Annotated in this window: 100 protein-coding genes (1 of these 100 only partly in view); 72 read left to right on the forward strand and 28 right to left on the reverse strand. The window is 70.6% G+C overall.

The genetic code is table 11. From position 1 onward, the window contains the following. Together ASG45_RS07200 and ASG45_RS07205 are read left to right on the forward strand one after the other, a co-directional pair. On the forward strand, window positions 1-522 hold the 3' portion of the coding sequence (locus ASG45_RS07200; protein ID WP_055834781.1) for a helix-turn-helix domain-containing protein. 51 nt of this gene lie to the left of the window's left edge; only the last 522 of its 573 coding nucleotides appear in the window; its start codon lies beyond the left edge, outside the window; the stop codon is at window positions 520-522. A 2-nt stretch (window positions 523-524) separates the two neighbouring features. Beyond that, on the forward strand, window positions 525-1,109 hold the full coding sequence (locus tag ASG45_RS07205) for a hypothetical protein (RefSeq protein ID WP_055834785.1): 585 nt from the start codon (window positions 525-527) through the stop codon (window positions 1,107-1,109). Between the two features lie 336 nt (window positions 1,110-1,445). Here ASG45_RS07205 and ASG45_RS07210 read toward each other — a convergent pair whose 3' ends face one another. After that, entirely contained in the window at window positions 1,446-2,567 is a 1,122-nt protein-coding gene (locus tag ASG45_RS07210; RefSeq protein ID WP_055834788.1) for an ATP-binding protein, read from the reverse strand. Window positions 2,568-2,774: 207 nt separating this feature from the next. Between ASG45_RS07210 and ASG45_RS07215 the strand changes: the two genes are divergently transcribed. From ASG45_RS07215 to ASG45_RS07240, 6 genes are all read left to right on the forward strand, one after another. Then, window positions 2,775-3,029, forward strand: coding sequence for a DUF6458 family protein (locus tag ASG45_RS07215; protein WP_055834791.1), 255 nt, complete (start codon window positions 2,775-2,777; stop codon window positions 3,027-3,029). Window positions 3,030-3,063: 34 nt separating this feature from the next. Further along, the gene (locus ASG45_RS07220) at window positions 3,064-4,188 is read left to right on the forward strand and encodes a serine/threonine-protein kinase (protein WP_055834794.1); all 1,125 of its coding nucleotides are present in this window, start codon (window positions 3,064-3,066) and stop codon (window positions 4,186-4,188) included. Further along, window positions 4,185-4,718 (forward strand): hypothetical protein, encoded by a 534-nt coding sequence (locus ASG45_RS07225; RefSeq protein ID WP_055834797.1) that lies wholly within the window; start codon window positions 4,185-4,187, stop codon window positions 4,716-4,718. The genes ASG45_RS07220 and ASG45_RS07225 overlap by 4 nt, the downstream gene beginning before the upstream one ends. Before the next feature lie 184 nt (window positions 4,719-4,902). After that, complete coding sequence (locus ASG45_RS07230; protein ID WP_055834802.1) at window positions 4,903-5,712, forward strand: transglutaminase-like domain-containing protein; 810 nt, start codon at window positions 4,903-4,905, stop codon at window positions 5,710-5,712. Between the two features lie 74 nt (window positions 5,713-5,786). Next, complete coding sequence (gene argS / locus ASG45_RS07235) at window positions 5,787-7,451, forward strand: arginine--tRNA ligase (protein WP_055834805.1); 1,665 nt, start codon at window positions 5,787-5,789, stop codon at window positions 7,449-7,451. 3 nt (window positions 7,452-7,454) lie between these two features. Further along, on the forward strand, window positions 7,455-8,228 hold the full coding sequence (locus tag ASG45_RS07240) for an LmeA family phospholipid-binding protein (protein WP_055834808.1): 774 nt from the start codon (window positions 7,455-7,457) through the stop codon (window positions 8,226-8,228). 54 nt (window positions 8,229-8,282) lie between these two features. Here ASG45_RS07240 and ASG45_RS07245 read toward each other — a convergent pair whose 3' ends face one another. Both ASG45_RS07245 and ASG45_RS07250 read right to left on the reverse strand, forming a co-directional pair. Next, window positions 8,283-9,392, reverse strand: coding sequence for an ATP-binding protein (locus ASG45_RS07245; RefSeq protein ID WP_055834812.1), 1,110 nt, complete (start codon window positions 9,390-9,392; stop codon window positions 8,283-8,285). Between the two features lie 352 nt (window positions 9,393-9,744). Then, the gene (locus ASG45_RS07250; protein WP_156459400.1) at window positions 9,745-12,549 is read right to left on the reverse strand and encodes a hypothetical protein; all 2,805 of its coding nucleotides are present in this window, start codon (window positions 12,547-12,549) and stop codon (window positions 9,745-9,747) included. 432 nt (window positions 12,550-12,981) lie between these two features. Between ASG45_RS07250 and lysA the strand changes: the two genes are divergently transcribed. The 6 genes from lysA (at window position 12,982) to prfA (ending at window position 21,302) form a co-directional block, all read left to right on the forward strand. Continuing rightward, window positions 12,982-14,412: a diaminopimelate decarboxylase gene (gene lysA / locus ASG45_RS07255; RefSeq protein WP_082516501.1), complete on the forward strand. Its 1,431-nt coding sequence runs from the start codon at window positions 12,982-12,984 to the stop codon at window positions 14,410-14,412. Then, the gene (locus ASG45_RS07260; RefSeq protein ID WP_055834822.1) at window positions 14,409-15,734 is read left to right on the forward strand and encodes a homoserine dehydrogenase; all 1,326 of its coding nucleotides are present in this window, start codon (window positions 14,409-14,411) and stop codon (window positions 15,732-15,734) included. Before lysA ends, ASG45_RS07260 begins: the two co-directional genes overlap by 4 nt. A 2-nt stretch (window positions 15,735-15,736) precedes the next feature. Then, window positions 15,737-16,819 carry a threonine synthase gene (thrC, locus tag ASG45_RS07265; RefSeq protein ID WP_055834824.1) on the forward strand — a complete coding sequence of 361 codons (1,083 nt, stop codon included), beginning with the start codon at window positions 15,737-15,739 and terminating at the stop codon, window positions 16,817-16,819. Further along, window positions 16,816-17,748, forward strand: a complete 933-nt coding sequence (thrB, locus tag ASG45_RS07270) for a homoserine kinase (RefSeq protein ID WP_055834827.1) — start codon at window positions 16,816-16,818, stop codon at window positions 17,746-17,748. Before thrC ends, thrB begins: the two co-directional genes overlap by 4 nt. Window positions 17,749-17,901: 153 nt before the next feature. Then, a complete protein-coding gene (gene rho, locus ASG45_RS07275) occupies window positions 17,902-20,193 on the forward strand; it encodes a transcription termination factor Rho (protein ID WP_055834830.1) in 2,292 nt (763 codons plus the stop codon). 32 nt (window positions 20,194-20,225) lie between these two features. Next, window positions 20,226-21,302, forward strand: coding sequence for a peptide chain release factor 1 (prfA, locus tag ASG45_RS07280; RefSeq protein ID WP_055835947.1), 1,077 nt, complete (start codon window positions 20,226-20,228; stop codon window positions 21,300-21,302). Window positions 21,303-21,422: 120 nt separating this feature from the next. On the opposite strand, the gene ASG45_RS07285 is transcribed toward prfA, so the two are convergent. From ASG45_RS07285 to cysK, 3 genes are read right to left on the reverse strand one after another with little or no spacing between them, the layout of a single operon-like run. Then, window positions 21,423-22,826 carry an amidase gene (locus ASG45_RS07285; protein WP_055834832.1) on the reverse strand — a complete coding sequence of 468 codons (1,404 nt, stop codon included), beginning with the start codon at window positions 22,824-22,826 and terminating at the stop codon, window positions 21,423-21,425. A gap of 16 nt (window positions 22,827-22,842) precedes the next feature. Further along, complete coding sequence (epsC, locus tag ASG45_RS07290) at window positions 22,843-23,412, reverse strand: serine O-acetyltransferase EpsC (RefSeq protein ID WP_055834836.1); 570 nt, start codon at window positions 23,410-23,412, stop codon at window positions 22,843-22,845. Window position 23,413: 1 nt separating this feature from the next. Further along, window positions 23,414-24,352, reverse strand: coding sequence for a cysteine synthase A (gene cysK, locus ASG45_RS07295; protein ID WP_055834839.1), 939 nt, complete (start codon window positions 24,350-24,352; stop codon window positions 23,414-23,416). A 98-nt stretch (window positions 24,353-24,450) separates the two neighbouring features. Here cysK and prmC point away from each other — a divergent pair, with 98 nt between their 5' ends. The 17 genes from prmC (at window position 24,451) to ASG45_RS07380 (ending at window position 39,946) form a co-directional block, all read left to right on the forward strand. Beyond that, window positions 24,451-25,338 (forward strand): peptide chain release factor N(5)-glutamine methyltransferase, encoded by an 888-nt coding sequence (gene prmC, locus ASG45_RS07300; RefSeq protein WP_055834842.1) that lies wholly within the window; start codon window positions 24,451-24,453, stop codon window positions 25,336-25,338. 39 nt (window positions 25,339-25,377) lie between these two features. Continuing rightward, window positions 25,378-26,163, forward strand: a complete 786-nt coding sequence (locus ASG45_RS07305; protein WP_055834844.1) for an L-threonylcarbamoyladenylate synthase — start codon at window positions 25,378-25,380, stop codon at window positions 26,161-26,163. After that, window positions 26,160-27,314: an MraY family glycosyltransferase gene (locus ASG45_RS07310; RefSeq protein WP_055834846.1), complete on the forward strand. Its 1,155-nt coding sequence runs from the start codon at window positions 26,160-26,162 to the stop codon at window positions 27,312-27,314. The genes ASG45_RS07305 and ASG45_RS07310 overlap by 4 nt, the downstream gene beginning before the upstream one ends. Beyond that, the gene (locus ASG45_RS07315; RefSeq protein ID WP_055834849.1) at window positions 27,311-27,772 is read left to right on the forward strand and encodes a hypothetical protein; all 462 of its coding nucleotides are present in this window, start codon (window positions 27,311-27,313) and stop codon (window positions 27,770-27,772) included. The genes ASG45_RS07310 and ASG45_RS07315 overlap by 4 nt, the downstream gene beginning before the upstream one ends. A 153-nt stretch (window positions 27,773-27,925) precedes the next feature. Next, the gene (gene atpB, locus ASG45_RS07320; protein WP_235560535.1) at window positions 27,926-28,732 is read left to right on the forward strand and encodes a F0F1 ATP synthase subunit A; all 807 of its coding nucleotides are present in this window, start codon (window positions 27,926-27,928) and stop codon (window positions 28,730-28,732) included. Window positions 28,733-28,775: 43 nt separating this feature from the next. Further along, window positions 28,776-29,015: a F0F1 ATP synthase subunit C gene (atpE, locus tag ASG45_RS07325; protein ID WP_055834851.1), complete on the forward strand. Its 240-nt coding sequence runs from the start codon at window positions 28,776-28,778 to the stop codon at window positions 29,013-29,015. A gap of 29 nt (window positions 29,016-29,044) precedes the next feature. After that, window positions 29,045-29,599, forward strand: coding sequence for a F0F1 ATP synthase subunit B (locus tag ASG45_RS07330; RefSeq protein WP_055834853.1), 555 nt, complete (start codon window positions 29,045-29,047; stop codon window positions 29,597-29,599). Further along, window positions 29,599-30,390 (forward strand): F0F1 ATP synthase subunit delta, encoded by a 792-nt coding sequence (locus tag ASG45_RS07335; RefSeq protein WP_055834856.1) that lies wholly within the window; start codon window positions 29,599-29,601, stop codon window positions 30,388-30,390. Before ASG45_RS07330 ends, ASG45_RS07335 begins: the two co-directional genes overlap by 1 nt. Window positions 30,391-30,451: 61 nt before the next feature. Next, window positions 30,452-32,083, forward strand: coding sequence for a F0F1 ATP synthase subunit alpha (atpA, locus tag ASG45_RS07340; RefSeq protein WP_055834859.1), 1,632 nt, complete (start codon window positions 30,452-30,454; stop codon window positions 32,081-32,083). A 23-nt stretch (window positions 32,084-32,106) separates the two neighbouring features. Continuing rightward, complete coding sequence (locus ASG45_RS07345) at window positions 32,107-33,006, forward strand: F0F1 ATP synthase subunit gamma (RefSeq protein ID WP_055834862.1); 900 nt, start codon at window positions 32,107-32,109, stop codon at window positions 33,004-33,006. A gap of 21 nt (window positions 33,007-33,027) precedes the next feature. After that, entirely contained in the window at window positions 33,028-34,476 is a 1,449-nt protein-coding gene (atpD, locus tag ASG45_RS07350; protein ID WP_055834865.1) for a F0F1 ATP synthase subunit beta, read from the forward strand. Window position 34,477: 1 nt separating this feature from the next. After that, window positions 34,478-34,738: a F0F1 ATP synthase subunit epsilon gene (locus ASG45_RS07355; RefSeq protein WP_055834867.1), complete on the forward strand. Its 261-nt coding sequence runs from the start codon at window positions 34,478-34,480 to the stop codon at window positions 34,736-34,738. A 72-nt stretch (window positions 34,739-34,810) separates the two neighbouring features. Beyond that, window positions 34,811-35,560 carry a YaaA family protein gene (locus tag ASG45_RS07360; protein ID WP_055835953.1) on the forward strand — a complete coding sequence of 250 codons (750 nt, stop codon included), beginning with the start codon at window positions 34,811-34,813 and terminating at the stop codon, window positions 35,558-35,560. Between the two features lie 102 nt (window positions 35,561-35,662). Next, on the forward strand, window positions 35,663-36,358 hold the full coding sequence (locus tag ASG45_RS07365) for a hypothetical protein (RefSeq protein WP_055834870.1): 696 nt from the start codon (window positions 35,663-35,665) through the stop codon (window positions 36,356-36,358). A gap of 154 nt (window positions 36,359-36,512) precedes the next feature. Beyond that, on the forward strand, window positions 36,513-37,493 hold the full coding sequence (locus tag ASG45_RS07370) for an aldo/keto reductase (protein WP_055834873.1): 981 nt from the start codon (window positions 36,513-36,515) through the stop codon (window positions 37,491-37,493). 100 nt (window positions 37,494-37,593) lie between these two features. Continuing rightward, the gene (locus ASG45_RS07375; protein ID WP_055834876.1) at window positions 37,594-38,367 is read left to right on the forward strand and encodes a PP2C family protein-serine/threonine phosphatase; all 774 of its coding nucleotides are present in this window, start codon (window positions 37,594-37,596) and stop codon (window positions 38,365-38,367) included. Between the two features lie 46 nt (window positions 38,368-38,413). Then, complete coding sequence (locus ASG45_RS07380) at window positions 38,414-39,946, forward strand: APC family permease (RefSeq protein WP_055834879.1); 1,533 nt, start codon at window positions 38,414-38,416, stop codon at window positions 39,944-39,946. Window positions 39,947-40,058: 112 nt separating this feature from the next. Here ASG45_RS07380 and ASG45_RS07385 read toward each other — a convergent pair whose 3' ends face one another. After that, entirely contained in the window at window positions 40,059-41,042 is a 984-nt protein-coding gene (locus ASG45_RS07385) for an asparaginase (protein ID WP_055834882.1), read from the reverse strand. A 145-nt stretch (window positions 41,043-41,187) separates the two neighbouring features. On the opposite strand from ASG45_RS07385, the gene ASG45_RS07390 reads away from it, so the two are divergent. Further along, window positions 41,188-41,658 carry an OsmC family protein gene (locus ASG45_RS07390; protein ID WP_055834885.1) on the forward strand — a complete coding sequence of 157 codons (471 nt, stop codon included), beginning with the start codon at window positions 41,188-41,190 and terminating at the stop codon, window positions 41,656-41,658. 44 nt (window positions 41,659-41,702) lie between these two features. After that, on the forward strand, window positions 41,703-42,182 hold the full coding sequence (locus ASG45_RS07395; protein ID WP_055834888.1) for a hypothetical protein: 480 nt from the start codon (window positions 41,703-41,705) through the stop codon (window positions 42,180-42,182). A gap of 239 nt (window positions 42,183-42,421) precedes the next feature. Here the strand turns inward: ASG45_RS07395 and glpK are convergent, their stop codons facing one another. From glpK to ASG45_RS07410, 3 genes are all read right to left on the reverse strand, one after another. Continuing rightward, window positions 42,422-43,933, reverse strand: a complete 1,512-nt coding sequence (glpK, locus tag ASG45_RS07400; RefSeq protein WP_055834891.1) for a glycerol kinase GlpK — start codon at window positions 43,931-43,933, stop codon at window positions 42,422-42,424. A gap of 95 nt (window positions 43,934-44,028) precedes the next feature. Continuing rightward, the gene (locus tag ASG45_RS07405) at window positions 44,029-44,784 is read right to left on the reverse strand and encodes an MIP/aquaporin family protein (protein ID WP_055834894.1); all 756 of its coding nucleotides are present in this window, start codon (window positions 44,782-44,784) and stop codon (window positions 44,029-44,031) included. A gap of 123 nt (window positions 44,785-44,907) precedes the next feature. Beyond that, the gene (locus ASG45_RS07410) at window positions 44,908-46,626 is read right to left on the reverse strand and encodes a glycerol-3-phosphate dehydrogenase/oxidase (protein ID WP_055834898.1); all 1,719 of its coding nucleotides are present in this window, start codon (window positions 46,624-46,626) and stop codon (window positions 44,908-44,910) included. Between the two features lie 109 nt (window positions 46,627-46,735). On the opposite strand from ASG45_RS07410, the gene ASG45_RS07415 reads away from it, so the two are divergent. Next, the gene (locus tag ASG45_RS07415) at window positions 46,736-47,701 is read left to right on the forward strand and encodes a sugar-binding transcriptional regulator (protein WP_055834901.1); all 966 of its coding nucleotides are present in this window, start codon (window positions 46,736-46,738) and stop codon (window positions 47,699-47,701) included. Between the two features lie 10 nt (window positions 47,702-47,711). Here ASG45_RS07415 and dhaM read toward each other — a convergent pair whose 3' ends face one another. The 4 genes from dhaM to ASG45_RS07435 all read right to left on the reverse strand — a co-directional run bounded on the left by dhaM (window position 47,712) and on the right by ASG45_RS07435 (window position 50,892). Beyond that, complete coding sequence (dhaM, locus tag ASG45_RS07420; protein WP_055834905.1) at window positions 47,712-48,476, reverse strand: dihydroxyacetone kinase phosphoryl donor subunit DhaM; 765 nt, start codon at window positions 48,474-48,476, stop codon at window positions 47,712-47,714. Next, on the reverse strand, window positions 48,473-49,111 hold the full coding sequence (gene dhaL / locus ASG45_RS07425; protein ID WP_055835957.1) for a dihydroxyacetone kinase subunit DhaL: 639 nt from the start codon (window positions 49,109-49,111) through the stop codon (window positions 48,473-48,475). Before dhaL ends, dhaM begins: the two co-directional genes overlap by 4 nt. Next, on the reverse strand, window positions 49,108-50,103 hold the full coding sequence (dhaK, locus tag ASG45_RS07430; RefSeq protein ID WP_055834909.1) for a dihydroxyacetone kinase subunit DhaK: 996 nt from the start codon (window positions 50,101-50,103) through the stop codon (window positions 49,108-49,110). The genes dhaL and dhaK overlap by 4 nt, the downstream gene beginning before the upstream one ends. A gap of 87 nt (window positions 50,104-50,190) precedes the next feature. Continuing rightward, a complete protein-coding gene (locus ASG45_RS07435; protein ID WP_194717045.1) occupies window positions 50,191-50,892 on the reverse strand; it encodes a lysophospholipid acyltransferase family protein in 702 nt (233 codons plus the stop codon). A 211-nt stretch (window positions 50,893-51,103) separates the two neighbouring features. Here ASG45_RS07435 and ASG45_RS07440 point away from each other — a divergent pair, with 211 nt between their 5' ends. Then, on the forward strand, window positions 51,104-52,066 hold the full coding sequence (locus tag ASG45_RS07440) for an FKBP-type peptidyl-prolyl cis-trans isomerase (RefSeq protein WP_055834915.1): 963 nt from the start codon (window positions 51,104-51,106) through the stop codon (window positions 52,064-52,066). 9 nt (window positions 52,067-52,075) lie between these two features. After that, the gene (dxr, locus tag ASG45_RS07445; protein ID WP_055834917.1) at window positions 52,076-53,158 is read left to right on the forward strand and encodes a 1-deoxy-D-xylulose-5-phosphate reductoisomerase; all 1,083 of its coding nucleotides are present in this window, start codon (window positions 52,076-52,078) and stop codon (window positions 53,156-53,158) included. A gap of 107 nt (window positions 53,159-53,265) precedes the next feature. Here the strand turns inward: dxr and ASG45_RS07450 are convergent, their stop codons facing one another. Then, window positions 53,266-54,930, reverse strand: coding sequence for a Mur ligase family protein (locus ASG45_RS07450; RefSeq protein ID WP_055835960.1), 1,665 nt, complete (start codon window positions 54,928-54,930; stop codon window positions 53,266-53,268). 87 nt (window positions 54,931-55,017) lie between these two features. Here ASG45_RS07450 and ASG45_RS07455 point away from each other — a divergent pair, with 87 nt between their 5' ends. Beyond that, window positions 55,018-56,334, forward strand: a complete 1,317-nt coding sequence (locus ASG45_RS07455) for a M50 family metallopeptidase (RefSeq protein WP_055834920.1) — start codon at window positions 55,018-55,020, stop codon at window positions 56,332-56,334. 114 nt (window positions 56,335-56,448) lie between these two features. Here ASG45_RS07455 and ASG45_RS07460 read toward each other — a convergent pair whose 3' ends face one another. Then, window positions 56,449-58,389 (reverse strand): anthranilate synthase family protein, encoded by a 1,941-nt coding sequence (locus tag ASG45_RS07460; protein ID WP_055834923.1) that lies wholly within the window; start codon window positions 58,387-58,389, stop codon window positions 56,449-56,451. Window positions 58,390-58,596: 207 nt separating this feature from the next. Here ASG45_RS07460 and ispG point away from each other — a divergent pair, with 207 nt between their 5' ends. Beyond that, on the forward strand, window positions 58,597-59,748 hold the full coding sequence (gene ispG, locus ASG45_RS07465; protein ID WP_181015976.1) for a flavodoxin-dependent (E)-4-hydroxy-3-methylbut-2-enyl-diphosphate synthase: 1,152 nt from the start codon (window positions 58,597-58,599) through the stop codon (window positions 59,746-59,748). Between the two features lie 107 nt (window positions 59,749-59,855). Beyond that, window positions 59,856-61,040, forward strand: coding sequence for a benzoate/H(+) symporter BenE family transporter (locus ASG45_RS07470; protein ID WP_055834926.1), 1,185 nt, complete (start codon window positions 59,856-59,858; stop codon window positions 61,038-61,040). 21 nt (window positions 61,041-61,061) lie between these two features. Here the strand turns inward: ASG45_RS07470 and pcp are convergent, their stop codons facing one another. Beyond that, window positions 61,062-61,700: a pyroglutamyl-peptidase I gene (pcp, locus tag ASG45_RS07475; RefSeq protein ID WP_055834929.1), complete on the reverse strand. Its 639-nt coding sequence runs from the start codon at window positions 61,698-61,700 to the stop codon at window positions 61,062-61,064. Between the two features lie 169 nt (window positions 61,701-61,869). Here pcp and ASG45_RS07480 point away from each other — a divergent pair, with 169 nt between their 5' ends. The 4 genes from ASG45_RS07480 (at window position 61,870) to ASG45_RS07495 (ending at window position 66,276) form a co-directional block, all read left to right on the forward strand. Beyond that, the gene (locus ASG45_RS07480; protein WP_055834932.1) at window positions 61,870-62,400 is read left to right on the forward strand and encodes an RNA polymerase sigma factor; all 531 of its coding nucleotides are present in this window, start codon (window positions 61,870-61,872) and stop codon (window positions 62,398-62,400) included. Continuing rightward, window positions 62,397-63,512, forward strand: a complete 1,116-nt coding sequence (locus ASG45_RS07485) for a hypothetical protein (RefSeq protein WP_055834935.1) — start codon at window positions 62,397-62,399, stop codon at window positions 63,510-63,512. The genes ASG45_RS07480 and ASG45_RS07485 overlap by 4 nt, the downstream gene beginning before the upstream one ends. Before the next feature lie 45 nt (window positions 63,513-63,557). Next, window positions 63,558-65,354 carry a proline--tRNA ligase gene (locus ASG45_RS07490; RefSeq protein WP_055834938.1) on the forward strand — a complete coding sequence of 599 codons (1,797 nt, stop codon included), beginning with the start codon at window positions 63,558-63,560 and terminating at the stop codon, window positions 65,352-65,354. Window positions 65,355-65,454: 100 nt separating this feature from the next. Then, complete coding sequence (locus ASG45_RS07495) at window positions 65,455-66,276, forward strand: aldo/keto reductase (RefSeq protein ID WP_055834941.1); 822 nt, start codon at window positions 65,455-65,457, stop codon at window positions 66,274-66,276. Window positions 66,277-66,279: 3 nt separating this feature from the next. On the opposite strand, the gene ASG45_RS16170 is transcribed toward ASG45_RS07495, so the two are convergent. Next, entirely contained in the window at window positions 66,280-67,089 is an 810-nt protein-coding gene (locus ASG45_RS16170; RefSeq protein ID WP_055834944.1) for a DUF1206 domain-containing protein, read from the reverse strand. Between the two features lie 201 nt (window positions 67,090-67,290). Between ASG45_RS16170 and ASG45_RS07505 the strand changes: the two genes are divergently transcribed. The 7 genes from ASG45_RS07505 (at window position 67,291) to rbfA (ending at window position 77,697) form a co-directional block, all read left to right on the forward strand. Then, complete coding sequence (locus ASG45_RS07505) at window positions 67,291-69,129, forward strand: lipase family protein (protein WP_055834947.1); 1,839 nt, start codon at window positions 67,291-67,293, stop codon at window positions 69,127-69,129. A 112-nt stretch (window positions 69,130-69,241) separates the two neighbouring features. After that, window positions 69,242-71,737, forward strand: a complete 2,496-nt coding sequence (locus ASG45_RS07510; protein WP_055834950.1) for a glycogen/starch/alpha-glucan phosphorylase — start codon at window positions 69,242-69,244, stop codon at window positions 71,735-71,737. Window positions 71,738-71,935: 198 nt separating this feature from the next. After that, a complete protein-coding gene (locus ASG45_RS07515) occupies window positions 71,936-72,538 on the forward strand; it encodes an HD domain-containing protein (RefSeq protein ID WP_055834953.1) in 603 nt (200 codons plus the stop codon). Window positions 72,539-72,794: 256 nt separating this feature from the next. Further along, complete coding sequence (nusA, locus tag ASG45_RS07520) at window positions 72,795-73,784, forward strand: transcription termination factor NusA (RefSeq protein WP_055834956.1); 990 nt, start codon at window positions 72,795-72,797, stop codon at window positions 73,782-73,784. Between the two features lie 33 nt (window positions 73,785-73,817). Next, the gene (locus tag ASG45_RS15870; protein ID WP_082516504.1) at window positions 73,818-74,069 is read left to right on the forward strand and encodes a YlxR family protein; all 252 of its coding nucleotides are present in this window, start codon (window positions 73,818-73,820) and stop codon (window positions 74,067-74,069) included. Between the two features lie 93 nt (window positions 74,070-74,162). After that, window positions 74,163-76,976: a translation initiation factor IF-2 gene (gene infB / locus ASG45_RS07525; protein ID WP_181015974.1), complete on the forward strand. Its 2,814-nt coding sequence runs from the start codon at window positions 74,163-74,165 to the stop codon at window positions 76,974-76,976. 217 nt (window positions 76,977-77,193) lie between these two features. Beyond that, on the forward strand, window positions 77,194-77,697 hold the full coding sequence (gene rbfA, locus ASG45_RS07530; RefSeq protein WP_055834962.1) for a 30S ribosome-binding factor RbfA: 504 nt from the start codon (window positions 77,194-77,196) through the stop codon (window positions 77,695-77,697). 92 nt (window positions 77,698-77,789) lie between these two features. On the opposite strand, the gene ASG45_RS07535 is transcribed toward rbfA, so the two are convergent. Then, on the reverse strand, window positions 77,790-78,668 hold the full coding sequence (locus tag ASG45_RS07535; RefSeq protein WP_055834965.1) for an A/G-specific adenine glycosylase: 879 nt from the start codon (window positions 78,666-78,668) through the stop codon (window positions 77,790-77,792). A 194-nt stretch (window positions 78,669-78,862) separates the two neighbouring features. On the opposite strand from ASG45_RS07535, the gene ASG45_RS07540 reads away from it, so the two are divergent. The 5 genes from ASG45_RS07540 to ASG45_RS07560 all read left to right on the forward strand — a co-directional run bounded on the left by ASG45_RS07540 (window position 78,863) and on the right by ASG45_RS07560 (window position 82,189). Beyond that, window positions 78,863-79,366 carry a hypothetical protein gene (locus ASG45_RS07540; protein WP_055834968.1) on the forward strand — a complete coding sequence of 168 codons (504 nt, stop codon included), beginning with the start codon at window positions 78,863-78,865 and terminating at the stop codon, window positions 79,364-79,366. Next, a complete protein-coding gene (truB, locus tag ASG45_RS07545; RefSeq protein ID WP_055834971.1) occupies window positions 79,366-80,259 on the forward strand; it encodes a tRNA pseudouridine(55) synthase TruB in 894 nt (297 codons plus the stop codon). Before ASG45_RS07540 ends, truB begins: the two co-directional genes overlap by 1 nt. Beyond that, on the forward strand, window positions 80,256-80,624 hold the full coding sequence (locus ASG45_RS07550; protein WP_055834974.1) for a hypothetical protein: 369 nt from the start codon (window positions 80,256-80,258) through the stop codon (window positions 80,622-80,624). Before truB ends, ASG45_RS07550 begins: the two co-directional genes overlap by 4 nt. Before the next feature lie 204 nt (window positions 80,625-80,828). Further along, window positions 80,829-81,248, forward strand: a complete 420-nt coding sequence (locus ASG45_RS07555; protein ID WP_055834977.1) for a hypothetical protein — start codon at window positions 80,829-80,831, stop codon at window positions 81,246-81,248. Beyond that, entirely contained in the window at window positions 81,245-82,189 is a 945-nt protein-coding gene (locus ASG45_RS07560; protein WP_055834980.1) for a bifunctional riboflavin kinase/FAD synthetase, read from the forward strand. Before ASG45_RS07555 ends, ASG45_RS07560 begins: the two co-directional genes overlap by 4 nt. Window positions 82,190-82,293: 104 nt before the next feature. On the opposite strand, the gene ASG45_RS07565 is transcribed toward ASG45_RS07560, so the two are convergent. Continuing rightward, window positions 82,294-83,661, reverse strand: a complete 1,368-nt coding sequence (locus ASG45_RS07565) for an MFS transporter (protein ID WP_055834983.1) — start codon at window positions 83,659-83,661, stop codon at window positions 82,294-82,296. A gap of 199 nt (window positions 83,662-83,860) precedes the next feature. Between ASG45_RS07565 and ASG45_RS07570 the strand changes: the two genes are divergently transcribed. From ASG45_RS07570 to ASG45_RS07585, 4 genes are all read left to right on the forward strand, one after another. Continuing rightward, window positions 83,861-86,326, forward strand: a complete 2,466-nt coding sequence (locus tag ASG45_RS07570; protein WP_055834986.1) for a heavy metal translocating P-type ATPase — start codon at window positions 83,861-83,863, stop codon at window positions 86,324-86,326. 275 nt (window positions 86,327-86,601) lie between these two features. Beyond that, on the forward strand, window positions 86,602-88,761 hold the full coding sequence (locus ASG45_RS07575) for a DEAD/DEAH box helicase (RefSeq protein ID WP_055834989.1): 2,160 nt from the start codon (window positions 86,602-86,604) through the stop codon (window positions 88,759-88,761). A gap of 112 nt (window positions 88,762-88,873) precedes the next feature. Continuing rightward, complete coding sequence (locus tag ASG45_RS07580; RefSeq protein WP_156459403.1) at window positions 88,874-89,941, forward strand: hypothetical protein; 1,068 nt, start codon at window positions 88,874-88,876, stop codon at window positions 89,939-89,941. A 140-nt stretch (window positions 89,942-90,081) separates the two neighbouring features. Next, window positions 90,082-91,110: a 6-phosphofructokinase gene (locus ASG45_RS07585; protein WP_055834994.1), complete on the forward strand. Its 1,029-nt coding sequence runs from the start codon at window positions 90,082-90,084 to the stop codon at window positions 91,108-91,110. Window positions 91,111-91,349: 239 nt separating this feature from the next. On the opposite strand, the gene ASG45_RS07590 is transcribed toward ASG45_RS07585, so the two are convergent. Both ASG45_RS07590 and ASG45_RS07595 read right to left on the reverse strand, forming a co-directional pair. Next, the gene (locus ASG45_RS07590; RefSeq protein WP_156459404.1) at window positions 91,350-92,156 is read right to left on the reverse strand and encodes a hypothetical protein; all 807 of its coding nucleotides are present in this window, start codon (window positions 92,154-92,156) and stop codon (window positions 91,350-91,352) included. A gap of 474 nt (window positions 92,157-92,630) precedes the next feature. Next, the gene (locus ASG45_RS07595; RefSeq protein WP_055835002.1) at window positions 92,631-94,745 is read right to left on the reverse strand and encodes a S9 family peptidase; all 2,115 of its coding nucleotides are present in this window, start codon (window positions 94,743-94,745) and stop codon (window positions 92,631-92,633) included. A gap of 195 nt (window positions 94,746-94,940) precedes the next feature. Between ASG45_RS07595 and ASG45_RS07600 the strand changes: the two genes are divergently transcribed. The 4 genes from ASG45_RS07600 (at window position 94,941) to ASG45_RS07615 (ending at window position 99,050) form a co-directional block, all read left to right on the forward strand. Continuing rightward, window positions 94,941-96,155, forward strand: coding sequence for an inorganic phosphate transporter (locus tag ASG45_RS07600; RefSeq protein ID WP_055835004.1), 1,215 nt, complete (start codon window positions 94,941-94,943; stop codon window positions 96,153-96,155). After that, window positions 96,152-96,481, forward strand: coding sequence for a hypothetical protein (locus tag ASG45_RS07605; protein ID WP_055835008.1), 330 nt, complete (start codon window positions 96,152-96,154; stop codon window positions 96,479-96,481). The genes ASG45_RS07600 and ASG45_RS07605 overlap by 4 nt, the downstream gene beginning before the upstream one ends. Before the next feature lie 61 nt (window positions 96,482-96,542). Then, window positions 96,543-97,442, forward strand: coding sequence for a phosphodiesterase (locus tag ASG45_RS07610; protein ID WP_055835012.1), 900 nt, complete (start codon window positions 96,543-96,545; stop codon window positions 97,440-97,442). Window positions 97,443-97,586: 144 nt separating this feature from the next. Then, window positions 97,587-99,050, forward strand: coding sequence for an aspartate ammonia-lyase (locus ASG45_RS07615; protein WP_055835015.1), 1,464 nt, complete (start codon window positions 97,587-97,589; stop codon window positions 99,048-99,050). Between the two features lie 150 nt (window positions 99,051-99,200). Here ASG45_RS07615 and ASG45_RS07620 read toward each other — a convergent pair whose 3' ends face one another. After that, window positions 99,201-100,067 carry a fumarylacetoacetate hydrolase family protein gene (locus tag ASG45_RS07620; protein ID WP_055835018.1) on the reverse strand — a complete coding sequence of 289 codons (867 nt, stop codon included), beginning with the start codon at window positions 100,065-100,067 and terminating at the stop codon, window positions 99,201-99,203. 83 nt (window positions 100,068-100,150) lie between these two features. On the opposite strand from ASG45_RS07620, the gene ASG45_RS07625 reads away from it, so the two are divergent. The 3 genes from ASG45_RS07625 to ASG45_RS07635 all read left to right on the forward strand — a co-directional run bounded on the left by ASG45_RS07625 (window position 100,151) and on the right by ASG45_RS07635 (window position 102,533). Next, the gene (locus ASG45_RS07625) at window positions 100,151-101,311 is read left to right on the forward strand and encodes a PrsW family intramembrane metalloprotease (protein ID WP_055835021.1); all 1,161 of its coding nucleotides are present in this window, start codon (window positions 100,151-100,153) and stop codon (window positions 101,309-101,311) included. Window positions 101,312-101,456: 145 nt separating this feature from the next. Further along, window positions 101,457-101,822: an FKBP-type peptidyl-prolyl cis-trans isomerase gene (locus ASG45_RS07630; protein WP_055835024.1), complete on the forward strand. Its 366-nt coding sequence runs from the start codon at window positions 101,457-101,459 to the stop codon at window positions 101,820-101,822. Between the two features lie 150 nt (window positions 101,823-101,972). Further along, complete coding sequence (locus ASG45_RS07635; RefSeq protein ID WP_055835027.1) at window positions 101,973-102,533, forward strand: YceI family protein; 561 nt, start codon at window positions 101,973-101,975, stop codon at window positions 102,531-102,533. A gap of 123 nt (window positions 102,534-102,656) precedes the next feature. Here the strand turns inward: ASG45_RS07635 and ASG45_RS07640 are convergent, their stop codons facing one another. From ASG45_RS07640 to ASG45_RS07650, 3 genes are all read right to left on the reverse strand, one after another. Continuing rightward, window positions 102,657-103,577: a DMT family transporter gene (locus ASG45_RS07640; protein ID WP_082509310.1), complete on the reverse strand. Its 921-nt coding sequence runs from the start codon at window positions 103,575-103,577 to the stop codon at window positions 102,657-102,659. A gap of 212 nt (window positions 103,578-103,789) precedes the next feature. Continuing rightward, the gene (locus ASG45_RS07645; protein ID WP_055835034.1) at window positions 103,790-105,091 is read right to left on the reverse strand and encodes an MFS transporter; all 1,302 of its coding nucleotides are present in this window, start codon (window positions 105,089-105,091) and stop codon (window positions 103,790-103,792) included. Further along, window positions 105,088-105,309 (reverse strand): DUF167 domain-containing protein, encoded by a 222-nt coding sequence (locus ASG45_RS07650; RefSeq protein ID WP_055835037.1) that lies wholly within the window; start codon window positions 105,307-105,309, stop codon window positions 105,088-105,090. Before ASG45_RS07650 ends, ASG45_RS07645 begins: the two co-directional genes overlap by 4 nt. Before the next feature lie 179 nt (window positions 105,310-105,488). On the opposite strand from ASG45_RS07650, the gene rpsO reads away from it, so the two are divergent. Beyond that, entirely contained in the window at window positions 105,489-105,758 is a 270-nt protein-coding gene (gene rpsO / locus ASG45_RS07655; RefSeq protein WP_055835040.1) for a 30S ribosomal protein S15, read from the forward strand. 545 nt (window positions 105,759-106,303) lie between these two features. Here rpsO and ASG45_RS07660 read toward each other — a convergent pair. After that, window positions 106,304-107,380, reverse strand: a complete 1,077-nt coding sequence (locus tag ASG45_RS07660; RefSeq protein WP_055835043.1) for an isopenicillin N synthase family dioxygenase — start codon at window positions 107,378-107,380, stop codon at window positions 106,304-106,306. 251 nt (window positions 107,381-107,631) lie between these two features. On the opposite strand from ASG45_RS07660, the gene efeU reads away from it, so the two are divergent. The 3 genes from efeU to efeB are packed head-to-tail and all read left to right on the forward strand — an operon-like array spanning window position 107,632 to window position 111,172. Further along, complete coding sequence (efeU, locus tag ASG45_RS07665; RefSeq protein ID WP_055835046.1) at window positions 107,632-108,639, forward strand: iron uptake transporter permease EfeU; 1,008 nt, start codon at window positions 107,632-107,634, stop codon at window positions 108,637-108,639. Further along, complete coding sequence (efeO, locus tag ASG45_RS07670) at window positions 108,636-109,865, forward strand: iron uptake system protein EfeO (protein WP_055835050.1); 1,230 nt, start codon at window positions 108,636-108,638, stop codon at window positions 109,863-109,865. Before efeU ends, efeO begins: the two co-directional genes overlap by 4 nt. 2 nt (window positions 109,866-109,867) lie before the next feature. Next, window positions 109,868-111,172 carry an iron uptake transporter deferrochelatase/peroxidase subunit gene (gene efeB, locus ASG45_RS07675; protein ID WP_055835053.1) on the forward strand — a complete coding sequence of 435 codons (1,305 nt, stop codon included), beginning with the start codon at window positions 109,868-109,870 and terminating at the stop codon, window positions 111,170-111,172. Window positions 111,173-111,206: 34 nt separating this feature from the next. Here efeB and ASG45_RS07680 read toward each other — a convergent pair whose 3' ends face one another. Beyond that, complete coding sequence (locus tag ASG45_RS07680; protein ID WP_055835056.1) at window positions 111,207-112,259, reverse strand: acyltransferase family protein; 1,053 nt, start codon at window positions 112,257-112,259, stop codon at window positions 111,207-111,209. 180 nt (window positions 112,260-112,439) lie between these two features. Between ASG45_RS07680 and ASG45_RS07685 the strand changes: the two genes are divergently transcribed. Continuing rightward, window positions 112,440-113,642, forward strand: a complete 1,203-nt coding sequence (locus ASG45_RS07685) for an LLM class flavin-dependent oxidoreductase (RefSeq protein ID WP_156458772.1) — start codon at window positions 112,440-112,442, stop codon at window positions 113,640-113,642. A gap of 1 nt (window position 113,643) precedes the next feature. Continuing rightward, window positions 113,644-114,288: an FMN reductase gene (locus ASG45_RS07690; protein WP_055835059.1), complete on the forward strand. Its 645-nt coding sequence runs from the start codon at window positions 113,644-113,646 to the stop codon at window positions 114,286-114,288. Window positions 114,289-114,523 lie beyond the last annotated feature (235 nt).

Below are 114,523 nucleotides of genomic sequence, written 5' to 3' on the forward strand. Positions count from 1 at the left end.
CAGAAGCAACTCGCAGACCGCACTCAGATCGACCAGAGCCGCGTTTCCCGGTCAGAGGGCGGGCGAGATACCGAATTCGGCACGGTGGAGCGACTGCTCGCCGGCGCAGGGCATCGGCTGTACTCCGCACCGACCCAGCGTGACGACGCGGCGACTGCGGCTGAAGAGATTCGGCATCGGCTAGCGGAAGGGCAGAGGGACCGCGCTCTTCGCGCGCTCCTGCAACTCAACGACAATCTTCTCGCCGAGCGAGGGTTGGTGCGAGGGATTCTCGGCTTGGCCGAGCCTGCATCGACGCTGGATCGAGCGTGGGATGCTGCGCTCGCGGGTCTCGTCGCCTGGCGGCTGCGAGAGGGAGGACTCCCCGCACCCGAGTGGGTTTCAGATCCGAGCCGGTATCTCCGTGCGCCCGCGACGCTCGACGTCGACCCGGCCGACCCGACTCCGCCCCCGTCGGAGGTGCCAGACGAGTTCGCCGAGCGCGGTGTGCTCGTCTGGCGTGACACCTTCGCGAGCGTGTGAGCGTGGCGACGACGCTCGACAGAGAGGACATCCTCGACGGGCTCAGGGCCCTCATCGCTGAGCTGCACGACTCACACCAGGTCGCGGGTATCCGGATCGTCGGTGGAGCAGCTCTCGCGCTCCGCTACTTCGACCGTGGCACGACGCAGGATCTCGATTCGCTCCACATCGAGCCGGGAAGTGACGCCGAAGTCGCAGCAGCCGCGGCGAAGGTAGCCCAGTCCCGCGGGTGGGATCCGGGCTGGCTGAACTTCGACGTCGAGAAGGCCGATGCGCTTCCCACGTTCGGTCGTAGATCCGTCGAGTGGGAGACCATCTACGACCACGACGGCATCGTTATCCACGTCGCCGCTCAGGAAGCGATGCTGGCGATGAAGCTGCGCGCCAACCGGCCCGGCCGCGATACGAACGACATCCGGCAGCTTCTACGACTGTGCGACGTCACCACACTCAACGACGCCGAGGAACTCTACGAGGACTTCTACCCGGGGGATGCGCTCTCGGACCGCGCCGTGAATATGGTCGCCGCCATCCTCGAGGGCGGGCTGCCAGACGAGGTCCCCTCGCCGGGGCCGATCGAACTCTAGCGACGCGATCAGGAACACACCTCGATTAGTGCTCCGACGGCAAGGCGATAGTGGTCGAGCGCGGCTCCGTTCCCATGGCTCGCTCTTTTCAGACTTCGCGCTCCGCGCTGCGCTCACCAACCGCACATGCCGGTCGCTGGTCCGATTCCCGTCGGGGGCACGTGTCAGCAGAGGGCCGCGAGTCGTTCAGACTCCGCGGCCCTCTTCTCGTTCACCGACGCGTGCACACCCGGCGACTCACCCGGTCATAAGGCGAATTCACCCGCGTCGGCGGTGAGCGCCATCCGTCGTCGGTCGAGAGTGAATGGCCGCCCGGCGCGGTCGCGCGGCGGGTGCTCAGCCGTGATCGTCGGTGTGGCGCGGCCCCGTGAGCAACCCCACGTCGAGCAGTGAGTCGAGAGTCTGCCGAACCGACGCCCGTGCGTCGCCTTCCTCCGGTGCCCCATGGGTCTCCACGGCGGCGGTGACGAGCTCGTCGAACGAGGCGCCGTCGGCGGCGAGCCACAGGGTGGGGCCGATCCCGTCGAGGAGGTGCACGGTGGTCTGGTCGTCGGGAGCTCTCGTCAGCAGCGCCAGACGCCCGTCGAGCTCGACGGCATCCTGAACCGGTGTCCGACGGAAGGGGTGCACGTCGGTGCGATGGCGATTGTTCCGGGCGAGGGGAACATTCAGCGCGATGGCACCCGGCAGGGCCGCCCGCTCGGTGTCGAACAAGGCTCGCACGAGGGGGAGTACCTCTTCGGCCTCGCGATAGCGCAGGCTGAGCGCGCCTCCCGTCCCCTGGATGTGGTCGATGAGGGTCTGCAGAGGCGCCGTGAGCTCGCCGAGATAGCTGCACTGCGGGGCGAGGGCGGCGACGGCCTCGTCGACGGGGATCTCGACGAGTCGCGGCGGCGCGTCGTCGCTCAGGCGATCGAGAGCCACGATGGCGTGCAGCCGCAGAGGTGCGTCGGGAAGATCCCGCAGCCCCAGGCTGCGCGGAGACAACTGTCGCTTGGCCCGCGCGACATCGTCGATGATCGACAGCGGCTTGCGATAGGCCAGCACCCCGCCCTCTGCGGTGACGCCGACGCTCTCGTCGCTGACGTAGGCGTACTCGCGTGCGAGACGCGACATGAGCGTGGTCTTGCCCATGCCGGACCGACCGGAGAAGAGGATCACCCGGCCCCGGTCATCGGCGATGGCTCCCGCGTGGACCATCCAGAGCCGGCCGCGTCGGGCGGAGAGCGCGGCGTGGGTCACCTGGGTCGTCAGATCGGCGACGGTCGCGTCGAAGTGGAAATGCGGGCGGGGAGCCACCGTGGCGACGGGCGACCGCAGATGCGCCGGGCGAGCGCCCGACCAGGCTTCGCCCAGCAGATCGCGGTCAGACGGGGGGAGTCCTGCGATCGTCATGCGCACGACGACCCCGAGTGCCTCGATGTCGAGATCGGCGTCGGCGGTGGTCGGCACGGACATGAGGCCCTCCCCGTGCCGTTGCGGGGGCGGCACGGCTACCGAGTGTGCGAGGTGGTCGATACCGGCGGTGCCCGCCGAGCGCGATGGTCGACCGGGTGAAGCCGTCGGTGTCCGCGGCCGAATCGCGCGCGCCGGCCCTTTGTCAAGACCGGTCGACGCATTCGTCACCGCTTGCGATGCTGGACCCACCTTGGAAAGGGGTCTGTCATGAGTATCGGAGCCGGCATTGCGCTCTTCGTCATCGGCGCCATCCTCGCATTCGCGGTGAACCTGCCGAACGAATTCGTGGACCTCAGCATGATCGGGTACATCATGATGGGCGCGGGGGCGGTCGTGTTCGTGATCGGGCTCGTGCTGCTGGTTCGCCGCCGTCAGACCGACACCGTCACCCGCACCGAGGCCGCGGGCGGCGCGCAGGTCACCCGTTCCACCACCCGCTCCTCGAACGACGACCTCGTCTGATCGCTCTCGGGGGCATCACCCCGAGGGACCCGCCATGACCGAACCCCCTCCCACCGTCGCCGACGATTCCGCTGTCGGCGGCCTCTTCGACGGTCGGTACCGTCTGGGCCGCGTGCTCGGACAGGGTGGGTACGCCCGCGTGTACGAGGCTGTCGACACGAGTCTCGGGCGCACCGTCGCGCTGAAGGTGATCGACGCGGGCAGCGCCGACCCGTCGGACGCCGCGCGCGTGCGCTCCGAGATCCGCCTGCTCGCCTCACTGTCGCACCCGTCGCTCGTCACGCTCTACGACGCGCGTCTCGCCGCCGAACCGGCCTACCTGTCGATGGAGCTGATCGCCGGCCCGACGCTCAGCGAGCTCATCGCCGTCGGACCCCTCCCCGGCCCCGACGTCGCCCGCACGGGGCGCGAGATCGCCGAGGCGCTCACCGTCATCCACTCCCGCGGCATCGTGCACCGCGACGTCAAGCCGTCGAACATCCTCGTGCGCCCCGCCGCCCACGCGGGCGAGAGCCCTCGCGCGACCCTGGCCGACTTCGGGATCGCGTCGCTGGTGGGAGCGACGCGCCTGACACGCACCGACACCGTCATCGGCACCGCCGCCTACCTCAGCCCCGAGCAGGCGCGGGGCATGCCGGCGGCCCCGCCCAGCGACGTGTACGCCCTCGGGCTCGTGCTGCTCGAGGCGCTGACGGGAACGCGCGCCTTCGCCGGCCGCACGCCGCACGAGGCGCTCGCCGCGCGTCTGGTCGCGGCCCCCGAGATCCCGCCGTCGATCCCCGACCGCTGGCGTACGGTGCTGCAGGACATGACGGCCGTCGACCCGGCGAAGCGACCGGATGCCGCGGGCCTCATCGCCGTGTTGCGCCCCCTGTCCGACCTCGAGACGTCGCCGGCCGCGTCCTCTCCGCGCACCGCGCCGCTGCCCGACGCGACCGCGCCCACGCGCATCCTCGACTCATCCGCCTCGACGTCTCGTCGCCCCTCGCGTCGGCTCGTGATCGTGGCGTCCGTGCTCGCGGTGCTCCTCGCCGCCGGAGCGGTGACGGCGGCCGTCGCCGTGTCGAGCGCGGGATCGAGCGTGCAGCCCGAGCTACCGTCGCTCCCGCAGCCGCTCGATCAGCACGTCGATGACCTCTGGAAGGAAGTCGGTCCATGAGGCGCCGTATCGCTCCCGCCGCCGGTCTCGTGTTGGCTGCGGTCCTGACCCTCTCGGCGTGCACGCCGCCCGCGGCCGAGCCGACCGCATGGCAGTCGACGGTCGAGACGGTCGCCGCGCAGGCGTCCGGCGGTGACTACGCCGCCGCCCTGGCGACGCTCGATGCTCTCGAGGCCGAGGTCACCGCTCGCCGCGACGCCGGAGAACTCGCCCCCGATGAGGCCGAAGCCATCCTCAGCCGCATCGCCACCGTGCGCGCCGACCTCACCTCACTCACGCCGACGCCCACTCCCACGCCGACGCCGGAGCCGGTGCAGACGAGCGAGCCCGTGCAGCAGCCGACCGTGCCGGAAGAAGACGGCTCGAGCGATGACGGCACCGACGACGAGGTCGACCCGGGCGACCAGGGACCGGGCAACGGGCCGTCCGACCAGGCGCCGGGCGGCAACGGCAACGGCAACAACGGCAACGGGAACGGGAAAGACGGCGGCCCCGGCCAAGGCGGCGGATCGGGCAAGAAGGACGGCTGAGTCCGGGTGAAGACCGCGGCGGCGCCGTCCCCGCGTCGGCGGAGGTCTCGAGGGTCGATCACGTCACGATTCCGACCCCGGACGACGACGCCCCATCGTGTCGCGTGGCCGCCGGATGGCATCCACCCATCCGCTTTCGCCGGTCGCGAGCCGTCGTCCCCGTGCGGCGTGCGAGGATGGCCCGGTGCCGCGCCGAGTGACCGCTGAACTCGACCTCGATCTGGGGTCGTCCGTCGACCTGATCTTCCAGATCACCGCCGCCCAGGGGGTGCCCCTCGTGAGCGAGACGCTGACCTTCTCGCAGGGCGATCGCGTGTACACGCCGACCGAGATCGTCGATCAATCGGGCAGCCGCTTGCACCGTCTCACGGGGGAGCAGGGCCCGCTGTCCGTGCGGTACGAAGCGCTGGCGCACGGCCCGTCGCAGAACCCCCGCACGAGCGACCTCGAGACCATCACCTACCTGCGCCCCAGCCGGTACTGCCAGTCCGATGAGGTGTTCGCCCAGGCTCGCCGCCAGTTCCGCGGGCTCACCGGCGCGGAGTTGGTCTCGGCGGTCTCGAACTTCGTGGCGTCCACCGTCACGTACACCCCCGGGCTGAGCCTCGGAACCGACAGCGCGGTCACCACGCTGATGACCGGCCAGGGCGTCTGCCGCGACTACGCGCACGTCGCGATCGCGCTGCTGCGGGCCATGGACATGCCCGCCCGCTACGCCGCGTGCTACGCGCCGGGACTCGAACCGATGGACTTCCACGCCGTCGCCGAGGCGTACCTCGACGGCGCCTGGTACGTGATCGACGCCACCCGCCTCGCCGACCGGCGCTCGCTCGTGCGCATCGCGACCGGACGCGACGCGTCGGACTGCGCGTTCCTGAGCTTCTACGGCGGCTACGTCGGCCTCGATCGCCTGCACGTCGACGCGGTGCTCGAGAACGAGGTCCCGGATGCCGCGATCCCCGACGACCACGAAGCCCTGGTGCAGATCGCCTGAGGCCCCCACGGCCGCGACTCTCGCATCGTGCGCGCGGGGAGCGTGCAGCCGGCTCCGCCTAGAATTGCAGGGCTATGGATCCCGCTGCCCTCTCCGCTGCCCTGCTCGCCGTCATCGCCCCGCTCGCGGAGGCGCGACGAGAGGGCTCTTCGGCGGGGATCACGGCCGCCGACCTTCCGCTCGAGCGCCCGAAGAACCGTGACCACGGCGACTGGGCCTCCAACGCCGCGATGAAGCTGTCGAAGGTCGTCGGCGCCAACCCGCGGGAGTTCGCCGCCGACATCGCCGCGGGTCTCGAGGCCGTCGACGGAATCGCCAGCGTCGAGGTCGCCGGTCCCGGCTTCATCAACATCCGCCTCGACGCGGCCGCCGCGGGTGCGCTCGCCAAGACGATCGTCGACCAGGGCGCGGCCTTCGGGACCAACGACTCCCGCGCCGACGAGATCATCAACCTCGAGTTCGTCAGCGCCAACCCCACCGGGCCCATCCACCTCGGCGGCACGCGGTGGGCCGCCGCCGGCGACGCCCTCGCCCGCATGCTGTCGGCGCAGGGCGCCCAGGTGACGCGCGAGTACTACTTCAACGACCACGGCGCGCAGATCGACCGCTTCGCCCGCAGCCTCGTCGCCGCCCATCAGGGCGACCCGACGCCCGAAGACGGCTATGGCGGCGCCTACATCGGCGACATCGCGCAGCGCGTGGTCGAGGCGTACGACGGTGACATCGACGCCCTCGACGCCGAGGCCAAGCAAGAGGCCTTCCGCGAGCTCGGCGTCAACCTGATGTTCGGCGAGATCAAGCAGTCGCTGCACGAGTTCGGCGTCGACTTCGACGTGTACTTCCACGAGAACGACCTGCACGACTCGGGCGCCGTCGAGCGCGCGGTCGCTCGCCTGCGCGAACTCGGCCACATCTTCGAAGCCGACGGGGCGACCTGGCTGCGGTCGACCGAGTTCGGCGACGACAAAGACCGCGTCATCATCAAGTCCGACGGGCAGCCCGCCTACATCTCGGGCGATCTGGCGTACTACCTCGACAAGCGCGAGCGCGGCTTCAACCGCTGCATCATCATGCTCGGTGCCGATCACCACGGCTACGTCCAGCGCCTGATGGCGATGTGCGCGGCCTTCGGCGACGAGCCGAACGTCAACCTCCAGGTGCTCATCGGTCAGATGGTGAACCTCGTGCGCGACGGTCAGCCCATGCGCATGTCCAAGCGCGCCGGCACCGTGGTCACCCTCGAAGACCTCGTCGAGATCGTCGGGGTGGATGCCGCCCGCTACGCCCTCACACGCAGCTCGGCCGACTCGAACCTTGACATCGACCTCGACGTGCTGCAGAAGCGCACGAACGACAACCCGGTCTTCTACGTGCAGTACGCGCACGCCCGTACGCACAACGTGGCGCGCAACGCCGCGGCATCCGGGGTCGACCGCTCCGAGTTCGCGCCCGAGCTGCTCGACCACGAGACCGAGTCGGCTCTGCTGGGCGCTCTGCAGGAGTTCCCGCGCATCGTGTCGTTCGCCGCCGAGGTGCGCGAGCCGCACCGCGTCGCGCGCTACCTCGAGGAGCTCGCGGGTCTCTATCACCGCTGGTACGACAACTGCCGCGTCATCCCGCTGGGCGACGCGCCCGTCGAGTCGGTGCACCGCACGCGCCTGTGGCTGAACGACGCCACCGGCCAGGTGCTGCGCAACGGTCTGACGCTGCTGGGCGTCAGTGCTCCGGAGCGGATGTAAGCGATGACGGATGCCACGACGCCCCGCCGTCGGCCCCGTCGCCGGATCGCGGTGATCGTGGTGGTCATCGTGCTGCTGGTGGCGGCCGTGGTCGCAGCGGAGTTCATCGCGCGCTCGGTCGTGACCGGGACGGTGCGCTCGCTCGTGGTCGAGAACGTCGGCCTCCCCGACGACCAAGACGTCGATGTACAGGTGGGCGGTGGCCTGGTGCTGCCGCAGGTGCTCGGCGGACGACTGTCCGAGGTCACCGTCGCCTCGGACGACGTCGAACTCGGTCCGCTCGCCGGCGACGTGTTCGTCGAGCTGCGTGGCGTTCCCGTGTCGGGAGACTCCGCCGCGGACGGCGGAGTGGCATCTGTCCGGCTCGATCAGAATCAGCTGCGGTCTCTGCTCGGTCAGATACCCGACATCCCCGCGGGGACGGTGACGGTCGCCGCTCCCGACGTCACCTTCGAGACGTCGCTGTCGCTGTTCGGGATCGCGATCCCCGTCGGCGTCGCCGTGACTCCCGGTGCCGCCGACGGCGACCTCACCCTCACGCCCGCGTCGTTCGCGGTGGCGGGCAACGCGCTGGATGCCGACACGCTCCGTGGCCAGTTCGGGGGCGTCGCCGACGGGTTGCTCCAGACGTCGACCCTCTGTATCGCCGATCGTCTGCCCGCGGGGCTCACCCTCACGTCGGCGACGGTGCAGGGACAAGACCTGGTCGCCACTTTCGACATCGCGGGTGGCATCCTCAACGACGCGGCTCTTCAGAGCGATGGCACCTGCGGCTGAGTCGACCGGCCGATCGGCCCGTCACGGTCAATAGACCCGCCTGGTCGGCCGCCGTCACCCGTCGAGAGAGATGGTCGGCCCGGTCACGAGGCCGGCGAGACGCATCTGTTCGATCGCGATCGAGACCGCCGCGCGCGCGTCGGCGACGGCGGCGTCCGCGTGTGACCGGCGGGCGACCTCGGTCAACGTCTCGAGGTGCGCGTTCTCGGACGCGCGCCATAGGGCGGGGCCGATCCCGTCGAGGATGTACAGCTTGCTCTCGTTGTCGCCCGCGCGCAGGACGAGCATGCGGCCGTCGTCGAGTTCCACGGCATCGATGACCGACGTGCGCGTATACACGTCGGTGGCCGCGGGCGCGGCGGGAAGGTTCGTCACGCCCGCTCCTCTCATCGGCGCAGGGCGCGGGGGCCTTGGGGCGAACAGGTCGTGAATGAGGTTTTCCACCTCGGCACCGTCGCGGTAGCTCATCCGCATGGCGCCGCCGACGGCGGCCAGATGAGCACGCACCGTCGTCAGAGGATGGGGGATCTCAGCGAGGTAGCTGCTTTGGGGTGAGAGGGCGCTGAGCGCCTCGGCATCGTCGAGTATCTCGATGCCGGGATGCGCGTCGTCGCGTCGATCGAGCACCACCACCGCGTGCAGTCGTAACGGGTGGAAGGGCAGGCGCCCGAGCCCGAGCGACGTAGGGGAGCGTTGCGTTTTGGTGAGCCCTCGGGGCGTGATGATCGAGAGCGGCTTGCGGTACGGCAAAACCGAGAGGTCGGGAGCGATCCCCACGCTCTCATCGGTCACGTAGGCATAGTTACGTGCCAGTCGCGTCATCAGAGTCGTCTTGCCCATTCCCGACGGTCCGGCGAACAAGACGACCCGTCCGTCGCGGTCGGCGATCGCACCCGCGTGCACCATCCACAGCGCACCGCGCTGAGCGGCGAGGGCCGCGAGCGTCACCCGCGTCGACAGGTCGGCGAATGCCAGGTCGGGTGGCTCGGTGAGCTGCAGAGTCACCCGCTCCACGGGCGCGGTCGGCACGCCGGTGGTGCGGGCGTCCGACCAGATCTCGCGGAATACCGTGCGGTCGTCGGGTGCGAGGGCCTCCACGTCGATACGCACGGTCACCCCGAGGGCATCGACGTCGAGATGGTGGTCGATGGTCAGCGGGTCCATGGAGGGGGGAGTCCTTCTGGTGTCGTGGCGACGCACGGCGGGGTTCGATCGTCGAGGCGGAGAGTCGCGTGCGGCCATTTCGTTCGGGGCGACTCCGGGGGCGGCGGGTGATGGGCGTGGAGGGATGACGCCGCGCTCGTCACCGGAGAAGCGCGGCGGGGCCGGGTTATCCCGGACCCTCGCCGCACTTTGTGTCTGACGGGCGTGGCTACGACGTGATGACGAGCTGGTCGCGGTGATAAACGGCTGAAGACACGGGTGGCATCCCGGGCTCGGACCTTGTTTGTGCGTCCGGAAGTCGATGACGAGGTGCGCGCTTTCGACTGCCGGACGCACGTCCTGCGGGCCGTGATCAGCTAGACGTGGTTACTATGCGGATGCCTTGCCTGCCGGCGCGGGCGTGGTAAACGGTGGTCATCTTCTGGATGGGGCGGGGGACGGCGACGGTGGTGCCGGTTGTGTTGCTGTTGTTGTTGGCGCTGGCTCCGCGGTACCAGAGTGTCCCGTCGCCTTGGAGGGCGTAGAGCGAGGCGTAGGTAGCGGAGATGTGGGTGGGGTTGGTGGGCCCGGTGACCTGGACGGGTGTTGTGAGGTTGGTTTGGCCGCTGTTGTCGACTTGTTGACGGTGGTTCTTGCCCCATCCCCAGACGGTGCCGTTGCTCGCGCGGGCGTATCCGGTGGCTTCGGGGTAGCTGTCGCCGGTGCCGGCGGTGATCTCGACGATGTTGGAAAGCCCGGGGATCTGAATGGGGAGGCTGGCGCTGTTGGTGGTGCCGTCGCAGAGTTGTCCGTCGGCGTTGCCGCCCCATCCCCAGACTGTCCCGTCGGCTTTCAGCCCGATGAATCCGTATCCGAATGAGTTGGCAAGGGAGGTGAAGCCGTCAAGCGCCGTCACTCGCGTCGGTGTGGAGAGCTCGACCGTGTTGCCCATGGCAAGCAGCCCGTTGCCGTTCCATCCCCACGCCCACCAGGTGCCATCGTTCTTCTGGACGATGCAGCTGGTGCTTTCGGCTCTGTAGAAGGCCTTCACCCCGCTCAGGCCAGCGACCTTGGCCGGTGACAGACGGTTCTGCGCGAGCGGCTCACCCAGGAGACTGAAACGTGACTCGCCCCATGACCAGAAGTCGCCATTCTGATCGACCGCATACGAAGACCACCCCTCCGTCCAGATGGAGGCAATCGCGGGTAGTCCGGGGATTTGGGTCCACGTCGACCGGCTGGATTGGTCGCCCATGCCCAGTTGTCCGGCATCGTTGTGTCCTACTGCCCAGACGGTGCCGTCGGCCAACAGTGCCAACGAAGTGCTCCCGTTGAGGCCGGACACCGTCACATCGATGACCGGTGACGGGAACACGGTGGCGGTCTGTCGCACGGTAGAGATGTGCTCTTCGCCAGCGCCCGGCGCCTTCCCGAGTACTTGGCCGCGATCGTTGGACCCCGTCCCCGCAAGATTCGCCCCCAACACCGTGAAGGTGTCGGAGCTGGTGCCCGTGTCATCGCCGGCGGTGACACGGACGACGGCGCCGGGAGACGTCCAGACGTCAGGGGTGATGGTGGTCTGGAACACGCCGGACGGGCTCGTCGTCCCCGAGGCCGCGGCCAGGGCGCCTGCGGTGGTGGTGAGCGTGACGGTGGCGCCAGCCACCCCGGAGGATCCGGCCGCGACCCTGGTTACGACGGTGCCCGCGGTGCCAGCGGCAACCTGCGCCTGCGTGACATCCACCGACACTGTCGTCTCCGAGGTGATGGGGCCGATGCGATTGCTGTAGGCGCCTTCGTTGATGGTGGGTAGGCGGGTGATGGGGCGAGGGGGTGTCCACGGGGTGGGTGTGGAGGCTCCGCGGCCCCAGGTGAGGAGGGAGCCGTCGTTCTTCAGGGCGTAGACGCCGGCAACGGGACCGCAGATGACTTGTGCGACGTTGGACACTCCGGCGATCTTGATAGGAGTCAAGCTGTGGGTGGTCGTTCCGTTGCCGTAGGCGCCTGTTGAGTTGTCGCCCCAAACCCAGGCGGCGCCGGTGGCGTCGATGGCGAAGATCACAAACGCGCCCCAGCTGACGGCCATCAGGTGGGCCGTGACCGATGTGACGTTCGTCGGGCTCACGAGTTTGATCGGGGCAAGTTGCGTGGTCGTCGTTCCGTCACCGATGTAACCGGCTTCGCCTTCACCCCATGACCAGACGCTGCCATCGCTCTTGACAAGAAGCCCGCCCCGCCATCTGCCCGCTACGTCGACGACGTCTGTTCCGCCGACGACTTGGGTGAGCGGGATAGGGGTTGTCGTGGTGCCCACTCCCGCCTTGCCGGCGTTGTTTTGTCCTTGTGCCCACAACGTCTTATCGGACTTCAGCGCGTACAAGGCTCCCGACGAGGCGGCGATCTTGATGACGTTGGACAGGCCGCCGATTTGCACCGGGGTGTCCTGATTGATCCCCGTTTGGTCGATTTGGCCGGTTCGGTTATCGCCCCACGCCCAGACGGTTCCATCGTCCTTGAGCACATAGAACGTCCCCGTGTAGGCGCTGGAAGCAGCGATGTCGAGGGCGCCGGAGATCCCCTGGACTTTCACGAAGGGGTCGTTACTGTTGGTCCCTCGTACCCATAATGTTCCGTCGCGCAGAACGACGAGCTCGTTGAACGGTCCCGTGCCCGTGCGCACGATGGGAGACGTGAACTGCGTCGGGGCCTGTGTGACGCCGATGCCATCTGTGAGCAACATGTTCGCCCCCAACACCGTGAAAGTGGCAGACCCCGAGCCGGATTCCGAGACCGCCGTGATGAGCGCCGAGGAGCCGGGGGTCGCCCATGGCTTGTTCAATCGGAAGCTCGTGGCAAATGTTCCCGCGCCGTCGGTGACGCCGTCAGCTGGGGTGAATGTCGACTGGCTCGGGCCGACGAGCGAAATGGGGCGACCAGTGAGGGGAGTCCCGTTCGGGGCGAGCACCGTCACCGTGACCGGCACCGATCCGCTCGCGGGAACGGCGCCAGAGGGCGTCGTGATGGTGATCGTGCGTGCTTCGGAGGCGGCCGCGTACGCCGGAGCAGCGGAAAGCATCGTGACGGCCGGGACGGCGATCAGACCGGCTCCGACCACCGCGCGACGTGAGGGCTGAGAGCTACCGGGGGGGGAAGTGACGGACTTGGAATGAACGACCATGGCGACTCCTCGAGGGGGTGAACGGCGAAACTGCGTACAGGACGCGAGCGATGCGATGAGTTGTCCACGCTTCCTCCTCAGACCAGGATCACCCGCATACCTCAGGTGGTATTCACCCGCCTGTACGCCAGATATGGTCCGGAGTCTTGCGTCCGATCGGTGCGACGCCGAGTCGGGTAAAGCGTCCCGGGTCGGATGGAGTATCGCGATGTAACGCTTCCGGGTGGCCTCCGTACGGGGCCTCACCGATCCGCTCGCCATCACCCGGTTCTCGCGCGGGCGTTTCTCGCTCGGCTCGCACGCCGGCGATCGCGTGAGGGTTCACACGCGTGTGCCCTAGACTGCAGGGACTACCCGCCGCGTGACTCTCCGCGCGGGTGGGCGCCGTGATCCGCGGCCGTCGCGTCGCCGCAAAACCCGATTGGTTCTCCTGTGTCCGCCTCGCACTCCGCGCTCGTGCCCGAGTGGCTCACCGCCCCGGCGGAAGCGAATGAACTCGTTGCCCCCGTCTGGCCGTCGTCCGCTCACCGCGTCGATGACGGTTCCGTCGAGATCGGCGGCGTCTCGGTCTTCGACCTCCGTGACCGCTTCGGCACCCCGCTCTACGTCCTCGACGAGAACGAGGTGCGTGCCCACGCGCGGCGCGCGCGCGAGGCGTTCGAGGCCGCGGCGGCTCGTCATGGCATCCGGGCTCGCGTCTACTACGCGGGCAAGGCGTTCCTGTCGACCGAGGTCGTGCGCTGGGTGGTCGACGAGGGACTCGCGGTCGACGTCTGCACGCGCGGTGAGCTCGAGGTGGCCCTGGCCGGCGGTGCCGATCCCGCGCGACTGGGGCTCCACGGCAACAACAAAAGCGTGGGTGAACTCGAGCGCGCGGTCGAGGTCGGTGTCGGCTCGGTCGTCGTCGACAGCCCCATCGAGATCGAGCGTCTCGCTGCCCTCGCCGACCGTCGCGGTGCGGTGCAGTCGGTGCTCGTGCGCGTGCGCACCGGCGTGCACGCTGAGACCCATGCCTTCCTCGCCACCGCGCACGAAGACCAGAAGTTCGGTTTCTCGCTCGAGGGCGCGGCCGACGCGGTCGCCCGCATCCGCGAGCTTCCCAGCCTGCGCTTCGTGGGCCTGCACGCGCACATCGGCTCGCAGATCTTCGACTCCTCCGGCTTCCGCGAATCCGCCGCCCGCCTGGTCGACCTGCACGCCGACCTGCTCGCCGGGGGAGAGATCCCCCTGCTGAACGTCGGCGGCGGCTTCGGCATCTCGTACACCTCGGTCGACGACCCGAAGCCCCTCGAAGCGATTGCCGACGGCATCCTCGACGCCATCGCCGACGAGTGCGCGGTGCGCGGCATCCCCATGCCCGACGTCGCGTGCGAACCCGGACGCATCATCGTCGGTCAGGCCGGCGTCACCCTGTACGAGGTCGGCACCGTGAAGACCGTCACCGCGGGCGAGAACCTCGACCGCACCTACGTCAGCGTCGACGGCGGCATGAGCGACAACGCCCGCCCGGCGCTCTACGGCGCCGATTTCTCTGCCCGCATCGTCTCGCGCAGCAGCCCCGAGACCCCGGTGCTGTCGCGCGTCGTCGGGCGGCACTGCGAATCGGGCGACATCGTCGTGGATGCTGAATACCTCCCGGGCGACGTCACCCCGGGCGATCTGCTCGCCGTGCCCGCGACCGGCGCCTACTGCTTCTCGCTCGCGAGCAACTACAACTACACGCCGCGTCCGCCCGTCGTCGCCGTGCGCGACGGAGCCGCCCGCGTGATCGTGCGCGGCGAGAGCATCGACGACCTCCTCTCTCGCGACGTCGGCGTTCCGGCATCCACCCTGATCGACACACCCCACGGAGACACCGAATGACCGACTACCGCACGCTCCGCGTGGCGCTCCTCGGCGCCGGCGCCGTCGGCTCGCAGGTCGCCGACCTGCTGCTCAAGCACGGCGACGAGCTCGCCGACCGCGCGGGCGCCAAGCTCGAACTCGCCGGCATCGCCGTGCGCAACCTCGACGCCAAGCGCGAGGCCGACCTGCCCCGCGAACTCTTCACCACCGATGCCGAGACGCTCATCGTCGGCTCCGACATCGTCATCGAGCTGATGGGCGGCATCGAGCCGGCCCGTACCCAGGTGCTGCACGCGATCGCCTCGGGAGCCGACGTGGTCACCGCCAACAAGGCGCTGCTCGCGACCCACGGCTCCGAGGTGTTCGAGGCCGCCGACCAGGTCGGCGCCGAGGTGTACTACGAAGCGGCCGCCGCCGGCGCGATCCCGATCATCCGACCGCTGCGCGACTCGCTCGCCGGCGACCGCGTCGTGCGCATCATGGGCATCGTCAACGGAACGACGAACTACATCCTCGACCGCATGGACACCGAGGGCGCCGACTTTGCCGACGTGCTCGCCCAGGCGCAGGCGCTCGGCTACGCCGAAGCCGACCCCACCGCCGATGTGGAGGGCTACGACGCAGCCCAGAAGGCCGCGATCCTCGCGAGTCTCGCCTTCCACACCACCGTGCCGCTGGATGCCGTGTACCGCGAAGGCATCACCTCGGTCGACGCCGCGATGATCGAATCGGCGCGTCACGCCGGCTACGTCATCAAGCTGCTCGCCGTGTGCGAGCGTCTCGCCGCCGAAGAGGGCGGCACCGAGTCGATCTCGGTGCGCGTGTACCCGGCGCTGGTCGACCGCAGCCACCCCCTCGCGAGCGTGCACGGCGCGAACAACGCCGTCTTCGTGCAGGCCGAAGCCGCCGGCGACCTCATGTTCTACGGCGCGGGCGCCGGTGGCGTGCAGACCGCGTCGGCCGTGCTCGGTGACGTCGTGTCGGCCGCGCGCCGCCACATCGCCGGGGGAGTGGGCGTGGGCGAATCGACCCGCGCGAATCTCCCCGCCGTGCCGATCGGTCACGTCATCACGCGGTACCAGATCACGCTCGAAGTCGATGACAAGCCGGGCGTGCTCGCCACCGTCGCCGGCATCCTGAGCGAGGGTCGCGTGTCGATCGCCACGGTCGAGCAGACCGTCATCGAGGCCGACGAGAACACTCAGACCGGCGGCTCCGCCCGTCTGGTCATCGGAACACACAAGGCCCGCGAGCAGGACCTGAGCGAGACCGTCGAGCGTCTCGCCGCGAGCGGCGTCGTCGAGCGCGTGGTCTCCGTGCTGCGCGTGGAAGGGAACTGAACATGGCACACCTCTGGCGCGGAGTCCTCCGCGAATACGCCGACCGTCTGGGCGTCACCGACGCCTCCACCGTCGTCACCCTCGGCGAGGGCGGCACGCCGCTCCTGCCCGCCCCGTCGCTGTCGCGCCGCACGGGCGCCGACGTCTGGGTGAAGTTCGAGGGGATGAACCCCACCGGCTCCTTCAAGGACCGCGGCATGACGGTCGCCCTCTCGCGCGCCGTCGAGCACGGCGCCAAGGCCGTCATCTGCGCCTCGACCGGCAACACCTCGGCGTCGGCGGCCGCCTACGCCGCGCACGCCGGCATCACCGCCGCGGTGCTCGTGCCCGAGGGCAAGATCGCCATGGGCAAGCTGAGCCAGGCCGTCGCGCACAACGGCCGCCTCATCCAGATCCGCGGCAACTTCGACGACTGCCTCGAGATCGCCCGCGAGCTGGCCGACCACTACCCGGTGCACCTCGTGAACTCGGTCAACCCCGACCGCATCGAGGGGCAGAAGACCGCCGCCTACGAGGTCGTCGAGGTTCTGGGCGACGCCCCCGACTTCCACTTCATCCCCGTTGGCAACGCGGGCAACTACACCGCCTACTCGCGCGGCTACCGCGAAGAGGCCGCCCGCGGCGCCGCCACGACCGTGCCCCGCATGTTCGGCTTCCAGGCCGCCGGCTCCGCCCCGCTCGTGCGCGGCGAGGTCGTGAAGAACCCCGAGACGATCGCCAGCGCCATCCGCATCGGCAACCCCGCCTCGTGGGATCTCGCCCTCGAAGCGCGCGACGCCACCGACGGCTGGTTCGGCGCGATCGACGATGCCCGCATCCTCGAAGCGCAGAAGATCCTGGCCGGCGAGGTCGGCATCTTCGTCGAGCCCGCCTCGGCGATCAGCGTCGCCGGACTGCTCGACCGGGCCGAGGCCGGGGTCATCTCCGCCGGCGCCAAGGTCGTCCTCACGGTCACCGGGCACGGACTCAAGGACCCGCAGTGGGCCCTCCGTCAGCCCGACGGCACCGACGTGCAGCCCACCGTCGTCGACGCCACCACCTCGGAGGTGGCATCCGTCCTGGACCTGCGGCCGGTGAGCGCGTGACCGCAGGCCCCGGCCGTCGGGTCGCGGTCCGCGTTCCCGCCACCAGCGCGAACCTCGGACCCGGCTTCGACACGCTCGGCCTCGCGCTCAGCGTGTACGACGAGCTCGTCGTCGAGCAGCTCGACGGCGACCGCCTCGAGATCGAGGTCGAGGGCGAGGGCGTCGCCGACGTCCCGCGCGACGCCTCGCACCTCGTCGTGCGGGCCATGGCCCACACCTACGCCTCCGTCGGGCGCGCCCTGCCGGGGCTGCGACTGACGGCGCGCAACGTCATCCCGCACGGGCGCGGCATGGGATCGTCGGGGGCCGCCGTGGTCGCCGGCATCCTCGCCGCGAAGGGGCTGCTCGAGGGCGACGCCGACTTCAGCGACGTCGACCTGCTGCGCCTGGCCACCGAGCTCGAGGGGCACCCCGACAACGTCGCGCCGGGCCTCTTCGGCGGGCTCACCATCGCGTGGATGGATGCCGCGGGCCCGCAGCACAAGCAGCTCATCGTGCACCGCGGAGTGTCGCCCCTGGTGTTCGTGCCGAGCTTCACCATGTCGACCGCCGTCGCCCGCAGTCTGCAGCCGCTGCAGGTGCCCCGCGAGGACGCCGTGTTCAACGTCTCTCGCTCGGCGCTGCTCATCGCCGCGATGACGCAGAGCCCCGAACTGCTCATGGCCGCCACCGAAGACAAGCTGCACCAGAACTACCGCGCGCAGGCCATGCCCGAAACCGACCGCCTCGTGCGGGCGTTGCGGGCAGAGGGCTACGCCGCGGTCGTGTCGGGTGCGGGGCCCAGCGTGCTCGTGCTCGCCGACGGTCCCGGACAGCGACTCGCCGCGGCGGATCTTATGGCATCCGTGGTCGACACCCCGTGGCAGGCGCTCATGCTCGCCGTCGACGTCAAGGGTGGTACAGTGAAAAACGCAGAGGGTTCCGCGTAACTTCGCGAATCTGAGCCTCTGCACCACCTGCGAAATCCGCAACACATCGCGAACCCGGTATCGGCTGCAGTCTCCCGAACCGCTGGTGTCTCTTCGTCTGCGTTCTGCACGGCGAAGCGCGATCTGATCACGTAGCACTTCAGAGGAGCACTCGTGGAGTCCATCTCCGAGACCCAGCCCATCGACGCGCCCGAGGGCGCCGAGACCCCCGCCGAAGAGCAGCCCACGGCTGCGACGCCGGGCGCCGACACCGCGCAGGCCGAGGCCGTCGCCGAGACGACGGATGCCGAGGGCGTCGACGCTCCGGATGCCGCTGCCTCCGCCGCCGCGACCGACGCTGCGCAGCCCGAGGCACTGTTCACCGACGAGGCGCTCGCCTCGGACGCACCGGCCGCCGAGGCCGCGTCCGACGTCGCGGAGCCCGCCGCCGCCGAAGCGCCGGCCGAGGAGCCCGCGCCGGTCGAGAAGCCCGCCCGGGCACCGCGCAAGCGCGCACCTCGCCGCGCGACGACGGCCACCGCCAAAGAGAAGGCCGCCGCCGAGGCCGCTGCGGCCGAAGAGAAGGCTGCGGCTGACGCCGCCGCCGTCGACGCCACCGACGAGGCCGCAGCCGACGCTGCGGTCGTCGAGGCGCCCGCCGCCGAGTCCGCCTCGGACGACGCCGCGACCACTCCCGTGACCACCGCGGCCGATGTCGCCGACGAGGTGGCCGCCGCCGAGGCGACCTCGACCGTCGAGGCCGACGCCCCGACCGCTGACGCGCCCGTCGCTGATGCACCCGCCGTCGACGCACCCGCCGTCGACGCCCCGGCCGCCGACGAGGCCGCTGACGCGTCCGCCTCCGACGCCGACGGCGCAGACCAGGCCGACGAGACCCCCGCCCGCGGCCGTGGCCGCAGCCGGTCGCGCAACCGCAACCGCAACAAGCCCGACGCCGCGGACAAGCCCGAGGCGCAGGCCGCGGCCGCCCCCGCCGACGAGGCCGAGGCCCCGCAGCAGGGTGGCCAGCGCGACAACCAGCGTGACGGTGGTCAGCGTGACAACCAGCGCGACTCGAACCAGCGTGACAACCAGCGCGAGGCCGGGCAGCGCGACAACCAGCGTGACTCGAACCAGCGTGACGGCAACCAGCGTGACGCAGCCCAGCGTGACGGCAACCGTCAGAACGGCCAGCAGGCCCAGCAGCAGCAGGACGGCACGAGCAACCGCAACCGTCAGCGCAACAAGCGCCGCGGCCAGAACACCACGGGCGACGAGTTCGAGACCGAGATCGGCGAGGACGACGTGCTCGTTCCGATCGCCGGTGTGCTCGACGTGCTCGACAACTACGCCTTCGTGCGCACGACCGGCTACCTCTCGGGCCCGAGCGACGTCTACGTCTCGCTCGGCCAGGTGAAGAAGTACAACCTGCGCAAGGGCGACGCCGTCGTCGGCGCGATCAAGCAGCCCCGCGAGGGCGAGCAGCAGGGGCGTCAGAAGTACAACGCGCTCGTGCAGGTGGACTCCATCAACGGCCTCTCGGTCGAAGACGCCGCGACGCGTGTCGAGTTCAACAACCTCACGCCGCTCTACCCGCAGGAGCGCCTGCGTCTCGAGACCGGTCCCGAGAAGCTCACCCAGCGCATCATCGACCTGGTCGCCCCGGTCGGCAAGGGCCAGCGCGGTCTCATCGTGGCGCCGCCCAAGGCCGGCAAGACGATCGTTCTGCAGCAGATCGCCAACGCGATCGCCACGAACAACCCCGAGGTCCACCTCATGGTCGTGCTCGTCGACGAGCGTCCCGAAGAGGTCACCGACATGCAGCGGACCGTTCGCGGCGAGGTCATCGCCTCGACGTTCGACCGCCCGGCCGAAGACCACACCACGGTCGCCGAGCTCGCCATCGAGCGCGCGAAGCGTCTGGTCGAGCTCGGTCGCGACGTGGTCGTGCTGCTCGACTCGATCACCCGTCTCGGCCGCGCCTACAACCTGGCCGCGCCCACCTCGGGCCGCGTGCTCTCGGGTGGCGTCGACGCGTCGGCGCTGTACCCGCCGAAGCGCTTCTTCGGTGCCGCGCGCAACATCGAGAACGGCGGATCGCTCACGATCCTCGCCACCGCGCTGGTGGAGACCGGCTCCAAGATGGATGACGTGATCTTCGAGGAGTTCAAGGGCACCGGCAATAGCGAGCTGCGCCTGAACCGTCAGCTCGCCGACAAGCGCATCTTCCCGGCGGTCGACGTCAACGCGTCGAGCACGCGTCGCGAAGAGATGCTCCTGTCGAACGACGAGGTCAAGATCACCTGGAAGCTCCGCCGCGCGCTGGCCGGTCTCGAGCCCCAGCAGGCCCTCGAGGTCGTGCTCGGCAAGCTCAAAGAGACCCAGTCGAACGTCGAGTTCCTCGTGCAGATGCAGAAGTCGATCCCCGCGCCCGCGCGCGGCGGTGACGACAACAGCATCCGCTGATCCGACCGGGAGTCGCGATGTCGGTACCCGCGATGTTCGAGTCGGTGCGCAGCCTGCTCGACGAGCACAAAGCCGTTCAGGAGGAGCTCTCCGACCCGGCGGTGCACGCCGATGCGGTGCGCGCCAAGCGGGTCAACCGGCGCTACGCCGAGCTCAGCCGCATCGTGCACGCGTACGAGTCCTGGGTCACGGCATCCGATGATCTGGACGCTGCCCGGGAACTCGCCCGCGAGGACCAGGCGTTCGCCGACGAGGTGCCGGCACTGGAGGAGCGCGTCGTCGAGACGCAGGAGCGTCTTCGGCGCCTTCTCATCCCGCGCGACCCCGACGACGCCCGCGACGTGATCATGGAGATCAAGGGCGGTGAGGGCGGGGCCGAGAGCGCCCTGTTCGCCGCCGACCTGCTGCGCATGTACCTGCAGTACGCGGCATCGATGGGGTGGAAGACCGAGATGCTCGAGCGCACCGAGTCCGACCTCGGCGGCTACAAGGACGTGCAGGTCGCGATCAAGGGGTCGTCGAGTGATCCCGCGCAGGGTGTGTGGGCGCACCTCAAGTACGAGGGCGGCGTGCACCGCGTGCAGCGGGTGCCGGCGACCGAGTCGCAGGGGCGCATCCACACCTCGACGACCGGCGTGCTGGTGTTCCCCGAGGTCGACGAGCCCGAAGAGGTCGGGATCGACCCCAACGATCTGAAGATCGACGTGTTCCGCTCGTCGGGACCGGGCGGCCAGTCGGTCAACACGACCGATTCGGCCGTGCGCATCACGCACGTGCCGACGGGGATCGTCGTGTCGATGCAGAACGAGAAGTCGCAGCTGCAGAACCGCGAGGCCGGCATGCGCGTCCTGCGCGCCCGCCTGCTCGCCAAGCAGCAGGAGGAGCGCGACGCGGTCGCCGCCGACGCGCGCAAGTCGCAGATCCGCGGCATGGACCGCTCCGAGCGCATCCGCACCTACAACTTCCCCGAGAACCGCATCGCCGACCACCGCACCGGGTACAAGGCCTACAACCTCGACCAGGTGATGGACGGCGCCCTCGGCCCGATCATCGAGTCGGCCATCACGGCCGACGAAGAGGCGCGTCTGACGGCACTGGCCGGCGAGTGACGCCACCGCGCCGCGGCCCGAACTCCTGACGAATCGGCGATCCGGCGACTCCGCTCGCGCCGGGCGCCGGTGCGACACGAGAGTCATAGGAGTTCGGCTCGCCCGCCGGCCCCGAGATGCTCAGGCGTCCCACACCGGGGGGTGGGGGAGTGCTCCGCGGCGGTCCTCGAGCTGAGCGGCGAGGGACAGCAGCACGGCTTCGCCGCCGGGGCGACCGACGAGCTGCACCGAGACCGGGTGCCCGGCGGCATCCGTCGTCACCGGCAGCGTCAGGGCCGGGAGCCCTGCGACGTTGACGAAGCTCGAGTACGGCGCGTACTCGACCTGCATCGCGAAAGTGCGTTCGGGATCGTGCCCCGCGTAGGAGCCCACGGGCTGGGGAGCCTGCGCCAACGCGGGGGTGAGCACCGCGTCGAACGCGGCGAAGTCGGCGATCGTGCGCCGTTCGAAAGCACGCGCCGAGGCGAGACCTCCCAGCAGGTCGAGCGACGACAGTCCGCGTCCCTCGCGCACGAGCCACGCCGTCAGCGGCTCGACCAGTGTCATGTCGTCGTCGCTGAGGGGGATGCGCGCGGCGCTCGCGCGCCACAGCACGTGGAAGAGCGACGCGTAGCCGAACGGATGCCAGTCGGCGTCCTCGACGTCGTGCCCGGCGTCGGCGAGCCAGGCGGCGGCCGTGTCGTAGGCCGAGCGTGCATCGGGATCGAGGGTGATGTCCTCGTCGTCGTCCCACGGCGAGACCGTGGTGACGCCGATGCGGAGCGGGCCCGGGTCGCGCCGTGCGGCGTCGACGAACGGGCCGGTGCCGGGGGCGGCCGTGGCGTAGGTGAACGGGCCAAGTCCCACCAGGGCGTCCAGCAGCAGTGCCGCGTCTTCGACGCTCCGCGCGATCGGGCCGGTGACCGACAGCCCGTCGGGGGAATCGAAGCCCGAGCCGATCGGCAGCCGTCCGCGCGAGGGCTTGAGCCCGACGACGCCCGTCGTCGCCGACGGGATACGGATCGATCCGCCACCGTCGGACCCCACCGCGGCGGGCAGCAGCCCCGCGGCGACCGCGACGGCGGCGCCGCCGCTCGAACCGCCCGCGCCCGCCGAGAGGCGCCAGGGATCGCGGGCCGGCGCGTGGATGAGGGGTTCGGTGAAGCCGGTGAGGCCGAACTCGGACGTGCTCGTCTTGCCGAGGTTCACCGCGCCCGCGGCGTCGAGCGCCTCGGCCAGCGGATCGGACGTCGAGGGGACGAGATGGGTGCGGGAGCGCGAGCCGTACCGCGTCGGCACCCCGGCGCGGGCGACGAGGTCCTTGTCGGCGAGGGGGATCCCCCACAGCGGACCCCGGGTGGGGGAGGCCGCGACCTCGCCGGCTCGGCGGAGCGCGGCATCCGGGGTCACCTCGGCGAACGCCCCCAGATCCGCGAACCGCCGGATGCGGGCGAGGTAGTGGGCGGCGAGGTCGGTGGGCGAGAGATCACCCGCGCGCAGCGCTGCGACCTGCGCGGCGAGGGAGAGATCGTGCAGCCGCGTCATGAGTGGAGGCACCGCGTCAGATCGAGTACTCGGGCGCGGTCAGCAGGGCGCGCGTGTCTTCGCCGCTCCGTCGCGAACGCGCCGTGGCCGGAACACCGACCAGCACGCTGCCGGCGGGGGCGTCGCGCGTCACGACGGCGTTGGCCCCGACGACGGAGTGCGCACCCAGGGTGATCGGGCCGAGCACCTTCGCTCCGGCTCCGACGGCGACGCCGTCGTGCAGGGTGGGATGCCGCTTGCCGCCCTCGCGCTGACGACCGCCGAGCGTGACCCCGTGATACAGCATCACGTCGTCGCCGACCTCGGCCGTCTCGCCGACGACGACACCCATGCCGTGGTCGATGAAGAAGCGTCGGCCGATCGTGGCGCCCGGGTGGATCTCGATGCCGGTGAGCCACCGGGTCACCTGCGACAGGGCCCGCGCCGGGAAGCGCAGGCCCTGTCGCCACAGGCGGTGCGAGACGCGGTGCATCCACACCGCGTGCAGGCCCGGGTACAGCAGGGCGATCTCGAGCCCGCTCCGGGCTGCCGGATCACGGAGTTTGGCGGCGGCGACGTCTTCGCGGATGCGGGAGATGGCCCCCACGTCAGTCTTCGCGCAGGTGCTCGTACAGGGCCGTCGAGAGGTACCGCTCGCCGTACGAGGGGATGATCACGACGATGTTCTTGCCGGCGGCTTCGGGGCGGCGGGCCACCTCGAGAGCCGCCCAGATGGCGGCACCCGACGACATGCCGACCAGGATGCCGTCTTTGGCCGCGGTCTCGCGGGCCAGACGGATCGCGTCGTCGAACTCGACGTCGATGACCTCGTCGATGATGTCGCGGTCGAGGATCGCGGGCACGAAGTTGGGACCGATGCCCTGGATCTTGTGGGGTCCGGGGTGGCCCTTGGTGAGGACGGGCGAGTCGGCCGGCTCGACGGCGACGATCTGCACCCCGGGCACGCGCTCTTTGAGCACCTGGCCGACGCCCGTGATCGTGCCGCCCGTGCCGATGCCGGCCACGAAGTAGTCGACCTTGCCGTCGGTGTCGCGCAGGATCTCTTCGGCCGTCGTCTTGCGGTGGATCGCCGGGTTCGCCTCGTTCTCGAACTGGCGGGCCCAGACGGCTCCCGGGGTCTCGGCCACGATGCGCTTGGCCTCGTCGACGGCGTGCGACATGCCCTTGGTGGGGTCGGTCAGCACGAGGTCGGCGCCGAAGGCCTTGAGCAGGATGCGACGCTCTTTCGACATCGACGCCGGCATCGTCAGGATGACCTTGTAGCCGCGGGCCGCGCCCACCATCGCGAGGGCGATGCCGGTGTTGCCGCTGGTGGACTCGACGATCGTGCCGCCCGGCTTCAGCTCGCCCGAGGCTTCGGCCGCGTCGACGATGGCGATGCCCAGGCGGTCCTTCACGCTGGAGGCCGGGTTGTAGAACTCGAGCTTGGCGAGGATCTGCGCGTCGGTACCCTCCGCCACGCGGTTCAGTCGCACGAGCGGCGTGTCGCCGAACGCGGAGGTGATGTCGGAGTGGATGCCGGGCATGGCTCGCCTTTCGCCGTCGATCAGAACCCCCTCATTTTAGGCGAGGCCACCGACGTCTTCGGCCGTATGACGCCGCGCGACTAGGCTGGGCTCCCGTCATGCCAGAGACCGTCCCCGCCCCCGCCCCGCCGTCGGTCGCCGACGTCGTCCGCGACACCGCCCGGCGCTTCGGCGCAGCCGGAGTCCCCGACCCGCAGGTCGATGCCGAGCTGCTCGTCGCGCACGTGCTCGACTCCTCTCGCGGGGGAGTGCAGGCCGCCGCCATCCGGGGCGATCGGATGCCGCCCCCCGCCGTCGCGGCCCTGGCGCCGCTCGTCGACCGACGCTGCGCGCGCGAACCGCTGCAGCACCTGACCGGTCTCGCGCCCTTCCGCTCCCTGGAACTGGCGGTCGGGCCGGGCGTCTTCGTGCCGCGACCCGAGACCGAGATGGTGGCGCAACTGGCGATCGATGCGTTGCGCTCCGTGGCATCCGAGAGTCCGATCGCCGTCGACCTCGGCACGGGCAGCGGCGCGATCGCGCTCGCGATGGCCACCGAGGTGTCGCACGCGCGGGTCTTCGCGGCCGAGAACTCGGTCGACGCCTACATCTGGACGAAGCAGAACGTCGCCCGCATCGGCGCGCACAACGTCACGCTTGCCTTCATCGACCTCACCGACGCGTTCCCCGAGCTCGACGGCACGGTGTCGGTCGTGGCATCCAACCCGCCCTACGTGCCCGACGACGCGATTCCCCGCGACCCGGAGGTGCGGTTGTTCGATCCGCCGGCAGCGCTCTACGGCGGACCCGACGGATTGGATGCCGTGCGGCAGCTGAGCCGCGTGGGTCTGCGTCTCGCCCATCCCGGCGGCTCGATCGTCATCGAGCACGGCGAGTGGCAGGGAGCGGCCATCCGCGACATCCTCACCGCCGACGGCTGGCGCGCGGCGGCGACGCACCCCGACCTCACCGCCCGGGACCGCGCGACGACGGCCGTACGCCCCTGACCATGATCGGCCGCGCGCGCGACTAGACTGGCGCGCGTTATGTCACCCGTCTACGACTGCCGTGACGAGTCGCAGCTGCTTCCCGGAATGCGCCACGCGCGTCAGGCGATCGGCCGAGGCGAACTCGTCGTGCTCCCCACCGACACCGTCTACGGAATCGCCGCCGACGCGTTCAATGCGCGCGCCGTCGCGGGACTCCTCGAGGCGAAGGGCCGCGGCCGCCAGCAGCCGCCGCCCGTGCTCGTCGCGGGCGTCGGGACGCTCCGCGCCCTCGTCGCCGAGATCCCGCCCGCGGTCGACGACCTCGTGCGCGAGTTCTGGCCCGGGGGTCTGACCATCGTGCTGCCCGCCCAGCCCTCGCTCTCGTGGGATCTCGGCGACACCCACGGCACGGTGGCCGTGCGCATGCCGGCCCACAAGCTCACCCTCGAACTGCTCGAAGAGACCGGTCCCCTCGCCGTCTCGAGCGCCAACCGCACCGGCATGCCCGCCGCGGTGAACATCGACTCCGCGCACGACATGCTCGGCGACAGTGTCGCGGCCTACCTCGACGCCGGGGTGAGCGAGACCGGCATCGCCTCGACCATCGTCGACGCGACCACCCTGGTCGGGGGAGCGGAGCCCCGGGTGCGCGTGCTGCGCGAGGGGGCGATCTCGCGCGAGCGCCTGCGCGAGGTGCTCGGCGACCTGCTCGAGCCCGACCCGGTCGACGACCGCGACGTGACCCCGTCCGCTCCCGTGTCGCTCGACACCCCCTCGTCGTCCGACCCCGCGCCGCGGGCCGACGCTCTCGAGACCCCGGATTCCGAGGCGCCGGGTCCGTGACCCAGTACCTTCTCACCATCCTCTTCACGGCAGCGGTGACGCTGGCGCTGTCGTGGGTGGTGTGGAAGCTCGCCCTGCGGTTCAAGCTGTACCCCGGGATCCGCGATCGCGACGTGCACAAGACGCCGACCCCGCGCCTGGGCGGGGTCGCGATGTTCCTCGGCGTCGTGGCCGCCTTCGCGCTGTCGAGCCGCAACCCCTACTTCTCCATCTTCTGGACCGACCCGGTTCCAGTGCTCTCGCTGCTCGGCGCGGTGCTGCTGATCGTCCTCGTCGGTGTCGCCGACGACCTGTGGGACCTCGACTGGATGATCAAGCTCGGCGCGCAGTTCATCGCCGCCGGGATCATCGCCTGGTTCGGCCAGTTGCAGATCCTCTCGCTGCCGATCGGCGCCCTCACGGTCGGGTCGAGCTGGGTGAGTTTCCTGCTCACCGTCTTCGCCCTCGTCGTCGTCATGAACGCCGTGAACTTCATCGACGGGCTCAACGGTCTGGTCGCGGGGGTCTGCCTCATCGCCAACGGGGTCTTCTTCGCGTACTCGTACCTGCTCGTGCGCGACACCGGCGCCAGCACCTACTTCAACCTGGCGTCGTTCATCGCGGCGGTGCTGGTGGGGGCCTGTCTCGGGTTCCTCCCGATGAACTGGACGCCCGCCAAGCTCTTCATGGGCGACGCCGGGGCGCTCATGCTCGGTCTGCTCATGGCGAGCTCGGCCATCGCGATCACCGGGCAGCTCGACCCCGCCGTGCTCGACCCCGAGAAGATCGGGCGATCGCAGCTGCTGGGTGCGTTCATCCCCATCCTGCTGCCGGTCGTGATCGTGCTGCTTCCCCTGCTCGACTTCGGGCTCGCCGTCGCGCGGCGCCAGTGGGCCGGACGCTCGCCGTTCTCGCCCGACCGCAAACACTTGCACCATCGCATGCTCGACATGGGTCACACCGATCGCGATGCCGTGCTCATCTTCTACAGCTGGACCGCCGTGGTGAGCCTGGCGTTCCTGCTCATGTACATCGGCACCCAGCAGAGCTGGCCCGGCGACTACGCCTTCGGCATCGTCTTCGGCATCGTCGGCGTCGCCGCCTGCGTGGTGCTCACCCTGCTTCCGTCCCGGCGCTTCGCGCGTCGCCCCGTCCGTGAGGAACCGTCATGACCGCCCCGCTCTCCAGCACCCCCGTTCTGCGCGCCGCCCTGATCTGGTCGGCGGTGGTCGCGGTGGTCGTGCTCGTCGTCGCCGTCGGGGTCGGCGCTCTCGTCGCCGGGGGTGACGGAGCGCTCAGCGGGGGAGTGGGAGCCGCGGTGGGCGCCATCTTCCCGGCGCTGACGGCCGTGAGCATCCTCGTCGCCAACCGCTTCTACGGCCACCCGTCGTGGCTGCAGATCTTCTTCGGCGTCGTGCTGGGCGGGTGGCTGCTGAAGTTCGTGCTCGTCATCGTGGCCTTCCTGGTGCTGCTGCGCCTGGAGTGGGTGGTGGCGCCGGTGTTCTTCTTCGCACTCCTGGCTACGGCCGTCAGCTCGCTCGTCGTGGACCTCGTCGTCATCTCGCGCATGCGTCTTCCCGCGGTCTCCGAGACCGTCCTGCCGACGCACAGTGATCCCAATGAGGTCTGACCACACTCGGATGCCGCAAATCCACCGATCTTTGATACTGTGTTCATACGCACCTCGGCCGGTGTGCGGCGGTAACGCCGAGGCCCCGGGGAGAGACGTTTCCCACCCTCCCCGAACCGCTTCGTTGCGGCTCGAGAAGCTGGAGCCACCCCGTTGACTCAGGCGAATACGATCGCGCACATCGTTGCTGACGCGAACACATTCCACCCCCCGTCCATCTCGGACTTCTTCCCGCCCGAACTGCTGTTCGCCGGGACGCCGTTCGCGGTCACGCGCATCACCGTCGTGCAGCTGCTCGCCACCGCGGTGATGGTTCTCATCATCGTCGTCGGCACGCGCCGCATGACGGTCGTGCCCGGTCGCTTCCAGAGCGTGATGGAGCTCGGCTTCGGATTCATCCGCGAGCAGATCGCCTTCCAGGTCCTCGGCGAGAAGGACGGCAAGCGCTTCCTTCCGCTGCTGACCGCGATGTTCTTCACGATCCTCGCGCTCAACCTCACCGGTGTCATCCCCGGACTCAACATCCCGGGTACCTCGGTGGCCGGAGCACCGCTGGTCTTCGCCCTGACCGCGTACGTCGCATTCGTCTACGCGGGCATCCGGCGCCACGGCGTGGGTCACTTCCTGAAGAACTCGCTCGTGCCGAGCGGTGTGCCTGTCTACCTCGTGCCGATCATCGCGATCGTCGAGCTGATCTCGGTCTTCATCGCACGGCCCGTGTCGCTCTTCCTCCGACTGCTGCTGAACATGATCGTCGGGCACCTCATGCTCGTCCTGTTCTTCTCGGCCACCCAGTTCTTCTTCTTCAGCTTCAACCTGCTCACGCCTCTCGCTGCGGGAACGCTGGCCCTCGGGTTCGCGTTCACCCTCTTCGAGGTGTTCGTGGCGCTGCTGCAGGCCTACGTCTTCACGATCCTCACCGCGGTCTACATCCAGCTCGCGGTGGCGGAAGAGCACTGACGACCAGCCGCCCGGCTGTTCGCCCTACGAAAGGAAACCCTCAGTGGACGCAACGACGATTCTCGCTCAGGTCACGGGCAACATCGCGACCGTGGGCTACGGTCTCGCTGCCATCGGCCCGGCCATCGGTCTCGGCATCATGATCGGCAAGACCATCGAGTCGACCGCCCGTCAGCCCGAGCTCGCCGGCCGCCTGCAGACCACCATGTTCATCGGTGTCGCATTCATCGAGATCCTCGCGCTGATCGGCATCGCCACGCCCTTCATCTTCGGCGCGCTCTGATCCACCCGATCCCCGAGTAAGGAGACAGGATGCTTCAGGCTCTTGTCACGGTCGCAGCCGAGGAAGGCTCCAGCGGTAACCCGCTGCTGCCGGCCATTTACGACATCACCTGGTCTGCGGTCTGCTTCGTCATCATCGCCTTCGTCGTGTGGCGCGTCGCGCTTCCGCGCGTCGGCGCGGTGCTGGATCAGCGCAGCACGGCCATCGAGGGCAACATCGCGAAGGCCGACGAGGCTCAGCGCAAGGCCGAGGCCGCTCTCGAGGAGTACACCGCGCAGCTCGCCGCCGCTCGCAAAGAGGCCGGCGAGATCCGCGAGTCCGCTCGTGAAGACGGTCGCAAGATCGTCAACGAGGCCAAGGACACCGCGTCTCTCGAAGCGGCTCGTCTGACCGCCGCGGCGCACACGCAGATCGAGGCCGAGCGTCAGACCGCTCTGGTGTCGCTGCGCGCCGAGGTGGGCACGCTCGCCGTCGACCTCGCCGGCAACGTCATCGGGGAGTCCCTCTCCGACGACGCGAAGGCGCAGGCCGTGGTCGACCGCTTCCTGGCCGACCTCGAGGCATCCGAGAAGGCGGCCAAGTAATGGGCAGCGCGACCACTCAGGCGCGGGCAACCGTCGCCGGCGCCCTCGGCGCCGCGAGCGGTGTCGACCTCGACGTCACCCGCGAGCTCTTCGCCGCGGCACGCACCGTGGACTCGTCGTCGCACCTGAGCGGCGCGCTGGCCGACTCGTCGGCGCCCGCTTCGGCGCGGGCCGACGTGGTCACGGCCGTGTTCGGCCCGTCGTTCGCTCCGACGACGGTGGCGCTGCTGCGCTCCGTCGTCGAGCAGCGCTGGTCGAGCGTCAGCGACCTGATCGACGGGCTCGAAGAGCTCGCGATCCGTGCCGCCGCCGTGGCCGACACGCAGAGCGACGTCGAGGGGGAGCTGTTCCAGTTCTCGCGCACCGTCGCCGCCAACGGCGAACTCGAGCTCGCGCTCGGCAGCCGTGTGGGCGAGCCCGCCGCGAAGGGCGCGCTCGTCGCGTCGCTTCTCGAGGGTCGCGTCAGCGCCGCCACGGTGCTGGTCGCCTCGTCGCTCGTGCAGCAGCCCCGTGAGCGTCGCGTGCGTTCGCTCCTGCGGTGGGCCGAGCGGCTCGTCGCCGAGCAGCGCGGTCGCGTCGTGGCCACGGTGCACGCCGTCGCCCCGCTCAGCGAGGCGCAGGCGACCCGTCTGCAGAACGCCCTCGGCGCCCGGTACGGCGCCGTCGTGACCCTCAACACGGTCATCGACCCGACGGTGGTGGGTGGACTGCGCGTGCAGATCGCCGACGACGTCATCGACGCGAGCGTCTCGGCGCGTCTCGCCGACCTGCGGCAGCGGATCGCAGGCTAAGACTTCCCGCCTGAACGGGCGGAGATCTGGGGGCCGATGGCCCCACGAACGAAGGAAGACAATGGCAGACCTCTCTATCAGCCCCGACGTCATCCGTGACGCGCTGAAGGACTTCGTCAACGCCTACGAGGCCACTGGCGCCGCGGCGAACGAGGTCGGTTCGGTCGTGGATGCCGGTGACGGCATCGCTCACGTCGAAGGCCTCCCCGGTGTCATGGCGAACGAGCTCGTGCGCTTCGCGGACGGCACGCTCGGCCTGGCGCAGAACCTCGACGAGAACCAGATCGGCGTCGTCGTGCTCGGCGAGTTCTCCGGCGTCGAAGAGGGCCAGCCGGTCACCCGCACCGGCGAGGTGCTCTCGGTCGGCGTCGGCGAGGGCTACCTCGGCCGCGTGGTCGACCCGCTCGGCAACCCGATCGACGGCCTCGGCGAGGTCGCGACCTCCGGCCGTCGTGCCCTCGAGCTCCAGGCTCCGGGCGTCATGCAGCGCAAGAGCGTGCACGAGCCCCTGCAGACCGGCATCAAGGCCATCGACGCCATGATCCCCGTCGGCCGTGGCCAGCGTCAGCTGATCATCGGCGACCGCCAGACCGGTAAGACGGCCATCGCGATCGACACGATCATCAACCAGAAGGCCAACTGGGAGTCGGGCGACGTCAACAAGCAGGTGCGTTGCATCTACGTCGCCATCGGCCAGAAGGGCTCGACCATCGCTTCGGTGAAGGGCGCGCTCGAAGAGGCCGGCGCGATGGAGTACACCACCATCGTCGCGGCTCCCGCGTCGGACCCCGCCGGCTTCAAGTACCTCGCTCCGTACACCGGTTCGGCCATCGGCCAGCACTGGATGTACGAGGGCAAGCACGTCCTGATCATCTTCGACGACCTGTCGAAGCAGGCCGAGGCCTACCGCGCCGTATCGCTGCTGCTGCGCCGCCCGCCGGGCCGCGAGGCGTACCCCGGCGACGTCTTCTACCTGCACTCGCGTCTGCTCGAGCGTTGCGCGAAGCTGTCCGACGAGCTCGGCGCCGGTTCGATGACGGGTCTGCCCATCATCGAGACCAAGGCCAACGACGTCTCGGCGTACATTCCGACCAACGTGATCTCGATCACCGACGGCCAGATCTTCCTGCAGTCCGACCTGTTCAACGCCAACCAGCGTCCCGCGGTCGACGTGGGTATCTCGGTCTCGCGCGTCGGTGGTGACGCCCAGGTGAAGTCGATCAAGAAGGTCTCGGGAACGCTGAAGCTCGAGCTCGCCCAGTACCGCTCGCTCGAGGCGTTCGCGATGTTCGCCAGCGACCTCGACGCGGCGTCGCGTCGTCAGCTCGCCCGCGGTGCGCGCCTGACCGAGCTGCTCAAGCAGCCGCAGTACTCGCCGTACCCCGTCGAGGAGCAGGTCGTCTCGATCTGGGCCGGAACGAACGGCAAGCTCGACACGATCGAGGTCTCCGACGTGCTGCGTTTCGAGCGCGAGCTGCTCGATTACCTGCGTCGCAACTCGACCGTGCTCGACACGCTGCGCGAGACCAACGTGCTGGGTGACGACACCGTCGCCGAGCTCACGCAGAAGGTCGACCAGTTCATCCTCGAGTTCCAGGCGGGCGACGACCAGGCTCTGGTCGGCACCGAGAAGGTCGAGGCCGCCGAGGCCGAAGACGTCAACCAGGAGCGGATCGTCAAGGGCCGTCGCTAAAGCGACGACACGAGAACGGAATCATGGGCGCACAACTACGGGTCTACAAGCAGAAGATCAGTTCTGCTCAGACGACCAAGAAGATCACGAAGGCGATGGAGCTCATCGCTGCGTCGCGCATCCAGAAGGCGATGGCGCGTGTGCGCGCGGCGTCGCCCTTCGCGCGTGCCGTGACCAGCGCGGTGTCGGCGGTGGCGACGCACTCGAGCGTCGACCACCCGCTGACCACCGAGCGTGAGACCATCCGTCGCTCCGCCGTGGTGATCTTCACCTCCGACCGCGGACTCGCGGGCGCGTTCAACTCGCAGATCCTCCGTGAGGGTCTCGAGCTGAGCGAGCTGCTGCGTTCGCAGGGCAAAGAGGTGGAGTACTACCTCGTGGGTCGCAAGGCCGTCGGCTACTTCCAGTTCCGACGCATGGCCAGCAAGGCCCAGTGGACGGGCGACACGGACACGCCCCAGTTCTCGACGGCCGAAGAGATCTCGGCCGCCGTGCTGGAGTCGTACCGCCGCTCCGGCGAGAACGACGGCGTCGATGAGATCCACCTCGTCTACAACCGTTTCGTCAGCATGATGACGCAGTCGCCCGAGACGGTGCGCCTGCTTCCTCTCGAGGTGGTCGAAGCAGACACCGCCGCGGCCCCCGCGACCGTCTACCCGCTCTACGAATTCGAGCCGGACGCCGAGACCGTTCTCGACGCGCTCCTGCCGGTGTACGTGCAGAGCCGAATCTTCAACGCCCTCCTGCAGTCGTCGGCGGCAAAGCACGCCGCCACGCAGAAGGCCATGAAGTCGGCCAGCGACAACGCCGACAAGCTCATCACCGACTACACCCGCCTGCGCAACAACGCGCGTCAGGCGGAGATCACGCAGCAGATCGCCGAGATCGTCGGCGGCGCCGATGCTCTGGCATCCGGCAAGTAAGTCCCAAGGAGAGAAGAAGCCATGAGCCTCACCGCCGAGAAGAGCGACGCGACCGTCGTCGGGCGCGTCGCGCGCGTCACCGGCCCGGTCATCGACATCGAGTTCCCCCACGACTCGATCCCCGAGATCTACAACGCGCTGAAGACGACGATCGTCATCGACGGCGTCTCCAACGAGATCACGCTCGAGGTCGCCCAGCACCTCGGTGACGACCTCGTTCGCGCGATCGCCCTGAAGCCGACCGACGGTGTCGTGCGCGGCCAGGAAGTGCGCAACACCGGCGGCCCCATCTCGGTGCCCGTCGGCGATGTCACCAAGGGCAAGGTGTTCGACGTCACCGGCGAGGTGCTCAACGCAGCGCCCGGCGAGACCGTCGAGATCACCGAGCGCTGGGGCATCCACCGCAAGGCGCCGAGCTTCGACCAGCTCGAGTCGAAGACCACGATGTTCGAGACCGGCATCAAGGTCATCGACCTTCTCACCCCGTACGTGCAGGGTGGAAAGATCGGCCTGTTCGGTGGTGCCGGCGTCGGCAAGACCGTCCTCATCCAGGAGATGATCCAGCGCGTCGCGCAGGACCACGGCGGCGTGTCGGTGTTCGCCGGTGTCGGTGAGCGCACCCGTGAGGGCAACGACCTCATCCACGAGATGGAAGAAGCGGGCGTCTTCGACAAGACCGCCCTCGTGTTCGGCCAGATGGACGAGCCGCCGGGAACGCGTCTGCGCGTCGCCCTGTCGGCGCTGACGATGGCGGAGTACTTCCGCGACGTGCAGAAGCAGGACGTGCTGTTGTTCATCGACAACATCTTCCGCTTCACGCAGGCCGGTTCCGAGGTCTCGACGCTGCTGGGCCGCATGCCCTCGGCCGTGGGCTACCAGCCCAACCTTGCCGACGAGATGGGTGTGCTCCAGGAGCGCATCACCTCGACGCGTGGCCACTCGATCACCTCGCTGCAGGCGATCTACGTGCCCGCCGACGACTACACCGACCCGGCGCCGGCGACCACGTTCGCCCACCTGGATGCCACCACCGAGCTCTCGCGTGAGATCGCGTCGAAGGGTCTGTACCCTGCCGTCGACCCGCTGAGCTCGACCAGCCGCATCCTCGACCCGCGCTACATCGGTGCCGACCACTACCGCGTGGCCACCTCGGTGAAGCAGATCCTGCAGAAGAACAAGGAACTCCAGGAGATCATCGCCATCCTCGGTGTCGACGAGCTCTCCGAGGAAGACAAGATCGTCGTGTCGCGCGCACGCCGCATCCAGCAGTTCCTCTCGCAGAACACCTACATGGCGAAGAAGTTCACCGGCGTCGAGGGCTCCACGGTCCCGATCAAGGAGACCATCGAGTCGTTCGACGCCATCGTCAAGGGTGACTTCGACCACGTCGCCGAGCAGGCGTTCTTCAACGTCGGCGGCATCGGCGACGTCGAAGAGAAGTGGGCGCAGATCCAGAAGGAGAACGGCTGACATGTCGTTGCGTGTGAGCCTGGTCTCGGCCGACGCCGAGGTGTGGACGGGAGAAGCCTCTCTCGTCGTGGCCAAGACCGTCGAGGGCGAGATCGGCTTCATGCAGGGTCACGAGCCGGTGCTCGCGATCCTCGCTCAGGGTGAGGTGCGCATCACGCGGACCGATGGCACGAAGATCCTGGCCAACGCCAAGGACGGCTTCCTGTCGATGGCCGACGACGAACTCACCATCGTCGCCGGTAACGCCGCCCTCGTCTCCTGACGACTTTTTCGATCACGACGCGCGTCGCCCGGTTCGCCGGGCGGCGCGCGTCTTTCCTGTGCAAGGGTGTTCATGCTGGTCCTGCTTCCCCCGTCGGAAACCAAGCGCCCGGGCGGTGACGGCACCCCGCTCGACCTCGGGGCGCTCGCTCTGCCGTCGCTGCGACCGCACCGTGCGGCCGTGATCGACGCGCTCGTCGCTCTGTCGTCGGACGAGGACGAGGCCGCCCGCGTGCTCAAGCTCGGCGCGAAGCGCCGACACGAGGTCGCCGACAATGCGGCCCTGCGCTCGGCGCCGACCCTGCCGGCGATCGACCGGTACACCGGCGTGCTCTTCGACGCGCTGGATGCCGGGACCCTGAACGCCGAGCAGCGCTCCTGGCTCGGCGCGCACGTGCTGGTGCACTCGGCACCCTTCGGACCGGTCGGCGCCCTCGACGGCATTCCGGCGTACCGGTTGGCCGCGGGGACGTCGGTGCCGGGGCTGCCGGCGCTGCGCCGCGTCTGGGCGGAGGCCGTGACGACGGCGTTGTCGGCGCGGGGCGCGTCGTTCGTGCTCGACCTGCGCTCGGAGGCGTACGTGGCACTCGGACCGGTGCCGGCGGGGGTCGACGCGGCATACGTGCGGGTGGTGACCGAGGGAGAGGGGGGCGCGGTGCGTGCGCTCAACCACTTCAACAAACACGCCAAGGGTGATCTCGTTCGCGCGCTGGCCCTCTCGGGCGCCGACATCGCGACGCGCGCCGAGTTCCTCGCGTGGGCGGGCGGCGCGGGGTGGATCGTCCGGGAAAAGCCGGCGGGTGAGATGGAGCTTGTGGTCTGAGCCCGGCGTGGCCCTGTCAGGAAAGTCTCAGCTTCGCTAGCATGTGACTCGCACGGGGCGCACGGACGCTCCGCCGCGCATTCGCCTGGAAAGGAATCCGCAATGGATGACTCCTACTACTACTCCGACGACGGCGGCTTCGCAGCGCTGGCGTTCCTGGCCATTCTGATCCCCATCCTGCTCTTCTTCGTGGCCATCGCCTACGTCGTCTCGTCGTTCCTCTACATGAAGATCTTCGAGAAGGCGGGTGTGCAGGGCAAGTGGCGCGCGTGGGTGCCGATCTACAACACCCTGGTCGCCGCGAAGCTCGGCGATCTCTCGCCGTGGGTCTTCCTCATCGCCGTCGTCGCCTCCAGCGTCCTCTCGAACATCCCGGTGATCGGCTGGATCCTGTCGCTCGTGCCCCTCGCCGCGGGTCTCATGTACTCGTACCGCATCGGGCTCAAGCTGGGCAAGGACTGGCCCCTGCTGTTCCTCTGGCTCATCCCGGGCATCGGTGGCTTGATCTGGCTGGCGATCGTCGCCTTCAGCAGCAACCGCTGGAACCCCGAGGTCGGTCCCTCGCCGTGGGCGAAGACCTTCCTGGCAGACAAGACCGTCTGGAACGGCATCCCCGTTCAGCCCTACCAGAACGTCTCGGGTGGCGCAGGCGGTGCCGGTTACGGCTCGCCCGCCGCGGGGCCGGGCTACGTGCCGCCCACCGCTCCTCCGGCGCAGGGCTACACGCCCCCGCAGACCCCGCCCGCGGCAGGTCCCACGCCGCCGCCCCCGGCTCCGCCGGCCGGCCCGCAGGTCTGATGCCGCAGGTCTGATTTCGCAGAGGGCCCTCCGCTTCGGCGGGGGGCCCTTCGCTGTGCTCCTTCGCGGTGCGCCGGGATGCCGAGAGCCTTCACCCGGCCGGAGCACGCAGGGTTCGGGTCTCGGTGTCGTCGGTCGGGGATAGCGTGGAGGGATGACATCCCCCGCGCTTCCCCTTCGCTCCGTCGGTCGCTCCGGTCTGCGTGTCTCGGCCGTCGGGCTCGGCTGCAACAACTTCGGCCGAGCCGGCACCGCCACCGAGACCCTCGACGGCACGCGCGCCGTGCTGGGCGCCGCGATCGACGCGGAGGTCACGTTCCTCGACACCGCCGACGTCTACGGTCGCGAGTTCGGGTTGTCCGAGACCCTCATGGGCGAGGCGCTCGAGGGGCGCCGCGACGAGGTGGTGCTCGCGACGAAGTTCGGCCACTCGCACCTGGCGCCCGCACTCCCCGGCGGCTCCAAGGGTTCTCGCGCTCACATCCGTCGTGCCGTCGAGGGCTCGCTGCGGCGCCTGCGCACCGACTGGATCGACCTGTACCAGCTGCACACCCCCGACGACTCCACGCCGATCGACGAAACGCTCGACGCCCTGGCCGACCTCGTCCGCGAGGGCAAGGTGCGATACATCGGCCACTCCAACTTCGCGGGGTGGCAGATCGCCGAGGCCGAGTACGCGGCATCCGGAGTGCGGTTCGTCTCGACCCAGAACCAGTACAGCCTGCTGGCGCGCGCGGCCGAGCGCGAGGTGCTCCCCGCGGCCGAGCGCTTCGGGCTCGGGCTGCTGCCCTTCTTCCCGCTGCACAACGGACTGCTCACCGGCAAGTTCACGCGCGAGGGCGGTCCCGAGGGGAGCCGCATCATGCGTCAGCGTCCCCACCTGTGGCGCGACGCGCCGTGGGACGCCCTCGAGCGCTACCAGGCCTTCTGCGACGCGCGCGGCATCAGCATGCTCGAGGCGACGTTCGCCTGGTTCCTCGCGAACCCCCACGTGGCGAGCGTCATCGCCGGGGCGACCAGCGCCGACCAGGTGCGAGCCAACGCCGCGGCCGCCACGGCCTGGACCCCCGCCGCCGCCGACCTCGACGAGATCGACGGCATCTTCGCCCTCCCCGCCGATCCCGCGGCGGGATGATGGGGCGCGGCGCGTCCCCGGGCGATGCCGGGGTGTCCACTAAGATGACAGAGCCGTGCGTTTCCGCCGGCGCAGCTGTCGGCCAACCGGAGGATCTTTCGTGCCCGAGGTGACCACCCACACGCGTACCGTTCCCCTCGGCGCGGGCGACGTCGAGCTGTCGTGGGCGGCGAGCACCGACACGGGCCGCCGTCGCGAGGTCAATCAAGACGCCGTGCTCGCCGAGTATCCGCTGTTCGTCGTCGCCGACGGCATGGGCGGACACCTGGGCGGTGAGATCGCCAGTGCGAGCACCGTCGACCGGCTGAGCGCCGTCGTCGCCACCGGATCCGTCTCGTCGAAGAGCATCGAGAAGGCCCTGTCGCGCGCGGTGAAGGACATCATCGCCCACCCCGAGACCACCGACGAGGGCACCGGCACGACGCTCACCGGCCTGTATCTCGAGACGCACACCGACGAGCCGCACTGGGTCACCCTGAACATCGGCGATTCACGCGTCTACCTGCTGCGCGACGACGAGATCGTGCAGGTCACCACCGACCATTCCGTGGTGCAGGAACTCATCGCGGCAGGACGTCTCAGCCCCGAAGAGGCCGAGAACCACCCCTACGGCAACGTGATCACGCGCGCCGTCGGCCCGAGCGAAACCGTCAAGCCCGACTACCTGCGCCTCGACGTTCTCGACGGTGACCGTTTCGTCATCTGCTCCGACGGGCTCACGAAAGAGCTGACCGATTTCGGCATCCGCCACTTTCTCGAGGCCAACGCCGATCCGGCCGCAGCGGTCGAAGCCATGATGGCGGCGGCGCTCGAAAACGGCGGTCGCGACAACATCACGATCGTCGTCCTCGACGTGGCCCGCCGCTCCGCCTGAGAATCTCCTCTTGACCGCGGTGACCCGCGGATTCTACGTTCGGCATATGACCTCCGCTCCCGAACGGACGTCGGGCAAGGGATTGGCCAGCGGGACGCTCGGACTCTGGGGTTCGACCGTGATCGGACTGGCCTCCACTGCTCCCGTCTACTCCCTCGTCGCCACCCTCGGTTTCGTCGTGCTCGCCGTCGGCGCCTCGGCGCCGATCGCCTTCGTGCTCGCGTTCATCCCGATGCTGTTCATCGCCTTCGCCTACCGCGAGCTGAACAACGAGATGCCCGACTGCGGCACCACCTTCACGTGGGGCACCAAGGCCTTCGGCCCCTGGATCGGGTGGATGGGCGGCTGGGGCGTCGCCGTGGCGGGCATGGTCGTGCTGGCGAACCTCTCGCAGATCGCCGGCATCTACCTGTGGTCGCTCATCGGTGACGGATCACTCGCCGAGAACGTGCCCCTGGTGACGGCGACGGGCGTGGCGTTCATCGCCGCGATGACCTACATCAGCTACCGCGGGGTCGAGATCGGCGAGCGGATCCAGAACATCCTGCTCGCGGTGCAGTACCTCGTGCTGGTGCTGTTCGTCGTCGTGGCCCTGTGGAAGTTCTTCGACGGCACCGCACCCAACCCGACGCCGTTCGACCTGGCGTGGTTCAACCCGCTGGGGTTCACCGACTGGAGCGGCTTCACCGAGGCCGTGCTGCTGGCGCTGTTCATCTACTGGGGCTGGGACACCTGCCTCGCCCTGAACGAAGAGACCAAGGACCCGAAGCGCATCCCGGGCCGCGCCGCCCTGCTGACCACGGTCATCCTGCTCGCCACCTACGTCACCGTCACGGTGGCCGCCATGATGTACGCCGGGGTCGGCGAAGACGGCGCGGGGCTCGCGAACGCCGAGAACGCCGACGACGTGTTCCTCGCGCTGAAAGACGACCTCTTCGGGCCCTTCGCCTGGGTGCTGATCGTGGCTGTGCTGATCTCGGCGGTCTCGTCGACGCAGACGACCATTCTGCCCACGGCGCGCGGCACGCTCGCGATGGCGGCGTACAAGGCGCTGCCCGAGCGGTTCCGCACCGTGCACCCGCGCTTCCACACGCCGTCGTTCTCGACGCTGGTGATGGGTATCGTCGCGAGCGTCTACTACGTCGGAATGACGCTCATCAGCGACAACATCCTGCAGGATTCGATCCTGTCGCTCGGGCTGGCGATCGCGTTCTACTACGCCATGACCGGCTACGCCTGCGTCTGGTACTACCGGCGCGAGCTGTTCCGTTCGGGCAAGAACCTCGTGTACCGCGGCATCCTGCCCCTGCTGGGCGCGCTCATGCTGACCTACGCCTTCGTGCAGTCGGCGATCGACATGTGGGACCCGGAGTACGGCAACACCGTGCTGTTCGGCATCGGCGGCACCTTTGTCGTCGGTATCGGCGCGTTGGCGATCGGCGTCGTGCTGATGGTCGTGTGGTTCCTCTTCCCCGCGTCGAAGCCGTTCTTCCGCGGCGAGAGCCTCAACCGCGAGACCGAGGTGCTCGTGCCCGACGAGCCGATCGCGTACCCGCGCTCGGTCGACGGCGGTATCTAGGCCGCGCTCCGCTCGGCCGGGCGTCGGGGAGACGCGTCGTGGTGCCCGGCCGGGCACGCGCACCCACGAGAGCACACGTTGCGCGTCTGGTCTCGCGACGGATCGGGGCGGGTCAGACCGCGGAGCGGATGGCGCCGACTTCGCGGCCACCGCCCGAGATGCTCAGGGGCAGCAGGGCGAGCGTGTCGGCGACGGCCTCGGGGGACAGGGCTCCGGCGCGCTCGAGCAGGCGCAGAGCGACGGCGTGGCCGGCGCGGTTGGAACCGTCGAGCATCTTCAACGCCACGGTGGTGCCGTCGGGGGCGGTCATGACCTGCACGCCCTCGGCGCCCATCTTCGAGAAGACGCCGAGACGCTCGATCACCACGGTGTCGGGGCGACCGGGGCCGTCGATCGTCCACGGGTGCTCCCGCACGGCACGCACGAGGGTGCCGGCGCTGCGGTGCAGGGCGAAGGGGGAGCGCTCCGACGAGGTCGCGATGCGCTGGATCGCGCGCGCGAGGCCGATGAGGCTCATGGCGTAGACCGGGGCACCGCAGCCGTCGATCGCGGTCGTGGTCATGCGCTCGCCGACCAGACGCTCCAGCACCTCGCGGATGTGCACCTGCAGGGGGTGCTGTTCGTCGAGGTAGTCGGCGGTGGGCCAGCCGTTCGCCACGCACGTGAGCAGCATGGCCGCGTGCTTGCCGGAGCAGTTCATCCGCAGGGGTGAGGGGGCACCGTGATCGCGGACGAGCTCGTCGCGCGCGGCGGTGTCGCTCGGCCACGCGGCGGGGCAGCCCAGGTCGTCTTCGGTCAGTCCGGCCGACTGCAGGATGCCACGGGCCACCTCGACGTGACGCTCGGTGCCGCAGTGGCTGGCCATTGCGATCGCCAGACGCTCACCGGACAGGTCGGCGCCCGCCGACAGGCAGGCCAGCGCCTGCAGCGGCTTCATGCTCGAACGCGGGAGGAACGACGCGGACGCCTCGCCCAGAGTCAGCTTCTCGGAACCGTCGGGGGCGAGCACGACGGCGACGCCGTAGTGGCGGGACTCGACGAATCCGCTGCGTTCGATGACGGCGAGCTCGACGGAGGCGGGGGGCGTGGCGGGCATCCCTCCATCGTATCCCCGCGGCCCCCTCGTATCCCGGGTCTGCCACCCGCGTGAGGTGCCGGTATTCATCGCTTCGGCCGTGGCCGAAGCGACACATCCTGGCAGCTCACGCCCGAGGGTCGGCGGGGGCGGCAGACTGGACAGCATGAACGGAGAACACCACTACCGCCTGCGCTCGACCTGGACCGGCGACCGGGGGAGCGGGACGAGCGGCTACCGCGACTACGACCGCTCCGTCACGCTCCACGTCGATGGCAAGCCCGAGGTCGCGGCATCCGCCGACACGCCCTTCCGCGGCGACCCCGGCAAGTGGAACCCCGAAGAGCTGCTGCTCGCAGCGCTGAGCGAGTGCCACCTGCTGTCGTACCTGCACGCCTGCGTCACCACCGGCGTCGTCGTGACCGCGTATGTCGACGATGCGTCGGGCACGATGCAGGAGGACGGCAACAGCGGCGGGGCGTTCACCGAGGTGGTGCTTCGTCCTCGCGTGCAGGTCGCGGAGGAGTCGATGGTCGAGGCCGCCCGCGCCGCACACCGGCAGGCGCGCGAGTGGTGCTTCATCGCGAACTCGGTGAACTTCCCCGTGCGTCACGAACCCGAGATCACCGTCGGCTGAGCCGTCCGCTGCGACGGCGCGCGGCGGCGTCGTACAGTGAGCGCATGCAGTTCGAACCGGCCCTCCGCCGCCTCGACCGGATCGCCGGCGGACGCCACGCCGATCATCGCGTCGCCGTCTCCGCCGACCCCCGCGTGGTCCGGTCGTTCCGCTCGGTCACCGTCCTGCTGGCGATCGGCTTCGTGCTGGGGATCGCCACGGTCGTCGTCGCGCTGGTCATGACGCTCAACGGGGCCGACGTCGGCTTCGCGGTGTGGATGCGCTGCCTCGTTGTGCTCGCCATCACCACGACGTTGTTCTACTTCCTGTGGCGCGCTCGCGCCGGGTGGTACTGGGCGTTCCGCCGCCTGCAGCTGTTCAGTCGGATCTTCCCCATCGTCGCCCTGGTGCTCGCGGCCATCCCCGGGTTGTACCCGTTCTGGGTCGTCACCGAGCAGATCCTCTTCGCGGTGCTGCTGATCGGGGTGTCGGACTACCTGCAGTCCGATGTCATGCGGGCGGCGTATCCCAAGCCCGAACGCTGAGTTCTCGGCATCCGGATGCCGGAGACCCGGCGTGGTCGCGGGCGCCGCGGCGAGCACGCCTCCGGCATCGTGACCTCGCGAGGGGCCCTTCGCGCTCCGAGCGCGGGGTGTGCAGGAGTCGTGCGTGCCCCGCCGGGAGTCCCGACACGTTGGGCACCGCCGGCGATGTCGCTCGGTCGCGCAACGGAAAGGACCCCGCCGGCGCGAGGCCGACGGGGTCCGTTTCGTGAAGAGGGTGCTCAGCGCACGTCGTCGTCGACCCAGTCCATCGACTTGGTTACGGCCTTCTTCCACAGGCGCAGCTCGCGGTCGCGCTCGTCGGAGTCCATGTCGGGCTCCCAGCGCTTGTCTTCCTGCCAGTTGGCGCGGAGGTCGTCGAGGTTGTTCCAGAAGCCGACGGCGAGGCCCGCGGCGTAGGCGGCACCGAGGGCCGTCGTCTCGGCGACGACGGGACGCACGACCGGCACGCCGAGGATGTCGGCCTGGAACTGCATGAGCTCGTCGTTGGCGGTCATGCCGCCGTCGACCTTGAGCTCGGTCAGGTCGACGCCCGAGTCGGCGTTGACGGCCTCGAGCACCTCGCGGGTCTGGAAGGCCGTGGCCTCGAGGGCCGCGCGGGCGATGTGGCCCTTGTTGACGAAGCGAGTCATGCCGACGATCGCACCGCGGGCATCCGGGCGCCAGTACGGCGCGAACAGACCCGAGAACGCCGGGACGAAGTACACCCCACCGTTGTCGTCGACGGTGCGGGCCAGGGCCTCCACCTCGGGAGCCGAGGAGATGATGCCGAGCTGATCGCGCAGCCACTGGATGAGCGAGCCGGTGACGGCGATCGATCCCTCGAGTGCGTAGTGCGCGGGCTGGTCGCCGAGCTTGTATCCGAGGGTGGTCAGCAGCCCGTTCTTCGAGCGGACGATCTCTTCACCCGTCTGGAAGATGAGGAAGTTACCGGTGCCGTAGGTGTTCTTGCTCTCACCCGGGTCGAAGGCGGCCTGGCCGAAGGTCGCGGCCTGCTGGTCGCCCAGGATGCCGGCGATCGGGGTCTCGCGCAGCAGCGACGAGGACTCGACGGCGCCGTACACCTCGGACGAGGAGCGGATCTCGGGCATCATCGAGCGCGGCACGCCGAAGTCGGCGAGGATGTCGTCGCGCCACTCGAGGGTCTCGAGGTCCATGAACAGGGTGCGGCTGGCGTTGGTCACGTCGGTGGCGTGGACGCCGCCGTCGATACCGCCGGTGAGGTTCCACAGCACCCAGGTGTCGGTGGTGCCGAACACGAGGTCGCCGGCTTCGGCCTTCTCGCGGGCTCCGTCGACGTTCTCGAGGATCCAGACGATCTTCGTGCCCGAGAAGTACGTCGCCAGGGGCAGGCCGACGACGCTCTTGTAGCGCTCCGGGTCGCCGTCGGCGAGACGGTCGACGATCGACTGCGTGCGGGTGTCCTGCCACACGATGGCGTTGTAGACGGGCTTGCCGGTGTTCTTGTCCCAGACCACCGCGGTCTCGCGCTGGTTGGTGATGCCGACGGCGGCGATGTCGTGGCGGGTGATGTCGGCGCGGCTGAGGGCCAGGCCGATCACCTCCTGGGTGTTGCGCCAGATCTCGAGGGGGTCGTGCTCGACCCATCCCGCGCGCGGGAAGATCTGCTCGTGCTCCTTCTGCCCGACGGAGACGACGCTCCCGGACTTGTCGAAGATCATCGCGCGCGTCGAGGTCGTGCCCTGGTCGATGGCGAGGACGTAGTCGGCCATGGAAGGACTCCTTTGTCTAGTTCAGTGTGAGGAAGGGGTGAAGACGGGTGCGGGGGCGACGCGCAGTCGAGGGGCGAGTCGCCCCCGCGGGAGTGTCAGTTGCCGAGGCTGAGCAGCACGGGGGCCAGCAGACCCGCGAGCAGACCACCGACGAGGGGACCGGCGACCGGCACCCAGGCGTAGCCCCAGTCGCTGGAACCCTTGCCCTTGATGGGGAGGATCGCGTGCGCGATGCGGGGGCCGAGGTCACGGGCCGGGTTGATGGCGTAACCGGTGGGACCACCGAGCGAGGCGCCGATGCCGACCACGAGCAGGGCGACGGGAACGGCCGCGAGACCGCCGATGCCACCCGGAACGCCGATGTCGGCCACGCCGTAGTCACCGAAGCCGAAGATCACGAAGACCAGGACGAAGGTGGCGATGACCTCGGTGAGGAAGTTGAAGCCGTACGAACGGATCGCGGGGCCGGTCGAGAACACGCCCAGCTTGGCGGCCGGGTCGGGCTCGTCGTCGAAGTGCTGCTTGTAGGACGCCCACGCGAGCACGGCGCCGATGATGGCACCGACCAGCTGCGCGGCCACGGCCACGAGGAACTGGACGAAGGCGATCTTGCCGGCCACGAGGAGGCCGATCGAGACGGCCGGGTTCAGCTGCGCACCGGAGTACGCCGAGACGATGACACCGGCGAAGACCGCCAGGCCCCATCCCCAGTTGACCATCAGGGTGCCGCCGGCGTTGCCCTTGGTCTTGGCCAGGGCCACGTTGGCGACCACGCCACATCCCAGCAGGATGAGCATCGCGGTGCCGACCACCTCCGAGAGGAAGTACAGCCCCAAGTTGACTTCTTGCATGTCGTCATCGACCTTTCTTCTGTCACCCGGACAACTTCGGCACGGGTGGTGTTGTGCGGCTCGGTGCTCCGAACCTACGGCGAGCGTGCGGGCGCGCAACAGGCGGCGCGCCCGCACGTTCTCTCAGATTCGCGCGACGCCGGCCGACGCCAGATCGACGCGGTGGGCGGAGCGCAGGATCTCGGTCGTACGGTTCACTTCTTCGTCGACACGGGCGGAGTCCCAACCGAGGGGCTCCGCGATCGTCTCGGCGACCTCTCGCAGCGTGCGCTCGGTCATCCCGCCCACGAAGGCGAGGTGGGTGCGGCGCAGCAGCACGTCGATCAGGTGCACGACCTGCTCGTTCTGGGCGATCCAGACCAGCTCTTCGCGGTAGTAACCGGCCGCGTCCGCCAGGGCGGTGGGCTCGGCGGGGAGAACCGCGAGGATCGCGTCGGCGCGCGTGCCGTACCGCTCGAGCATGGCATCCACGAGCTCGGCCGAGTGCGCATTCGTGCGCGTGGCGATCCAGCGGCGCCGCTGCTCGGGGGTCGAGGGGAAGCCCGCGCCGCCGCCGATGGGCAGGCCCTGCGTGCTGATGCGGTGCGGACGACGCAGCTTCTGCAGCGTCTTCATGCTCAAGTGCTCGGCCAGCGCGCGGAACGTGGTCCATTTGCCGCCGACGAGGCTCATCGAGGGGACACCGGCGACCTCGTCTTCGACGATGCGGTAGTCGCGCGACACGAAGCCGGGCGCGGTGTCGTCGTGGCGGGGGAGCGGACGGATACCCGAGAAGGTGTACACGATCTGCGAGCGGTCGACGGCGACGCGGGGGAACACGTGGCCGATCAGGTCGAAGAAGTACTCGATCTCGTCGTCGGTGCACACGACCGGCTTCGACGGGTCGGCGTCGATGTCGGTCGTGCCGACGAGGACGCGGTCCTTGAGCGGGTAGATGAGCACGATGCGGCCGTCGGAGTGTTCGAAGAAGATCTCGCGCCCACCGGTCGCCGCGAACAGCTCCGGGTTGTCGAGCACGATGTGCGAGCCCTTGGTGCCGCCCATGAACTGCGTCGTGAGCCCCATGGCGGAGTTCGCGAGGTCGGTCCAGGGGCCGGCGGTGTTGAGCACGACCTTCGCCTTGACCGAGAACTCCTCGCCCGAGACCTCGTCGCGCACGCGCACGCCGTTCGCGTCGGCGCCGACGGCCGAGACGTAGTTGACGGCCTGGGTGCGGCCGGCGCCGGCCTCGATGCCGTCACGCAGCACGTCGAGCGCGATGCGCTCGGGGTCGTGCATCGAGGCGTCGAAGTAGGTGGCCGTGTAGGCCAGGTCGGGGTTGAGCTGGGGGAGCTCGGTCAGCGACTTCTTCTTGCCGAGGAACTTGTGGCGGGGAACGGAGCCGCCGTCGCGCGAGAAGGTGTCGTACATGATGAGGCCGACCTTGATCAGCAGCGCACCACGCTCGTTGGGCTTTCCGCGGCCGTGCGTGACGAGCAGGCGGAAGGGCGCCGACAGGATGCCGGAGAACGTCTTGTAGATCGGGATCGTCGTCTCGAGCGGCTTGACGTAGTGGGGCGCGGTCTTGAGCAGGTCGTTGCGCTCGGTCACGGCCTCTTTGACGAGGCGGAACTCGCCGTTCTCGAGGTAACGGATACCGCCGTGCACCATGTGGCTCGACGCCGACGAGGCGCCCGACACGAAGTCGCCGCGCTCGACGAGGGCGACGCTGACGCCCTGCAGGGCGAGATCGCGGAGGGTGGCGAGGCCGTTGATGCCCCCGCCGATGATGAGGACGTCGAGGTTCTCGGCGTCGCGGAGCGCCTGGACGTCGGCGCGGAGCTGTGTTGCGGGGGACGACATGTCGACTGCGACCTTTCGTTGTTGGTACGACAGTCACAATGCGCCTGTCTGCACGTTGTTGCAAGCCCCTTGAACAAACGTGCACAATGGTGTTCATGGGAACGCAACCATGGTGACGCAGGCGGAAGAGCGGTCCCGTGATGCACTGCGCGCGGCGCAGCTGTACTACATGCAGGACCTGACGATGGACGCCATCGCGCACGAGATGCGCGTGTCACGCTCGTCGGTGTCGCGCCTGCTCCAGCACGCCCGCGACGTGGGTCTCGTCACGATCTCGATCAGCCCGCCCGACGACGCCCGGGGCCAGATGGCACAGCGCATCGCCGATCGATTCGGGATCACCGCGCACGTCGTGCCGACCCCGGCCCGCACCTCCGAGGCCGAGCGCCTGGAGCGCACGGCGCTGACCGCGGCGCGCATCCTCGCCGAGCGGGTGGAGTCGTCGATGACCGTCGGCGTCGCCTGGGGGTCGACCCTCTCGGCCGTCGCCCGTCACGTGCCGCTGAAAGACGTGCACGACACCCACATCGTGCAGATGAACGGAGCCGCGAACGTGCGCACCTCCGGCATCCCGTACGCCGGCGAGATCCTGTCGAAGTTCGGCACCGCCTGGTCGTCGTCGGTGCACCAATTCCCGGTGCCCGCGCTGTTCGACGACCCCCGCACCAAGCAGGCGATGTGGCGGGAGCGCTCGGTGCGCTCCGTGCTCGAGATCCAGCAGCGCGTCGGCCTGTTCGTCTTCGGCCTCGGCTCGCCGCACGCCGACGTGCCCTCGCACGTCTACAGCGGCGACTACTTCGACGAGCGCGACCGCGCCGTCATCGAACGCGAGGGCATCGTGGGGGACTGCGCGACGGTGTTCTACCGCGCCGACGGCTCGAGCGACGTCCCCGAACTGAACGCGCGCTCCAGCGGGCCCGACCTCGACACGGTCCGGCGCATTCCGCGCCGCTTCTGCGTCGTGTCGAGCCTCTCGAAGCTCGACGGCCTGCGCGGGGCCCTCGCCGCCGGTCTGATCACGGAGCTCGTCGTCGAGGAGTCGCTGGCGCGCCGCCTGCTGAGCGTGACCCGCTGACCAGCCTCGGTCAGCGCTCGCCGAAGCCCTCGTCGATCAGGGCGCGGAGCTCGTCGAGGGCCTGACGGGCCTGCGGGCCACTCGCGCTCACCCGCACCCGTGCACCCTGCCGGACGCCGAGCGCCATCAGGGCGAGGAGGCTCCGCGCCGACACTTCGTCGGAGCCCGCGTCGAGGTCGGCGATACGCACCTCGGCGTCGTACCGCGACGCCGCCTTGACGAACGTGGCCGCCGGGCGTGCGTGCAGGCCCGACGGGTTGACGACCACCGTCTCGAACGAGATCGCGTCCTTCTCGCCTAGGGGTGCAGAACTCTGGGAGTCGATGCCGTGCGCCGTCGGTTCGTCGTCGCGATCCGCGGATGCCGTGGCCTCGCCCTCGCCGAGCTGACGCTGTTTCGCCGCGCCCGCGCCCCGCACCTCGGCGGTCACGGCGTCGAGGTCGGCGCCGCCGGCCGCGGTGACCACCGCGGCCACGAGCCCCTCGACGAACGGCGCGGAGCTCAGCCTCACCTGTTCGGGCGCGGCGACGAACTCGAGGGCGGTCTCGGTGCTGAGGATCGCGGAACCGAGGTCCATCAGCACGAGCACCCCGTCGCCGGAGTCGGCGTCGTCGATCGCGGCGGCGATGGCGACGGCATCCGTGCCCAGATCGCCGTCGGGACCGCCCGCGGCCACGCGCACCCCGGGCGGCTGCTCGCCGCCCATCTGCAGGGCCAGGTGCACGGCGGCATCGGCCAGCGCGCGGCTGTGCGAGACCGCGACGATCCCGATCACTCGGCCGCCGCCAACGTGTCGCGCAGGGCCTCGAGCAGTATCGTCGCCGAGGTCGCCCCGGGATCGAGGTGGCCGGCGCTGCGCTCGCCGAGGTAGCTCGCCCGGCCCTTGCGGGCGACGAGCGGCTCGGTCGCGTCGCGACCGCGGGCCGCCGCCTCGGCCGCGGCCCGCGCGGCGTCGGCCGGCGTCGCCCCGGCGGCCGCGGCGGTGTCCCAGGCGTCCACGGCGGGCGAGAGCGCGTCGATCATCGTCTTGTCGCCGAGCTCGGCCTTGCCCCGGGCTACGACCCCCTCGACGCCGGCGCGGAGGGCGGCACCGAGGGTGGTGGCATCCACCTCTCCCTCGCTCAGCGCGGGCCCCATGCGCAGGAACAGGGTGCCGTACAGCGGACCGCTCGCGCCGCCGACCGACGAGACGAGCGTCATTCCGACGGTCTTGAACAGGTCGGTCGGGCTGCCGGGCAGGGGGTCGAGCCGCGCGACGACGGCATCGAGACCGCGCGCCATGTTCGAGCCGTGATCGGCGTCGCCGATGGCGGAGTCGAGCTGCGTCAGCTCGTCTTTGTGCTGCTGGACGGTGTCGCGGAACGCCCGGATCCACGACACGAGGTCGTCGAGCGCGACGGTGCCGCTCATGCGCCCCACCGCAGGCCCGGGGTCACGACCGGCGCATCCCAGAGGCGCAGCATCTCGTCGTCGGCCTTCACGACGGTGAGCGAGGCGCCGGCCATGTCGAGACTCGTGATGTAGTCGCCGATGAGGACCCGCTGCACCTCGACGCCGGCCGCGGCCAGCAGCGGAGCGATCTCGCCGTAGAGCAGGTACTGCTCGATGAGGGGCGTTGCGCCCAGACCCGACAGCAGCACGATCGCGGGTCCCACCGGCTCGCCGAAGTCGTGGACGATCGGGTCGACCAGGAGGCCGGCGATCTCGTGCGCGGATGCCAGCTTCACGCGCGAGCGGCCCGGTTCGCCGTGGATGCCGACTCCGACCTCCATCTCGTCGTCGGGCAGCTCGAACGTGGGGCGCCCGGCGGCGGGCACCGTGCAACTCGTGAGCGCGACGCCCATCGAACGCCCGGCGGCGGCGACACGTCGTGCGAGGTCGGCCACGGCGGCGAGGTCGGCGCCTTCTTCGGCCCGTGCCCCGACGATCTTCTCGAGGATGACGGTGGTGCCGGTCCCGCGGCGTCCGGCGGTCCAGGTCGAATCCTGCACGGCCACGTCGTCGGCGACGAGGACCGACTCGACCTCGACGCCCTCGGCGGCGGCGAGCTCGGCCGCCATCTCGAAGTTCAGCACGTCGCCGGTGTAGTTCTTCACGATGTGCAGCACGCCGGCGCCCGCATCGACCGCCTGCGTGGCGGCGAGCACCTGGTCGGGGGTGGGGGAGGTGAACACCTCGCCCGCGGCGGCGGCGTCGAGCATGCCCCGCCCGACGAACCCGCCGTGCATCGGCTCGTGACCGGACCCTCCGCCCGACACCAGCGCCACCTTGCCCGTGCGCGTGGGTTCCGCCCGCAGAATCACCCGGTTCTCGGCATCCACCCGTAACTCGGGGTGCGCGGCCTGGATCCCTCGCAGAGCTTCGGCCAGAACGTCGGCCGGGTCGTTCACGAACTTCTTCACGGGTGCCTCCTCGTCGTGGCGTCGACGGCTCGGGGCCGTCACTCCCGACCCTGCTCGCCGTGCGTCGCCGCGTCAAGCGGCAAAGGCTCAGAGGCGCTCGTGCGGCAAGACCTGCTTGATGCGCTCGAGGGGGTTCTGGGCCGGAGCCTCGTTGTACGCGTTCGCGAGCTGCTGCTCGCTGAGCGCGTGGATCGCGGCCATGATCTCGTCGGTCGCGAGTCGACGCGCGCGGCCCGAGGACGCGGGGCCGTGCGGGGAGAGGTCGAGGGGCGTGCCGAAGCGCACCGTGATGCGCTCCTGGGTCGTCGGGATCTTCGCGCCCACGGGCATGACCTTGTCGGTGCCGATGAGACCGACCGGAACGACGGGGGCCCCGGTCTGCAGAGCGAGGAACGCCACACCCGTGCGCCCCTTGTACAACCGGCCGTCGAGAGACCGCGTGCCCTCGGGGTACAGGGCCACCGCGCGGCCGTCGTCGAGCAGGGCGCGCTGCTGATCGAGCGCGTCGAGGGCCTTCTGACCGGCGCCGCGCTCGACGGGGATCGCGCCGATGGCGGTGAAGAACTGCCGCGAGGCCCACTTCTCGAAGTACGACGACTTCGCCATGAAGTGCACGGGGCGGGGAGCGGCGACCGGGATGGCGATCGAGTCGATGAACGACAGATGGTTGCTGGCGAAGATCACCGGTCCGGTGCGCGGCACGTTCTCACGGCCCTCGATGCGCGGGCGGTAGACGGCCCGCGCCAGCGGGGCGATCAGGAAACGGCCGAGGCCGTAGGCCGCACCCATCTGCTGCGGCGCGGCGGCGGGGGTCTCGGCAGCGTCGGAACTCACCCGTCGAGGTTACTCGCCGCCGCATGCCGGGTCGCGCATGCCCGCCCGCGTGTGCGCACCCGCGTCTGCGTGCCCGGGCGCGACGGTGTGCGCGCGGGGACTCCCAGGATCGACAAAGCCGGGTGCGTCAGGATGGACGTTCCCCGTTCTTCTCGAGAGGTCTCCCGTGCGCTTCCGCCCGATCGCTTCCCTGTCCGTCGCCGCCGCCGCGGTGCTGCTGCTGGCCGGATGCACCGGTTCGCCCGATCAGGCGCAGACCCCGGATGCCAGCGCGACCCCGGACGCCGGAGCATGCCAGACCCCGTTCACCGGCGAGGTCCCCGCCGGGCTCGAGGTGTCGGGTGACTTTCAGGCCCCCGTCACCGTCACGCGTCCCGACGGCTTCACGCCGACCGACGTGCAGCGCACCACCCTCATCGAGGGCTCGGGCGCCGAGATCGCCCCCGGCGACATCGTCAAGGCGAACTACACCGTGATCGACGCCGCCAGCGGTGCCGTCGCGCTCGACTCCCTGACGACCGATCCCGCGGGCATGGACATGGTCGTCAACGCGCAGCAGATCTTCGGCGCGGCCCTGTCGTGCGTGCCGATCGGCTCGCGCACGGTGTCGACCTTCCCCGCCGGCCTGCTCGGCGACGGGTCGCCGGCCTACGTGCTCGTGGCCGACGCCATCGCAGAGCTGCCCACGCGCGCCACCGGCACCGAGGTCCCGCCCGTCGACGGCATGCCCACGGTCACGCTGGCCGACGACGGCGCTCCCACCATCACCGTGCCGACCACGCCCGCTCCCACCGAGACGCGCATCGAGAACCTGCGCCGAGGCGACGGCGACGTGGTCAACCCCGGCGACCAGGTGATCGTGCAGTACACCGGCGTGCTCTACGACGGCGGTACCGTGTTCGACTCGAGCTGGGACAAGGGCATGCCCACCGAGTTCCCGACCACGGGTGTCGTCGCGGGCTTCCGGCAGGCACTCGAGGGCCAGACGGTCGGCTCGCAGGTGCTCGCCGTCATCCCTCCCGCCGACGGCTACGGCGACCAGGAGCAGGGAGCGATCCCGGCGAACTCGACCCTCGTCTTCGTGGTCGACATCCTCGGCGTCCAGCACGCCCCCGCAGCCGCTCAGTAGGCTGACGGGATGCGCCGCGTCCTCATCCTCGGTTCCACCGGTTCGATCGGCACGCAGGCGCTCGACGTCATCCGTGCCAACGCCGACCGCTTCGAGGTCGTCGGCCTCGCCGCCGGCACCGACCGCGCCGGCCTGCGCGCGCAGGCCGAGGAGTTCGGCGTGGAGCACACGGCGCTCGGCGCGACCGACGCCGAGCAGCTCGTCCGCGACGTCGACGCCGACGTGGTGCTCAACGGCATCACCGGTTCGGTCGGCCTCGGCCCCACGATCGCCGCGCTCGAAGAGGGCCGCACCCTCGCCCTCGCCAACAAGGAGTCGCTGATCGTCGGCGGTCCGCTGGTCACCGCGCTCGCCGCGCCGGGCCAGATCGTTCCGGTCGACTCCGAGCACTCCGCGATCGCGCAGGCGTTGCGCTCCGGTGAGGCGCACGAGGTGCGCCGGCTGGTGCTCACGGCATCCGGAGGCCCCTTCCGCGGGCGCTCGCGGGCCCAGCTCGCCGACGTCACCCCCGCCGAGGCGCTCGCGCACCCCACCTGGGACATGGGCCGCGTGGTCACCACGAACTCCGCGACCCTGGTCAACAAGGGCCTCGAGGTCATCGAAGCGCACCTGCTGTTCGACGTGCCCTACGACCGCATCGACGTCACGGTGCACCCGCAGTCGATCGTGCACTCGATGGTGGAGTTCGTCGACGGCTCCACGATCGCCCAGGCGTCGCCGCCCGACATGCGACTGCCCATCTCGCTCGGGCTCGACTGGCCGCACCGCGTCGCCGGCGTCGGCGCTCCCCTGGATTGGACGCGCGCGTCGCAGTGGACCTTCGAGCCCCTCGACGAGGAGGCCTTCGGCTCGGTCGCCCTCGCCAAGCGCGTCGGACGCGCGGGGGCGACCTACCCCGTCGTGTTCAACGCCGCCAACGAGCAAGCCGTCGACGCGTTCCACGAGGGGCGACTGAGCTTCCTGGACATCGTCGACCTCATCGAACGCGTGGTCGACCAGCACGAGCCGCCGTCCACGCTCACGCGGGAGTCGCTGGCCGAGGCCGAGGCCTGGGCGCGACGCACGGCCGACGAGATCATCGCCGCGCGCTGACGACGGCTCGCGGGCTCCCGCTCCTGCGGGACGTCGCGCGCGGGGCGGCAGAGCCGTCCTCACGCGCCGGGCGGCGTCGGGCCGCGGATCCGCGGGACGGGCGGGCGTCAGGCCGGGAAGTCGACCGGGCGCTCGGGATCCGACGACGGCGTCTGGTCGGCGGGATACGGGACGGGCCACTGCGGATCCGGCACGGCCCAGCCGGCCGCGCGCAGCGCGCGGCGCGAGAGCTCCCGCGCCGAGTACGGGGTGCGAACGCCCCGGATGTCGCGGTAATCCTGGTGGCCGGGGCCGGCCCACAGGATGGCGTCGCCCTCGCCGACGAGCTTCACGGCCTCGAGGATCGCCCGCTCGGGCGGGGTGAACTCGTGGACCTCGGCGTCGGGGCGGGCACGGCGCGCGCCCTCGACGAGCACCGTGCGAATGGCATCCGGGTTCTCGTGACGGGGGTGGTGGTCGGTGACGATGAGCACGTCGCTGCCCAGGACGGCGGTGCGGCCCATGTCGAGACGCTTGGTCGCGTCGCGATCGCCGTCGGCGCCGAACACCATGACGACCTTTCCGGGCGTCACGCGACGGACCGCCGCGAGGGTCTTCTCGAACGCGTCGGGGGAGTGCCCGAAGTCGACGTAGACCGCGGGTCCTTCGGGGCCCGAGACGAGCTGCGTACGGCCGGGGAGCGAGGCCTCGATGCGCTCTCCGTCGAGGGTGCTGAACAGGTGCTCCCACGTGTAGCCGGTCTCGAGCAGCATGACGATCGCCAGACCCGCGTTGGCGGCCATGTGCCGGCCGATCACCGGCACGACCGTGGTGAGCGAGCGGCCCGCGCGATCGCGCAGCGTGAACTCGGTGCCCTCTTGACGCTCGTCGACGATCTCGACGATCCAGTCGGCGTGCTCCGCGGCGGCGGCATCGTCGGCGATGGCCGGTGTCGCGATGGTCACGACCGGGATCTCGGCGCGAGCCGCGATCTCGGCACCCGAGGCGGAGTCGAGGCAGACGACCCCCCGACGTGCGCGGTCGGGACGGAACAGCGGGAGCTTGGCCTCGAAGTACTCGCGCATGTCGGCGTAGTCGTCGAGGTGGTCGTGGGTGAGGTTGGTGAAGCCGGCGACGTCGAAGACCAGACCGTCTACGCGGTGCCGGGTGAGCGCCTGGGCGCTGACCTCGACCGCGACGGCTTGCACACCGCGCTCGCGCATGAGGGCGAGCAGGGCGTGGAACTCCGAGGCCTCGGGAGTCGTCAACCGCGACACGATGACGTCGCCCGCGATGTGGCGTTCGGCCGTCGACGACAGACCCGTGACGACCCCGAGCTGCCCCAGGATCCCCTCGAGCAGGTGCGACACGCTCGTCTTGCCGTTCGTGCCGGTCGTGGCGAGCAACTGGGGGAGCTCGTCGTCGGGACCGGTGCCGTAGACCCAGGCCGACAGGTCGCCCAGCAGGGCGCGGGGATCGTCGACCACGACGATCGGAAGACCCGCGGGGCCTGCGATTTCGGCGCCGTCGGCGTCGGTGATCACCGCGACCGCACCGCGCTCGGCGGCGGTCGCGCTGAACTCGGCCCCGTGGCGGTTGACTCCGCGGATCGCGACGAAGGCCTCGCCCGCGCGCAGATCGGCGGTGGCCAGCGTGATGCCGGTGAGGGTCGTGCCGGCGACGTCGCCGGAGCTGCGCACGCCGAAGCGGCGGGCGAGTTCCGCGAGGTCGCGGCGGGGCGGACGCTCCGGCCGGAGCACGGGCGGGAGGTTCGAGGGCGCGTGGGTCGGCATCTCGTCCATTGTCGCATCCGGTGTCGCACAGACACCGCATCGCGGCCGCACGGGCGGTTCAAAGGGATGCGGCGGTATCGTCGGCGGGTGACTGCGATCGCGTTCCTCCTCGGCGTCATCGTGCTCGTGCTCGGCCTGGCCGTCTCGATCGCGTTGCACGAGGTCGGGCACCTGGTGCCCGCCAAGCTCTTCGGCGTGCGCGTCGGGCAGTACATGATCGGCCTGGGGCCGACGCTCTGGTCGAAGCGCATCGGCGAGACCGAGTACGGCGTCAAGGCCCTGCCGCTCGGCGGATACATCTCGATGGCGGGCATGTATCCGCCCGCCCCCGACGAGGACGAGCCCGGCACCCGCCGGTCGCGCTTCTTCGCCACGATGGTGCAGGACGCCCGCGACGCCAACGCCGAGACGCTCGTCGCCGCCGACGACCGGGTGTTCTACACGCTCCCGGTCTGGAAGCGCGTGATCGTCATGCTCGGCGGCCCGCTGATGAACCTCGTGCTCGCCGTCGTGCTGTTCTCGATCGCGCTGAGCGGAATCGGCGTGCAGCAGGGCACCACCACCGTCGCGTCGGTCTCGCAGTGCGTGATCCCGGCGAGCCAGCAGCGCGACGCGTGCACGTCGGCCGATCCCGTCGCCCCCGCCGCGGCCGCGGGCATCGAGCCGGGCGACACGCTCGTGTCGATCGACGGCACGCCGGTGGCGACCTTCGCCGACGCTGCGGCGATCATCCAGCGCTCGCCGGGCACGCCGCTCTCGGTCGTCATCGAGCGCGACGGGGCGCAGCAGACGGTGCAGTTCACCCCGCAGACCACCGATCGCGCCGTGACCGACGCGAAGGGCCGCCCGGTCGTCGACGCGTCGGGTGCCCCCGAGTTCCAGACCGTCGGCTTCGCCGGCGTGACCGCGCAGCAGTCCCTCGTGCCGCAGCCCCTGTGGAGCGGTCCCCAGGCGACGATCACCCAGATCGAGGCGGTCGGCCGGATCGTGGCGACCCTGCCCGTGCGCATCTACGACACCGCGGTCGACACCCTCACCGGTCAGCCCCGAGACCCCACCAGCCCCATGAGCGTGGTGGGTGCGGGCCGCCTCGCGGGCGACATCGCCGCGGTGGACGCACCGATCCTCGACCGAGTGCAGTCGATCATCGCCCTGCTGGCGGGTCTGAACGTGGCCCTCTTCGTCTTCAACCTCATCCCGCTGCTGCCGCTCGACGGCGGCCACATCGTCGTCGCCCTGTGGGACGGTCTGAAGAAGGCCCTCGCGCGCGCTCGCGGGCGCATCGCCAAGCCCGTCGACGCCACCCGCCTGGTGCCGGTGACCTTCGTGGTCGTGATCCTGCTCGTCGGGATGGGCGGCGTGCTGTTCCTCGCCGACATCTTCAACCCGGTGAAGCTGCTCTAGGCGGACGCGGCGCTCTCGTCGCCGGCGCAGTGCTCCGGCACATCGACGCGGCCGCACCCGGAACGGGGGCGGCCGCTGTCGCTCGTGCAGGAGGCGTGCTGTTCGCCCCCGGCCTCAGAGCACGTGGGCGATGAGACGCTCCAGCGTGCGCATGCCGTCGCGCGACAGGATCGACTCGAGATGACCCTGCACCGAGGCGTAGCCCGGGCCGCGGAGCGCGTAGACGTCGCCCGTCTCGGCATCCGCCGCGACGTCGGTGACGGTCTGCGTCGTGCCGGCCGCGGAGCCGACGGCGAGGCCGCGCCGCGTGTCCCCGGCAGCCACCCGCGCCGTGAACGTGTTGTAGAACCCGATCGAGGCGGATTCGCCGAACAGCTCCACGCTCTTCTGCAGGCCCTGGTGCGGCCGGGCGAGGGGCTCGAGGTCGATCCCCAGCGAGTCCGCGAGGATCTGGTGGCTCAGGCACACCGCCAGCAGCGGCGTCGATGCGGCGCGGCGGCGTCCGACGACGTGGCGCATCGCGCTCATGCGCGGGCTGTCGTCGCGCGGGTCGCCGGGGCCGGGGCCCGAGACCACCAGGTCGGCGGCGTCGAGATCGTCGTCGGAGACCTCGGACCAGTGCACGATACGGGTGTCGAGACCCAGGTGGCGCAGCTGGTGCGCGAGCATCGTGGTGAAGCGGTCCTCGGCGTCGACGACGAGCGCCGTGCGTCCGGCGAAGGGACCGGAGCCGTCGGGATCCTGCGGGTTCATCCAGAACGGGGCGAGACGGTCGTTGCGGGATGCCAGCAGCTCGGCGATCGCGGGATCCTCGCCGAGGGGGCGGCGCGGGGCCGCCGGTGCGTCGGGGTCGGCGTCGGCGGGAGCGGCGGGCGTCGTGTCGCGGGGGATCGCGCCGATGGCGCCGAGCACACCGGCGGCCTTGCCGTGGGTCTCGCCGACCTCGCCGTACGGGTCGGAGTGGCGCACGAGCGTCGCGCCGACCGGCACGCGCAGGCGCCCGTCGACCAGGTAGGCCGTGCGGATGAGGATGGGCGCGTCGAGGTCGTGCGTGGGTCCCTCGGTGGCGCCGTTCGGGGTGAAGAGCGCGGCGACGCCGGAGTAGTAACCGCGGGGGGTCGTCTCGTGGCGCGCGATCACCGTGCAAGCGTTCTGCATGGGGGAGCCGGTGACGGTGGGCGCGAACATCGTCTCGCGCAGGATGTCGCGCGGGTCGAGGTCGCTGCGCCCGCGCAGCATGTACTCGGTGTGCGTCAGGCGCGACATCTCTTTGAGGTGGGGACCGGTGATGCGTCCGCCGTCGCTGCAGACGGCGCTCATCATCTTCAACTCCTCGTCGACGACCATGAAGAGCTCTTCGGTCTCTTTGGTCGAGCGCAGGAACTCCGCGAGGGTCTCGGACGTCGCCCCGCCCGCCGGGTGACGGAAGGTGCCCGAGATGGGGTTCATCGTGACGATGCCGCCCTGGGCGCTCACGTGCGCCTCGGGGCTCGCTCCCACGGCGATGTGCCCGTCGGTGACGACGGCGAAGGTCCAGTAGGCGCCCTTCTCGTGCTCGAGCAGCGCGCGGAACCAGGTGAGCGCGGCGATCCGCGGGTCGACGTCGACCCCGGCGACGAAGTCGCGACGGATGACGAAGTTGGCGCCCTCGCCGCGGCCGATCTCATCGGCGATAACCTCGCGCACGATGTCGGCGTAGTCCTCGTCGGTGATGTCGAAGCCGGCGTCGTGCAGGGGGATCGCGGTCGTCGGCAGCGATGCCAGCACCTCGGCGCGGGGGAGCGAGACGCGCTGGTCGATGACGAGGCATCGGAGCGGCGCGCCGTCGTCGTGGCAGACGAAGCCGCGCTCGCGCACCTGACGGTACGGCACGAGCGCGAGCACTTCGCGGGGTGTGCCGGCGTCGTCGACGAGCGGCACGTCGGCCAGCAGGTCGACGTCGACGACGTCGCCCGTGAGGACCTCGACCGTGACGCCGTCACGGGCGATCACGGCGAAGGGAGCAGAACCTGCGGCGAGGTCGAGGAGCAGGGAGGAGGGGTCGGGCCCGGTCATCGAGATAACTTCCGTCTGTGAGCGAGGGTCCAAAGCGGCCGCCGAAAACACGAAGACCGCCCGGATTCCCCAGGGGGAGGGCGGTCTGTTGCATGCGAGCGCACCGCCTAGACGGTGTGCCACCAGGATGTGTGCGCGCGCATGGCGCCGAACCTACCACAGGGCACCTTCAGCCCCCGTCCGGGTACCACGGCGTAGGCTGAGTCCGTGCCTGCAGTGAACATCGGGATGCCCCGCGTGCCGGAGGTCCTCGCGCCTCGTCGCAAGACCCGCCAGATCAAGGTGGGCAAGGTGCTCGTGGGCGGTGACGCCCCCGTGAGCGTGCAGTCGATGTGCACGACTCCCACCACCAACATCAACGCCACCCTTCAGCAGATCGCCGAGCTCACGGCATCCGGCTGCGAGATCGTGCGCGTGGCCGTACCGTCGCAAGACGACGCCGACGTGCTGCACATCATCGCCAAGAAGAGCCAGATCCCGGTCATCGCCGACATCCACTTCCAGCCGAAGTACGTCTTCCAGGCGATCGACGCCGGCTGCGGCGCGGTGCGCGTGAACCCGGGCAACATCCGCAAGTTCGACGACCAGGTCGGCGCGATCGCGAAGGCGGCCAAGGCCGCGGGCGTGTCGCTGCGCATCGGCGTGAACGCCGGGTCGCTCGATCGCCGCCTGCTCGAGAAGTACGGCAAGGCCACGCCCGAGGCGCTCGTCGAGAGCGCCGTATGGGAGGCCTCGCTGTTCGAGGAGCACGACTTCCACGACTTCAAGATCTCGGTCAAGCACAACGACCCCATCGTCATGGTGAAGGCCTACCGACTGCTCGCCGAGCGGGGCGACTGGCCCCTGCACCTCGGCGTGACCGAGGCCGGCCCCGCGTTCCAGGGCACGATCAAGAGCGCCACGGCCTTCGGCATCCTGCTGTCGGAGGGCATCGGCGACACGATCCGCGTCTCGCTCTCGGCCCCGCCCGCCGAAGAGGTCAAGGTCGGCCACCAGATCCTGCAGTCGCTGAACCTCCGCGAGCGCAAGCTCGAGATCGTCTCGTGCCCCTCGTGCGGCCGTGCGCAGGTCGACGTCTACACGCTCGCCGACGACGTCACCGAGGGCCTCAAGGACATGACCGTGCCGCTGCGCGTGGCCGTCATGGGCTGCGTCGTCAACGGCCCCGGTGAGGCGCGCGACGCCGACCTGGGCGTCGCCTCCGGCAACGGCAAGGGCCAGATCTTCGTGAAGGGCGAGGTCGTGAAGACCGTCCCCGAGTCCGAGATCGTGGCGACCCTCATCGCCGAGGCCAACCGCCTCGCCGCCGAGATGGGCCCCGACGCCGCCACCGGCACCGCGCAGGTCATCACGGCCTGACGCGCCCCGGCTCCGCCCGGCCGCGGGGAGACCCGGCGCGCCGAGCGCTGGCCTGCGTGCGCAGTGCGGGCGTTGCGCCGTGACGGTCCGCTAGCGTCGGCATCGTCATGACCGAGAATCCCGCCGCCTCCCTCACCCGCCCGCTCATCGCCGGGGTGGTCACCGCCCTCGTCGGCTTCACCAGCACCTTCGCGGTCGTCCTCACCGGTCTCCGGGCCGTCGGGGCGACGGCGGAGCAGGCGGCCAGCGGGCTGCTCGCCATCACCCTCGTCGTCGGTGTCGGGTGCATCGTTCTCGCGGGGCGCTACCGCATCCCGATCACCGTCGCGTGGTCGACCCCCGGCGTCGCACTGCTCGCCGCCACGGGTGCGGTCGACGGCGGATGGCCCGCCGTCGTGGGCGGCTTCCTCGTGTCGGCGGCGCTCATCCTCTGCACCGCGCTGTTCCCCCCGCTCGGGGCCCTGATCGCCCGCATTCCCCCCTCGATCGCGCAGGCGATGCTGGCCGGTGTGCTGCTGCCGCTGTGCGTGGCCCCGTTCCTGGGCCTGATCCAGGACCCGTGGGGCGTGGCACCGGTGCTGATCGTCTGGCTCGTGGCCTCGCGTCTGGTGCCCCGCTGGGCCGTGCCGCTGGCCTTCCTCGCCGCCATCGCCGTGGTCGCCGTGGAGCTGGCGCGCACCGGCGTCGACGCGGATGCCGCGACCTTGCTGCCTCGGCTGGAGTTCACCGTCCCGACGCTCACCGTCGGATCGGTGGTGGGCATCGCGCTGCCGCTGTTCGTGGTGACCATGGCGTCGCAGAACGTCCCCGGCGTCGCCGTGATGCGCAGCCTCGGCTACACCATTCCGTGGCGCCCCGCGATGCTGGTCACCGGCCTCGGATCGGCCGCCGCGGCGGGCTTCGGCGGACACGCGATGAACCTGGGGGCCATCAGCGCGGCGATCGCCGCCGGCCCCGACTCCCACCCCGACCCGAAGAAGCGCTGGGTGGCGGGCGTCTCGGCGGGCGGCACCTATCTCGTTCTGGGCGCGCTGTCGGCGGCCTTCGCCGCGATCGTGCTGCTGGCCCCGGCCGGCGTCATCCCGGCGGTGGCGGGCGTCGCGCTGTTCGGCGCGTTCGGCTCGGCGGTGCAGCAGGCCATCGATGATCCCGGCGAGCGGCTCCCCGCCGTGGTGACGTTCCTGGTCGCGGCATCCGGCATCGCGGTGTTCGGGGTGAGCGCGGCCTTCTGGGCGCTCGTGGCGGGCCTCGTCACACGCGCGGTGCTGCACGTGGGGCGCCGCGCCGGCTGAGCCCGGGGGCTGCGCGCGGCCTCAGTGCAGGGTGCCGGCCGACACGGCGAGATCCGTCGGCACGTCGATCGCGGCGCGCACCGCGCTCTCGAGCGCGCGCACGATGTCGTCCAGCGGGAGCGACGGGGCGCCGACGGGGGCGTCCTCGCTCGCGTACGGGACGTGCACGAACCCGGCGCGCGCTCCGGGCGTCGACGCCGTCGCGTGCAGGGCGGCGAACATCACGTGGTTGCACACGAACGTGCCCGCCGAGTACGACACCGCGGCGGGAATGCCGGCCTCGCCCATCGCCGCCGCCATCGCCTTGACCGGGACGGTCGCGAAGAACGCCGCGGGCGCGCCCTCGACGATCGGGCTGTCGACGGGCTGGGCGCCGTCGTTGTCGGGGATGCGGGCATCGGCCAGGTTGATGGCGACGCGCTCCGGGGTGACCTGCGTGCGACCGCCGGCGAGTCCCGTGGCGATCACCACGTCGGGGCGATGCCGGTCGATCAACGCCCGCAGCTGCGCGTCCGCCCGGTCGAAGGTCACCGGCAGCACCTCGACGATCAGCTCTTCGGGGCCGCTCCAGCCCGCCGCGACGGCGCGCACGGCATCACCGGACGGGTTGGTGGCCTCACCGGCGAACGGCTCGAAGCCCGTGAGAAGCACCGTGGTCATCGTTCCAGGCTACGGCGCGGCGGCTGCGCCGACGATGCCCGCGGCGCGGGGGCCGCACACCCGGCATCCGGCGCGCCCGTCGACGCCGGTCGGCGACGTCGTTACCGATCCGACATCGAAAACATTTCCCGCGAGGGAACCGATGGGCGAGATGTGGACACTACAGAGTGTGGATGACGACGACGCCGGGCTCTGGTCCCGGGTATGCCGAGGCGACGAGCTCGCGCTCGCCGCGCTGTTCGATCGGCACGAGGCGCGGCTGTTCCGCCACGCCACGAGACTGCTCACGCATCGGGAGGACGCCAAGGATGCCGTGACGGTGGCGTTCTTCGAACTCTGGCGCAAACGCGCGTCGGTGCGCCTGGTAGACGGGTCTCCGCTGCCGTGGTTGCTGACGGCGGTGGCGCACTGCGCCCGCAACCTCGAGCGTTCGGGGAGGCGGTACCGCACCCTGCTCGAGCGTGTGCCCGCGGCGCCGCCCGCTCCGGCGCCCGACGTCGACGACGGCGCCGTGCTGGGCGCCCTGAAACGGCTCCCCGAACGGGAGCAGGCCGTCGTCGTGCTGGCGGTGCTCGAGGGCTACGCCGAACGCGAGGTGGCCCAGGCCCTCGGCATCCCCGCGGGAACGGTCAAGTCGCGTCTCGCCCGCGCGAAGGCGAAGATGCGCGACGACCTCGCGCCGGAAGGAGCACGGGCATGAACGACGAGCTGACGCCCGATGAGCGTGCGGCGATGCGTGCACGCATCCTCGGCGGTGCGCGGGGGATCACCCCGACGGGCGCCCACCGGGGCGCCTGGATCGCGGGATCGGTGGCGGCGGCTCTGATCGTCGCGATCGCCGGGGGAGTGGCGGCGACGTCGACGCTGAGCGCGCCCGAGATCGCGACCTCGCCGTCGCCGAACGCGACCGCGCCGACGCCCCGCGTCACCGCGACGCCGACGCCCACCCTGAGCCCGACCGCTCCCTCGCCGACCCCGACCGCGCCGGCTCTGGCTTTCGGCGGCGACTGTTCGACCGTCTTCGACGACAGCACGGTCTCGGCCATCGCGGGCGTGGAGATGCGGCTGTCGCGGGAGCCGATCGTGTGGGACGCGAGGTGGCTCGGCGGGATCTCGTGCCAGTGGCGCGCCCAGGACCCGACCGAATGGCAGGTGGTGAACCTCACCGTTCTGCCGTGGTCCGTCGTGCCGGACGAGGTCCGGTCGCGGGTCGGAGCGGCACCCGTCTGCGACGGGGGTGGACCCTGCGACTACTCGGAGCGGTTCGGCGACGCGTGGGTGGTCGTCGGTTCCGACGATGGCGCCACCGCGGTACGTGCGGTCGCGGAGGCGGGCGCGCGCGCAGCCGTGTCGCCGGGGACCGAGCGGCCCCTCTCGCCCGGCGCGTGGCGCCTCGCCGACTGCGGCGAGCAGCTCGAGGGGGCGGTGGAGGGGGCACTCGGGCGTGACGATCTCGGACCGCTCGGAACCGACAACGTGCCGCAAGGTCAGGCCTGGGAGGTTCTCACGGCCCGGGGCGCGGCATCCTGGTGCACGTTCGCCCCGGTCTCGTACGACGAGACGAATCCTCCCAGCCTGCGGGTCAGCCTCGCCGCGGGTGCGCGATCCGATCCGGGTGAGGGGGAGCAGTCGGGCGGCAGCCCCGTCGAGGTCGGCGGAGCGCAGGCAGCCTGGTGGATGCCGGCGGCAGACGGCAACGGCGGGCGGCTTCTCGCGAACACCGCCGGAGGGGTCGTCGACGTCAGCGGCGAGAATCTGTCGCGGGAACAGCTGCGAGCTGTGACCGCGGCGATCATCTCCGCCCTCGGCTGAGCTCTCGGCATCCACCTCCCACCCGCCGCCCTAGACTCGACTCTCGTGGTGACCCGTCTGTCGAACTTCTTCCTCCGCACGCTCCGTGAAGACCCCTCCGATGCCGAGGTGGCCAGCCACCGCCTGCTCGTGCGGGCCGGCTACATCCGCCGTAACGCGCCGGGCATCTTCGCCTGGCTGCCGCTGGGCCTGAAGGTCAAGGCCAAGATCGAGGCGGTCGTGCGCGAGGAGATGGCGAACGCCGGTGCCTTCGAGGTGCACTTCCCCGCGCTCCTGCCCCGCGATCCGTACGAGCAGACCGGCCGGTGGGAGGAGTACGGCGACGCGCTGTTCCGCCTTCAGGACCGCAAGGGCGCCGACTACCTGCTCGCTCCCACGCACGAAGAGATGTTCACCCTGCTGGTGAAGGACCTGTACTCCTCGTACAAGGACCTGCCGCTGACGCTGTACCAGATCCAGGACAAGTACCGAGACGAGGCGCGTCCCCGCGCCGGCCTGCTGCGCGGCCGCGAGTTCACGATGAAGGACGCGTACTCGTTCGACGCGACCGACGCCGGACTCGACGTCTCGTACCAGGCGCAGCGCGATGCCTACGAGCGCATCTTCACGCGCCTGGGCCTCGAGTACGTCATCGTCGCCGCCGACGCCGGTGCCATGGGCGGCTCGAAGTCGGAGGAGTTCCTGCACCCGACCCCCATCGGCGAAGACACCTTCGTGCGCTCCGCCGGAGGCTACGCGGCCAACGTCGAGGCGTTCACCACGGTCGTGCCCGAGTCGCTGCCGATCGAGGGCCGCCCGGATGCCGTGATCTTCGACTCCCCGAACACCCCCACCATCGCGACCCTCGTCGACCACAGCAACGCCCACCTCGACGCACCCGCCCCCGGCATCGCCGGCCCGGCGACCGACGGGGCCACCGAGTGGACCGCCGCCCACACGCTGAAGAACGTCGTGATGGCCCTCACCCACCTCGACGGCACGCGCGAGCTCGTCGTCGTGGGTCTTCCCGGCGACCGCGACGTCGACGACAAGCGCGTCGAGGTCGCCTTCGCGCCCGCCGAGGTCGAAGCCGCGACCGAAGCCGACTTCGCCAAGCACCCCCTGCTGGTCAAGGGCTACATCGGCCCCTGGTCGCCGACGGGCGCCGTGCTGGGCGAGGAATCGGCCACCGGCATCCGGTACGTCCTCGACCCGCGCGTCGTCGACGGCACCGCGTGGATCACCGGCGCCAACGTCGACCAGAAGCACGTGCACTCGCTCGTCGCCGGCCGCGACTTCGTCGGCGACGGCTTCGTCGAGGTGTCGACCGTGCGCCCCGGAGACCCCGCTCCCGACGGCTCGGGCCCCGTGGAGCTCGCGCGCGGCATGGAGATCGGTCACGTCTTCCAGCTCGGTCGCAAGTACGCCGAGGCCCTGGGCCTGAAGGTGCTCGATGAGAACGGCAAGCTCGCCACGGTCACGATGGGCTCGTACGGCATCGGCGTCACCCGCATCCTCGCGATCATCGCCGAGCTCAACAACGACGCGAAGGGCCTGATCTGGCCCGAGTCGGTCGCCCCGTTCGACGTGCACGTCGTCGCCACCGGTCGCGACGCGGCGGCGTTCGAGCTCGCCGAGTCGGTCGCCGCCCAGCTCGAGGCCGCGGGGCGCGACGTGCTCTACGACGACCGCCCCAAGGTCTCGCCCGGCGTCAAGTTCGGCGACGCCGAGCTCGTCGGCATCCCGCGCATCCTCATCGTCGGCCGCGGCGCCGCCGAGGGCCAGGTCGAGCTGTGGGACCGCCGCACGGGCGAGCGCGAGACGCTCGCGGTCGCCGACGCGGTGGCGGCGCTCACCCGCTGATCGATCCGCCGGAACGGCACCCCGCCGACGCGAAGTCGACCGGGGTGCCGGTCCGCCTTTGACCGACCCGGTAGGTGCGCGCGCCGGTAGCGTGGATGCCATGATCGCCGCCCCCCGCCTGTCGCTGTCCGACGGCTCCACGATCCCGCAGCTCGGCATCGGTACCTACAAGGTGCCCGCCGACGTCACCGCCGACCTGGTCGCCGGCGCGCTCGCCGCGGGCTACCGTCACGTCGACACGGCCGCGCTCTACGGCAACGAGACCGAGGTCGGCGAGGGACTGCGCGCGTCGGGGCTCGACCGCGACGACCTGTTCGTCACGACCAAGGTGTGGAACGACGACCAGGGGTTCGATGAGACGCTGCGCGCGTTCGACGCCAGCAGCGCACGGCTGGGCCTCGACCGGGTCGACCTGTACCTGATCCACTGGCCCATCCCCAGCGCGGACCGCTACGTCGACACCTGGCGCGCCTTGCTGCGCCTCCGCGACGAGGGACGGGCCACCTCGATCGGCGTCAGCAACTTCGCCATCCCGCACCTCGAGCGGCTGCGCGATGAGACGGGCGTGCTCCCCGCGGTGAACCAGGTCGAACTGCACCCGCGCTTCCCGCAGAACGGCCTCGTCGACTGGGACTCCGCGCACGGCATCGTCACCGAGTCGTGGGCGCCGCTGGCGCGCGGCGGACTGCTCGACGAGCCCGTGCTGATGCGGATCGCCGAGCGCTACGGCAAGACTCCGGCCCAGGTCGTCGTCCGCTGGCACCTCGATCGCGGCCTGGTCGTGTTCCCCAAGTCGGTGTCACTCTCGCGTCTGCGCGAGAACGGCGACGTCTTCGACTTCACCCTCGACGCCGACGACCACGCGGCGATCGCCACGCTCGACACGGGGGAGCGCACCGGGCGCGACCCCGCGTTGGACTGACGCTCAGACGTCGAGCCGGGCGTAGCGGGCACGGAACACCGTGAACACGCCGTAGGCGACGAAGCCCAGGCCCACGAGGAACGCCAGCACCGGCCCGGTGGGAAGCGCGATCAGCGCCGACACTGCGCCGTCGAGGCCGCCCGCGGTATCGGGCTCGACGGTCACGGCGGCCACGACGAGCAGCACCCCGACGATCCCGAGCGCGACGCCCTTGGCGAGGAAGCCCACCACCCCGAGCGCGCTGAGGGCGTGGCCCGCCGGTCCGTCGGGGATGCGCACCTTGGAGTGGAACGAGCGGCGCAGTCCCATCCACACGAAGCCGATGCCGACGCTCGCGACGACGACTCCGGTGGTGCCCAGCAGCAGCCCGCCGAGGGGAAGGGTCAGCACGGCGGCGCTGGCGTCTTCGGCGGCCTGCTCGGCGCGGGGGCGCGCGCCGAGCGCGACCGAGGCCGAGAGGATCCCGATGACGACGAAGACGAGGCCCTGCGGCGCCTCGGCCGCGATCCGCGCGAGGCGGCGCCACCCCGACAGGTGACGGGGAGCGACGGCCTGCAGCAGGTGCCAGCAGCCCAGGGCGACGAGTCCGATCGCCAGAGCCCAGAGGGCCACGGCACCGAGCGGCACCGCCGCGAGGGCTCGGAATGCCCCGGTCTGGTCGGTGTCTTCGGCCGCTCCGAAGCCGACGGCGAGCACGAGGGCGCCGATGAGCAGGTGCAGGATGCCGTTGGCGACGTATCCCGTGCGCGCCGCGACGCGGAAGGCGGGGTTGGCCTCGGCATCGCGAGCGGCTGCTCGGGCGGAAGACGGCACGGACGAACCGTATGCCGCGGTGCGGGAATCCGGTAATCGCGTGTGCCGTGTCCCTTGCGTCGTGTGCGGCGCCGTGCGTTCGCCCGCGCGCCCGCGTGGCCGCGCCCGTCGCGCGTCGTCTCGCGGCGTCCGCGGAGGCCCGAGCCCCGCGCCCTGCCCCTCGCCCGATTCGCGCGGTGCCGCGTTGCCTAGGATTGCCTGATGCCCGCACCCCGCCGCCCGCGCCCGCGCCGGTGGAATGCGCTCCCGGTGCTCACCCGCCACGCCCCGCCGCGCGTGCTGCTGATCGTCGGGATCGTCGTGGTCGTGCTGGGAGCGTTGATCGTGTCGCGGCCGCTCACCTCGCTGGTGCTGCTGGGCATCTACGTGGGTGCCAGCGCCGTGGTGATGGGCATCGTCGAGCTGGTCGCGCGCCCCGCCGGATGGTGGGCACGGTCGGTGGCCGCCGCCTGGATCGTCGCCGGTGTCGCGGTCCTGGTCTGGCTGGGGCGCAGCCTCGAACTGCTGCCGCCCGTGCTCGCGGTGCTGCTCGTCATCGGGGGGCTCGCGTCGGTGGGACGCGCCTTCTCGCCGGGTGACGCCAGCGCCCGTGTGCTGTCGCTGGCCTGGGGTGTCGCCCAGATCGCCCTCGGACTGCTGTCGTTCACCTGGCCCGACGTCACGGTCCTGGTGCTCGCGGTGGTGTTCGGGGTGCGCACGATCGTGTTCGGCGTGGGGGTGTTCGCCCGCGGAGTCCGCGGCATCCGTCGTCCGCACGCGCCGCGGACGCCGTTCGACGCGTCGCGGGCCGTTCGACGTCGCCGGACGCGGCTGCGCTGGGCCGCCGCCGGCCGCTACGCCCTCTCTCTCGTGCTGGTCGCGACCGCCGCGGGCGGGTGGTGGCTGAACGACTGGCTCAACGACGGCGCCCCGGTCGTCGACGCCTTCTACGACGCCCCGGCCGAGGTGCCGAGCGGTCACGGCCGTCTCATCCGCTCCGACGCGTACCTCGGCCGTCTTCCCCAGAACGGCGACGTCACGCGCATCCTCTACACGACGAGGGATGCCGTGAGCCGGCCCGCCGTGGCGAGCGCCCTCGTGATCATGCCCAAGGACCCGCCCCCGGGACCGCGTCCCGTCATCATCTGGAACCACGGCACGACGGGGGTGGCCCAGGGGTGCGCACCGAGCCTGCGCGACGCCTCGGCGACCCGGTGGTCGATCCCGGCGCTCGAGCAGGCGCTGAAGGCCGGCTGGGTGGTCGTCGCCTCGGACTTCTCCGGCCAGGGTGCACCCGGCACCTACCCCTACCTGATCGGCCGGGGCGAGGCGCGCTCGTCGCTGGACGCGGTGCTGGCGACGGCGGAGCTGCGCACCGACGTGACGCTCTCGCCCGACACGGTGGTCTGGGGCCACTCGCAGGGCGGACACGCGGCGCTGTGGACCACCGCGATCGCCGAGGACTACGCCCCCGGGATCGACGTGCTCGGCACGGCCGTGGTCGCCCCCGTCGCCGACCCGCCCGCTCTGGCGCGCGAGCTGCTGTCGGGACCGCCGAACGCGATGCTCTCGGTGATCACCTCGTGGGTGCTGGTGCCGTACTCGCAGACCTACGCCGACGTGCACCTCGACGACTACATCGCCGAGGGCTCGCGCTCGATCGTGCTCGAGATGACCCAGCGATGCCCCACCGAGCCGGGCGTCGTCGTCTCGGTGCTGACGGCGCTCGGGGTGTCGGAGGACCGCCCGCTGTACAACGCCGACCTCACCGACGGCGCCCTCGGACGCCGACTCGCCGAGAACGCCATGACCGAGCCGCTCGGCACGCCGATGCTCGTGGCCTGGGGAGCCGACGACGAGGTCATCCCGCCGAGCCTGCAGCGCGACTACGTGCAGAAGCTCTGCGCCGAGGGGCAGCCGGTGCGGTGGGCGACGTACGCGGGCTACGACCACCTGCGCCCCATCCTGCCGAAGTCGCGCTTCCTGCCGGTCCTCTACACCTGGACGAAGAATCTCATCGAAGGCAAGACGCAGGTCGTCGACGGGTGCGGTCTGCGCTGACCGCCGGCATCCGGCATCCGCCCCCCGGTCGTCGTGCGGCGCGGTGGTGAAGATCATGTGTCGTTCTCGGTGAATCCTGGCAGGACGGGGTCGTTCTGATTACGGTCGGAGGGTGCCCGAGAACACACCAGAGCTCCGTCCCACCCACCCGCTCGCGATCGCGCCCGTCGTGGCGCCCGCAGCCTCGGTCGACGGCTTCACGAAACAGTTCCTGCAGAACCTGAACTTCGACCAGGGCGTGACCCTGTCGGCGTCCGACGTCAACGACCAGTACCTGGCGCTGGCGTTCACGGTGCGCGACTACCTCATGGCGCGCTGGTTCGACGATCGCGCCCAGCAGAAGAAGCTGCAGGCGAAGACCGTCTGCTACCTCTCGGCCGAGTATCTGCTGGGCCGTCAGCTCGACAACAACCTGCTCGCGGCGCGCCTCACCGACATCGCCACCGAGGCGCTCGCCCAGTGCGGCATCGACATCGACGCCGTGCGCGCGGTCGAGATCGAGCCGGGCCTCGGCAACGGCGGCCTGGGCCGTCTGGCCGCCTGCTTCATCGACTCGCTCGCGACGATGAGCGTGCCGACCATCGGGTACGGCATCCGGTACGAGTACGGCATCTTCCGCCAGGCGTTCGCCGACGGGCAGCAGATCGAGCAGCCCGACGCGTGGCTGCGCATGGGCTCGCCGTGGGACTTCCCGCACCCCGAGGCCGCGCAGACTGTGTCGTTCGCCGGCACGACCGAGACGTACGACGACGACGGCGTGGAGCGCACCCGCTGGGTCCCCGAGTGGAACGTGCTCGCGGTGCCGTACAACATGATGGTCCCGGGCTATCACAACGGCCGCGTCAACACCCTGCGCCTGTGGCGTGCGGTGGCCACCAACGCCTTCGACCTGCACACCTTCAACTCGGGCGACTACGTCGAGTCGGTGCGCGCGCAGACGTTCGCCGAGAACATCTCGAAGGTGCTCTACCCCGAGGACTCCACGCCCCAGGGCAAAGAGCTGCGCCTGCAGCAGCAGTACTTCTTCGTCGCGGCCTCGATCGCCGACTTCATCGAGAACGTGCTTCCCGACGACTTCGACATCGAGGCTCTGCCCGAGCGCGTCATCTTCCAGCTGAACGACACCCACCCCGTCATCGGTGTGCCCGAGCTCATGCGCGTGCTCGTCGATGAGAAGAAGCTCGAGTGGGATGCCGCCTGGGCCATCACGCAGAAGTGCTTCGCCTACACCTGCCACACGCTGCTGCCCGAGGCGCTCGAGGTCTGGCCGGTCGACCTGCTCGGCCGCCTGCTGCCCCGCCACCTCGAGATCATCTACCGCATCAACGACGAGTTCCTGCTCGAGGTGCGCGAGCGCTTCGGCGACGACGAGATGCTCATCCGCAACATGTCGATCATCGGCGAGCACCCCACCCGCTCGGTGCGCATGGCCTACCTCGCCACCGTCGCCGGTTCCAAGGTGAACGGCGTCGCCGAGCTGCACTCGCAGCTGCTGCGCGACAACGTGCTCAAGGACTTCGCCCAGATGTGGCCCGACAAGTTCACCAACGTCACGAACGGCGTGACCCCGCGCCGCTTCCTGCGCCTGGCGAACCCCGACCTGTCGGCCCTCATCACCGAGGCCCTCGGCGCGGGCTGGACGGTCGACCTCGAGCGGCTGCGGGGGCTCGAGGCCCTCGCCGACGACGGCGACTTCCGCGAGCGCTTCGCCGCGGTGAAGCTCGCCAACAAGCGGCGCCTCGGGCGGGTGCTCGAGTCCCGCGGTGACGCGCCCCTCGACGACACCCACATGCTCGACGTGATGATCAAGCGCCTGCACGAGTACAAGCGGCAGACGCTGAAGGTGCTGCACATCGTCAGCACGTACGAGGGGATCGTGTCGGGGCGCCTGCCGATCGACGAGGTGCAGCCGCGCACGTTCCTGTTCGGGGCGAAGGCCGCACCCGGGTACGGCATGGCCAAGCGCATCATCCACCTCATCAACGCCGTGGGTGAGGTCGTCAGCGCCGACCCGCGCGTCGAGGGCAAGCTCCAGCTGCTGTACCCGGCGAACTACAACGTGACGTTGGCCGAGAGCATCATCCCCGCCGCCGACCTGTCGGAGCAGATCTCGCTCGCGGGCAAAGAGGCCTCGGGCACGGGCAACATGAAGCTCGCGCTCAACGGAGCGCTCACCATCGGCACCGACGACGGAGCGAACGTCGAGATCCGCCGCCTGGTCGGCGACGACAACTTCTTCCTCTTCGGCATGAGCGAGCCCGAGGTCGAGGCGCTCTGGAGCGAGGGCTACCGCCCCGCCGACCACTACCAGGGCGACGAGCGGCTGCGCAGCGCCATCGACCTCATCGCCTCGGGAGCGTTCTCGGACGGCGACCGCACGGTGTTCGAGCCGCTCGTGTCGAACCTGCTGTACGAAGACCGGTTCATGGCCCTCGCCGACTTCTCGTCGTACCTCGACGCGCAGGAGCGGGTCGACGCCGCCTACGCCGACCAGGACGGCTGGGTGCGCTCGGCGATCCTCAACGTCGCGCGCAGCGGGTACTTCTCGTCGGATCGCGCGATGCGCGACTACCTCGAGCGCATCTGGCACGCGTCGCCCGTGAGCTGAGCGGTTCCGGATGCCGCGGCCCCCTCGGTCGAGGCATCCGCGTTCCGTGGCGAGCGCGCGTCGCACGACCGGCGTACCGCTCGGGGCCCCGCGGGGTGCCCCGCTCTGGCAGGATGCCTTCGGTCGCTGACCGGCGCGGGTCTGTCGGCGCCGGGCGCGCGGCGGAAGAGTGAGGGTTCGCCCGACCCCGGAGGCCCCGTGCAGATCGCCGACATCCCCGTGCCCGACACCCTCGCCGCGCGCGGTGCCCTCGAACTGGCGACGCAGTACCAGTCGCCCGCGATCACCGCGCACGCCCTGCGCTCCTGGCTCTGGGCCGAGGCGTTCGCGCGCGTCGACGGCATCACGGGCATCGACCACGAGCTGCTGTACGTCGCCGCCGTGCTGCACGACGTCGGCACGGTCGCCGAGTACGACAACCACACCCTCTCGTACGAGCACGCGGGCGGCCACGTCGGCATCGCCCTGACCACGGGGGCGGGGTGGGAGCCCGCGCGGCGCCAGCGCGTGCTCGAGGTGATCGTGCGGCACAACTGGCCGAGCGTCGACCCGGCGATGGATGCCGAGGGCCACCTGCTCGAGACGGCGACGGCGCTCGACATCTCGGGCGCCCGCCCCGACGCGCTGCCCGAGGACTTCCGCCGCGAGGTGCTCCGCGCCCATCCGCGGGGAACGCTCGCCGCCGAGTTCGGCGCCTGCGTGCTCGACCAGGCCGCGCGAAAGCCCGACACCGCGGCGCGCCGACTGGCGGAGGGGGGAGTGGTCGCGAAGCTGGCCGCCAACCCGCTCGAGCGCCTGTGACGCAGGCTCCCGTGCGTCGAGCTGCCCGCCACCGGCCCTCCCGTGCAGAACTCCTGAACTTCGCGACGTCGCGCGGGTCGAGGTGCCGAGATTCCGCGTGTCGGCGGGGAGGCGGCGGGCGGATCACAGCAGTCGTGCGCAGCCCGGGCGTCGGCCGAATCGCTCGCCGGGTCGCGGGGCGGGTGGCATCCCGGGTATCGTAGGGGGGTTGTCGGCGCCGGTCGCGTCGACGAGAGCTGAATAACGGAGGGCCCTTGTGGACATCGATCTCGCACTTCTGAAGACGATCGAACGCGAGAAGGAGATCCCCTTCGATGAACTCGCGCGCATCATCGAGCAGGCGATCCTGACCGCCTACGCCAAGCACATCTCGCCCACCGGCGAGATCCCCGCCGGCGCCCGCGTCGAACTCGATCGCAAGACCGGACACGTCGGCGTCTTCACACCCGTGACCGACGACGAAGACATCGTCATCGGCGAAGAGGAGCAGTCCTCCGACGACTTCGGTCGCATCGCCGCCTTCGCCGCCAAGCAGGTCATCAGCCAGCGTCTGCGCGACATCGCCGACGACGCGGTGCTGGGGGAGTTCCGCGGCAAAGAGGGCGACATCGTCGCCGGCGTCGTGCAGCAGGGCCCGAACCCGCGCATGGTGCACGTCGACCTCGGAACGGTCGAGGCGATCCTCCCGCCCGAGGAGCAGGTTCCCGGCGAGACCTACGCGCACGGCTCGCGTCTGCGCGTCTACGTGACGAGCGTGTCCAAGGGCAACAAGGGGCCGCAGATCACCGTGTCGCGCACGCACCCGGGCCTGGTCCGCAAGCTCTTCGCCCTCGAGGTGCCCGAGATCGCCGCGGGCCTGGTCGAGATCGTGTCGCTCGCCCGCGAAGCCGGTCACCGCTCGAAGATCGCCGTGAAGGCCAACGACCCGACAGTCAACGCCAAGGGCGCTTGCATCGGTGAGCTCGGCCGCCGCGTGCGCGCCGTCACCGAAGAGCTCGCGGGCGAGAAGATCGACATCATCGACTACGACGCCGAGCTGCCGCGCTTCGTCGCGAACGCGCTGTCGCCGGCCAAGGTCACCTCGAGCTTCGTCCTCGACGCCACGACCAAGGCCGTCCGGGCGCTCGTGCCCGACTACCAGCTGTCGCTCGCGATCGGCAAAGAGGGGCAGAACGCGCGTCTGGCCGCCAAGCTGACCGGCGCGAAGATCGACATCCAGCCCGACAGCATCCTCGAAGACAACTGAGCGTCCGTCGCTGCGGCGACGGCGAGGTGTACGATGGAACCAGTACGAACGTGCGTCGGATGCCGCGCACGCGCCCCCCGATCCTCGCTTCTGCGTGTGGTCGCCGACGGATCTCAGCTCGTCCCCGACGAGCGGGCGGTCCTGCCGGGCCGGGGTGCGTGGGTGCACGAGACGGACGCGTGCGTGAGAAAAGCTCTCACGCGTCGCGCCTTCGTACGAGCATTGCGTGTGTCAGGCCCGCTTGACACGCAGACCTTCGAATCACACCACCAGCGAAAAGGCTGAACGGCTATGGACACGAAGTGAACGGCTCGAAATGAGACCCGTCCGCAAGTAACGGTCTGCCCTGTCCGGGGTAGGCCCTCAGACAGGAGAATTGTGGCAAAACCACGCGTGCACGAGATCGCTTCCGAGCTCGGCGTCGACAGCAAGGTCGCGCTTGCGAAGCTGAAGGAGCTCGGCGAGTTCGTCAAGAGCCCCTCATCCACCATCGAGCCCCCCGTGGCTCGCAAGCTCCGCGCCGCCCTCGCGGCCGAGAGCTCCTCCGGATCCTCGGATGCCAAGCCCGCCGCCGCTGCGGCGCGCCCCGGCGCCCGTCCCGGCCCCGCTCGTCCGGCAGCGACCCCGGGCGCCCGCCCGTCGGGTCCGACCCCGGGCCCCGCCAAGCCCGCAGCCCCCGCCGCAGCCCCGGCTCCGGCCGAGGCCGCTCCCGCGGCGGCGACCCCCGCGGCATCCGCTCCCGAGGCCTCCGCCCCGGCTGCGGCGACCCCCGCTCCCGCAGCTCCCGCGTCCGGTGACGCCGAGGCGTCGTCGTCGGCGACCCCCGGTGCCCCCAAGCCCGGCCCGAGCTCGCCCCCGCGTCCGGGTGGCGCGCGTCCGGGCAACAACCCGTTCGCGTCGGCCCAGGGCATGGGCCAGCGTCCCGCCGGTCCCCGTCCGGGCAACAACCCGTTCGCGTCGGCGCAGGGCATGGGCCAACGCCCGACGCCCGGCAACATCCCGCGCCCGCAGGCTCCGCGTCCCGGTGCCCCGCGTCCCGGCGCTCCCCGTCCCGGCGGTGCCGGTCGTCCCGGCGGTGCCGGTCGTCCGGGCGCCCCGTTCCAGCAGCGTCCCGGCGGCCCCGGTCGTCCCGGCGGTGCCGGTGGCGGCTTCCAGCGGCCCGGTGGCGCACCCGGTGCGGGCGGCGGCGGTTTCGCCGGTCGTCCCGGCGGTGGTGGCGGTCGTGGCCGTGGTCCCGGCGGTGGTACCGCCGGTGCCTTCGGTAAGGGCGGCGGCAAGTCGAAGCAGCGTAAGTCGCGTCGGGCGAAGCGGCAGGAATTCGAGATGCGGTCGGCGCCGGTCGTCGGCGGCGTCAACGTCTCGAAGGGCAACGGCGAGATCATCCGCCTCCGTCGCGGCGCATCGATCTCCGACTTCGCGGACAAGCTCGAGGCCCTGCGCGGCTACAACGTGCAGCCCGGCACGCTCGTGACCATCCTGTTCAACCTGGGCGAGATGGCCACCGCGACCGAGTCGCTCGACGAGGCCACCTTCGAGGTGCTCGGCGCCGAGCTCGGCTACAAGATCCAGATGGTCTCGCCCGAGGACGAGGACAAAGAGCTCCTCGAGGGCTTCGGTCTCGACCTCGACGGCGAACTCGAAGCCGAGAGCGAGGACGATCTCGAGATCCGTCCTCCCGTGGTCACCGTCATGGGCCACGTCGACCACGGTAAGACGCGACTGCTCGACGCCATCCGCCAGACCAACGTCGTGGCGGGCGAGGCCGGCGGCATCACGCAGCACATCGGTGCGTACCAGATCTGGACCGAGCACGACGGCATCGAGCGCGCGATCACCTTCATCGACACCCCGGGTCACGAGGCGTTCACCGCCATGCGTGCCCGCGGTGCGCAGGTGACCGACATCGCGATCCTCGTGGTCGCGGCCGACGACGGCATCATGCCCCAGACGGTCGAGGCGTTGAACCACGCCCAGGCGGCCAACGTGCCGATCGTGGTCGCGGTCAACAAGGTCGACAAGCCCGACGCCAACCCGGCCAAGGTGCGCCAGCAGCTCACCGAGTACGGTCTGGTCGCTGAGGAGTACGGCGGAGACGTCATGTTCGTCGACGTGTCGGCTCGCGAGAACCTCAACATCCAGGCTCTGCTGGATGCCGTGCTGCTCACCGCCGACGCGGGGCTGGACCTCACGGCCAACCCGAACAAGGCGGCCCGCGGTGTCGCGATCGAAGCGAGGCTCGACAAGGGCCGCGGCTCGATCGCCACGGTGCTCATCCAGTCGGGAACTCTGCGCGTCGGAGACGCGATCGTCGCCGGAACGGCTTACGGCCGCGTCCGCGCGATGATGGACGAGAACGGCGACGCGGTCGACGAGGCCTACCCCTCGCGTCCCGTCTCGGTGCAGGGCCTCAACTCGGTTCCCCGCGCCGGCGACGTCTTCATCGTCACCGAAGAAGACCGCACCGCGCGTCAGATCGCCGAGAAGCGTGAAGCCGCCGAGCGCAACGCCCAGCTGGCCAAGGCCCGCAAGCGCATCTCGCTCGAGGACTTCACCCGTGCTCTCGAAGAGGGCAAGGTCGAGTCGCTCAACCTCATCATCAAGGGTGACGTGTCGGGTGCCGTCGAGGCGCTCGAGGAATCGCTGCTCAAGATCGAGGTCGACGACAGCGTCCAGCTGCGCATCATCCACCGCGGTGTGGGTGCGATCACCGAGTCGGACATCAACCTGGCCACGATCGACAACGCGATCGTGATCGGCTTCAACGTCCGTCCCGACACGAAGGCCCGCGAGCGTGCCGCCCGTGAGGGTGTCGACGTGCGGTTCTACTCGGTCATCTACAACGCGATCGACGATGTCGAGCAGTCGCTCAAGGGCCTGCTCAAGCCGGAGTTCGAAGAAGTGCAGTCGGGTGTCGCCGAGATCCGCGAGGTGTTCCGCTCCTCGAAGTTCGGCAACATCGCCGGTGTCATCGTGCGATCGGGAACGATCACGCGAAACGCCAAGGCTCGTGTCATCCGCGACGGTGTCGTGCTGGCCGATGGCCTGGCCATCGAGTCGCTGCGTCGCTTCAAGGACGACGTCACCGAGGTGCGTACGGACTTCGAGGCCGGTATCGGTCTCGGCAAGTTCAACGACATCCAGATCGGTGATGAGATCGAAACGACGGAACTCATCGAGAAGCCGCGAGGCTGATCCACGGGGCGGGGGTCGCGCTGTTTGGCGCGGCTCCCGCTTCGGCCTGCGGGGGTGTGCATTCCCCCGAGCAGAGCGGGGCCCCTACCCCGATGCTCGGGAGAATGCACACCCCCTCCGGCCTACGCTGGGTGCAGCGGCGAACGGCGCCACCTCACCCGGCGGACGAGTCACGGGGCGCTCGACTCGCGGCGGTAGTGAAACAAAGGAGAAGGCAGTGGCAGGAGAGCGACAGGCACGAGTGGCGGACCGGATCCGCGTGGTGCTCGCCGAACGTCTCGAGAAGGGGCTGCGTGACCCGCGGCTCGGTTTCGTGACGATCACCGACGTACGCGTCACGGGCGACCTGCAGCACGCGTCGGTGTTCTACACCGTCATGGGCGACGAAGCGCACCGCAACGACACCGCGGCGGCACTGAAGTCGGCGACCGGACTGCTGCGCAGCGAGGTGGGAAAGAACCTCAACACGCGCCTCACCCCGTCGCTGGAGTTCATCCTCGACGCCATTCCCGAGAACGCCGACCACATCTCGGCGCTGCTGCGCGAAGCGCGCGAGCGCGACCAGTCGGTCGCGGGTCTCGCCGCCGCGGCCACGTACGCCGGCGACGCCGACCCGTACGTCAAGCCGCGCGAAGACGACGCCGACGACGACGACGAGCTCGACGAAAGTGACACGGACGACGACGACGCCGCCGACGACGACGACGCCCCGCGGGCCTGAGCCCGCGCGACGACACGGCCGGATGCCGCCCCTCGGGGCCGGCGTCCGGCCGTTTCTCGTATCGCGGGCGTGCCGGAGCTCCCGGGCGGGACTCAGGATGCCGGGTGGCCCGGCAGATGCAGAAGGCCGTCCGATGCCTCGGCGAGGCCGTCGGCGATGAGGGAGTCGATCGCGCGGTCGCGCTGAACGGCGTCGGGCCAGTCGGGGACGACGGCGAACAAGGCGACGGGCGCGGGGGCGGCCTCGCGCAGCACCCTCAGCACGGCGCCGCGCGCCTGGCGGTCGCTGCCCTCGTACTTCGCCTGACGTCGGCGGCGGTCCTCCGACTCGGGGTATCCGGCCGCGCGCCAGGCGCACTGTGCCGCCAGCGGGCAGACCTCGCATCTCGGCGACCGAGCCGTGCACACGATCGCGCCCAGCTCCATCGCCGCCGCGTTGACGATGGCCGACTCGACGATGTCGTCGGGCAGCTCGGCATCCATCCGCGCCAGGTCGGCCTTGTTCGGGGATCCCGGCTGCGCGCGCCCCTCGACGGCTCGGGCGAGGACGCGCCGCGTGTTCGTGTCGACGACCGGATGCCGGTCCCCGTACGCGAAGACCGCGACCGCGCGCGCCGTGTAGTCACCGATACCGGTGAGGGCCAGCAACGCGTCGACGTCGCGCGGAACCACACCGTCATGACGATCGCGGATCTCGACCGCCGCGCGGTGCAGCCACAGGGCCCGCCGCGGGTAGCCGAGATTGGCCCACTGCGTCACGGCGTCGGCCGGGGGAGCAGCGGCCAGGTCCGAGGGCGTCGGCCATCGGGTGAGCCAGGCGTCGAGGTGCGGGATCACCCGTGCGACCGGGGTCTGCTGCAGCATGAACTCGCTGACGAGCGTGCCCCACGCGCCGAACCCCTCCCGGCGCCACGGAAGATCGCGCGCCGCGTCGCGGTACCACTCGATGAGCGGGGCGGCGAGTGCGGGCATCCGTTCAGCCTAGAACGCCGCGGGCGGGCGGAGCGTGCGGGGAGGTCGCGAGAAACGCCGATCGTGCCGAGACACGCGGTGTCGCGGCGTGTCTCGGGAGGATCCGCGTTTCTCGCCCCGCGCGAGCCGGATACGCCGGGGGCGGGAGCCTCGGGCGGGGGTGCGATGTCGGTGGTCGACCGTAGGCTGGAGGCATGTCGTCCGAGAACACCGCCCCCGAATTGCCGCGCAGCCTGCGCGACCTGATGCGGCAGAACAACCGCGCGGGGCGCGTCGTCGTCGCCGTCGACGGGCTCGACGCCGAGGCGGCGGGCGCCTTCGCCGATGCGTTCGCGGCCGCTGTCGACGAGGAGGGCACGGCGGTCTTCCGAGCGGCCCTCGCCGACGGGGCGCCGCGCGCCCGTGAGCGCCTGATCGCGCCCTTCCGAGCGGGCGAGTCGTTCGGGCCGGGCGAGGTCGCCCCCGCCGACGCGGTGCTCGTCGTCTCCGGACGCTTCCTCCACGCCTCCGAGGTGCGCGGACTCTGGAACTTCTCGATCTGGCTCGAGAGCAACCCGCCCATCGGCACGCCCCGTCCGGAACTGCCCGAGGCCGAGAAGCACTACCTCCGCACGGCGCGACCGAAGGCTGCGGCATCCGTCATCGTCGAGAACTCCGACCCCGCCCACCCCGTGCAGGTCTTCGGAGACTTCTGCTGATGGTGCGCCCCGGAATCCTCCTGGTCGACAAACCGGGAGGCATCACCAGCCATGACGTCGTGTCGCGGGCGCGCAAGGCGCTCGGCACCCGCAAGATCGGGCACGCCGGCACCCTCGACCCGATGGCGACCGGCCTTCTCGTGCTGGGCGTCGAAGGGGCGACGCGCCTGCTGACCTACATCGTGGGCGTCGACAAGACCTACGAGGCCACCATCCTGCTGGGTGTCGCCACCGACAGCGACGACGCCGACGGGATCGAGACGGCCCGAGCGGATGCCACGGCCCTGGCCGCCGTGACCGACGCGGCCATCGCCGCGGGCATCGCCGACCTGACCGGCGAGATCGAGCAGGTACCGAGCACGGTGTCGGCCATCAAGGTGGACGGGCGCCGCGCCTACGACCTGGCCCGCGCGGGGGAAGAGGTCGTGCTGAAGGCCCGGCGCGTGACGGTGTCGCGCTTCGCCGTTCGAGAGACCCGCCGGGGTGAGGCGACGATCGAGCTCGACGTCGTCGTCGACTGCTCCAGCGGGACCTACATCCGCGCCCTCGCCCGCGACCTGGGTGCGGCCCTCGGGGTGGGCGGGCACCTGACGATGCTGCGCCGCACGCGGATCGGCTCCTTCGACGTCGCCGTCGCGGCGCCCGTCGACGACATCGCCGAGAACGAGCTCGTGCCCCCCGCGACCGCCGCGGCCGTCGTGATGGGGGCGTTGGCCGTGGGCGCCGACGAGGCCCGCGACCTGCGACACGGCAAGCGCATCGACGGCGGCGGGCGCCTCACCGGAGCCGTGGCCGCGGCCATCGACCCCGACGGAGAGCTGATCGGCGTCGTCGAGAAGCGCGGCGCGCAGCTGAAGAGCGTCATGAACATGCCGACGGAGGCCGCCCGATGATCCTGTGGTTCACCCTCGCGCAGGTCGGCATCGCCGTGCTCGCCGGTCTCGTCGCCGTCGTGGCGGGGCTCGCCGGTCGCCGCCCGGGCGACGTCACGGTCGGCTCCCTCGCCCTCATCGAGCTGCTGCTCATCGTGCAGATCGTCGTCGCGATCATCGCGCCGTTCGCGGGAAACCCGCCGTCGGGCAGTCTGCTCGAGTTCTGGACCTACCTCGTGTCGGCGGCTCTCGTCCCCGTGGCCGGCGCCGCGTGGGCGCTCATCGAGCGCAGCCGCTGGAGCACCGTGATCATGGGCGTCGCCGCCCTCGCCGTCGCGGTCATGGTGTGGCGCATGTACGTCATCTGGACGGTGCAGATCGCCTGATCGTCTCCGCCGACGATCCGGCCGAGCCACCACGCGCACGAGGCATCGCGCCATCAGGGTGCCCCACGGGCTCGGCGACCTCGCGGGGAGCGTATCCACGCCGGCGGCGGGGCCGTGCGGCGCGACGCCCTGGACGGGCTCGAGCAGGCCGCGGCGGGGGAGCGCCGCTCGGCGACGGCGTGAGCGAACTAGAATCGTGGGGTCATGGCATCCACCACTCCCACCCGCTCCCGGGGGATGACCGGCATCGGCCGTGTCCTCGTCGTCGTCTACGGCATCATGGCGCTCGCCGCCACGGGCCGATCGTTCGTGCAGATCGTGCGCGAGTTCGACGACGCCCCGCTGGCGTACTCGCTGTCGGCGCTCGCCGCGGTCGTGTACATCCTCGCCACCCTCGCCCTCATCTTCTCGGCGCGGCTCGCCTGGTACCGCGTCGCCTGGATCGCGATCGGCTTCGAACTCGTCGGCGTGCTCGTCGTCGGGACGCTCAGCCTCGTGCTGCCGGCGCTGTTCCAGCACCCGACGGTGTGGTCGGTGTACGGCTACGGCTACCTCTTCATCCCGCTCGTCCTGCCCTTCCTCGGCCTGTGGTGGCTCACGCGCCATCGCCGGATGGCACCGTGATCGTCTTCCGCGATCCGGCGGAGGTGCCGGCGGGGTTCGGCCCCTCGGTCGTCGCGATCGGCAAGTTCGACGGCGTGCACACCGGGCACCGGGCCGTCATCGATCGCGCGCGGGTCGATGCCTCCGACGGTGCCCGCGTCGTCGCCGTCACCTTCGACCGCAACCCGCTCCGCGTGCTGCGGCCCGATCTGTGCCCGACCGACGTGATCGGTCCGCACCAGAAGCTCGAGCTGCTCGAGCGCGCGGGGGTGGATGCCACCCTGCTGCTGACCTTCGACGAGGCGCTCGCGGCCCTTCCCGCCGAGGAGTTCGTCCGCCGCATCATCGTGGACGCCCTGCAAGCGCGGACGGTGCTGGTCGGCAGCGACTTCCGCTTCGGTGCCGGGGGAGCGGGCGACCCCGCGCTGCTCACGCGCCTGGGCGCCCAGCACGGCTTCCGCGTCGACGTCGTGGACGACGTGCGCGCGGTGCACGCCGACCGACGGGTGTCGTCGACCTGGATCCGCGAGGCGCTGTCGGCCGGAGATGTGACCACCGCGGCTCGACTGCTCGGCCGTGCGCCGTCGGTCTGGGGCGAGGTCGTGCACGGCCTGAAGCGCGGGCGCGAGCTGGGGTATCCGACGGCCAACCTGTCGAGCGACCTCGAGGGCTTCGTGCCCGCCGACGGCGTCTACGCCGGATGGCTCGTCGATGTCGAGGGCGGCCGGCGCATCAGCTACCCCGCCGCGATCAGCGTCGGCACCAACCCGACGTTCGACGACGTGCATTCCCGCCAGGTCGAGGCGTACGTGCTCGACGAAACCGACCTCGACCTCTACGGACACCACGTCGAGGTGCGGTTCGTCGAGCGGGTGCGCGAGATGACCGCGTTCGACGGCATCGACGCGCTGCTCGTGCAGATGGCCGACGACGTGGAACGGACGCGCGCGATCCTCGCGTGAGGCGGGGCGGATCGGGGCGGCGCGCTGCGGGTGGGGGCGTCGGATGTGGCCCCGAGGTGCGGGGCATGGCCGCGCGGTCACCCACGGCCGAGCGGATCCGGCCGTCAGTCCTGCCGCGACAGGTGATTTCGGATGCCGAGGAACGCGGCCGTGGCGCCCAGCACCATCAGCGCGGCGGTGAAGAGGGCCGCCCGGTGGAAGCCGCCGAGATCGAGCGCGCCGCCCACCACCGCCGACACGCCCGCGATGGCGAGGAGACCGGCGACGCGGGAGACCGCGTTGTTGACCGCCGAGGCGATCCCCGAGCGCTCGGTGTCTATCGCGCCGAGCACGGCGGCGGTGAGGGGCGAGATCGTGGCGGTCAGGCCCAGGCCGAACACGACGATGCCGGGCAGCACCTGCGTCCAGTAGTCGAAGTCCTCGCCCACGGTGAGCAGCAGCAGCGAGCCGGCGGCCATCGCGAGCGGGCCCAGGGTCATGAACAGGCGCGGTCCGAAGCGTCCGGCGAGGGCGCCCATCCGGGAACTCAGCGCGATCATGAGCAGCGTGCTCGGCAGCGACGCGAGACCCGCGAGCGTGGCGGGCAGGCCCGCGCCCTGCTGCAGGTAGACGCTCACGACGAAGCCGTTCAGCGACAGGGCCGCGTACACGAACGCGGTGGCGAGGTTGCCGGCCCAGAAGTTGCGGGCGCGGAACAGATCGAGCGGCATCATCGGATCGCGCGCCACGCGCTGACGCACGAGGAAGCCGACGAAGGCTGCGGCGCCGATCACCCCCGGCATCCAGATCACCGGTGACGTCCACCCGAGGTTCGGCTGCTCGATGAGGGCGAAGACGACCCCGCCGAGACCCGTTGCGCAGAGCACCGCGCCGAGGATGTCGACCCGGGCGCCGGGGCGACGATGGTCCCGCCGGCCCAGACGGGTGAGCAGCCACATCGTCACCGCGATCGGCAGCACGTTGACGAGGAACACCAGGCGCCACGACAGGGTGTCGACGAAGACGCCGCCGATCAGGGGTCCCGCGATCATGGCGACGGTGGTGGCCCCGGTCCAGATGCCGATCGCGCGGGACTGCGCGGGTCCGCGGAAGGTCGAGGTGATGAGGGCGAGAGAGCTCGGCACGAGCAGGGCCCCCGCCACGCCCTGCAAGGCCCGCGCCACGATGAGGAACTCGGCCGTGGGAGCCGCGGCGATCGCCACCGACGTGATGCCGAAGCCGATCAGGCCGACGCGCAGCACGACGACGCGGCCGAAGACGTCACTGAGCGAACCCGCCACGAGGATGAACGCACCGAGGGTCACCAGGTACGCGTCGACCACCCACTGCTGGGTCGACAAGCCCCCGCCCAGCTCACCGGCGATCGCGGGGAGGGCGACGTTGACGACCGTTCCGTCGAGGAACGACACGAACGAGGCCAGGACCGCGATCGCGAGAATGGTGCGCTGCTCGCGTGTCATCGGCTCGGCCATGGCTCCAGCGTAGGGTCGCGCGGCGGGGGCGGGTCCGGTTCGGCCGCGGGACGGGCGGCCGCGGGAGGGAGCTTCGAGCAGCGGAGCCGGCGCGCGGTGGGGCGCGGGGTGCGCGGTGGACTGCTGCATCGTGTCCGGGCGACCCCCCGGAATACCCCCAGGGGGTATCGTGTTGTCCCGGGGGACACGAGGAGGAGCCATGCGCGAGAACACGGATGCCACCGCACCCACCGCCGAGGCGGTGCTCGATATCGAAGGCATGACGTGCGCGAGCTGCGTCGCACGCGTCGAGAAGCGCCTGCACCGCGTCGACGGCGTCGAGGCGGCGGTGAATCTCGCGACCGAGACGGCGCGCGTGCGCTACCCGGCCGAGCTCGACCCCGCCGCGCTGGTCGACGCCGTACGGGCGGCCGGGTACGACGCCCGGGTGCGCGCGCGCGGCGCGACGGCAGCGCCCGCCCCCGTCGCGGCGGTCGCCGTACCCGCCCCGGGGGGAGAGATCGACGCCGTCACCGGTCGTGACATCGTCGCGCCGCACGGTCGCGCGGCGTCGACCCCTGTCGAGGTCGAGACCGCCCGCGACGCCGCCACCGCCGGGCCTGACGCCCGCACGCACGACCACGCCGGCCCCGACGCGCACGGCGACCACGATCACGCGCACGCTCCCGGCGCCCCCGGCGCTCACGTCCACGACCACACCGACGCCCCCGGAACCACGCCCCTGCGCGTGCGCCTCTGGGTCTCGCTCGGCCTGGCGGTTCCGGTCGTCGCGCTCGGAATGGTGCCCGCGTGGCAGTTCCCCGCCTGGCAGTGGGTCTCGCTCGTGCTCGCCACCCCGATCGTGCTCTGGGGCGGGTGGCCCTTCCACCGCGCGACCCTGCGCAACGCGCGCCACGGTGCGGCGACGATGGACACGCTCATCACCCTGGGCACGTTCGCGGCCTACCTGTGGAGCGTGTGGGCGCTCGTGTTCGGGACGGCCGGGCGTATCGGCATCCGGCACGAGGTGATGCTGTTCGGTCCCGTGCACGACTCCACCTCGGTCGTCTACTTCGAAGTCGCCGCCGCCGTGACGGTGTTCCTGCTGCTGGGTCGCGTGATCGAGCAACGATCGACGCGTCGCGCCGGGGCGGCGCTCCGCGCTCTGCTCGACCTGGGTGCGCGCGAGGCCGAGCTGGCCGACGGTCGCCGCATCGACGTCGACGCGCTCGCCGTGGGCGACGAGTTCGTCGTGCGCCCGGGCGCCACCGTCGCCACCGACGGCGAGGTGCTCGAGGGGCGCGCCTCGGTCGACGAGAGCATGCTGACCGGTGAGTCGGTTCCCGTCGAGGTCGGGCCCGGGTCGCGGGTCACCGGCGGCACGATCGCGGCGGGCGGTCGCCTGGTCGTCCGCGCGACGGGTGTCGGCGAGCAGACGCGCCTCGCCCGCATCGCGCGCCTCGTCGAAGACGCCCAGCTCGGCAAGAGCCGCGTGCAGCGCCTCGCCGACCGCATCTCGGGCGTCTTCGTGCCCGTGGTCATCGTGCTCGCGGTGCTCACCCTCGTCGCGTGGCTCGTCGCCGGCCAGCCGGTCGCCGCCGGATTCACCGCGGCCGTGGCCGTGCTCATCATCGCCTGCCCGTGCGCGCTGGGTCTGGCGACCCCGATCGCCATCCTCGTCGGCACGGGGAGGGGCGCGCAGCTCGGCATCCTGGTGACGGGTCCGGCGGCGCTGGAATCGGCCGAGCGCATCGACACGATCGTTCTCGACAAGACCGGCACCCTGACCTCGGGCCGCATGAGCGTCACGACCGTCACGGTCGTCGACGGAGAGGATGCCGCCGACGCCCTGCGGCGCATCGCGGCGGTCGAGCGCGGGTCGGAGCACCCCGTCGCCCACGCGATCGTGGCGGCCGCCGGTGACGGACCCGTCGCCGGCGACCTCGAGGCGCTCCCCGGTCGGGGGATCGTCGGCGTCGTCGACGGGGTGCGCGTATTCGCCGGGCGTCCCGCGCTGGCCGCCGACCTCGGTGCCGCGCTGCCGCCGGCGCTCGCCGCGGCGGTCGAGGCGGGCGAGCAGCGCGGAACGGTGGTCGTGGCCGGATGGCCCGACGATCTGGGCGTCGTGCACGCCCGCGCCGTGATCGAGGTCGCCGACACCGTGCGCCCCGAGAGCGCCGAGGCCGTCGCCGAGTTGCGCCGGATGGGTCTGGAACCGGTGCTGCTCACCGGCGACAACCCGCACATCGCGCGCGCGGTCGCCGCGGAGCTCGGCATCGAACGCGTCCGCGCCGGGGTGCTTCCCGAGGGCAAGGTCGCCGAGATCGCGGCGCTGAAGGCCGAGGGACGCACCGTCGCCATGGTCGGTGACGGGGTCAACGACGCCGCCGCCCTGGCATCCGCCGATCTGGGGATCGCGATGGGCGGGGGAACGGATGCCGCGCTGCACGCCAGCGACGTCGCCCTCATGCGCGACGACCCGCGCGGGATCGTCACCGCCGTCGCGCTCAGCCGTCGCACGATGCGCGTGATCCGCGGCAACCTGTTCTGGGCGTTCGCGTACAACGTCGCCGCTCTGCCGCTCGCCGCACTCGGACTGTTGAACCCCATGCTCGCCGGGGCGGCCATGGCCTTCTCGAGCGTCTTCGTGGTGCTCAACAGCCTGCGTCTGCGCCGCGCGTCCTGACCCGAGGCCGTTCGCGGGAGGTGCCAGTATCTGTCGCTTCAGCGGGCTCCGAGGCGACGAATATCGGCACCTCACGCGAGGAGGGGGTCGGGACCGCTAGAATATCGATGACCTCGTCATCCGCTTTCTCGCGAGCCGTTCCGGCGTAGACGCGTTGCGGGTCGCCGACACCGCCTCTTCGGCGGCGGTTCGCGCGACGATTCCCGGGGTCACTGATCCACCGGCATTCGCCGGACGCTCCGGACTGTCATCCGGACGACACGCTCAGGAGGAGCATGCCGACCACGGCAACCGCCGCCCGAGGCTCGAGCCAGCGGCGCAGGAAGACCACGTCATCCCGACGCGACGAAGAAGCCCCCGTCATCCCGATCCTCGCCCGCAAGGTGCGCGAGATCGAGGCCAAGGCCCAGCGCGGAAAGCTGGGGCCGACCAATCGCATCAAGTTCCAGGTCATCGCGTTCCTGGTGCGCGAAGAGCGCGCCCGGGTCAAGGCCGACACCGAGATCACCGACGCCGCGCGCGCCGAGCTGCTCAAGCGGCTCGACGGTGTGGCGACGATCCTCGCCAAGACCGCCGCGCGCGACACCTCGCTGATCCAGCTGCTCGAGGTCGACCAGACGACCTCGCCCGTCGCCCGGCGCATGCGCCGCGACTGGCTGATCGAGTCGGGCGCCGAGCTGCCGCCCGACGAGCTGATCATCACCGACACCGCCCCGCAGGTGACGCCGATGGTCTCGGCGGCTCTCGCCGAGAAGCAGGTGGTGCCGGCATCCATCGAGGCGCGCCAGATGGCGAACCCGTTCCTCGCCCCCGACCTCACCCCCCGCGCGACCGGTGACGCCCCGCGGCGCCGGCTCGACGGCTGGGAGCTCATGGGCCCGCTGTACAAGGCGTTCGAGATCGGCGCCGGTGGCTCGGCCGCCAGCATGGACCTCCCGCCCGTGCCCGAGTTCGACCGGCTCTCGCCGCGTGGACTCGAGGTCATGCCGCACCAGTCGCGCTTCCTCGAAGCCGTGCGCGAGGGGCACCGCTCCTTCCTGCTCGCCGACGAGCCCGGCCTCGGCAAGACGGCCGAGTCGGTGCTCGCGGCCTCGGTCGCCGACGCGTACCCGCTGCTCGTCGTGGTGCCCAACGTCGTCAAGATGAACTGGGCCCGCGAGGTGCAGCGCTGGACTCCGCAGCGTCGGGCCACCGTCATCTCGGGTGGTGGAGCCGACATCGACGCCTTCGCCGACGTCTTCATCGTCAACTACGAGATCCTCGACCGTCACCTGTCGTGGCTGTCGTCGATCGGCCTGAAGGGCATCGTCGTCGACGAGGCGCACTTCATCAAGAACCTCACGTCGCAGCGCTCGCAGAACGTGCTGGCCCTGGCCTCGCGCGTCCGTCAGCAGACGCGGGATCCGCTCATGCTCGCCCTCACGGGTACCCCGCTGATCAACGACGTCGAGGACTTCGACGCGATCTGGCGGTTCCTCGGCTGGACCAACGGCGAGAAGCCCGGTCCCGAGCTCATGGAGAAGCTGGATGCCACGGGCCTGACGCCCGCCGACAAGGCGTTCTACCCCGAAGCGCGTGAGGCCGTCATCTCGATGGGCATCGTGCGGCGCAAGAAGAAAGACGTCGCCGCCGACCTACCCGACAAGCTCGTGGCCGATCTGCCCGTCGAGCTCGACGACGAATTCGGTCGCTCGATCCGCCAGGCCGAGCGCGAACTGGGTGCCCGCCTCGCGGCGAAGTACCGCCGCATCATCGAGGCCCGCGGCGATCGCGGACTCGCCGCCGGCGAGATCGACGACGACATCGTGCGCCTCGTCGCCCACGGCGAGCTCGAAGAGGCCAAGGCCGCCGGTTCCGGCAGCGAGAACGTCTTCACGATGGTCCGCCGCATCGGTCAGGCCAAGGCGCACCTCGCGGCCGACTACGCCGTGCAGCTGCAGCGCTCGGTGGGCAAGGTGGTGTTCTTCGCCAAGCACATCGACGTGATGGATGCCGCCGAGGCCCACTTCAAGGCATCCGGGCTCAAAGCCGTGTCGGTGCGCGGAGAGCAGACGTCGACGGCCCGCCAGGCCGCGATCGACGCCTTCAACACCGACCCGACCGTCGGCATCGCGGTGTGTTCGCTCACCGCCGCCGGCGTCGGCTTGAACATGCAGGCGGCGTCGAACGTCGTGCTCGCGGAACTGTCGTGGACCGCGGCCGAGCAGACGCAGGCGATCGACCGCGTGCACCGCATCGGTCAGGGCGAGCCCGTGACCGCGTGGCGCATCATCGCCGCGCACACGATCGACACGAAGATCGCCGAGCTCATCGACTCGAAGGAGGGGCTCGCCCAGCGCGCCCTGGACGGGCAGTCGATCGAGGCCGGCTCCAGCGATTCCGTGCAGCTCTCGGCGCTCATGCACCTGCTGCGTCAGGCGCTCGGCGCGGCCTGAGCCGTCGCTTCTCGCACGCCCCGGGGCTTCGGTCTCGGGGCGTTCGTGCGCGTTGCTCGGTTTCCAGGCTTTGTCCGGCGGCGGAGAGGAACAGGGAGGCTAGGGTCGGCACATGACCCTCCATCCCGACGCGTTGCTGGCGGGACCACGAGGGCGCCGCTTGTGTCTCGAGGTTCTGCTGGGCGAGAAGGGCCGGCGCGGCGTTGAGGATGCGGCCGCCGCGGTGTCGTGGGCCGCGCGCCCCCTGGCCGAAAACCCGGGTACGTTCTTGGTCATCGGGTCCGACACGTCCGCGTTCGTCGAGCCCCAGGTGAGCCCCGCCGACGCGGCCGCGGCGCTCAGTCGCCTCCGGGCCACCGCCGTCACCGGTGCCGTGCTCGACACGGCGCTCGCCGTGGCCGTCGATCTGGCCGCCTACTGGCAGCCGCCGTACGGCGAGGACGTCCTGTTGGCGACCGACGAGATGCATCCGGTCCTCGAGCCGGTGGCAGCAGCGATCGCCGCCTCGCCCCTTGCCGAGTGGTGGACCAGTCCGGTGGACCACGCGGCCCAGGCGACGGTGTGCTGGGAGACTCCTCGCCCGCCGGCAGCACACCCGGTCGTGGTCCTGGCCCGCTGGCGCGACGATATCGCAGCGGAAGAACACAGCTTCGCGACGGAATTCGCGGGCCGGGACGTCTCGGGAACCTGGTGGTCGACGCCTCCGACCGGCCTCCCGCGCACGACTCGCGTGCGCGGCACGACGGGTCCCGCCGGACTGACCCTCGTCGAAGACTCCCTCGGATGGGAATCGGCCCGCGTCGAGCCCGTGCGCGCGCCCCATGGGGACGTCATCGAGATCGACGGCCCCGAGACCTGGGCGGCGTTGTGCCGGCGGCATCCGCTCCCCGTCACCGCCTCCCGCCGATACGTGTGGTCCATGACCACCGGACGTGAGGGAGCGTGGGTGCAACCCGATTGGGCGGCGTTCGCGCGTGAGGCCGTCGGCGTGCACCTCAGTGTCGCGGGATACCTCACGACGGCCGGGCGTGCCATCGACGTCGGCGATCTCGGGGCGAGCGTGCTCGCCGGCTGGGGGCCGGACGAGACGTTTTGGTTCGAGGTGGCGCCGACAGTGGGTCCCGCGGAAAGCTGGGTCATCGACCCGCACGGAGACGAGCGCCGATGGCGCCGGTCGTGACGGCTGCGCGGGGTCCCGGGCCCACGGCATCCGCAGGCGGTGCCCCCGCCGTGTGGCACCGCTCCCGTCTGCGGCGATAGGGTCGGAGACGGCAACGGCGCCGACCTCCACCCGAACCACAGCACTTGAGGACTCTGCCCATGAAGATCGGCATCCTGACCAGCGGCGGCGACTGCCCCGGGCTGAACGCGGTCATCCGTGGCGTCGTGCTCAAAGGCACGACCAACTACGACATCGAATTCGTCGGCATCCGTGACGGGTGGCGCGGCGTCGTCGACGGCGACTTCTTCCCCCTGACGCGTCACGAGGTGAAGGGGCTGTCCAAGGTCGGCGGCACCATCCTCGGCACCAGCCGCACCAACCCCTACGAGGGCGCGCGCGGCGGCGCCGAGAACATCTCGAAGACCATGTACGGGCACCGCATCGACGGCATCCTGGCCATCGGCGGCGAGGGCACGCTCGCGGCGGCCGACCGTCTGTCGAAGGACGGTATCAACGTGCTCGGCGTCCCCAAGACGATCGACAACGACCTGCGCGCGACCGACTACTCGTTCGGCTTCGACACCGCCGTGAACATCGCGACGGATGCCATGGACCGCCTGCGCACGACCGGCGACTCGCACCAGCGCTGCATGGTGGCCGAGGTCATGGGTCGCCACGTCGGCTGGATCGCGCTGCACGCGGGTATCGCCGCGGGCGCGCACGTCATCTGCATCCCCGAGGTGCCGATGTCGATCGACGAGATCGTCGAGCAGGTCACCCGCGCCCACGACCGCGGCCGCGCGCCGCTGGTCGTCGTGTCGGAGGGCTTCAAGCTCACCGGCATGGACGAAGCGTTCAGCGACAAGGGCCTCGACGCCTTCAACCGTCCCCGCCTCGGCGGGATCGGCGAGCTGCTCGCGCCCGAGATCGAGCGCCTCACCGGCATCGAGACCCGCTCCACGGTGCTCGGCCACATCCAGCGCGGTGGCTCGCCGTCGGGCTTCGACCGCGTTCTCGCGACGCGCCTCGGCCTGCACGCCGCCGACGCGCTGAACGAAGGCGCCTGGGGGCAGATGGTCGCGATGCGCGGCACCGACATCGTGCGCGTGCCGTTCGCCGACGCCCTCGGCGAGCTGAACAGCGTGCCCCTGTACCGCTACGAAGAGGCCGCCGCGCTGTTCGGTTGAGCCGCGCTCGTTCGTCGCCCCGTCCCGCTCGCGCGTGGCGGGGCGTCTGCGTTTCGTCGAGGCGCGTGTCCCACTTCGTGCAGCTTTACGGTCGCATTCCTGCTCGAAGTGGGACACGCCCGTCGCGAGGCGACACGCCTCAGGATCTGCGGAGACGGTGATCTGGCGGCTTACCTGCCATGTCCCACTTTGTGCAGTTGCGGCGGAGGAAACCTGCACGAAGTGGGACATGCGAGCGGTCACTCACGCCAGCCCGCGCGTTCGAGCGCCTCCCGTACCTTTCGAACCGCCGGAGCACCGTCGGACCGCATGTGGTGGAAGAGGATGCGCACGTGATCCCAGCCGGAGGCGCGGATGGCGTCCCAACGATCGGCGTCCCGTGCGAACTGCCGCATGTCTTCGGCGTGGACGCGGCCGTCGTACTCGGCACCGACCTTCCACCGGGGATAGGCCAGGTCGAGCTCGGCGACGAAGCGGTCTTCGGTATCGCGCAGCACCCAGGAGATCTCCGGCTCGGGCAGACCGTTGCGCACGAGCACCAGGCGAAGGCGGGTTTCGGCCGCCGAACGCGGTCCGTGACGGCTGAGCGCGAGCGCGCGGGCGAGCGCCTTGCCCTCGCTATCGCCCATGCGGGCGATCTCGGCGCGAAGGTCATCGGCATCGACCCGCGGGCGCAGTTCGGTGAGCAGGAAGTCGGCCGCTGCGACGAGGTCGTCGATGCGCCAGAGAGTCGCGCACTGTCGCCATGCCCTGACGGGGTCCTCGACGGGCCAGCCCTCCGGTGTGCGCGCGGTGGCCGCGTCACGCGTCTGAAGTCGATGGCCGCGGACGCCGCCGATGCGCGGCTCGCGTCTCGGGCGATGCGCCGACACATGGATGCCGGGAAGCCAGGGATACGGAGGCAACGGAACGCCGAGCAACCCCAGCGCGGTTTCGTGGCTGAAGAACTGTCCGTCGCGAAGGCGCGGCGCGTACTCGGCGGCGCGGTCGCGCAGATCGTCGGGAGGCGCAGGCGCAGCGATGGAACGAACGCCGCGGTACGGCATCCGCATGCCGACGTGGCGCAGAGCGAAGCGCGAGCGCCCCGACGCCACGGCATCGCGGACGGAGAAGATCAGCGGATCGTCGACCATCACTCGAGGATGCAGGCACTGCGACTGCGGTCACGAGTGCGCGGGGCGTTCTGTGTATGGCCGCGCGCATCGGCGCGCGGGGGAGGACCGTCCCCGCCCGACGGTGCTCAGCAGGCGGTGAGCGGCCGCCGTGAGCCCGTGTCCCACTTCGTGCGAGATTCAGGCGCGATAGCTGCACAAACTGGGACATGCCCACGGGGGCGACGGCAGTGGGCCGCCGCCTCGGCCGACGGTGAGCGGTCGCCGTGAGCCCGTGTCCCACTTTGTGCGAGATTCAGGCGCGATAGTCGCACAAAGTGGGACACGCCCTGCAGCCCATAACGCCGAACGCCCCGCCGCACGAAGCGACGAGGCGTCCAGCACCGGGGCATCCAGCGGCGGCTCGGCCTACTCCGCCAGGCCCAGCACGTCGAGCAGCCACGCGATCTCGAAGGCGCGCTCGCGCCAGGCGTTGTAGCGGCCGCTGACGCCGCCGTGGCCGGCGACCATCTCGCACTTCAGCAGCGCGTCGGCGCCCACGTCGCGCAGGCGCGCGACCCACTTGGCGGGCTCGACGTACAGCACGCGGGTGTCGTTGAGCGAGGTGACCGCCAGGATGCGGGGGTACTCGACGCCCTCGCGCACGTTCTCGTACGGCGAGTACGACTTCATGTACGCGTAGACGTCGGCGTCGTGCAGGGGGTCTCCCCACTCGTCCCACTCGATGACGGTGAGGGGGAGCGAGGGGTCGAGGATGGTCGTCAGCGCGTCGACGAAGGGCACATCGGCGAGGATGCCGGCGAACAGCTCGGGCGCGAGGTTGGCGACGGCGCCCATGAGCAGTCCGCCCGCGCTGCCGCCCTCGGCGACGATGCGGTCGGGCGTGGTGTACCCGGCATCGACGAGGTGACGGGCGGCGGCGACGAAGTCGGTGAACGTGGTGCGCTTCGCGCGCATCTTGCCGTCTTCGTACCACTGCCGACCCATCTCGCCGCCGCCGCGCACGTGCGCCACGGCGAAGACGACGCCGCGGTCGAGCAGCGAGAGACGCGGCACCGAGAAGCCGGGCTCGATGGAGTGCTCGTACGATCCGTAGCCGTACAGGTGCACGGGACGCGGGGCCGCACCGGGCTCGCCGAACGAGCGCTTCCACACCAGCGACACGGGCACCTGCGTGCCGTCGTCGGCGGGGGCCCACACCCGTGCCTGGCCGTAGTCGTCGGGGTCGAAGCCGCCGAGCACGGGCTGGCGCTTGCGCAGCAGCAGTTCGCCGGTGGCGACGACGTAGTCGAACACGGTGCCGGGGGTGACGAACGAGCCGTAGCCCAGCCGCAGGACCGGGGGAGCGTACTCGGGGTTGCCGCCGGTACCGACGCTGTACAGCGGCTCGTCGAAGGCGATCTCGGTCACCGCGCCATCGGCGTACGACAGCATCCCCAGGCGCGGGAGGCCGTCGCGACGGTAGCCGACCACGCCCCAGTCGCGGAACGTGTCGACGCCGAGCAGCCGCTGACCGGTGCGGTGGGGGATCACCGTCTCGCGGAGGCCTTGGGGATCGGATGCCGAGACCCGCACGAGTTCGAAATCGAGGGCGCCGTCGTTGTGGAGCACGTAGAGCACGTCGTCGCCGTCGACGACGGCGTGCGACGAGGAGTACTCGACGCCCTCACGACGCGGCCACACCACGCGGGGCTCGCCACGGAGGTCGTCGGCGTCGAGCAGCCACTCCTCGGAGGTGATCGAGGAGCCCATCTCGATCACGAGGAAGCGATCGCTGCGGGTGAAGTCGGCGCCGACCCAGTAGCGGTCGTCGGGCTCGTGGAACAGCTTCACGTCGGCATCCACGGGGGTGCCGATCTCGTGCAGCCACACGGTGTCGGGACGCCAGGCGTCGTCGACGGTCGTGTAGACGATGAAGCGTCCGTCGGGCGAGAAGGTCGCCCCCGAGAAGGTGTCGGGGATCTCGTCGGCCAGCGTCTCGCCGGTGGTCAGGTCGCGCACGCGCACGGTGTACCGCTCGTCGCCGGCGACGTCGACGCCGTAGAGCATGCGGGTGCCGTCGTTCGAGATCTCGAAGCTGCCGAGCGAGAAGAAGTCGGTGCCCTCGGCCTCGACGTTGCCGTCGAACAGCACCTGCTCGCCGGCGACGGGGGTGCCGGGCGAGAGAGTGGGCGGGGTCCAGTCGTCGGGGGAGTCCAGGGGCGCCCGGCACTGGATGCCGTACTGCGCGCCCGCGACGGTGCGGCCGTAGTACCACCAGTCGCCGCGACGCGCGGGGACCGAGAGGTCGGTTTCGAGGGTGCGGCCCTTGATCTCGCCGAAGATCGTGTCACGCAGTCCCGCGAGGTGCCCGGTGCGGGCCGTCGTGTAGGCGTTCTCGGCCTCGAGGTGCCCGACGACCTCGGCGTCGTCTTTCGCGCGCAACCACTCGTACGGGTCGTCGAAGGTGTCGCCGTGGTGCGAACGCGAGACGGGCCGGCGGGCGGCGACGGGCGGGGTGGGCTGAGGGTCGAGGTCGGTCACCGTTCCACGGTAGTGCGCTCCTCCGACGCGGGCTTCGGAGAACGCTCAGCGAGCCGCGCGCGTTTGACCCCCGGGGTCCCCGATGACAGGATGTGGACGCGACCCCGGTGAACGGGTGTCGAACTCCAGGTGAACTCTTCGTTCGTCGCGCCGATCCCGTCGGCATCCCTTCTTCCTTCTCACGGAAAGCGAACGGTGGAGAGCGCAGCCCTCATCATCGTGCTGGTCATCGCGCTGGCACTGTTCTTCGATTTCACCAACGGATTCCACGACACCGCCAACGCGATGGCCACCCCCATCGCCACCGGTGCACTGAAGCCGAAGGTCGCCGTCCTGCTGGCGGCCTCGCTCAACCTGGTGGGCGCGTTCTTGTCGACCGAGGTCGCCAAGACGATCTCGGGCGGCATGATCCGCGAAGACCAGTTGAGTCCCGACATCTTCCCGCCCATCATCTTCGCCGGTCTGATCGGCGCGATCACCTGGAACATGCTGACGTGGCTGCTGGGGCTCCCCTCGAGCTCCTCGCACGCGCTGTTCGGCGGCCTGATCGGCGCGACGCTCGTGGGCGTCGGCGCCTCGGCGATCGACACGGGCGTGGTGCTGAGCAAGGTGATCCTGCCGGCGTTGATCGCCCCTCTGACGGCCGGCATTATCGCCTTCACCGTCACCAAGATCGCCTACGGCATCACGCGCCGGTACGACATGAAGGCCGACGGGCGCGACGGCTTCCGCTGGGGCCAGATCTTCACCTCGTCGCTCGTGGCTCTGGCACACGGCACCAACGACGCGCAGAAGACGATGGGCGTCATCACCCTCGCCCTCATCACCGTCGGGTGGCAGTCGTCGGCGAACCCCGACCCGCAGCTGTGGGTCGTCTTCGCCTGCGCGATCACGATCGCGCTCGGCACCTACATGGGCGGCTGGCGCATCATCCGCACGCTCGGCAAGGGGCTCACCGACGTCAAGCCCGCGCAGGGCTTCTCGGCCGAGACCTCCACGGCGGCCACGATCCTGGCATCCAGCGCCCTCGGCTTCGCGCTGTCGACGACGCAGGTGGCCTCGGGATCCGTCATCGGTTCGGGCCTGGGCCGCCGCGGCTCGACCGTGCGGTGGAACACCGTGGGCCGCATCATGATCGGCTGGGTGCTCACGCTTCCCGCCGCCGGCGCCGTGGGCGCCGCCGCGGCCCTGATCGTGGTCTGGCTCGGCGGATGGGGCGTGGCGGTGGATGCCGTGATCGCGGTCGTCATCGTTCTCGGTCTGTTCCTGCGCTCCCGGCGCGACTCGGTGACCTCGGCCAACGCGATGAGCGAGGTCGCCGACTCCGGCGCCGCCGTGAAGGTGCCGCGCAAGCCCGAGCCCACGCGCGGCCAGCGCCGCCACGACGACGCGAGGAAGGACCGCGCGTGAGCATCGACTGGGAAGCCTTCCTGCACGTCTTCGTCGCCGCCCTGCTCGGGGCGACGGTGGTCGTGACGTTCTACGCCCTGGGTTTGCGCCTGCTGGTGCGCGGTGGCCGTCCGCCGCTGGTGGCGCCGGCGGAGTTCACCGACGCCATCACCGTGCTCACCGACAAGCAGAAGCGTCGCGCCGAGAGGGCGGTCGACAAGGCCGCCGCGCGCAACCCGCTGAGCGAGGGGCAGAAGCGCCTTTCGCTGGTCGCCGCCTACCTCTGCTTCGCCGTGTGCGCCGCAGTCGTGCTCGGCGCGCTGCTGCTGATCCTGCTCAACCACTGATCCTGTTCACCCGCGGAGGCGCCCGGGGAGCGGTGTCGGAGGCCCCTCGTAGGCTGGGGGCATGGCATCCGTGCAGTTCGGTCAGCATGCGCCCGCCGCGCGCGTGATCCTCCACCTCAGCGACACGCACCTGCTGGGCGGCGACCGGCTGCTCGGCGATCGCTACGACACGGCGCAGCACCTGCGCCGCACGCTCGCGGCCGCCGAGGCGACCGGGGTGCGACCGGATGCCGTGGTCTTCACCGGCGATCTGACCGACCTCGGCGAGCCCGAGGCCTACCGGGCGCTGCGCGCCGAGGTCGAACCGTGGGCGGCGCGTCTGGGGGCGCCGGTCGTCTGGGTGGCCGGCAACCACGATGAACGGCCCGCGCTGCGCGCCGAGCTGCTCGACGGCGAGCCGAGCGAGGAGCCCGTGACCGGGGTGTACGACCTCGGGGGACTCCGGCTCATCGCGCTCGACTCGACCGTGCCGGGGTGGCACCACGGCGACCTCGACGCCGCCCAGCTCTCGTGGTTGCGCGCCGAGTTGGCCGAGCCGGCGCCGCGGGGCACGATCCTGGCGCTGCACCATCCGCCGCTGCCCTCGCACATCCCGTTCTTCGACATCCTCGAGTTACGCGATCAGCGCGGTCTCGCCGACGCGATCGCGGGCACCGACGTGCGCGCGATCCTCGCGGGCCACCTGCACTATTCGACGTCGGGGACCTTCGCCGGGGTGCCGGTGAGTGTGGCCGCGGCCTCCTGCTACACGATGGACCTCGCCCGCCCCGCCGACGAGGTCAATGGAATGGACGCCGGGCGCGCGTTCCACCTCGTGCACGTGTGGGACGACACGATCACCCACGCGGTGGTCCCGGTCGTCGACGCACAGGCCACGGGCTTCTTCACGCCCGAGTGGACGGCACGCATGGCGGCGTTGAGCCCCGAAGAGCGACTCGAGGCGTTCTCGCGCAAGCGGTGACGCCGCCGCGACGGCCGCCGCGTTCGGTATACGCGCCGGAGCGTGTCGGCCGGGCGACAGGCCGCAGTGTCGAACGACCGCAACGGGACCGGTGGCTAGGCTCGTGGCATCCCTGCTCGCCGTGACAACCCACGAGGACACCACATGGCTTTGGACGCAATGACGCGCACCCGTACCGAGACCGATTCCCTGGGATCCCTCGAGATCCCCTTCGAGGCGTACTGGGGCATCCACACCGCGCGCGCGCTCGAGAACTTCCCCATCGCGAAGCGGCCGATCTCGGTCTACCCCGATCTCGTGCGAGCCCTCGCGATGGTCAAGCAGGCCTCGGCCCGCGCGAACCGCGAGATCGGCGTGCTCGACGCGGCGAAGGCCGACCTCATCGACCGCGCCGCCCAGCGCGTGATCGACGGTGAGTTCCACGACGAGTTCACCGTGGGCGTCATCCAGGGCGGGGCCGGCACCTCGACCAACATGAACGCCAACGAGGTCATCACCAACATCGCCCTCGAGCTCGCCGGCCGCGAGAAGGGCGACTACGGCTTCCTCTCGCCCATCGACGACACCAACCGCAGCCAGTCCACCAACGACGTCTACCCGACGGCCATCAAGATCGGGCTGGCGCTCACCCTGCAGAGCCTGCTCGAAGAGCTCGCGTTGCTGCGTCAGTCTTTCCTGACGAAGTCCGAGGAGTTCCACGACGTCCTCAAGGTCGGCCGCACCCAGCTGCAGGATGCCGTGCCCATGACGCTCGGACAGGAGTTCCACGGGTTCGCCACGACGTTGGGCGAGGACTACAGCCGTCTGACCGAGAACGCCTACCTGCTGTACGAGATCAACATGGGCGCCACCGCCATCGGTACGGGCATCACCGCTCACGCCGGGTACGGGGCCGCTGTTCTGCGGCACCTGCGCCAGATCACCGGGCTCGATCTCGAGACCGCGACCGACCTGGTCGAATCCACGAGCGACACCGGCGCGTTCATGTCGTTCTCGTCGTCGCTCAAGCGCAACGCCGTCAAACTGTCGAAGATCTGCAACGATCTGCGTCTGCTCTCCAGCGGTCCGCAGGCGGGCCTCGGCGAGATCAACCTTCCGGCGCGCCAGGCCGGCTCGAGCATCATGCCCGGCAAGGTCAACCCCGTCATCCCCGAGGTCGTGAACCAGGTCGCGTTCTCGGTCGTCGGGGCCGACATGACGGTGACCATGGCGGTCGAGGGCGGGCAGCTGCAGCTCAACGCCTTCGAGCCCGTCATCGCCCACTCGATCTACCAGTCGATCACGTGGATGCGGCAGGCGATGTGGACCCTGCGGGTCAACTGCGTCGACGGCATCACCGCGAACCGCGAGCGCCTGGGAGCCATGGTCGGCTCGTCGGTCGGCGTCGTGACGGCGCTGACGCCCTTCATCGGCTACGCGGCGTCGGCGGCCCTGGCCAAGACGGCTCTGCTGACGCACCGCAACGTCGCCGACCTGGTCGTCGAGGCCGGCCTGATGACGCGCGACGAGGTCATCAAGCAGCTCTCGCCGGCGCGCCTGTCGGGCCTGCACCCGATCACCGAGGCGATCCCGGTCATCCGTGCCGTCGAGGACGTCGTCGAAGGCTGACACGACGAACGACGGGGCCGGGACCGAGTGGTCGCGGCCCCGTCGTCGCGTCGAGGGTGAGCGCCGAGTCGCCCGCCCGGGGGCCGGGCGTCGGTCACCGGGCAGCCGTCACCGGCGGTCCGGCGGCACCGTCGCCGCGCGGGGCGTGGCTCAGTCGACGATCCGGCAGTGCGTGGTCAGCTCGCCGATGCCGTCGATCCCGACGGTCACCGTCGAGCGGTCGCGCAGGAAGATCTGCGGGTCGCGCGAGTAGCCCGCTCCGCCGGGGCTGCCGGTCGAGATGAGCGTGCCGGGCAGCAGGGTCGCCGACTCCGACAGCTTGTGGATGAGCGTCGCGACCGTGCGCACCATCTGGCCGGTGCTGGCATCCTGCACCGTGTGCCCGTCGACGACGGTCCAGATGTGCAGGTCCTGCGGGTCGGGGATCTCGTCGGCGGTCACCACGAACGGGCCCGTCGGGGTGAAGCCGTCGAACGACTTGCACCGCGACCACTGCGCCTCCGAGAACTGGATGTTGCGCGCCGTGATGTCGTTGACGACGGTGTAGCCCCACACGTGGTCGAGGGCGTCGGCCTCGGCGACGTCGCGCCCGGGGCGCCCGATGATCACGCCGAGTTCGGCCTCGTAGTCGACGGCCTCGCTGAGCTGTCGCGGCCACGTCGTCGTCGCACCGTGGGCGGTGAGGGAGTTGGGCCACAGCACGAAGACGGTGGGCCCGGTGTCGGTCTTCAGCCCCAGCTCGCCCGAGTGGGCGGCGTAGTTCAGGCCGACCGCGAGGATCGCCGGGGGAGCGAGCACCGCCGAGGCGAAGGCGACGCCCGAGAGCGCATGCCGCGGTGCACCGACGGACGCCGCGCGCACGCGCTCGAGCAGGGCGTCACCGCCGACGATGAGCTGTTCGAGCCGGCGGGGGGCGCCCTCGAAGAACTCGTCGACGAACGAGAACTCGTCATCGTGGACGCTGACGAGACGGGGGGACTCCGCCCCCTCCGGGGAACGGACGTGGGCGAATCGCATGCCTCCACGCTACCGGGCCGCACCGGCGGGGAGTCGTCGCAAGCCCGGGATGCCGTGTCGCCGGCCGCCCCTAGGCTGTGCGCATGAGCTACCCCTCGCCGTTGGCGCAGCCCGGTTCCGCCGAGCCCGCCCGCATCTCCCCGGCACCGCAGGCGGCCGGCTCGGCCGCGCCTCCGCGCCGGCGCCGCGGGGGCATCGCCCTGTGGGTGGTGGCCGTACTCCTGGTGCCGGTGCTCGCCCTGCTCGTCCGCTACTTCACGGGCGTGTTGGGAACGGCGGCCTCGTTCATCGGGCTCGTGCTGGCGGTGATCCCGTTCGTCATCGTCTGGTTCGCGGTGCGCTACATCGACCGGTGGGAGCCCGAACCGAGACGACTGCTCGTGTTCGCCGTGGCCTGGGGCGCGGTGGCGGCCGTCGCCCTCGCGCTGGGGGTCGACCTGGTCCTCACCCTGGCGGTGGGCCGGCTGCCGGCCGAGTTCAGCTCGGTCGTGCAGGCACCGATCGTCGAAGAGCTCGCGAAGGGCCTCGGCGTGCTCCTGATCTTCGTGTTCGCCCGACGGTTCTTCGACGGCCCGGTCGACGGGATCGTCTACGGCGCGCTGATCGGTGCGGGCTTCGCCCTGACCGAGAACGTGCAGTACTTCGCCATCAGCTATCTCGAGGGCGGCCCGGGCCAGGTCGCCACGACATTCTTCCTGCGCGCGGTGCTGTCGCCGTTCGCGCACGTCATGTTCACCAGCCTCACCGGCTTCGCGTTCGGCCTCGCCGCGCGTCGCGGACTGCGCGGGGGTGGCGCCCTCGCCTACGGGATCCCCGGCGTGCTCGCCGCGATCGTTCTGCACGGGCTGTGGAACGGCTCGGCCACGTTCGCCAATTTCTTCGAGGTGTACGCCACGCTGCAGGTGCCGCTGTTCCTGGCGTTCATCGCCGGCATCCTGGCCCTGCGGCGCGAAGAGACGCGTCTCACCCGCGCACGGCTGGGCGAGTACGCCGTCGCGGGCTGGTTCACGCCGCAAGAGGTCGACATGCTCGCCACCCGCCCCGGGCGCCGTTCGGCCCTCGCGTGGGCGCGCACGTTGCCCGGTGACCGCACGGCGGTGATGAAGGCCTTCATCGCGGATGCCACGGCACTCGCCGCCGCGCGCCAGCGCGCCCTGTCGGGGCGCGATCCGCAGGCTGTCGCCACCGAGCGGTACCTGCTCGAGCGCACCACCGACGCGCGGGCGGCGCTGCTCGCGCCGTGAGGTCTTGACAGCGCGGCGAGGCGGGAGCACCATCGATGTAGGCCAACTCAGCGCCCGGTAGACACGCAGGCATCGCCGCGGCACCGGGCGCTGAGTCTTTGTCCAGGGGCCGTCATCGACCGCCGGGCCGTGCTTGGATGGAGGCATGACTGATCGCACCAAGCCGGAGTTCGACGCTCCCAGCGGCCCCGCCCCCTCCGACCTCGTCATCCGCGACATCGCCGTCGGCGACGGCGCCGAGGCGAAGCCCGGCGACACCGTCACCGTGCACTACGCCGGTGTGGAGTACGAGTCGGGCGAAGAGTTCGACTCCTCGTGGGGCCGGGGCGAGAGCATCCAGTTCCCCCTCCGTGGCCTCATCCAGGGCTGGCAGGACGGCATCCCGGGCATGAAGGTCGGCGGTCGCCGCGAGCTCGTGATCCCGCCGCACCTGGCCTACGGTCCCGCCGGCGGCCACTTCCTGGGTGGCAAGACCCTCATCTTCATCATCGACCTGCTCAAGGTCGGCTGACCAGCCGTTCTTCACGGAACGTTCACGAACCCGAGGGGGCTGCGGCTCCCTCGGGTTCGTTATTTTCCTCGATCGTGGAATACATTCGTGTGAATGGGAGTTGGATCCCGGCAGGACGCCGAAGCGGCTCCCCAGACCTCTAGGAGTGACATGACTGACACCACCGCCCTCGACATCCCCGGCTACAAGACCGGCACCTGGGTCCTCGACCCGTCGCACAGCGAGGTCACCTTCTCGGTGCGCCACATGATGATCTCGAAGGTGCGCGGCACGTTCGGTGTGAAGAGCGCCACCATCGTCGCCCCCGAGAACCCGCTCGAGGCCACCGTCGAGGCCTCCGTCGACGTGACCTCCGTCGACACCAAGGACGAGGGCCGCGACCAGCACCTGCGCTCCGCCGAGTTCTTCGACATCGAGACCTACCCGACGATGGACTTCCGCTCCACCGGTGTGCGCGTCGAAAAGGGCGACTTCCTCGTCGACGGCGACCTCACCATCCGCGGCATCACCAAGCCCGCCACCTTCTCGCTCGACTTCGGCGGCTTCGGCACCGACCCGTGGGGCAACTACAAGGCCGGCGCGACCGCCAAGACGGTCATCAACCGCGAAGACTTCGACCTCACCTGGAACGCCGCCCTCGAGACCGGCGGCGTGCTGGTCGGCAAGGACGTCACCATCGAGCTCGACCTGCAGCTCGCGCTCCAGGCGTGATCTCCGCGAAGGCCCCGGGTGCTCGGCATCCGGGGCCTTCCGCGTTTCTCGGGCGACCCCGGGTGCTCGGCATCCGGGGTCGTTGTGGTCTCTCCGTCGTGCGCGGAAGCCGCCCGCGGTGCGTCACCCCGCGGTGACGCGACGCCGCAGGCGCAGCCTCTGCTGCACGAGCAGGATGCCGACGAACACCACGGCCGCCCCCACGGGTTCGTTCCACGAGATGCGCTCCCCGAGCACGAGGATGCCGAGAGCCACCCCGACCACGGGGGTGATGTACGTGACGGTCGAGGCCCGGGTGGGCCCCCAGGCGCGCAGGGTGTTCTGGTTCCAGACGTAGGCGATGCCGGTGCCGAGTACCCCCAGGGCGACGATGCTGAGCACCACCGGGGTCGTCAGGTCCATCGGCTCGGCGAGGATCACGGGCGACAGCAGCACCATGAACGCCGCCGCCGGGCCGATGTAACCGAAGGCGAAGGCGATGCCCGACAGTCCGGTGTCGCCGAGGAACCGACGCATGTACGCGAGGCTGAAGCCGTAGCAGGCGGTGGCGCCCAGCAGCGCGATCTGCGCGACCGTGCTGTCGCCCACGTCGGCGACCGCGCCGGGCGCGATGATCACGACGACCCCGGCGATGCCCACGGCGATGCCGAGCAGCTGGCCCGGCTTGAGGCTCTCGACGCGGAAAACCGCCCACGCCATGATCGCGGTCATGATCGGCGTGGTCGCGTTGAAGATGCTCGCCAGTCCCGACGAGACGTGCTGCTCGGCCCAGGCGAACAGCAGGAACGGCACGACGCAGAACGTGGCCGCCAGAACGCACAGGTGACCCCACACCCGTCGGCTGCGGGGGAGGCGTTCGCGCCGGATCGCGACGATCGCGGCGAGAGCGAGCGCACCGAACAGCAGCCGCCCGCCGGCGACCTGCGCCGGGGTCATTCCGGTGAGGGCGATCGCGATGAAGAGGAAGCTCGAGCCCCACACGATGCCCGTGAGCACGAACTGCACGGCGATGGAGACGGGGGAGGGAGAGGAACCGGATGCCACGATCCCGACCCTAGGCCCGGGCGCCGACATCGCGCGGGCGAAGCGGATGCGACGGCGGAAATCCGCCGACTGTCGGCAGTGCGGGTGCGGGGCTGTGCTCGCACGAAGCTGCGACACGAGGGGCGTCCCGGGTCCCTGCGGCTAGAAGACCCGGGGACGGGTGCCCTCCGCGGAGCGGGGTGCGCGCGATGCGGCCGTCGTCGCGCGCGGGGTCAGGGCTGCGGGTTCAGCGCGTCGTACGCGCGGAACCGGGGTGTGAAGCGCACCAGTGTGCCGACGAGGCCGAGGATCACGATACCGCCGAACAGCGGCGGCACCCAGAGGGCCGTGGCCGTCGCGAGGGTGCCCGCGTACAGGGCTCCCACGCGCGGGCCGCCGGCGACCACGACGATGAAGATGCCCTGCAGGCGCCCGCGCATGGCATCCGGGACGGCCGCCTGCATCATGGTGGAGCGATAGATCGCGCTGACGTTGTCGGCGGCTCCCGAGACGGCCAGCACCACGGCGGCGAGGGCGATCAGCGCGACCGCGGCGTGCGTCTCGTCGACGACGTCAGGGCGGAGCCAGCCCAGGCTGGCGGCGAGCAGGACGAGACCGAACAGGCCGATCGCGAGGCCGTAGACCTGGATCGCGCGTTCGATGCCGAGCCCCTGTCGACGGACGCGGCCGATCGGCCCCGAGAACAGGCTGGAGAGGAACGCCCCCGCCGCGACCGCCGCGGTCAGCACCCCGGTCGTGATCGCACCGCCGCCCAGCAGCACCGCTCCGATGGCGGGGAAGAGCGCCACAGGCTGGCCGAAGGTCATGGCGATGATGTCGAGCACGTACTGCAGGCGGATGTTGGGCGCGCGTTTCAAGAACCGCGCACCGTCGCGCAGTGACTCGAGGCCCGGGCGCACCACGACGCCCTCGGGACGGAGCCGGGGGAGCGACCACAGCCCGAGGAACAGTGAGCTCATGAGCAGCACGTCGAGCGAGTAGGTCCACGCGTACCCCGCGACGGCGACGAGCACACCGGCGAGCGCGGGTCCGGCCATCACCATGATGCCGACCGTCACGCCCTGCAGGGCCGCGGCGGCGGGAAGGAGGTCGCGGGGGATGAGGCGTGGGGTGATCGCCGACTTCGTCGCCATGACGATGGAGTTCGCCGCCGAGTTCACGACGCTCAGGACGAACAACCAGCCGACCGTCTCGAGCCCCGACCACGCGAGGGCGGCGAGCAAGCCGGTCGACGCGAAGGTGACGAGGGCGGCGAGCAGGGCGACCGTGCGGCGGTCGAACGCGTCGGCGAGCATGCCGCCGTAGAGGCCCGCGATGACCATCGGCACCAGTCCCGCCACGGCGATCATCGACACGGCCAGCGTGCTCTGGGTCAGCTCGAACACGTGCAGCATGACCGCGACGACCGTCAGCTGCCCGCCGAGCCCCGACAGGGTGGAGCCGATCCACAGACGGGCGAAGGCAGGCGACGTGGTGAGGGGCCGCAGGTCGATGAAGGCGCTCTGACGGCTCACTCGTCGACCTCGAAGCGTTTGACGCGCGCGGTGTGGCCGCGTACGACGCGGACGCGGCTCGGGGCGACGTCGAAGTGCGCCGCGAGCACTCGCGCGGCGCCGGCGTTCGCGGCCCCGTCGACCGCGCGTTCGCGGACGTGCACCACCAGGCCGTCGGGCCCGTCTTCGACCAGCGGGCCGCGGCGGGAACCCGGCTTGACGAAGACGGTGAGCTGCACGGATTGAGGGTACGCCAGCCCTCCGACATCGCGTCGCCGCAGGCGCCGAGCATCGGGCGTGTGTGAACGGGTGAGCCGTGCTGTAGACTCATGCGGTTGCCGTTTGATCGGCCGCGGATAAAGAGAGCCCACGTATCAGGCGTCGGGCGCCGCGCAATGAGAGAAAGGGGATCCCATCTATGCCACTCGAGTCTGACGCCAAGAAGGCGATCATCGAACAGTACGCGACGCACCCCGGTGACACCGGATCCCCCGAGGTGCAGGTCGCGATGCTGACGCAGCGCATCAAGGACCTCACCGAGCACCTCAAGGAGCACAAGCACGACCACCACTCGCGTCGTGGTCTGTTCTTGATGGTGGGTCAGCGCCGCCGTCTGCTCGGCTACCTCCAGGACATCGACATCGCGCGTTACCGCTCGCTGATCGAGCGCCTGGGTCTCCGTCGCTAAGCGCGACCCCGCGTATATCGCTTTCTCGAAGGCCGTCCCACGGTGTGGGGCGGCCTTCGCTGTTCCCGGATGCCGGGGGCCCGGCATCCGGGGTCTGGCGCCGATGCCCGCGTCCCCCGGCGCCAGTTCCACATAAACGCCATTCCTGCGCATAAACGCGGTTTCGGAGCGTTTATGCGAAGCAACGGCGTTTATGCGTGCCCGGAGGGAGCGCGGCGTCGGGCAGGACGTGACCCGATGCATCGTCGGGGCCCTCGGCCGGGGCTGTCCCGGCTCGGCTGACCGATCCGCCCGCCCCGGCTCTCATAAACGCCATTCCTGCGCATAAACGCGGTGTCGGAGCGTTTATGCGCAGGAACGGCGTTTATGCGTGCCCGGAGGGAGCGCGGCGTCGGGCCGTATGAGACCGGGTACCTCGTCGAGCCCCGTGCCCGGGGCTATCGGGGCCGCGGCCCGCCCGCGCCGCGCACGCCCCGACCCCACCCAGCGCACGAAGAACGCCCGCCGCCGGCTGGACCGACGACGGGCGTTCGAGAGACGCGGACTCAGGATGCCGCGCGCGCGGCCACCAGGTCGGGATGCCACCGCTCGGCCACGTCGGGGTGCGCGCGCAGGCGCGACTTGAGAGCGTTCTCGCCGTAGGTGGCGTGGATGGGGTTGGTGGGGTCGTCTTCCACCCCGTGGGCCTCGGCCGCGAGATCGGCCGGCAGGTCGATGATCGGCAGGCGCGCGTCGAGGGCCGGATTGAAGAAGAAGGGCACCGAGATGCGCTCGTCGGGGAACCGCGGCGAGATCACGCGGTGGTTCGTCGCGCGGAGGTAACCCTGCGTCGCGTATTCGAGGAGCTCGCCGATGTTCACCACGAAAGCGCCCGGCACCGGAGGGGCGTCGACCCATTCGCCGTCGCGCTCGACCTGCAGGCCGCCCTTGCCGGGCTCGACCCAGAGCAGCGTCAGGACGCCCGAGTCCTTGTGCGCGCCGACACCCTGCTGGGGGGTGGGGTCGTCCTTGCCCGGGTAGCGGACGATCTTGATGAGCGTCTGCGGGTCGCCGAAGTGGCGGTCGAAGTACTGCTCCTCGGCGCCCAGGGCGAGGGCCCACGCGCGCAGGAGCTTGCGGGCGACGCCGGTGAGGTGGTCGTGCCACTCAGTGACGACCTCTTTGAGCTCGGGCTGCGCCGCCGGCCACAGGTTGGGACCGATCAGCCGGTCGTACCCGGGAGCGTCGGGGTCGTCCCCACGCCCACTCGTCGCGTCGCTTGCGCGCCGCGGCGAGCCTCCGGGCGTGTGGGCCCAGATGGCCTCGCGCTCGGGCCCGATGTCGATCTGCTCGCGCCAGTCGACCCGGCCCTGCGTGCGCTCGCCGCCGACCCGCGTGTATCCGCGGAAGTGCGGGCTCGTGACGTTCTCGATCGCGAGCTTGTCGGCCTCGGGCAGCGCGAAGAAGCCCTTCGCGGCTGCCAGCAGGCTCGCCTCGAGCGCGGGGCTCACCCCCGTGCCGGTCAGGTAGAAGAACCCGACGTCGTGGGTCGCGGCGCGCAGCTCGTCTCGGAAGCGGGCGGCGGCATCCGGACCCTGGTCGAGGAGCGACAGGTCGAGCACGGGGAGAGTGAGGTCGGACATGCGACGAGGCTAGGTCGATCCGCGCGGTGCCGCGCGAATGTTGCCGATGGTTACCGACGGAGCCTTCGTGGACGGCGGAACGGAAGGGGCGCGAAGGCGGGTCGATCGCACTCCCGGGGCAAACCCCGCCGATCGGCGGGGTGCGAACCGGCCAGGGAGATGCGTATCGTGTCCTGGTCAGGTGAGGCTGTCCTTACCTTCCCGCAGTGCCGCGGCGCCCCACCCGAAACCCGAGAGTCGGAACCCCGCCCGTGCTTGCCAGCTTCTTCGCCACCTTCCTCATCGGCCTTCGCGAAGGCCTCGAGGCCGCGCTCGTCGTGGGCATCCTCGTGGCCTACCTCACGCGCCTCGGGCGTCGCGACGCCCTCCCGCGGCTCTGGATGGGCGTGGGGCTGGCGATCGCCCTCGCCCTCGCCGTCGGCGCCGTGTTCACCTTCGGCGCGTACATGCTCACGTTCGAAGCGCAGGAGCTGCTCGGCGGCGGGCTGTCGCTGCTCGCGGTGGCGATGGTGACGTGGATGATCTTCTGGATGCAGCGGGCCGGCCGCACGCTCAAGGCCGGTCTCGAGGGGGGCGTCGACAGGGCGCTCCGCGGCGGCGTCTGGGCGATCGTCGCGATCGGCTTCGTCTCGGTGGCGCGCGAGGGGGTCGAGACGACCCTGCTGCTGTGGTCGATGGTGCAGTCGTTCGGCGACACGCCCGCTGCCCTTCTCGGCGCGCTCGTCGGCCTGATCGCCGCCGTTCTGCTGGGCTGGCTGATCGCGCGGGGGATGCTGCGCCTGAACCTCGGTCGCTTCTTCACCTGGACCGGCGGCTTCCTCGTCGTGGTCGCCGCCGGGGTGCTCGCCTACGCGCTGCACGACCTGCAGGAAGCCGGTGCCCTTCCCGGCCCCTTCGGCAGCGCCGCCCCCCTCGATCCCGTCACCGGCCTCGTGGCGACGGGCTGGAGCGGGTTCCCCTTCGGCTGGGCGTTCGACGTCTCGGACACCATCGCCCCCGGTGAGGCGCTCGCCGCGCTGCTGCAGGCCACGGTCGGATTCATGCCCGCCATGACCTGGCTGCAGGTCATCGCCTGGGCCCTGTACATCGCGATCGTGGTGCCGCTGTTCGTGCGCGGAGTGCGCGCGAACCGGCGACCGAAGCCCCGCGCTGCCGACGCGGCCCCGGATGCGAGCGTGAGCCCCACCCCACAGACCCTCGACGCCGCTCGCGCACCCGATGCCGCGGCATCCACCCCTCATCCGAATGGAGCATCATGACCTCGACTCGCCTCCTCGCGGCCACGGCCGTCGCCGGCGCGGCCGTCCTCGTCCTCTCGGGCTGCGTCGCCAAGACCGACGCGGCCGCCTCCGGTGCCCTCACGGTCACCTCGACCGGTGACGGGTGCGCCGTGTCGGCGGGATCCGCCCCCAGCGGCACCGTCGCCTTCGACGTCAGCAACAAGGGCGACCAGACGACGGAGTTCTACCTGCTGGCCTCCGACGGCCTGCGCATCGTCGGCGAGGTCGAGAACATTGCCCCCGGCGCCTCGCGCAACCTCACCGTCGTCGCGCAGCCCGGCGACTACTTCACCCTCTGCAAGCCCGGCATGGTGGGCGACGGCGTGGGCCGGGCGAGCTTCTCGGTCACCGGCGACGCCGTGGCCGTGACGGGACCGGATGCCGAGCAGAAGCAGCAGGCCGTCGACCTGTACGCCGCCTTCGTGAAGGACCAGGTGGGTCAGCTGCTCCCCGCGGTGCAGACCTTCGCCGCCGCCTACGAGTCCGGCGATGACGCGGCTGCGCAGACGCAGTTCCCGCGCGTGCGGGCCTACTACGAGCGCATCGAGCCGATCGCCGAGGCCCTGGGCGATCTCGACCCGCGCATCGACTACCGCGAGGTCGACGCCGTGGCGGAGGGCCTGGACTGGACCGGCTTCCACCGCATCGAGAAGGACCTGTGGGTCCCCGCACAGGACGCGCTGAACGCCGACGGCGAGACGCCGGCGTGGAAGGACTGGGCGCCGTCCACCCCGGCCGAGCGCGCCACCTACGGCGACAAGCTCATCGCCGACACGCAGGAGCTGTACGACTACGTGCACGGTGACGAGTTCGTGCAGGCGCTGGACGCGCAGGGCGTCGCGGGCATCTCGAACGGGGCGATCGCGCTGCTCGACGAGGTCGCCACGGGCAAGATCAGCGGCGAAGAGGACTGGTGGTCGGGCACCGACCTGTACGACTTCGCCGCCAACGTCGAGGGTTCGAAGATGGCCTTCTCGCTCGTGCGGGACTTCGCCGAATCGAAGGGCGACAAGGGCACGACCCTGGTCACCCGCATCGACACCGGGTACGCCGACCTCGAAGCGGCCCTGGCCGCGCACGGTTCGGCCGACGCGGGCTTCGTCGCCTATTCGCAGCTGACCGACGCCGACAAGCGCCAGTTCACCGATCTCATCAATGCGCTGGCCGAGCCGCTCTCGCAGCTCACGGTGACCGTTCTGGAGTGAGCGTGACCGACGAAGAGCAGACCCCGACCACGCCGTCTGACCCGACCCCGGAGGCCACCGGCCTGTCCCGACGCGGCCTGATGGGGCTCGCGATCGGGGCGGGTGCGGCCGGCCTCGCCGTCGGCGCCGGCGGCGGGTTCGCGGGCGGTGCCGCGTACGGTCAGGATCAGGCGCGGCGGGCGATGGATGCCACGGCCGCGGCCTCCGGCATCCACCAGGTCGGCATCACCACCCCGGTGCAGGACCACCTGCACTTCGCCTCGTACGACATGATGGCCCGCACCACCCGCGACGATCTCGCCGAGCTGCTGTCGGACTGGACGTACGCGGCCACCCGCATGATGCAGGGGCTCGACGTCAGTGCGACGGGGGCGGTCGGCGGGTCGCCGCAGGCACCGCCCGACGACACGGGCGAGGCGGTGGGGCTCCCGGCCAGCAACCTCACGATCACGTTCGGCTTCGGCCCGACCCTGTTCGACGCGCGCTTCGGCCTCGAGGGGCAGCGTCCGGCGGGGCTCGAGCGGCTGCCGGCGTTCCTCGGCGACGACCTCGACCCGCTGCGGTCCGACGGCGACCTGTGCATCCAGGCCTGCGCCGACGATCCGCAGGTGGCCGTGCACGCGATCCGCAACCTCAGCCGCATCGCCTTCGGGCGGGCGACGATCCGGTGGTCGCAGTTGGGCTTCGGCCGCACGTCCAAGACCACGGCCGCGCAGGCCACCCCGCGGAACCTCTTCGGATTCAAGGACGGCACGGCCAACGTGCTCGCCGACGACACCGCCGCCCTCGACGACAACGTCTGGGTGTCGGCATCCGAGGGTCCGGCGTGGCTGGTCGGCGGGTCGTACCTCGTGGCGCGGCGCATCGCGATGCTCATCGAGACGTGGGACCGCACCCGCCTCGCCGAGCAGGACCGCGTGATCGGCCGCGACAAGGGCCAGGGGGCGCCGCTCTCGGGTGGCGACGAGTTCACGAAGCCCGACTTCCAGGCGACGGATGCCGCGGGGCAACCGCGCATCGACCCGCGCAGCCACGTGCGCCTGGCGCACCCCGACACGAACGGCGGCATTCAGATCCTGCGCCGCGGGTACAACTTCGTCGACGGGACGACCGACCTCGGGCGGCTGAACGCCGGGCTCTTCTTCCTGTCGTTCCAGAAGGCCCCCGACCGCTACGTCACCCTGCAGCGGTCCCTGTCGACCGATGCGATGAACGAGTACGTGCGTCACGTCGGGTCGGGGCTGTGGGCCGTACCGCCGGCGCCGGCCGCGGGGGAGTCGGTGGGGGCGGGGCTGCTCGGCGCGTGAGGGGAGCCGACGCGCGCGGGGCGGGGAGGGTCACCTACCGCGACCCGCGACCCGCCCCCAGCTCCCGGTCGCGGAAGAGCCACGGCATCCGGGGTTCCACCAGGGGGCGGGTGAGTCGGCGCACGGGCCGGCTCGACAGGCCGACGGCGATCGCCACGCTCGCGACGGCGATGAGGGGGATCCACAGCGCCGCGGGTTCGAGACCCCGCAGGACGCCCGATTGGCGGAACGGATAGAGCACGAACGTGTGCAGCAGGTAGACGTACATCGTGTACCGGCCGAGGTGCGTCCACGACGTCTCGCGGCGCGGGACGAGCAGCAGGAACGCCGTCATCAGCACGAGCGCGAGGGCGATGATCGCCAGCCGCACCCCGCCCGCCCACCACTGCGGGGCGTCCAGGTCGGCGTACGTGTCGACGAAGAAGAACCACGTGCCCAGGCGCACGTCCCGCCAGACGTCGACGAAGGCGAACGCGATCGCCCCGGCTCCGGCCAGGACGAGGACGGCGACGATCCGCAGCCACACCGGTCGGGCGTCGAGCAGCCCCCGGCGCGCGACGACGTCGCGCTCGCGCAGCCACCACCCGAGGGTGAAGAACGGCAACAGGCCGAGGAAGCGCGAGAGCGAGAGGGTCGAGTCGATGCCGGGGAGGTACCCGGCGACGATCGAGATCGCCAACGCCCACAGCACGGGCGCGCGCAGCAGCGCGAGATACGGCAGCACGAGTCGGAACAGCGCCAGCGCCAGCAGGAACCACAGCGTCCACGACGGCTGCGCCGGATCGAGGTTGCTCCGGCCGGTCACGAGCAGTTGGGTGACGGTCCAGAGCGTCTCGAAGATCAGGTACGGCGCGATGAGGTCGGTGAACAGTCGCGCCATCCGCCGGCGGGTCGGTTCGGCCGACGACGAGAAGTAGCCAGCCACGAGGGCGAAGAGGGGCATGTGGAACGCGTAGACGAGCAGGTACAGCGCCTCGGCGGCATCCGAATCGTAGGTCAGTCGCTGCACGGCGTGACCGAACACGACGAGCACGATCGCGGCGAAGCGGGCGTTGTCCCAGAAGGGCACACGGGTCGGTGTCGTCATCGCCAGCGACGATATCCCCGCCGGGAGCGGCGGTCCACGGGGGTGGATTCCGGATGCCGATGAGGTAACGCGGAATAAAGCTCGGTCTCGCACGTTGGAGCATGTATATTCAGTTGCATACAAATAAGAGGGGCGCTGATTCAGATGAGCACGGTGAACGAGACGAACAACTGGCCCGGGATGCAGTTCGGCGTCATGACGGTGAGCGACATCACCCAGGACCCGACCACCGGTAAGACGCCCAGCGAAGCGCAGCGCATCAAGGACACGCTGACCATCGCGAAGCACACCGAAGAGGTCGGCCTCGACGTCTTCGCCCTCGGCGAGCACCACAACCCGCCGTTCTGGTCGTCGTCGCCCACGACGACGCTGGCGTACATCGCCGCGCAGACCGAGCGCCTCATCCTCACGACCTCGACGACACTCATCACCACGAACGACCCGGTGAAGATCGCCGAGGACTTCGCCATGCTGCAGCACGTGTCGGGGGGTCGCGCCGACCTCATGCTCGGCCGGGGCAACACCGGACCCGTGTACCCCTGGTTCGGCAAGGACATCCGCCAGGGGCTGCCCCTGACCATCGAGAACTACGACTTGCTGCACAAGCTGTGGCGCGAGGACGTCGTCGACTGGGAGGGGAAGTTCCGCACCCCGCTGCAGGGCTTCACCTCGACCCCGCGTCCCCTCGACGGCGTCGCGCCGTTCGTCTGGCACGGCTCGATCCGCACCCCCGAGATCGCCGAGCAGGCCGCGTACTACGGCAACGGCTTCTTCGCCAACAACATCTTCTGGCCCAAGGAGCACTACCAGCGCCTCATCACGCTGTACCGCGAGCGCTTCGCCCACTACGGCCACGGCACGCCCCAGCAGGCGATCGTCGGACTCGGCGGACAGGTGTTCATGCGCTCCAACTCGCAGGACGCCGTGCGCGAGTTCCGCCCCTACTTCGACAACGCCCCCGTCTACGGCCACGGCCCGAGCCTCGAGGACTTCAGCGAGATGACCCCGCTGACCGTCGGCTCGCCGCAGCAGATCATCGACCGCTACGCGTCGATGCGCGAGACCTACGGCGACTACCAGCGCCAGCTGTTCCTCATCGACCACGCGGGGCTTCCCACCAAGACCGTGCTCGAGCAGCTCGACATCCTGGGCTCCGAGGTCGTGCCGGTGCTGCGCAAGGAGCTGCAGAAGAACCGCCCCGCCGAGGTGCCCGACGCGCCCACGCACGCCAACATGGTCGAGAAGGCGTACGCCGGTGCCGCTCCGCGCCAGGCCGTTCCCGCCGCGAACCGCGGCGACAACCTCACCGCGGGCAGCCCGTACCAGGATGCCGCGAAGGCCGGCAGCGCCTTCGGTTCCGCCGCGACGCGCGTGGGGGCCTGACGTGGCCGCCCGCCGCATCGCGGTGATCACCGCGGGCCTGTCCACGCCGTCGTCGACGCGCATGCTCGGTGACCGCCTCGCCCACGCGGCTCTGGCCGAGCTGCGCGAGCGCGGCATCGACGCCACCAGTGACGTGTTCGAACTGCGCGACTACGCGCACGACCTCACCGACAACCTGCTCACCGGCTTCGCGCCCCCGGCGCTGGAGCAGATGATCAACACGGTCGTGTCGGCCGACGGCATCATCGCCGTGACGCCGATCTTCTCGACCAGCTACTCGGGCCTGTTCAAGTCGTTCATCGACGTGCTCGACCCGCAGGCGCTGAACGGCACGCCCGTGCTGATCGGCGCGAACGCGGGGACGGCGCGCCACTCGCTCGCGATCGACTACGCCATCCGGCCGCTGTTCACCTACCTGCACGCCAATCCCGTGCCGACCGGAGTGTTCGCGGCATCCAGTGACTGGGGATCGAACGCCGACGAGGTCGCCCCGCTGGGCTCGCGCGTCGACCGCGGAGCCCGGGAGTTCGCCGACGCGATCGCCGCGCGCGAGCCGGTACGCGACGCCGATCCGTTCGACCCGTCGTCGTACCTCGGCGAGGGCCGCTCGTTCGGCCACCTGCTGGGTGGTCTGTCGGGGGAGTGACCCCGTATGACGCCCCGTCGCCCTCGCGGGCGGCGGGGCGTCGTCGTGCGCGGGGTCGCGCACAACCTCGGTCATGCGCACGACCTCAGTCGGGAGGGGCCCGTTCGGGCTGAGGTTGTGCACATCGCTGAGGTTGTGGCGTGGGAGTGGGCGGCCGCGCGCGTTCGAGGACCGGCCGATCGCTGAGCCCGTGCACCCGGCCCGGAGCGGACCCGCCCTAGGGTGGGGGCGAGCA

It is taken from the genome of Microbacterium sp. Leaf436 (assembly GCF_001424715.1).
In the GTDB taxonomy this organism is placed as follows: domain Bacteria; phylum Actinomycetota; class Actinomycetes; order Actinomycetales; family Microbacteriaceae; genus Microbacterium.

What these genes read in the sequence shown, in the direction of transcription:
- ASG45_RS07210 (WP_055834788.1), bottom strand. Translation starts at nt 2,567, where the DNA reads ATGTCCGTGCCGACCACCGCCGACGCCGATCTCGACATCGAGGCACTC.
- ASG45_RS07215 (WP_055834791.1), top strand. Translation starts at nt 2,775, where the DNA reads ATGAGTATCGGAGCCGGCATTGCGCTCTTCGTCATCGGCGCCATCCTC.
- ASG45_RS07220 (WP_055834794.1), top strand. Translation starts at nt 3,064, where the DNA reads ATGACCGAACCCCCTCCCACCGTCGCCGACGATTCCGCTGTCGGCGGC.
- ASG45_RS07225 (WP_055834797.1), top strand. Translation starts at nt 4,185, where the DNA reads ATGAGGCGCCGTATCGCTCCCGCCGCCGGTCTCGTGTTGGCTGCGGTC.
- argS (WP_055834805.1), top strand. Translation starts at nt 5,787, where the DNA reads ATGGATCCCGCTGCCCTCTCCGCTGCCCTGCTCGCCGTCATCGCCCCG.
- ASG45_RS07240 (WP_055834808.1), top strand. Translation starts at nt 7,455, where the DNA reads ATGACGGATGCCACGACGCCCCGCCGTCGGCCCCGTCGCCGGATCGCG.
- ASG45_RS07245 (WP_055834812.1), bottom strand. Translation starts at nt 9,392, where the DNA reads ATGGACCCGCTGACCATCGACCACCATCTCGACGTCGATGCCCTCGGG.
- ASG45_RS07250 (WP_156459400.1), bottom strand. Translation starts at nt 12,549, where the DNA reads ATGGTCGTTCATTCCAAGTCCGTCACTTCCCCCCCCGGTAGCTCTCAG.
- ASG45_RS07260 (WP_055834822.1), top strand. Translation starts at nt 14,409, where the DNA reads ATGACCGACTACCGCACGCTCCGCGTGGCGCTCCTCGGCGCCGGCGCC.
- thrC (WP_055834824.1), top strand. Translation starts at nt 15,737, where the DNA reads ATGGCACACCTCTGGCGCGGAGTCCTCCGCGAATACGCCGACCGTCTG.
- prfA (WP_055835947.1), top strand. Translation starts at nt 20,226, where the DNA reads ATGTTCGAGTCGGTGCGCAGCCTGCTCGACGAGCACAAAGCCGTTCAG.
- ASG45_RS07285 (WP_055834832.1), bottom strand. Translation starts at nt 22,826, where the DNA reads ATGACGCGGCTGCACGATCTCTCCCTCGCCGCGCAGGTCGCAGCGCTG.
- cysK (WP_055834839.1), bottom strand. Translation starts at nt 24,352, where the DNA reads ATGCCCGGCATCCACTCCGACATCACCTCCGCGTTCGGCGACACGCCG.
- prmC (WP_055834842.1), top strand. Translation starts at nt 24,451, where the DNA reads ATGCCAGAGACCGTCCCCGCCCCCGCCCCGCCGTCGGTCGCCGACGTC.
- ASG45_RS07305 (WP_055834844.1), top strand. Translation starts at nt 25,378, where the DNA reads ATGTCACCCGTCTACGACTGCCGTGACGAGTCGCAGCTGCTTCCCGGA.
- ASG45_RS07315 (WP_055834849.1), top strand. Translation starts at nt 27,311, where the DNA reads ATGACCGCCCCGCTCTCCAGCACCCCCGTTCTGCGCGCCGCCCTGATC.
- ASG45_RS07330 (WP_055834853.1), top strand. Translation starts at nt 29,045, where the DNA reads ATGCTTCAGGCTCTTGTCACGGTCGCAGCCGAGGAAGGCTCCAGCGGT.
- ASG45_RS07335 (WP_055834856.1), top strand. Translation starts at nt 29,599, where the DNA reads ATGGGCAGCGCGACCACTCAGGCGCGGGCAACCGTCGCCGGCGCCCTC.
- atpA (WP_055834859.1), top strand. Translation starts at nt 30,452, where the DNA reads ATGGCAGACCTCTCTATCAGCCCCGACGTCATCCGTGACGCGCTGAAG.
- ASG45_RS07345 (WP_055834862.1), top strand. Translation starts at nt 32,107, where the DNA reads ATGGGCGCACAACTACGGGTCTACAAGCAGAAGATCAGTTCTGCTCAG.
- atpD (WP_055834865.1), top strand. Translation starts at nt 33,028, where the DNA reads ATGAGCCTCACCGCCGAGAAGAGCGACGCGACCGTCGTCGGGCGCGTC.
- ASG45_RS07355 (WP_055834867.1), top strand. Translation starts at nt 34,478, where the DNA reads ATGTCGTTGCGTGTGAGCCTGGTCTCGGCCGACGCCGAGGTGTGGACG.
- ASG45_RS07360 (WP_055835953.1), top strand. Translation starts at nt 34,811, where the DNA reads ATGCTGGTCCTGCTTCCCCCGTCGGAAACCAAGCGCCCGGGCGGTGAC.
- ASG45_RS07365 (WP_055834870.1), top strand. Translation starts at nt 35,663, where the DNA reads ATGGATGACTCCTACTACTACTCCGACGACGGCGGCTTCGCAGCGCTG.
- ASG45_RS07370 (WP_055834873.1), top strand. Translation starts at nt 36,513, where the DNA reads ATGACATCCCCCGCGCTTCCCCTTCGCTCCGTCGGTCGCTCCGGTCTG.
- ASG45_RS07380 (WP_055834879.1), top strand. Translation starts at nt 38,414, where the DNA reads ATGACCTCCGCTCCCGAACGGACGTCGGGCAAGGGATTGGCCAGCGGG.
- ASG45_RS07385 (WP_055834882.1), bottom strand. Translation starts at nt 41,042, where the DNA reads ATGCCCGCCACGCCCCCCGCCTCCGTCGAGCTCGCCGTCATCGAACGC.
- ASG45_RS07390 (WP_055834885.1), top strand. Translation starts at nt 41,188, where the DNA reads ATGAACGGAGAACACCACTACCGCCTGCGCTCGACCTGGACCGGCGAC.
- ASG45_RS07395 (WP_055834888.1), top strand. Translation starts at nt 41,703, where the DNA reads ATGCAGTTCGAACCGGCCCTCCGCCGCCTCGACCGGATCGCCGGCGGA.
- glpK (WP_055834891.1), bottom strand. Translation starts at nt 43,933, where the DNA reads ATGGCCGACTACGTCCTCGCCATCGACCAGGGCACGACCTCGACGCGC.
- ASG45_RS07405 (WP_055834894.1), bottom strand. Translation starts at nt 44,784, where the DNA reads ATGCAAGAAGTCAACTTGGGGCTGTACTTCCTCTCGGAGGTGGTCGGC.
- ASG45_RS07410 (WP_055834898.1), bottom strand. Translation starts at nt 46,626, where the DNA reads ATGTCGTCCCCCGCAACACAGCTCCGCGCCGACGTCCAGGCGCTCCGC.
- ASG45_RS07415 (WP_055834901.1), top strand. Translation starts at nt 46,736, where the DNA reads ATGGTGACGCAGGCGGAAGAGCGGTCCCGTGATGCACTGCGCGCGGCG.
- dhaL (WP_055835957.1), bottom strand. Translation starts at nt 49,111, where the DNA reads ATGAGCGGCACCGTCGCGCTCGACGACCTCGTGTCGTGGATCCGGGCG.
- ASG45_RS07435 (WP_194717045.1), bottom strand. Translation starts at nt 50,892, where the DNA reads ATGGGTGCGGCCTACGGCCTCGGCCGTTTCCTGATCGCCCCGCTGGCG.
- dxr (WP_055834917.1), top strand. Translation starts at nt 52,076, where the DNA reads ATGCGCCGCGTCCTCATCCTCGGTTCCACCGGTTCGATCGGCACGCAG.
- ASG45_RS07450 (WP_055835960.1), bottom strand. Translation starts at nt 54,930, where the DNA reads ATGCCGACCCACGCGCCCTCGAACCTCCCGCCCGTGCTCCGGCCGGAG.
- ASG45_RS07460 (WP_055834923.1), bottom strand. Translation starts at nt 58,389, where the DNA reads ATGACCGGGCCCGACCCCTCCTCCCTGCTCCTCGACCTCGCCGCAGGT.
- ASG45_RS07470 (WP_055834926.1), top strand. Translation starts at nt 59,856, where the DNA reads ATGACCGAGAATCCCGCCGCCTCCCTCACCCGCCCGCTCATCGCCGGG.
- pcp (WP_055834929.1), bottom strand. Translation starts at nt 61,700, where the DNA reads ATGACCACGGTGCTTCTCACGGGCTTCGAGCCGTTCGCCGGTGAGGCC.
- ASG45_RS07485 (WP_055834935.1), top strand. Translation starts at nt 62,397, where the DNA reads ATGAACGACGAGCTGACGCCCGATGAGCGTGCGGCGATGCGTGCACGC.
- ASG45_RS07495 (WP_055834941.1), top strand. Translation starts at nt 65,455, where the DNA reads ATGATCGCCGCCCCCCGCCTGTCGCTGTCCGACGGCTCCACGATCCCG.
- ASG45_RS07505 (WP_055834947.1), top strand. Translation starts at nt 67,291, where the DNA reads ATGCCCGCACCCCGCCGCCCGCGCCCGCGCCGGTGGAATGCGCTCCCG.
- ASG45_RS15870 (WP_082516504.1), top strand. Translation starts at nt 73,818, where the DNA reads ATGGAACCAGTACGAACGTGCGTCGGATGCCGCGCACGCGCCCCCCGA.
- ASG45_RS07535 (WP_055834965.1), bottom strand. Translation starts at nt 78,668, where the DNA reads ATGCCCGCACTCGCCGCCCCGCTCATCGAGTGGTACCGCGACGCGGCG.
- ASG45_RS07540 (WP_055834968.1), top strand. Translation starts at nt 78,863, where the DNA reads ATGTCGTCCGAGAACACCGCCCCCGAATTGCCGCGCAGCCTGCGCGAC.
- truB (WP_055834971.1), top strand. Translation starts at nt 79,366, where the DNA reads ATGGTGCGCCCCGGAATCCTCCTGGTCGACAAACCGGGAGGCATCACC.
- ASG45_RS07550 (WP_055834974.1), top strand. Translation starts at nt 80,256, where the DNA reads ATGATCCTGTGGTTCACCCTCGCGCAGGTCGGCATCGCCGTGCTCGCC.
- ASG45_RS07555 (WP_055834977.1), top strand. Translation starts at nt 80,829, where the DNA reads ATGGCATCCACCACTCCCACCCGCTCCCGGGGGATGACCGGCATCGGC.
- ASG45_RS07565 (WP_055834983.1), bottom strand. Translation starts at nt 83,661, where the DNA reads ATGGCCGAGCCGATGACACGCGAGCAGCGCACCATTCTCGCGATCGCG.
- ASG45_RS07570 (WP_055834986.1), top strand. Translation starts at nt 83,861, where the DNA reads ATGCGCGAGAACACGGATGCCACCGCACCCACCGCCGAGGCGGTGCTC.
- ASG45_RS07575 (WP_055834989.1), top strand. Translation starts at nt 86,602, where the DNA reads ATGCCGACCACGGCAACCGCCGCCCGAGGCTCGAGCCAGCGGCGCAGG.
- ASG45_RS07580 (WP_156459403.1), top strand. Translation starts at nt 88,874, where the DNA reads ATGACCCTCCATCCCGACGCGTTGCTGGCGGGACCACGAGGGCGCCGC.
- ASG45_RS07585 (WP_055834994.1), top strand. Translation starts at nt 90,082, where the DNA reads ATGAAGATCGGCATCCTGACCAGCGGCGGCGACTGCCCCGGGCTGAAC.
- ASG45_RS07590 (WP_156459404.1), bottom strand. Translation starts at nt 92,156, where the DNA reads ATGCCGTACCGCGGCGTTCGTTCCATCGCTGCGCCTGCGCCTCCCGAC.
- ASG45_RS07610 (WP_055835012.1), top strand. Translation starts at nt 96,543, where the DNA reads ATGGCATCCGTGCAGTTCGGTCAGCATGCGCCCGCCGCGCGCGTGATC.
- ASG45_RS07615 (WP_055835015.1), top strand. Translation starts at nt 97,587, where the DNA reads ATGGCTTTGGACGCAATGACGCGCACCCGTACCGAGACCGATTCCCTG.
- ASG45_RS07620 (WP_055835018.1), bottom strand. Translation starts at nt 100,067, where the DNA reads ATGCGATTCGCCCACGTCCGTTCCCCGGAGGGGGCGGAGTCCCCCCGT.
- ASG45_RS07625 (WP_055835021.1), top strand. Translation starts at nt 100,151, where the DNA reads ATGAGCTACCCCTCGCCGTTGGCGCAGCCCGGTTCCGCCGAGCCCGCC.
- ASG45_RS07630 (WP_055835024.1), top strand. Translation starts at nt 101,457, where the DNA reads ATGACTGATCGCACCAAGCCGGAGTTCGACGCTCCCAGCGGCCCCGCC.
- ASG45_RS07635 (WP_055835027.1), top strand. Translation starts at nt 101,973, where the DNA reads ATGACTGACACCACCGCCCTCGACATCCCCGGCTACAAGACCGGCACC.
- rpsO (WP_055835040.1), top strand. Translation starts at nt 105,489, where the DNA reads ATGCCACTCGAGTCTGACGCCAAGAAGGCGATCATCGAACAGTACGCG.
- ASG45_RS07660 (WP_055835043.1), bottom strand. Translation starts at nt 107,380, where the DNA reads ATGTCCGACCTCACTCTCCCCGTGCTCGACCTGTCGCTCCTCGACCAG.
- efeO (WP_055835050.1), top strand. Translation starts at nt 108,636, where the DNA reads ATGACCTCGACTCGCCTCCTCGCGGCCACGGCCGTCGCCGGCGCGGCC.
- ASG45_RS07680 (WP_055835056.1), bottom strand. Translation starts at nt 112,259, where the DNA reads ATGACGACACCGACCCGTGTGCCCTTCTGGGACAACGCCCGCTTCGCC.
- ASG45_RS07685 (WP_156458772.1), top strand. Translation starts at nt 112,440, where the DNA reads ATGCAGTTCGGCGTCATGACGGTGAGCGACATCACCCAGGACCCGACC.